Annotated in this window: 96 protein-coding genes and 2 tRNA genes (2 of these 98 only partly in view); 37 read left to right on the top strand and 61 right to left on the bottom strand. The window is 40.6% G+C overall.

Features of this window, described 5'->3' with window-relative positions; translation table 11 throughout:
* The 27 genes from ACK4HU_RS01535 to ACK4HU_RS01405 form a co-directional block, all read right to left on the bottom strand.
* Window positions 1-48, bottom strand: the 5' portion of a protein-coding gene (locus tag ACK4HU_RS01535) for a DUF3347 domain-containing protein (RefSeq protein WP_409803070.1). The gene continues 528 nt to the left of window position 1, outside the view; the window shows 48 of its 576 coding nt (coding positions 1-48); it begins with the start codon at window positions 46-48; its stop codon lies off the left edge, out of view.
* Between the two features lie 116 nt (window positions 49-164).
* The gene (locus ACK4HU_RS01530) at window positions 165-1,934 is read right to left on the bottom strand and encodes an efflux RND transporter periplasmic adaptor subunit (protein WP_409803069.1); all 1,770 of its coding nucleotides are present in this window, start codon (window positions 1,932-1,934) and stop codon (window positions 165-167) included.
* A gap of 11 nt (window positions 1,935-1,945) precedes the next feature.
* Window positions 1,946-3,661 (bottom strand): TolC family protein, encoded by a 1,716-nt coding sequence (locus tag ACK4HU_RS01525; protein ID WP_409803068.1) that lies wholly within the window; start codon window positions 3,659-3,661, stop codon window positions 1,946-1,948.
* A 4-nt stretch (window positions 3,662-3,665) separates the two neighbouring features.
* Window positions 3,666-7,496, bottom strand: coding sequence for an efflux RND transporter permease subunit (locus ACK4HU_RS01520; protein ID WP_409803067.1), 3,831 nt, complete (start codon window positions 7,494-7,496; stop codon window positions 3,666-3,668).
* 89 nt (window positions 7,497-7,585) lie between these two features.
* Window positions 7,586-7,999: an HYC_CC_PP family protein gene (locus ACK4HU_RS01515; RefSeq protein ID WP_409803066.1), complete on the bottom strand. Its 414-nt coding sequence runs from the start codon at window positions 7,997-7,999 to the stop codon at window positions 7,586-7,588.
* Window positions 8,000-8,108: 109 nt separating this feature from the next.
* The gene (locus tag ACK4HU_RS01510; protein WP_409803065.1) at window positions 8,109-8,318 is read right to left on the bottom strand and encodes a heavy-metal-associated domain-containing protein; all 210 of its coding nucleotides are present in this window, start codon (window positions 8,316-8,318) and stop codon (window positions 8,109-8,111) included.
* Between the two features lie 758 nt (window positions 8,319-9,076).
* Window positions 9,077-11,362 carry a heavy metal translocating P-type ATPase gene (locus ACK4HU_RS01505; RefSeq protein WP_409803064.1) on the bottom strand — a complete coding sequence of 762 codons (2,286 nt, stop codon included), beginning with the start codon at window positions 11,360-11,362 and terminating at the stop codon, window positions 9,077-9,079.
* A 106-nt stretch (window positions 11,363-11,468) separates the two neighbouring features.
* Complete coding sequence (locus tag ACK4HU_RS01500; protein ID WP_409803063.1) at window positions 11,469-12,029, bottom strand: helix-turn-helix domain-containing protein; 561 nt, start codon at window positions 12,027-12,029, stop codon at window positions 11,469-11,471.
* A gap of 299 nt (window positions 12,030-12,328) precedes the next feature.
* Window positions 12,329-12,823 carry a malonate transporter subunit MadL gene (locus tag ACK4HU_RS01495; protein ID WP_409803062.1) on the bottom strand — a complete coding sequence of 165 codons (495 nt, stop codon included), beginning with the start codon at window positions 12,821-12,823 and terminating at the stop codon, window positions 12,329-12,331.
* A 77-nt stretch (window positions 12,824-12,900) separates the two neighbouring features.
* Entirely contained in the window at window positions 12,901-14,382 is a 1,482-nt protein-coding gene (locus tag ACK4HU_RS01490) for an acyl-CoA synthetase (protein ID WP_409803061.1), read from the bottom strand.
* A gap of 262 nt (window positions 14,383-14,644) precedes the next feature.
* The gene (gene pgl / locus ACK4HU_RS01485) at window positions 14,645-15,337 is read right to left on the bottom strand and encodes a 6-phosphogluconolactonase (RefSeq protein ID WP_409803060.1); all 693 of its coding nucleotides are present in this window, start codon (window positions 15,335-15,337) and stop codon (window positions 14,645-14,647) included.
* Entirely contained in the window at window positions 15,338-16,720 is a 1,383-nt protein-coding gene (gene zwf / locus ACK4HU_RS01480) for a glucose-6-phosphate dehydrogenase (protein WP_409803059.1), read from the bottom strand.
* Window positions 16,721-16,818: 98 nt separating this feature from the next.
* On the bottom strand, window positions 16,819-17,478 hold the full coding sequence (locus ACK4HU_RS01475) for an ROK family protein (RefSeq protein WP_409803058.1): 660 nt from the start codon (window positions 17,476-17,478) through the stop codon (window positions 16,819-16,821).
* Window positions 17,479-17,934: 456 nt separating this feature from the next.
* The gene (locus tag ACK4HU_RS01470; protein WP_409803057.1) at window positions 17,935-18,552 is read right to left on the bottom strand and encodes an NADPH-dependent F420 reductase; all 618 of its coding nucleotides are present in this window, start codon (window positions 18,550-18,552) and stop codon (window positions 17,935-17,937) included.
* A gap of 300 nt (window positions 18,553-18,852) precedes the next feature.
* Complete coding sequence (gene pckA, locus ACK4HU_RS01465) at window positions 18,853-20,454, bottom strand: phosphoenolpyruvate carboxykinase (ATP) (protein ID WP_409803056.1); 1,602 nt, start codon at window positions 20,452-20,454, stop codon at window positions 18,853-18,855.
* A 508-nt stretch (window positions 20,455-20,962) separates the two neighbouring features.
* Window positions 20,963-21,127 (bottom strand): hypothetical protein, encoded by a 165-nt coding sequence (locus tag ACK4HU_RS01460; protein ID WP_409803055.1) that lies wholly within the window; start codon window positions 21,125-21,127, stop codon window positions 20,963-20,965.
* Window positions 21,128-21,139: 12 nt separating this feature from the next.
* Window positions 21,140-21,412 (bottom strand): type II toxin-antitoxin system RelE/ParE family toxin, encoded by a 273-nt coding sequence (locus tag ACK4HU_RS01455; protein WP_409803054.1) that lies wholly within the window; start codon window positions 21,410-21,412, stop codon window positions 21,140-21,142.
* Window positions 21,412-21,654 (bottom strand): type II toxin-antitoxin system ParD family antitoxin, encoded by a 243-nt coding sequence (locus tag ACK4HU_RS01450; RefSeq protein ID WP_409803053.1) that lies wholly within the window; start codon window positions 21,652-21,654, stop codon window positions 21,412-21,414. Before ACK4HU_RS01450 ends, ACK4HU_RS01455 begins: the two co-directional genes overlap by 1 nt.
* 278 nt (window positions 21,655-21,932) lie before the next feature.
* Complete coding sequence (gene brnA, locus ACK4HU_RS01445; protein ID WP_409803052.1) at window positions 21,933-22,172, bottom strand: type II toxin-antitoxin system BrnA family antitoxin; 240 nt, start codon at window positions 22,170-22,172, stop codon at window positions 21,933-21,935.
* A 117-nt stretch (window positions 22,173-22,289) separates the two neighbouring features.
* Window positions 22,290-23,672: a tRNA uridine-5-carboxymethylaminomethyl(34) synthesis GTPase MnmE gene (mnmE, locus tag ACK4HU_RS01440; RefSeq protein WP_409803051.1), complete on the bottom strand. Its 1,383-nt coding sequence runs from the start codon at window positions 23,670-23,672 to the stop codon at window positions 22,290-22,292.
* Window positions 23,669-24,124, bottom strand: a complete 456-nt coding sequence (locus tag ACK4HU_RS01435; protein WP_409803050.1) for a thioredoxin family protein — start codon at window positions 24,122-24,124, stop codon at window positions 23,669-23,671. The genes mnmE and ACK4HU_RS01435 overlap by 4 nt, the downstream gene beginning before the upstream one ends.
* 82 nt (window positions 24,125-24,206) lie before the next feature.
* Complete coding sequence (locus ACK4HU_RS01430; protein WP_409803049.1) at window positions 24,207-25,103, bottom strand: metal ABC transporter permease; 897 nt, start codon at window positions 25,101-25,103, stop codon at window positions 24,207-24,209.
* 99 nt (window positions 25,104-25,202) lie between these two features.
* Window positions 25,203-26,492, bottom strand: a complete 1,290-nt coding sequence (locus tag ACK4HU_RS01425; protein ID WP_409803048.1) for a metal ABC transporter permease — start codon at window positions 26,490-26,492, stop codon at window positions 25,203-25,205.
* 1 nt (window position 26,493) lies between these two features.
* Window positions 26,494-27,282 (bottom strand): metal ABC transporter ATP-binding protein, encoded by a 789-nt coding sequence (locus ACK4HU_RS01420; RefSeq protein WP_409803047.1) that lies wholly within the window; start codon window positions 27,280-27,282, stop codon window positions 26,494-26,496.
* Window positions 27,279-28,193 (bottom strand): metal ABC transporter solute-binding protein, Zn/Mn family, encoded by a 915-nt coding sequence (locus ACK4HU_RS01415; RefSeq protein WP_409803046.1) that lies wholly within the window; start codon window positions 28,191-28,193, stop codon window positions 27,279-27,281. The genes ACK4HU_RS01420 and ACK4HU_RS01415 overlap by 4 nt, the downstream gene beginning before the upstream one ends.
* A complete protein-coding gene (locus tag ACK4HU_RS01410; RefSeq protein WP_409803045.1) occupies window positions 28,190-28,852 on the bottom strand; it encodes a metal-dependent transcriptional regulator in 663 nt (220 codons plus the stop codon). The genes ACK4HU_RS01415 and ACK4HU_RS01410 overlap by 4 nt, the downstream gene beginning before the upstream one ends.
* 324 nt (window positions 28,853-29,176) lie before the next feature.
* On the bottom strand, window positions 29,177-30,304 hold the full coding sequence (locus ACK4HU_RS01405; RefSeq protein WP_409803044.1) for a glycosyltransferase: 1,128 nt from the start codon (window positions 30,302-30,304) through the stop codon (window positions 29,177-29,179).
* Between the two features lie 20 nt (window positions 30,305-30,324).
* On the opposite strand from ACK4HU_RS01405, the gene ACK4HU_RS01400 reads away from it, so the two are divergent.
* The gene (locus tag ACK4HU_RS01400) at window positions 30,325-31,140 is read left to right on the top strand and encodes a 2,3,4,5-tetrahydropyridine-2,6-dicarboxylate N-succinyltransferase (RefSeq protein WP_409803043.1); all 816 of its coding nucleotides are present in this window, start codon (window positions 30,325-30,327) and stop codon (window positions 31,138-31,140) included.
* A gap of 322 nt (window positions 31,141-31,462) precedes the next feature.
* Window positions 31,463-32,065, top strand: coding sequence for a tetratricopeptide repeat protein (locus ACK4HU_RS01395; RefSeq protein WP_409803042.1), 603 nt, complete (start codon window positions 31,463-31,465; stop codon window positions 32,063-32,065).
* Between the two features lie 169 nt (window positions 32,066-32,234).
* On the opposite strand, the gene ACK4HU_RS01390 is transcribed toward ACK4HU_RS01395, so the two are convergent.
* Window positions 32,235-32,951, bottom strand: a complete 717-nt coding sequence (locus ACK4HU_RS01390; RefSeq protein WP_409803041.1) for a molecular chaperone DnaJ — start codon at window positions 32,949-32,951, stop codon at window positions 32,235-32,237.
* A 209-nt stretch (window positions 32,952-33,160) separates the two neighbouring features.
* On the opposite strand from ACK4HU_RS01390, the gene ACK4HU_RS01385 reads away from it, so the two are divergent.
* The 6 genes from ACK4HU_RS01385 to ACK4HU_RS01360 all read left to right on the top strand — a co-directional run bounded on the left by ACK4HU_RS01385 (window position 33,161) and on the right by ACK4HU_RS01360 (window position 39,629).
* Window positions 33,161-33,568: a DUF4332 domain-containing protein gene (locus ACK4HU_RS01385; protein ID WP_409803040.1), complete on the top strand. Its 408-nt coding sequence runs from the start codon at window positions 33,161-33,163 to the stop codon at window positions 33,566-33,568.
* Between the two features lie 82 nt (window positions 33,569-33,650).
* Window positions 33,651-35,186, top strand: a complete 1,536-nt coding sequence (locus tag ACK4HU_RS01380) for a helicase HerA-like domain-containing protein (RefSeq protein ID WP_409803039.1) — start codon at window positions 33,651-33,653, stop codon at window positions 35,184-35,186.
* 34 nt (window positions 35,187-35,220) lie between these two features.
* Window positions 35,221-36,426 (top strand): NAD(P)/FAD-dependent oxidoreductase, encoded by a 1,206-nt coding sequence (locus ACK4HU_RS01375; RefSeq protein WP_409803038.1) that lies wholly within the window; start codon window positions 35,221-35,223, stop codon window positions 36,424-36,426.
* Window positions 36,427-36,430: 4 nt separating this feature from the next.
* Complete coding sequence (locus ACK4HU_RS01370; RefSeq protein WP_409803037.1) at window positions 36,431-36,778, top strand: hypothetical protein; 348 nt, start codon at window positions 36,431-36,433, stop codon at window positions 36,776-36,778.
* Window positions 36,779-36,914: 136 nt separating this feature from the next.
* A complete protein-coding gene (locus ACK4HU_RS01365) occupies window positions 36,915-37,877 on the top strand; it encodes a YheT family hydrolase (protein ID WP_409803036.1) in 963 nt (320 codons plus the stop codon).
* Window positions 37,878-38,111: 234 nt separating this feature from the next.
* On the top strand, window positions 38,112-39,629 hold the full coding sequence (locus tag ACK4HU_RS01360; protein ID WP_409803035.1) for an FMN-binding glutamate synthase family protein: 1,518 nt from the start codon (window positions 38,112-38,114) through the stop codon (window positions 39,627-39,629).
* Here the strand turns inward: ACK4HU_RS01360 and lhgO are convergent, their stop codons facing one another.
* Window positions 39,630-40,832, bottom strand: coding sequence for an L-2-hydroxyglutarate oxidase (gene lhgO / locus ACK4HU_RS01355; RefSeq protein ID WP_409803034.1), 1,203 nt, complete (start codon window positions 40,830-40,832; stop codon window positions 39,630-39,632).
* A gap of 338 nt (window positions 40,833-41,170) precedes the next feature.
* On the opposite strand from lhgO, the gene ACK4HU_RS01350 reads away from it, so the two are divergent.
* The 6 genes from ACK4HU_RS01350 (at window position 41,171) to rplT (ending at window position 46,625) form a co-directional block, all read left to right on the top strand.
* Window positions 41,171-41,734 (top strand): hypothetical protein, encoded by a 564-nt coding sequence (locus ACK4HU_RS01350; protein ID WP_409803033.1) that lies wholly within the window; start codon window positions 41,171-41,173, stop codon window positions 41,732-41,734.
* Window positions 41,735-41,881: 147 nt separating this feature from the next.
* Window positions 41,882-43,087, top strand: a complete 1,206-nt coding sequence (locus ACK4HU_RS01345) for a 6-bladed beta-propeller (RefSeq protein WP_409803032.1) — start codon at window positions 41,882-41,884, stop codon at window positions 43,085-43,087.
* Between the two features lie 281 nt (window positions 43,088-43,368).
* On the top strand, window positions 43,369-45,315 hold the full coding sequence (gene thrS, locus ACK4HU_RS01340) for a threonine--tRNA ligase (protein ID WP_409803031.1): 1,947 nt from the start codon (window positions 43,369-43,371) through the stop codon (window positions 45,313-45,315).
* A gap of 87 nt (window positions 45,316-45,402) precedes the next feature.
* Window positions 45,403-45,954, top strand: a complete 552-nt coding sequence (infC, locus tag ACK4HU_RS01335; RefSeq protein WP_409803030.1) for a translation initiation factor IF-3 — start codon at window positions 45,403-45,405, stop codon at window positions 45,952-45,954.
* Window positions 45,955-45,978: 24 nt separating this feature from the next.
* Window positions 45,979-46,173: a 50S ribosomal protein L35 gene (rpmI, locus tag ACK4HU_RS01330; RefSeq protein WP_409803029.1), complete on the top strand. Its 195-nt coding sequence runs from the start codon at window positions 45,979-45,981 to the stop codon at window positions 46,171-46,173.
* A gap of 107 nt (window positions 46,174-46,280) precedes the next feature.
* Window positions 46,281-46,625, top strand: a complete 345-nt coding sequence (rplT, locus tag ACK4HU_RS01325) for a 50S ribosomal protein L20 (RefSeq protein ID WP_409803028.1) — start codon at window positions 46,281-46,283, stop codon at window positions 46,623-46,625.
* A 52-nt stretch (window positions 46,626-46,677) separates the two neighbouring features.
* Here rplT and ACK4HU_RS01320 read toward each other — a convergent pair whose 3' ends face one another.
* Both ACK4HU_RS01320 and ACK4HU_RS01315 read right to left on the bottom strand, forming a co-directional pair.
* Window positions 46,678-48,006 (bottom strand): Nramp family divalent metal transporter, encoded by a 1,329-nt coding sequence (locus tag ACK4HU_RS01320; protein ID WP_409803027.1) that lies wholly within the window; start codon window positions 48,004-48,006, stop codon window positions 46,678-46,680.
* Between the two features lie 52 nt (window positions 48,007-48,058).
* Window positions 48,059-48,132 (bottom strand) — tRNA-Met (locus ACK4HU_RS01315).
* Between the two features lie 362 nt (window positions 48,133-48,494).
* Between ACK4HU_RS01315 and ACK4HU_RS01310 the strand changes: the two genes are divergently transcribed.
* The 8 genes from ACK4HU_RS01310 to bshB1 all read left to right on the top strand — a co-directional run bounded on the left by ACK4HU_RS01310 (window position 48,495) and on the right by bshB1 (window position 57,321).
* The gene (locus ACK4HU_RS01310; RefSeq protein WP_409803026.1) at window positions 48,495-48,890 is read left to right on the top strand and encodes an START-like domain-containing protein; all 396 of its coding nucleotides are present in this window, start codon (window positions 48,495-48,497) and stop codon (window positions 48,888-48,890) included.
* A gap of 73 nt (window positions 48,891-48,963) precedes the next feature.
* Entirely contained in the window at window positions 48,964-50,727 is a 1,764-nt protein-coding gene (locus tag ACK4HU_RS01305) for an LptF/LptG family permease (protein WP_409803025.1), read from the top strand.
* Between the two features lie 62 nt (window positions 50,728-50,789).
* Complete coding sequence (rpsO, locus tag ACK4HU_RS01300; RefSeq protein ID WP_409803024.1) at window positions 50,790-51,065, top strand: 30S ribosomal protein S15; 276 nt, start codon at window positions 50,790-50,792, stop codon at window positions 51,063-51,065.
* A gap of 99 nt (window positions 51,066-51,164) precedes the next feature.
* Complete coding sequence (gene pnp / locus ACK4HU_RS01295; RefSeq protein WP_409803023.1) at window positions 51,165-53,300, top strand: polyribonucleotide nucleotidyltransferase; 2,136 nt, start codon at window positions 51,165-51,167, stop codon at window positions 53,298-53,300.
* Between the two features lie 67 nt (window positions 53,301-53,367).
* Window positions 53,368-54,231, top strand: a complete 864-nt coding sequence (locus tag ACK4HU_RS01290; RefSeq protein WP_026951708.1) for an RNA polymerase sigma factor RpoD/SigA — start codon at window positions 53,368-53,370, stop codon at window positions 54,229-54,231.
* Between the two features lie 363 nt (window positions 54,232-54,594).
* A complete protein-coding gene (trxB, locus tag ACK4HU_RS01285; protein ID WP_409803022.1) occupies window positions 54,595-55,539 on the top strand; it encodes a thioredoxin-disulfide reductase in 945 nt (314 codons plus the stop codon).
* Between the two features lie 9 nt (window positions 55,540-55,548).
* The gene (locus tag ACK4HU_RS01280; protein WP_409803021.1) at window positions 55,549-56,589 is read left to right on the top strand and encodes a peptidoglycan DD-metalloendopeptidase family protein; all 1,041 of its coding nucleotides are present in this window, start codon (window positions 55,549-55,551) and stop codon (window positions 56,587-56,589) included.
* Window positions 56,590-56,601: 12 nt separating this feature from the next.
* A complete protein-coding gene (bshB1, locus tag ACK4HU_RS01275; protein ID WP_409803020.1) occupies window positions 56,602-57,321 on the top strand; it encodes a bacillithiol biosynthesis deacetylase BshB1 in 720 nt (239 codons plus the stop codon).
* Here the strand turns inward: bshB1 and pdxH are convergent, their stop codons facing one another.
* Window positions 57,322-57,957: a pyridoxamine 5'-phosphate oxidase gene (gene pdxH, locus ACK4HU_RS01270; protein ID WP_409803019.1), complete on the bottom strand. Its 636-nt coding sequence runs from the start codon at window positions 57,955-57,957 to the stop codon at window positions 57,322-57,324.
* 104 nt (window positions 57,958-58,061) lie between these two features.
* Here pdxH and ACK4HU_RS01265 point away from each other — a divergent pair, with 104 nt between their 5' ends.
* The 3 genes from ACK4HU_RS01265 to ACK4HU_RS01255 all read left to right on the top strand — a co-directional run bounded on the left by ACK4HU_RS01265 (window position 58,062) and on the right by ACK4HU_RS01255 (window position 61,159).
* On the top strand, window positions 58,062-58,631 hold the full coding sequence (locus ACK4HU_RS01265; RefSeq protein ID WP_409803018.1) for a YqgE/AlgH family protein: 570 nt from the start codon (window positions 58,062-58,064) through the stop codon (window positions 58,629-58,631).
* Window positions 58,632-58,679: 48 nt separating this feature from the next.
* A complete protein-coding gene (locus tag ACK4HU_RS01260; protein WP_409803017.1) occupies window positions 58,680-60,989 on the top strand; it encodes a DUF349 domain-containing protein in 2,310 nt (769 codons plus the stop codon).
* 97 nt (window positions 60,990-61,086) lie between these two features.
* Window positions 61,087-61,159, top strand: a tRNA-Thr gene (locus tag ACK4HU_RS01255).
* A gap of 480 nt (window positions 61,160-61,639) precedes the next feature.
* On the opposite strand, the gene ACK4HU_RS01250 is transcribed toward ACK4HU_RS01255, so the two are convergent.
* Complete coding sequence (locus ACK4HU_RS01250; protein ID WP_409803016.1) at window positions 61,640-62,083, bottom strand: hypothetical protein; 444 nt, start codon at window positions 62,081-62,083, stop codon at window positions 61,640-61,642.
* A gap of 350 nt (window positions 62,084-62,433) precedes the next feature.
* Here ACK4HU_RS01250 and ACK4HU_RS01245 point away from each other — a divergent pair, with 350 nt between their 5' ends.
* Window positions 62,434-62,811 carry a hypothetical protein gene (locus ACK4HU_RS01245; RefSeq protein WP_409803015.1) on the top strand — a complete coding sequence of 126 codons (378 nt, stop codon included), beginning with the start codon at window positions 62,434-62,436 and terminating at the stop codon, window positions 62,809-62,811.
* A gap of 487 nt (window positions 62,812-63,298) precedes the next feature.
* Here the strand turns inward: ACK4HU_RS01245 and ACK4HU_RS01240 are convergent, their stop codons facing one another.
* The 3 genes from ACK4HU_RS01240 to ACK4HU_RS01230 all read right to left on the bottom strand — a co-directional run bounded on the left by ACK4HU_RS01240 (window position 63,299) and on the right by ACK4HU_RS01230 (window position 68,871).
* The gene (locus ACK4HU_RS01240; protein WP_409803014.1) at window positions 63,299-64,417 is read right to left on the bottom strand and encodes a Gfo/Idh/MocA family protein; all 1,119 of its coding nucleotides are present in this window, start codon (window positions 64,415-64,417) and stop codon (window positions 63,299-63,301) included.
* A 183-nt stretch (window positions 64,418-64,600) separates the two neighbouring features.
* Window positions 64,601-65,461, bottom strand: coding sequence for a sugar phosphate isomerase/epimerase family protein (locus ACK4HU_RS01235; RefSeq protein WP_409803013.1), 861 nt, complete (start codon window positions 65,459-65,461; stop codon window positions 64,601-64,603).
* A gap of 2 nt (window positions 65,462-65,463) precedes the next feature.
* Window positions 65,464-68,871, bottom strand: coding sequence for a PVC-type heme-binding CxxCH protein (locus ACK4HU_RS01230; protein ID WP_409803012.1), 3,408 nt, complete (start codon window positions 68,869-68,871; stop codon window positions 65,464-65,466).
* Between the two features lie 239 nt (window positions 68,872-69,110).
* Here ACK4HU_RS01230 and ACK4HU_RS01225 point away from each other — a divergent pair, with 239 nt between their 5' ends.
* Window positions 69,111-69,980: an AraC family transcriptional regulator gene (locus tag ACK4HU_RS01225; protein WP_409803011.1), complete on the top strand. Its 870-nt coding sequence runs from the start codon at window positions 69,111-69,113 to the stop codon at window positions 69,978-69,980.
* A 175-nt stretch (window positions 69,981-70,155) separates the two neighbouring features.
* On the opposite strand, the gene ACK4HU_RS01220 is transcribed toward ACK4HU_RS01225, so the two are convergent.
* The 4 genes from ACK4HU_RS01220 to ACK4HU_RS01205 all read right to left on the bottom strand — a co-directional run bounded on the left by ACK4HU_RS01220 (window position 70,156) and on the right by ACK4HU_RS01205 (window position 75,325).
* A complete protein-coding gene (locus ACK4HU_RS01220; protein WP_409803010.1) occupies window positions 70,156-70,833 on the bottom strand; it encodes a LytR/AlgR family response regulator transcription factor in 678 nt (225 codons plus the stop codon).
* Window positions 70,834-70,836: 3 nt separating this feature from the next.
* Entirely contained in the window at window positions 70,837-71,979 is a 1,143-nt protein-coding gene (locus tag ACK4HU_RS01215) for a 6-bladed beta-propeller (protein WP_409803009.1), read from the bottom strand.
* Window positions 71,976-73,394, bottom strand: coding sequence for a sensor histidine kinase (locus ACK4HU_RS01210; RefSeq protein ID WP_409803008.1), 1,419 nt, complete (start codon window positions 73,392-73,394; stop codon window positions 71,976-71,978). Before ACK4HU_RS01210 ends, ACK4HU_RS01215 begins: the two co-directional genes overlap by 4 nt.
* Before the next feature lie 464 nt (window positions 73,395-73,858).
* A complete protein-coding gene (locus ACK4HU_RS01205) occupies window positions 73,859-75,325 on the bottom strand; it encodes an SLC13 family permease (protein ID WP_409803007.1) in 1,467 nt (488 codons plus the stop codon).
* Window positions 75,326-75,576: 251 nt separating this feature from the next.
* Between ACK4HU_RS01205 and mmuM the strand changes: the two genes are divergently transcribed.
* Window positions 75,577-76,485: a homocysteine S-methyltransferase gene (gene mmuM, locus ACK4HU_RS01200; protein WP_409803006.1), complete on the top strand. Its 909-nt coding sequence runs from the start codon at window positions 75,577-75,579 to the stop codon at window positions 76,483-76,485.
* Window positions 76,486-76,511: 26 nt separating this feature from the next.
* Here the strand turns inward: mmuM and ACK4HU_RS01195 are convergent, their stop codons facing one another.
* The 3 genes from ACK4HU_RS01195 to ACK4HU_RS01185 form a co-directional block, all read right to left on the bottom strand.
* On the bottom strand, window positions 76,512-77,378 hold the full coding sequence (locus ACK4HU_RS01195; RefSeq protein ID WP_409803005.1) for a TSUP family transporter: 867 nt from the start codon (window positions 77,376-77,378) through the stop codon (window positions 76,512-76,514).
* A 97-nt stretch (window positions 77,379-77,475) separates the two neighbouring features.
* On the bottom strand, window positions 77,476-79,110 hold the full coding sequence (locus ACK4HU_RS01190; protein WP_409803004.1) for a M1 family metallopeptidase: 1,635 nt from the start codon (window positions 79,108-79,110) through the stop codon (window positions 77,476-77,478).
* 17 nt (window positions 79,111-79,127) lie between these two features.
* On the bottom strand, window positions 79,128-80,579 hold the full coding sequence (locus tag ACK4HU_RS01185) for an aminopeptidase P N-terminal domain-containing protein (RefSeq protein WP_409803003.1): 1,452 nt from the start codon (window positions 80,577-80,579) through the stop codon (window positions 79,128-79,130).
* Window positions 80,580-80,724: 145 nt separating this feature from the next.
* Between ACK4HU_RS01185 and ACK4HU_RS01180 the strand changes: the two genes are divergently transcribed.
* Window positions 80,725-81,681 carry a M14 family metallopeptidase gene (locus ACK4HU_RS01180; RefSeq protein ID WP_409803002.1) on the top strand — a complete coding sequence of 319 codons (957 nt, stop codon included), beginning with the start codon at window positions 80,725-80,727 and terminating at the stop codon, window positions 81,679-81,681.
* Between the two features lie 69 nt (window positions 81,682-81,750).
* On the opposite strand, the gene ACK4HU_RS01175 is transcribed toward ACK4HU_RS01180, so the two are convergent.
* From ACK4HU_RS01175 to ACK4HU_RS01100, 16 genes are all read right to left on the bottom strand, one after another.
* Window positions 81,751-82,086, bottom strand: a complete 336-nt coding sequence (locus ACK4HU_RS01175) for a type II toxin-antitoxin system PemK/MazF family toxin (protein WP_409803001.1) — start codon at window positions 82,084-82,086, stop codon at window positions 81,751-81,753.
* Window positions 82,083-82,376 carry an AbrB/MazE/SpoVT family DNA-binding domain-containing protein gene (locus ACK4HU_RS01170; RefSeq protein WP_409803000.1) on the bottom strand — a complete coding sequence of 98 codons (294 nt, stop codon included), beginning with the start codon at window positions 82,374-82,376 and terminating at the stop codon, window positions 82,083-82,085. The genes ACK4HU_RS01175 and ACK4HU_RS01170 overlap by 4 nt, the downstream gene beginning before the upstream one ends.
* Window positions 82,377-82,571: 195 nt before the next feature.
* On the bottom strand, window positions 82,572-84,602 hold the full coding sequence (locus tag ACK4HU_RS01165) for a M13 family metallopeptidase (RefSeq protein WP_409802999.1): 2,031 nt from the start codon (window positions 84,600-84,602) through the stop codon (window positions 82,572-82,574).
* A 221-nt stretch (window positions 84,603-84,823) separates the two neighbouring features.
* Entirely contained in the window at window positions 84,824-86,467 is a 1,644-nt protein-coding gene (locus ACK4HU_RS01160; RefSeq protein WP_409802998.1) for a M1 family metallopeptidase, read from the bottom strand.
* A gap of 171 nt (window positions 86,468-86,638) precedes the next feature.
* Window positions 86,639-87,646: a Gfo/Idh/MocA family protein gene (locus ACK4HU_RS01155; protein WP_409802997.1), complete on the bottom strand. Its 1,008-nt coding sequence runs from the start codon at window positions 87,644-87,646 to the stop codon at window positions 86,639-86,641.
* A gap of 351 nt (window positions 87,647-87,997) precedes the next feature.
* Window positions 87,998-89,152, bottom strand: coding sequence for an acyltransferase family protein (locus ACK4HU_RS01150; RefSeq protein ID WP_409802996.1), 1,155 nt, complete (start codon window positions 89,150-89,152; stop codon window positions 87,998-88,000).
* Window positions 89,153-89,156: 4 nt separating this feature from the next.
* The gene (locus ACK4HU_RS01145; protein WP_409802995.1) at window positions 89,157-90,494 is read right to left on the bottom strand and encodes a Gfo/Idh/MocA family protein; all 1,338 of its coding nucleotides are present in this window, start codon (window positions 90,492-90,494) and stop codon (window positions 89,157-89,159) included.
* A gap of 12 nt (window positions 90,495-90,506) precedes the next feature.
* Entirely contained in the window at window positions 90,507-91,670 is a 1,164-nt protein-coding gene (locus tag ACK4HU_RS01140) for an N-acetylglucosamine-6-phosphate deacetylase (protein ID WP_409802994.1), read from the bottom strand.
* Window positions 91,655-92,980: a sugar MFS transporter gene (locus tag ACK4HU_RS01135; RefSeq protein ID WP_409802993.1), complete on the bottom strand. Its 1,326-nt coding sequence runs from the start codon at window positions 92,978-92,980 to the stop codon at window positions 91,655-91,657. The genes ACK4HU_RS01140 and ACK4HU_RS01135 overlap by 16 nt, the downstream gene beginning before the upstream one ends.
* 241 nt (window positions 92,981-93,221) lie before the next feature.
* Window positions 93,222-93,962: a glucosamine-6-phosphate deaminase gene (locus ACK4HU_RS01130; protein WP_409802992.1), complete on the bottom strand. Its 741-nt coding sequence runs from the start codon at window positions 93,960-93,962 to the stop codon at window positions 93,222-93,224.
* Between the two features lie 74 nt (window positions 93,963-94,036).
* The gene (locus ACK4HU_RS01125; protein WP_409802991.1) at window positions 94,037-97,267 is read right to left on the bottom strand and encodes a CHAT domain-containing protein; all 3,231 of its coding nucleotides are present in this window, start codon (window positions 97,265-97,267) and stop codon (window positions 94,037-94,039) included.
* Between the two features lie 19 nt (window positions 97,268-97,286).
* Window positions 97,287-98,027, bottom strand: a complete 741-nt coding sequence (locus ACK4HU_RS01120; protein WP_409802990.1) for a tetratricopeptide repeat protein — start codon at window positions 98,025-98,027, stop codon at window positions 97,287-97,289.
* Window positions 98,020-98,568 (bottom strand): RNA polymerase sigma factor, encoded by a 549-nt coding sequence (locus ACK4HU_RS01115; protein ID WP_409802989.1) that lies wholly within the window; start codon window positions 98,566-98,568, stop codon window positions 98,020-98,022. Before ACK4HU_RS01115 ends, ACK4HU_RS01120 begins: the two co-directional genes overlap by 8 nt.
* Window positions 98,569-98,663: 95 nt before the next feature.
* On the bottom strand, window positions 98,664-101,171 hold the full coding sequence (locus ACK4HU_RS01110) for a hypothetical protein (protein ID WP_409802988.1): 2,508 nt from the start codon (window positions 101,169-101,171) through the stop codon (window positions 98,664-98,666).
* Between the two features lie 151 nt (window positions 101,172-101,322).
* The gene (locus ACK4HU_RS01105; RefSeq protein WP_409802986.1) at window positions 101,323-101,796 is read right to left on the bottom strand and encodes a hypothetical protein; all 474 of its coding nucleotides are present in this window, start codon (window positions 101,794-101,796) and stop codon (window positions 101,323-101,325) included.
* A 104-nt stretch (window positions 101,797-101,900) separates the two neighbouring features.
* Window positions 101,901-105,329 (bottom strand): leucine-rich repeat protein, encoded by a 3,429-nt coding sequence (locus ACK4HU_RS01100; protein WP_409802984.1) that lies wholly within the window; start codon window positions 105,327-105,329, stop codon window positions 101,901-101,903.
* Between the two features lie 202 nt (window positions 105,330-105,531).
* Between ACK4HU_RS01100 and ACK4HU_RS01095 the strand changes: the two genes are divergently transcribed.
* From ACK4HU_RS01095 to ACK4HU_RS01075, 5 genes are all read left to right on the top strand, one after another.
* Entirely contained in the window at window positions 105,532-107,415 is a 1,884-nt protein-coding gene (locus ACK4HU_RS01095; protein ID WP_409802982.1) for an ATP-binding protein, read from the top strand.
* Window positions 107,416-107,453: 38 nt separating this feature from the next.
* Window positions 107,454-108,122 (top strand): response regulator, encoded by a 669-nt coding sequence (locus ACK4HU_RS01090; RefSeq protein ID WP_409802980.1) that lies wholly within the window; start codon window positions 107,454-107,456, stop codon window positions 108,120-108,122.
* 140 nt (window positions 108,123-108,262) lie between these two features.
* On the top strand, window positions 108,263-109,489 hold the full coding sequence (locus tag ACK4HU_RS01085) for a sterol desaturase family protein (protein ID WP_409802978.1): 1,227 nt from the start codon (window positions 108,263-108,265) through the stop codon (window positions 109,487-109,489).
* Window positions 109,490-109,504: 15 nt separating this feature from the next.
* Window positions 109,505-110,623: an XdhC family protein gene (locus ACK4HU_RS01080; RefSeq protein WP_409802977.1), complete on the top strand. Its 1,119-nt coding sequence runs from the start codon at window positions 109,505-109,507 to the stop codon at window positions 110,621-110,623.
* Window positions 110,620-111,249, top strand: a complete 630-nt coding sequence (locus tag ACK4HU_RS01075; RefSeq protein WP_409802975.1) for an NTP transferase domain-containing protein — start codon at window positions 110,620-110,622, stop codon at window positions 111,247-111,249. The genes ACK4HU_RS01080 and ACK4HU_RS01075 overlap by 4 nt, the downstream gene beginning before the upstream one ends.
* Window positions 111,250-111,276: 27 nt before the next feature.
* Here the strand turns inward: ACK4HU_RS01075 and ACK4HU_RS01070 are convergent, their stop codons facing one another.
* A complete protein-coding gene (locus ACK4HU_RS01070) occupies window positions 111,277-111,885 on the bottom strand; it encodes a Uma2 family endonuclease (protein WP_409802973.1) in 609 nt (202 codons plus the stop codon).
* Between the two features lie 48 nt (window positions 111,886-111,933).
* Complete coding sequence (locus ACK4HU_RS01065) at window positions 111,934-113,082, bottom strand: cysteine desulfurase family protein (RefSeq protein ID WP_409803198.1); 1,149 nt, start codon at window positions 113,080-113,082, stop codon at window positions 111,934-111,936.
* Between the two features lie 180 nt (window positions 113,083-113,262).
* Here ACK4HU_RS01065 and ACK4HU_RS01060 point away from each other — a divergent pair, with 180 nt between their 5' ends.
* From ACK4HU_RS01060 to ACK4HU_RS01050, 3 genes are all read left to right on the top strand, one after another.
* Window positions 113,263-113,610 (top strand): hypothetical protein, encoded by a 348-nt coding sequence (locus ACK4HU_RS01060; RefSeq protein WP_409802972.1) that lies wholly within the window; start codon window positions 113,263-113,265, stop codon window positions 113,608-113,610.
* 205 nt (window positions 113,611-113,815) lie between these two features.
* Window positions 113,816-115,027, top strand: a complete 1,212-nt coding sequence (locus tag ACK4HU_RS01055) for an ATP-binding protein (protein ID WP_409802971.1) — start codon at window positions 113,816-113,818, stop codon at window positions 115,025-115,027.
* A 292-nt stretch (window positions 115,028-115,319) separates the two neighbouring features.
* A protein-coding gene (locus tag ACK4HU_RS01050) for a glutamine--tRNA ligase/YqeY domain fusion protein (protein WP_409802969.1) crosses the window boundary here: on the top strand, window positions 115,320-115,343 show its 5' portion. The gene runs 2,004 nt beyond the window's last position; the window shows 24 of its 2,028 coding nt (coding positions 1-24); the start codon lies at window positions 115,320-115,322; its stop codon lies off the right edge, out of view.

Below are 115,343 nucleotides of genomic sequence, written 5' to 3'. Positions count from 1 at the left end.
GTTAAGGGAGAATGAAAGAATGGAGACGAATAATAGGGTACTTTTCATTTTTATGTAGATAAAGATTAAATTTTCATTTGATTAATGCTCTGAGTGAAAACACTCACAGGTACGTTAAAATGTAGACCTGCCAGGTTTTCAAAACTTGGCAGGTCTGAAATTGCTTAATGATTATGTCCTGTAGGAGCTGTGGAAGTAGAACTCCCTGAAAGATTCAACACGGGCTGACCTTTGAGGTAGGTTTGCTTGATTTCGCCACAAGTTAGCATAGAAGCACCGAAATATGGATTGCTGATGTCTTTTTGCTCACTCAACCAATACGCACCCTGATCTCCAAAGGCCATAGGGCAGTAGTCTTTATATACCACCTCCTTATTCAGTCCAAAGGTCTCAGCCATTTCCAAAATATGGAAAGAAAGCATTGAGAAATGTTTTCGAGCCTCTTCGATTTCTTTGGAAGTGAGAATTTTTGAATTGCTGTCTTTAATGCCTCGAAGCATTCCCATCCACAAATCGTGGGCCTGACCCTGAACCAAGCTCATATTTACTTTTTCTAAACTTTGATCGATTCCACTCAATGACTTTTGAGCTTCTGAAAGATTATCCTTTACCAAACCATTTTTTATTTCAAAATAGGCATTTGCTACCGCGGTAATTTGATTTCTGAATTCTTCTGAAACTTCCAATGATTTGGTCTCAGGTCGCTTCATCATGCTGTATTGACCGGAAAGCTGGGCAGCTGCATCAATGGCAAATACTCCATTGGTTACGATTTCCTCTCCGGCTTGCAGGCCTGATTCGATCAGGTAATTTTCACCCATTCGATTTCCCAATGTCACCTCTCGCATTTCGAAACCCGGGGTTTCAGAATTGGGTACTTTCACATAAACCACAGATCGCTTTCCGGACCAAAGCACTGCAGTACGAGGAACGGACACATCAGAAGAAGCATTTTTCGCAGCCGTTTTGATGCTTGCCGTGACAAACATTTCTGGTTTTAACTTATTTCCGGTATTGGTGATTTCCGCCCTTACTGATGCCGAACGTGTATTTGCATTGAGCATGGGGTCGATGAATGTGATTTTTGCCTTGAATGTCTCTGAAGAGTTTCCCGCAACAGTGAAGTTGATTTCATTGCCTTGAGAAAGAAATGGCAAATCCGACTCGTAAGCATCTAAAAGCACCCAAAGCTTATTCAAATTAATCACGGTAAAAAGCACCGAGCCGGTGTTCACATAATCTCCAATTGCGATGTTGCGTTGGGTAACCACACCGGATTGATCTGAAAGGATGTCAAATTGCTCACGAATACTTCCACTCTGCTCGATTTCTGAAATTTGACTATCGGTCAGTTTCCATAGTCTAAGCTTTTCTTTGGCCGCATTATACAACTGAGGGAAGGTCGCCTTACTTTTCACTGCTTCTAATAATTCACGCTGAGCGGTCATTAATTCGGGGGAATAGATTGTTGCCAATTTTTGACCTGCCCTGACCTGTTCACCTGTAAAAGTGACAAAGAGTTTTTCGATTCTTCCTGGAAATTTGGCGGTAACTGATGCATTTTCCCGCTCGTCTGCCTGGATTTTTCCTGTAAGAAATAATTCACCGGAGGGATCAACCCCATCAATTTTGGTGGTATGGACTTGTGCCATTGCAACAGCTTCGGGAGTCATTTCAAAGACCATGGGATTGGAATTTCCCGAAGTGGCCTGTGTAGCAGGAATCAAATCCATCCCACAAATCGGACAATCACCCGGTTCGCCCAACTTGATCTGAGGGTGCATGGAGCAAGTCCACAGGGTATTTGAGGAGGATTCAGATTCATCCGCGTGACCTTCGTAAGATGCAGAAGGTTTGATAATCCAACCAATCAGTCCTCCAATAAAGAGGGTGATAAGGATCAGTGTAAGTTTATTTTGAAATAGCTTGTTCATGTCTATTCACTTTAAAAGGTGAGGGAAGAAGAAACCAAAGCTTCCAATAGGGAAAGACTTTGGTGTAGTTGATTGAGTGCGTTTAGGCGCTTTAACTGGTATTCCAAGAGCTGTTGTTGCGCTTGAAGTACTTCTTCAAACGATGCATTGTTCGTTGAAAATGAAGTTTCCAAAAGCTGTATTTGTTGCTTCACCAATGTTACTTGTTGATCATACAGTCGGAGATTACGATCACTTTGTTCCCAATCACGAAATGCATTTGCCCAATCCATGGCGAGGAGATTTTCTGTTTTTTGCCGGTCATGTTGCGCGGATGCTTTCAGGTACTCGACTTCCTTGATTTTAGAATTGATTCGCTTACGATAAATGGGTAAGGAAACAGTGACCATTGGCATGACCATATTTTCACCGCCCATGAACATTCCGTTTTCGGGCCTTGGAGCGAAGGTCATATAATTGACACCTGCACCAAGCATGGGTTTGCCTTCGAGTCGCGCCATTTTTGCCTGTTGATCATATCCTGCCATTTCTGCATCATACATCGCCAGCATGGGGTTGTTTTGACGGATACTATCCAAAATTTCCAGCTTAGATACCGTTAATTCAGGTTTTTCAAGTTGAGAGGGCAGTTGTATTTCCGTGCGGATATCCCGATTGAGTAGCTGGTTAAATTTGATATGAAGTGGATCCAAATTTGCCTGAAGCTGCTCGATAGTGTTTTCCAATTCAATGATTTGCATTCGTATTTGAAGTACAGCACTCATTCCCGAGGGTGAATTTGCCATTGATGTAGGTTGCATCCCTGATGACATTGGGGATGGGCTTGTCATACTATTATCCCTTCCGCCCATAGTATTCATCCCCGAAGAACCCGCCGAACTTGAGGAAGCAGTGTTGGTTTGTGGCAAGGATTGGGATGGACTTGGGCTAGAACTTGAACTTCCAACTTGAAATCGTATCAAGGCCAAATCCTCGTATTTTTTGAAATACTCAAGATTTTGCCGAGAAATTTTAATCTCCTCCTGAAGTCGGATGAGCTCATACCAAGTGGATTTGACTTGGAAAAGCAGTTGGTTTTTTTCCTCAAGGAAAAGCTGATACTGTGCTTTTGCCATTTGATTGGCTTCTTCCTTCTGAGTTCCAATCATCCCAAACCAAGGAAACATTTGCATCAGCCGGAAGTCAGCTGTCTGAATTCCCATAAATCGCTTCATCGGTCTAGGGAAAACCCCAACTTGCAGCTCTGGGTCCGCTAAACTAGGTTGATTGACTCGTTCGGCAGCAGCTTGATAGCGTGCATAGGAAGCTTTCAAGCCGGGATTGTTTTCGGCGGCTTGAATGAGGTAGTCATCGAGGGATTGAGCTTGGATTGTAAGTGGTGATCCGTAAAGGGTAAGAAGTAAGAAGAAAGTCAGAAAGCTAAGGTAGAAAGTCTGAAAGTTTGTTTTCTTGGCCGAGGTTTGTGTCTCCACAAACCACCTCTTGAAAACAGTTAGTGTTGACACTAATTGTGGCAGAATCGATGAAATAATTTCCCGCCGATAGACGCAGAAAAAGTCGCAGACCAGACTGCCGTCAGGCAAGTTTTTCACAGATTTCTTCGCCGAGGTTTGTGTCTCCACAAACCTCTTTGAAGGCGCAGTTAGTGGAGACACTAACTGCGGCGAGAACGATACCACAAATCTGAAATCTGAAATCTGAAATCTGAAATCTTTTATATTTTCCATGACCTTATGCGTTTACTTCCTCGGTGAAGACCTCAGAATTGTTTTTCAATTTTCGCTCGGCCCACCAACAATACAGTGTAGGCACAATAAATACCGTGGTGACTTCCAGGATCATTCCACCTAAAGAAGGAATGGCCATGGGAATCATGATATCGGAACCTCTTCCCGTAGAGGTAAATATGGGTAACAAAGCCAAAAAGGTGGTTGCCGTGGTCATAATGCAAGGCAATACCCGTCGCTTACCGGCTTCTAGCACTGCTGCACGTACCTCTCGGACCGAACTCGGTTTGTTTTCTTTGAAGCTTTGATCCAAATAGGAAGCCACAACGACACCATCATCGGTAGCAATACCAAAGAGAGCGATAAATCCTACCCAAACGGCAACGCTTAGATTGTACACTTTCATTTGAAACAAATCCCGGAAGTTTGTGCCAAACAGGCTGAAATCCATAAACCAATTTTGTCCAAAAAACCAGATCATCAGGAATCCTCCTGAGAATGCCATTGCAATGCCGGTGAAGACGAACATGGTTGTTGAAACGGCCTTGAACTGGAAATAGAGGATGAGGAAAATCAATATCAAAGAGAGAGGAACAACGATGGCCAGACGATTCTCTGCACGGATTTGATTTTCGTAGGAACCTGAAAATTCGAATCGCACACCATTTGGCACCGTCAATTCACCAGAATCAATTTTCCCTTGTAAGTAATGTTTAGCATCCTCCACAACAGTGACTTCAGCGAATCCCGGCATTTTGTCCAGCAAGACAAAGCCCACTAAGAAGCTATTTTCCCCTCGAATCATTTCCGGTCCAGGCCTATAGTTGATTTTGGCTAATTGTCCCAAAGGAATATAATTCCCTACGGGTGTTGGGATTTGAAGATTTGCAATGGCATCCGGATCATCACGGTACTCACGTGCATAGCGAACACGAATCGGAAAGCGTTCCCGACCTTCTACAGTTGTGCTGAGTTGCATGCCACCGATCGCCGTCTCAATGAAATCCTGCACGTCCACCACATTCATCCCATAGCGGGAAATCTGATCACGATCAATTTCTAACTCCATATAGGGTTTGCCTACAATTCGGTCTGCAAACACAGCTTCTTTTTTGACAGAGGGAACCTCTTTCAGGTAGCCTTCAAGCTTTAATCCAAACTCCTCAATTAATTGCAGATCAGGACCATATACTTTGATACCCATAGGAGCCCGCATGCCTGTTTGAAGCATGACAAGTCGGGTTTCTATGGGCTGAAGTTTGGGTGAGGAGGTGACTCCTGGTAAGCTGATTACACTTATTATCTCATTCCAGATATCATCTGGATTACGGATATGAGATCTCCATTGGCGGAAATATTCCCCATCTTCGTCCTCAATAAGGTCACTGACTTTGATTTCGTTTGGAGTCATTTCGGTAGGATCGAAAAACGACCCTTCCTTCAATTCATATTTTCCTTTTTTGATTTTGAAGCGAAGTCGATTACCATTTATATCTGTGGCGTATTCGGTTTTGTAATTGATTGTGTTTTCAAACATGGAAATCGGAGCCGGATCAATTGCCGTTTCGGCACGACCAGCTTTTCCCACGACCATGTCCACTTCAGGAATGGCAGTCACCAGCATATCCAATTTTTGAAGCACCTCTTTGTTTTCCTGCATTCCCGAGTGAGGCATCGTGGTCGGCATGAGCAGAAAGGATCCTTCATTGAGCGAAGGCATAAATTCTTTGCCCAGTCCAGGAAATGTGTGAGTCATTCCAGACCATAGGCCAGTCGTGCGAATATTGACTCCCACAGCGTCAAAAGTTTTTGGAACAACCCCAAAAACTCGAGGGAAACCTAGCCAGATAGTAATTCCCAATAGAATAACGACTAAAGGAAACAGCATAAAGGTTCCTTTATTTGCCAAACACCAATTAAGAATGCCTGGATATATTCTGATAAATCCTGTAAATCCTCCCAAAACCAAGGCGAGGAGTATGGCGATGAAAATGAAGTTGGTCAAAGTACTGACGGTCACGCCCAATGGCATCCATTGCTGTGTGAGTAGCCAAGCGACAAATACCAAGGTGACTGCAATGACGAGTAGGTTTTTGTGTTTCTCTACCCGATCAGGGAAATGATTGGCCAAAGTATGAACCAAGCCGTAACTGAACAACAGCCAACCTGCCCATGACCAAAGGGTAAAAGCGACGATTGGACCGATAATCAACAGCCCATAATTCAAATACTGCCCAATTTTTCCTTTGGCACTTTTCATGCTGAAAACCCAATGGGAAAAAGCTGGCATAATCAGCAAAGTGAAAATGACTGCCGAAACAAGAGCAAAAGTTTTGGTGTATGCCAATGGCCCAAATAGCTTGCCTTCTGCAGCCTGAAGTGTGAAAACCGGTAAAAAGCTGATGATCGTGGTACTGACCGCAGTCAAAATCGCACCAGAAACTTCCGCAGAGGCCATGTAAACAGTTCTGAGTTTGGATTGGCCTTTAGGCGCCATTTCCAAATGACGCAGGACGTTTTCATTGAGAATAATTCCCAAATCCACCATCGTACCAATGGCAATCGCGATACCTGAAAGTGCTACGATATTGGCATCCACCCCAAAGTACTTCATGAAAATAAAGCACATCAACACGGACATCGGCAATAAAGCCGAAATCAGGAGGGATGCCCGTAAGTTGTACACCATCACAATGATGACTAGGATGGTGATCAAAATCTGAAGGCTGATGGCCTCATACAAGGTTCCCAAAGTCTCATAAATAAGGCCAGTCCGATCGTAAAAAGGAACCAAAGTGACTTTGGAAATGGTACCATCGGCAAGAGTTTTGGTGGGAAGACCCTGAGAAAGCTTTTCGATTTCTGCCTTTACGCCTTCGATGACTTTTAGCGGATTGTCGCCGTAGCGGGCGATGACAACTCCGCCAACAGCTTCAGCACCACTTTTGTCCAAGATACCGGACATGTTTCTGGGTTGAGGACCGATGTTCACTCGCGCGACGTCTTGGATTCGAATTGGGACGTTGTTGGTGACTTTGACTACTGCTTTGTCCAGGTCTGCCAATTCCTCCACATATCCCAAACCCCGAATAAAATAATCCACTCGATTTATTTCGATTGTGTTGGCAGACACGTCAAGGTTGGACTTTCGGACAGCTTCCATCACATCCATCAGTGTGACTCCATTTGCCTTAAGTGCAGCTGGATCGACATCGACTTGATATTCTTTGACATATCCACCAACGGAGGCTACTTCAGCGACTCCTTGTACGGCAGTGAGCGCATAGCGAACATAGTAATCTTGAATGGTACGTAGTTCGTGAAGATCCCAGCCTCCAGTGGGATTGCCTTGAGGGTCACGACCTTCGAGAGTGTACCAAAAGACTTGTCCCAAAGCAGTGGCATCCGGACCAAGTTTGGGCTGAACATTATCGGGTAAAAGACCTGAAGGGAGGGAATTGAGTTTTTCGAGAACTCTTGATCGACTCCAATAGAATTCGATGTCTTCATTAAAAATGATGTAAATGCTCGAAAACCCAAAGGCCGAACTGGAACGAACGCTTTTCACTCCTGGCAAACCTAAAAGTGAAGTGGTCAATGGATAGGTAATCTGGTCTTCCACATCCTGAGGAGAACGACCCATCCATTCGGTGAAGACGATTTGTTGGTTTTCACCAATGTCAGGTATGGCGTCAACTGGAACAGGATCTCTTGGGAGAAATCCTACATTCCAATTAAAGGGTGCAGTTACAATTCCCCAAGCTATAATCAGCAAGAGAAAAAGAACTGTAACCAGTTTATTTTCAAGGAAATATTTAACAATTCGATTAATCATGATTCCAGGATTTAAAACAGAGAATTGAACCTAATGCTATTCGGCAATGGGTATTACTGTAGGCAGGACATCTTGCCCAATCCTTGGAATTAAATTAAGAGGGATTCATACAGGATATGAAGTTCCTGTGTGGGAGGGGGGGAATTGTATTGAGGGAATTCTTGGGCCTTGTTTGAAAAAATATCTGCTCCAATGAAGAAAATATGGACTAGGGAAACAGCAAAGTTGATGTCGAGTTTGATATCGACTTTCTTCAACTGCACGTCATCATCTACCTGAAGTTGTTCGGTAATGTTTTTGCAGCAGGATTCAGGGTCATTTTGATTATCGCTTTCATTTTCACTGTGGTTCATCTGCATATTCATGCCGCAATCCAAGTGTTTTTGGCTAAATCCTATTTCTGACTTCATCTCATGGCCCATGCAAAAATGCGTCGTCTTCGCCATCCCAATGGTGGAGAAGAGTACGATAAGCGCTAGCGATATGGAAATCAGGGATTTCATTGAATCAAAAGTAGGGAATTATTTTGTTAAGACGATAGATTCAAGATTTTAGACATAAGACACTAAACCATATTGATCTAATGTCTTATGTCTTTTATCTAAAATCTTATCATTTCTCCTCCGCAATAAATCCGGCATTCAACACAGCCTTTTTAATAGCTTCAGGTTCTAGATTTTCTGTATTCACAGTAAGTGTGCGCTCAGGATCGTGAAGGTCAACGTTCCAGGATTCGATTTCGTTTTGCTCATTTAGCTTAGGAGTAACCTTAGCAAGGCAGTTGCTGCACTGGATGTTTGTTTTGAATTTTAGAGATTTCATTTTTTAGATATTAGATTTTAGATACAAGAAATTAGACACAAGATATTAGATACAAGAATCAAGACTTTTTTCGAGAATGACTTGAATTGGGTTTTCAGGATTGGTGTTCATTTTTGCCTCGTAAATCGTAATTCGTAAATCGTACTTTTTTTGAGACACAAGATATTAGATTCAAGAATCAAGACAGGCTGAAGCAACCTAAATTGAGTTTTTAGGATTGCAGTTCAATTATGGCTCGTAAATCGTAATTCGTAAATCGTAATTTTTTTAGATAGAAGAATCAGGACAGACTGATACAACTTAAATTGAGTTTTTAGGATTGCAGTTCAATTATGGCTCGTAAATCGTAATTCGTAAATCGTACTTTTTTTGAGACACAAGATATTAGATTCAAGAAGTTAGACGCAAGATGTTAGATACAAGGCTCAATACTGTTCGAGCCAACCCTAATTGGGTTTTTATGATTGAGGTTCATTATTGCCTCGTAAATCGTAATTCGTAAATCGTACTTTTTTATTAGACACAAGATATTAGATTCAAGAATCAAGACAGGCTGAAGCAACCTAAATTGAGTTTTTAGGATTGCAGTTCAATTATGGCTCGTAAATCGTAAATCGTACTTTTATGATACGCAAGCAGTTAGACGCAAGATGTTAGGTATAAAGGCTCAATACTGTTCGAGCCAACTTCAATTGAGTTTATTTGATTGAGGTTCATTTCTACCTCGTAAATCGTAATTCGTAAATCGTACATCATGTTTATAATGTTCGACTTTTTAATCTAAGGCTGTTCAGCACCACAGACACTGAACTGAATGCCATCGCTGCCCCCGCAATCATGGGATCAAGTAGGAATCCATTAATTGGATAGAGAATTCCTGCCGCAATGGGAATTCCGATCACATTATAGATAAAAGCCCAAAAGAGGTTTTGTTTAACACCATTGACAGTAAGATGTGAAAGTCGAAAAGCTTGGGGAATTTTATTCAGATCTGAGGTGATCAAGGTGATTTTGGCTACGTCCATAGCAATATCCGAACCATGGCCCATGGCAATGCTGACATCTGCTTGGGCTAAGGCTTCAGAATCATTAATTCCATCCCCAACCATTGCGACTATCTTACCTTTCTCCTGCAAGTTTTTAACAAATTGGGACTTGTCTGAGGGCATCACTTCTGCCCTGAAATCTTTGATTCCCACTTCAGCCGCTACCGCAGTTGCAGTTTGATGATTATCTCCAGTGAGCATGAATACCTGGATTCCGGATTGCAAAAGCTTTTCAATTGCTGATTTTGAACTCGGTTTAATCTGATCCTGAATACCTAGGATTGCCAAGGCAATTTTCTCATCTGCAAACCAAATCACGGTCTGTGCTTTTTCGCTCCAAGCTTTTGCCTCAGTTTCTAGATCAGTAGGAATTGCAATTCCATTTTCTTGGAGCAGCTTTTTGTTTCCGCCGAAATATATTTTCTCGTCCACTGTTCCTCTGACACCTCTGGCAGTAATACTTTCGAAATTGACCAGATCAACCGATTTCGTTTCTTTTTCCTTCAAATAATTTACCACTGCCTCGGCTAGTGGATGCTCGGATTTGCTTTCTAAGGCAAGTAGGATTTGTAAGTAGTGAGTAGTAAGCTGTAAGTCATAACTCTCATCACCACTCACTACTAACTCTTTACTACTTACAATCTGCCCATTCATCACTGCCCACTGAACACTGCTAACAGTCGGTTTTCCTTCAGTAATCGTCCCGGTTTTATCCAGGATGATGGCATTGACCTTATGTCCGAGTTCAAGACTTTCCGCATCGCGAATTAAAATCTGATTTTCAGCACCTTTGCCTACGCCTACCATGATGGCAGTAGGAGTTGCCAAACCCAAAGCGCAGGGACAAGCAATGACTAAAACTGATACAGAAGCTAAAAGCGCATGGGAAAAAGCATTTTCACCCCCTAAAACCATCCAAACTCCAAAGGTTAAGAAGGCTATCACAATTACAATAGGCACGAAAATTCCAGCTATTTTATCTACCAGTTTCTGCACCGGGGCTTTGCTGCCTTGAGCATCTTGGACGCGTTGGATGATTTGAGAAAGTAGGGTAGAGGCTCCCACTTTTTCAGCTACAATCTCCAAACTTCCTTTCTGATTGATTGTACCTGCAAAAACTTTGTCCTCTGTTGATTTCTCTACTGGCACAGGTTCTCCGCTGATCATACTTTCGTCGATGAAGCTATTTCCAGCTACCACAATTCCATCAACCGGGATTTTTTCACCTGGCTTAATAAGTATTCGATCTTTCAGTTGTACCTCCTCAATTTTTATTTCTTGAGTTTGTCCGTTCTGGATCCGAGTTAAAGTTTTGGGTTGGAGACCAATCAGCTTTTTAAGTGCAGTTCCTGTTTGGGATTTTGCCCGCTCTTCCAGCAGCTTTCCGAAGGAAATGAAAACGATAATAACCGTGGCAGCCTCAAAATAGACATGTGGGTGAATTCCTCTACTATGCCAAAATTCGGGAAATAGAGTATTGAAAGTGGAGAATAAAAAGGCAATTCCAGTACTTAAGGCCACAAGGGTATCCATATTTGCCTTGCGGTTTCTGGCTTGTTTCCAGGCATTGGTATAAAAATGTTGTCCAAAGTAAAATAGAACTGGAATGCTCAAGATCATGCTGATCCATCTACCCGGTTCCCAGTCCATGAAAAACATTCCGAGGACAAAGACAGGTGCAGTCAATAATGCTGCACCAATTGTCCTTTTCTTAATTTCCTTATAGTTTTTTTCCTGTTCATCCTTTACGGACTCACTAACCTCTTTTGTGCTTATAATCAATCCATAGCCAATTTCCTGCAGGGCAACATCAAGGGTTTCAGGGGAAGTTTGCTCATCAAATTCAATCTGAACAGTATTGGTTGCAAAATTTACAGCGGCAGAATGTACTCCTTCAGTATGCTGGAGGATAGTCTCAACGCTGGAGGCACAGGCAGCACAAGTCATTCCTGTGACAGGAAAAGTTCGCTTTTGAATAATAAGTTTGGAATCACTCATTTTGTATTGTCTTAATCAGACTTTACAAAGGTGAAGGTTTTCAAATCCCAAAGTTTTATAGGATTTTGTAAAAACCTAGTAAGATTTTGTAAAACAATTAATCCATTTAAATTTTATCCAAACTTTTCCGCATGCCAGCATAGTTTTTTTTAAATTCTGATGGAGTAAGCCCGGTTTCCTTTTTAAACTGAGAAGAAAGGTAAGCCACACTACTATAATTCATTTTAAAAGCTATTTCACTAAGGCTAAGCTGATCGTAGAAAAGTAATTCTTTTACCCGTTCGATTTTTTGTAGCGTAATGAATTTCTCAATCGTAACACCCTCGACTTGAGAAAAAAGTCTGCTTAAAGCTGTGTATTCATGGTTAAGCGATTCAGAAAGGAACGTTGAAAAATTTTCTCCTAAAGAATCATCGGTGTGATGAACTTGCTCAATTATCAGTGATTTAATTTGTGAAATAAGTGACGCATTCTTGGACTCCAAAAGTTCAAATCCTTTTAATTCTAAAGACTGAGAAAAATTTGTCTTCTGATCATGAGATAAGGGATATTCTAATTTTACTTTTCCAAGTTGGATAGACTCAAATGGAATTTTTAACGCATCAAGCGATTGTCTAACTGCCTCCACGCATCGTGGGCAAACCATATTCTTAATTAGGATTTCCATATTCAAAATTGGAAAAATAAGTGAAAATAATACAAAAGGGTTCCCCTTTAGTCCAAATAGCCACTTGATGGAAATAATACCTGAATGAAAAAAGAATGAAATTTTGTGATTGAATAACAGTAGTTTATACCTACCATAAGAAAATACTACTAAAAAATCGTATCAAAATGCTATTCTTACCGTAAAGAACAACAATCAAAAGGTTAAATCTCTTTTGATTGATTTTGGTTTAATGAAAAACAAAGAACCGGGTTACTGGCCCGGTTTTTTGTTTTTCGGGAAAACCAGTTCAGTCATTTTTAAATTGCCCAATCTAAAAGAAGATAAAAAATAGAAGGGCAAATCAAGCACCCCAACCCTGTATAAAAAGTAGCTGTAACCGCTCCATAGGGCACTAATTTAGGATCGGTGGCAGCCAAACCTGCTGCAACTCCACTGGAAGTCCCCATTATTCCTCCAAAGGCCATGGCCGCAGAAGGGTTGTTAAGACCGATTTTTGAGGCCAAAATTGGTGTAAAAATAGTGACTGCTATAGTCTTGACTACTCCTGTTCCGATGCTTAGGGCAATTACTTCTGAACTCGCGCCAAGAGCACCTCCGGTCACTGGACCCACGATATAGGTTAAAGCTCCGGCTCCGATGGTACATAGACTTATCGCATCACGATAACCCCACAACCAACCCATAGTCACTCCACCGACATTTGGATTGATTCCAAGCCATGTACCTAATAGTTCCCCTGTCCACATTCCAAGTATAAATGAGACGGATAGAAGAGCGAGGCATTTAATCATGATTGGAGTGGGTTCTGGCTTGAAATGCTTGGGTTCCTGGAAAGATTTGATTCAAAAGTTTTTTGCTTAATATTTGACTAGGTGAAGAGTTTTTTCAAGTCATTCTTTACCACTTTTCCCATTGCATTCCGAAGAAGCTCATTTAGAAAAAGGTATTTCCGTGGTGTTTTGTATGCAGGCATAAGTTCCCTTATCCAGGTATTCAGTTCTTTGAGATCCAGATTTTCTGATGAAATGATTGCCGCAGCGACTAATTCTCCCCATTCTTCATCCGGAAGGCCCACGACGCTACAGTCATTGATTTCAGGATGTTTTCTAAGCACCTCTTCGATTTCAAGAGCTGAGATTTTATATCCTCCTGACTTGATAATATCTACTGAATCCCTGCCCAGAATTTTGATATAGCTATTTTCCACCACCGCTATATCTCCAGACATAAACCAGCCGTCTGATGTAAATGCCTTGTGGGTTGCTTCCGTTTTTCCCCAATATTCTTTGAAAACAGAGGGTCCTTTTACCTGTATTTCCCCAGGTTCTCCTTCCTGCACTTCTTGCTGGTTTTCATCCACGATTCGAATTTGAACTCCGGGAAGGGGTTTTCCGATGTAGCCAGCTTTTCGCTCACCTTCATAAGGATTGCTTATTGCCATCCCGATTTCAGTCATGCCATATCGTTCCAATAAATAATGACTAGAAATCTGTTGCCATTTTTCCATCACTGAAACGGGAAGAGCTGCTGAGCCTGAGACCATCAGCCTGATCTTTTTTAAACAAGAAGAAATACTCAATTTCACTGATTCTGACTCGGATTCAAATTCCGAAATCAGCTTAAAATATATCGTGGGAACAGCCATGAAAACGTTCACCCTACCTTCAAGAAAAGTCTCAAAAACTCGCTTTGCATCAAATGGATGAATAAATTCGACAGTAGCTCCAGCCCAAAGCGCGCAAGACACAACATTGATGATTCCATGAACATGATGAAGCGGAAGAAGACAAAGTGTATAATCTTCTGACGTCCATTTCCAGGCATCAATCAGTGTACTTATTTGTGCATGGATATTTGCGTGAGTGGTCAAAACTCCCTTAGGTAAACTGGTAGTGCCTGATGTATATAAAATCATAGCACCTCTTTCCGAATCGATGGGAGGCAACTGGAATTTGGTGCTTTCAGGGATCCCTTGAGACAGCCTAATATATCGTATTCTAGAGGCCTCAGCATAAGGTCTCAAAAGTTCCTCATATTCCGGGCCGACCAGAATTATTTCTGCTCCGGTATCATCTATCACATATTGAAGAGAGGGAAGAGGATAGGTGATGCAGAGTGGAACCGCAATTCCTCCCGCCATCCAAATACCCCATTGAACCGTGACATAGTCTTTTCCAAGCGAAACCATAAAGGCAACTCGGGCTTCATTCAAATCCTCTTTTTCCCCAAGTAAATGAAAAGCAATTCTTTTGGCAGAATCAGTCAATACTCCATAAGAAAAAGAGCCAGATTGGTCTACAATTGCAATTTTTGAGGGAGTTTGGAGGGCTTGATAAAAAAGAGAGTCCATGGAAGGTGTAGATTTTATTGGGAATTTAACAAAGCTGCGGATTTATCTACTCTTCCCAATTCTGATTTTTTGGGCAACATTCAATTGGATTTTCTTCCCTAACACATAAAACAGATCAATGAAAAAATTCTCAAATGAATTTCAAAAAAAAAGAGGCTGGCTCAAAAATGGCTCCAGTGTCAGCCAGACCCTTCGACTACCTGCATACAGGACAGGCAGGCGCTCAATGTGACATTCGGTGCTTCTGAGACAACCTGCGTGATTAGTTAATTTTGACTGCTGCACTCTCCTCTGTGAGAACAATGGCATGATGCTGTTCTACTTTCCCCGCGGGGATTAAGGGATCCTTGTGAAGCAGACGGTCCAGCATTTCTGCTTTTTCAGCTCCGGTGATCACCCAAAGGATTTTCTCTGCTTGATTAATAAGCGGGTAGGTAAGCGTCATCCGATGACGTCCTTGGTATTCTATAGAAGTCACTGCGACACCCTGATCATCAATATTCAGAACTGAATCGTTTGGAATCAAAGAGGCGGTGTGTCCATCGGTACCAATTCCCAGGTGAACCAAATCCAGCTTGCCATTTTCAGTCATCCGTTTGATATGACTTGAATATTCCTCGCAGGCTTCATCCATGTCTTCTGCATTGACCCGCATGGGAAAAATATTCAGGCGGGTGACTAATTTACTTCCTTCTATCGCTTTGAAAAGTTGAGTTAAATTTCGGTCAGGATGAGCATCTGGAGCTATTCTTTCATCTACTTGAAAAAGAAAAACCTTTTCCCAAGGCAGGTCTTCATTGGACAATTTCTTAATCATTTCCCAAGGGGTGCGACCACCACTGATCGCCATTGTAAAAAATCCTTTCCTTGAAATACTTTCTCGAATCCTATCAGCGATGTATAAAGCAGCTTCTTTCGCTACTTCATTGGCAGATTGATATGTCCTGATTTCCATTTATTTAGTTTTATGAACGATCGGGTTGTTCCAGCCGCCAGAAGGTTGGACGTGTTGGTTTACATTTTCCGGACCCCAAGTACCAATTTCATATGGGTAAACCTTACGATCCAAAGCCAGGTAATCATCGACAATTTTCCAAGCCTCCTCCACATAGTCTTTTCTTGCAAAATGGGTAGGATCGCCAGCCATTGCATCTGTCAAAACCCGTTCGTAGGCTTCTTTTTCATTTGGAAATGGTGTCGGGTTACCTTGTATTTCAGAAAGAACAGAGGCCATGTCTTCGCCAGGTGCCATGATAAGCATGCCAAAAGCTACCGTTACGTCGGGACTGATTCTGAAACGAATATGGTTTGGCTGGTTAGCAATGGAAGAATACGCCGAAGGAAGGTGGCGAAACTTTACCATGATTTCCGTCGACGTTACAGGAAGATTTTTTCCTGCTCTGATATAGAGAGGAACTCCTTTCCATCTTGGAGAATCTATTTGGAGTTTCATTGCTGCAAAAGTTTCAGTTTTTGAATCGGCTTCAACAGCTTTTTCACCTAAATAACCCTCGTATTGCCCACAAATCACATCCGCAGCCTGAAGTGGTTTGATTGCCTTCAATACCTTTACTTTCTCATCACGAATGGACTCACTATCCAAACCTTTTGGCGGCTCCATGGTCAGGTTACAAAGCACTTGAAAAAGGTGATTTTGGATGACATCACGAACAGCACCAGTTACGTCATAGAATGCTCCACGTCCTTGAATACCAAAGTCTTCAGCCATAGTAATCTGAATACTTTCGATGTGTTTGTTATTCCAGACCGGCTCTAAAAGTGAATTAACAAACCGAAAAAAGACAATATTATTGACAGGACGCTTACCTAAATAGTGATCAATTCGGTAAATATCCCCTTCCTCGAATTTACCTAGAAGTATTTTATTCAATGCTTTGGCAGATTCCAGATCGCTTCCAAAAGGTTTTTCCACAATCACACGAGCACCTGAAGCACACCCGGACTGATCCAATTGGGCAATGATTTTCGGGAAAAGGGCAGGGGGAATAGCAAGGTAATGCGTCGGATGTTCAGCATTTCCCAAGGCCTCTCTAATCCTCGAAAAAGTCTCAGTTTCCGTATAATCCCCACCTACAAATGCGAGCAGACTACAAAACTTCCCATATGATTCTTCCTCAAACTGACCATGCTTTTGGATGCTTTCTTTGGCACGTGCTCTCAGCTTTTCGAGGTCGAAATCGCCCCGAGCCACACCGATAATTGGGCAATTCAGGTTTCCACGCTTAACCATCATATGGAGGGCGGGGAATATTTTTTTAAAAGCGAGATCTCCGGTGGCACCGTAAAAAACCAAGGCGTCCGATTTGACTTGACTCATGAAAGGAGAGGGGGTGTTTGTTTAAGTTTTGTATTAGGAAAAGCAATGAATTGAATGCAACAAGAAACTCTTCTTAGACTTTCTTGAACAGTCAATAATTAATACTTGTAGGATTTTTCCCAAAGACGAAATCCGCCGGTGAATGCATTTTTATTAGAACCTAAGCGGCAATTGGCAGGGATATCATCCAAAAGTTTGGAATTACCACCACCTAGCACAATCTGATCAGGTTGAAAGCAATGGTTAAAATGGGCGATTGTCTGCGCGACTAGTTCTTTCCACTTAGGCTTTCCATACTTTTTCATAGCAGCACTGCCGACATGGGTTTCAAAAGTTCCCAGTTTGAAAGGAAGATGCCCACCTTCAAGAGGTAAAATCAAGTCTTCAAAGACCATGGCAGTTCCCAATCCGGTACCAAATCCCATAAAAAGCAATTTGCCTCCTTCATAGCTTCCTAAGGCTTGCATCGCTGCATCATTGATTATTTTAACCGGACACCCAAATGCTTTTTCGAAATCGAAACCTTTCCAACCTGAACCCATATTCACCGGGTCGGCTATGATTTGTCCATTTTTTACAACACCGGGAAATCCTATAGATATAGCTTCATATTGCCAATCTTCGGCATTTTTTATTACTATAGGGACTAGCTGCTCTGGTTTAAAATCATCTCCTGAGGGGATTTTGATCCGCTCCGGCTGACCTGTTGCAAGAATTTTAATATTGGATCCACCAATGTCGATTACCAGTACTTTCATTTTTCAATAGATGTACAAGTCTTGAATTTCCAAAAAAGAACTAACAAGCTTGAGTTTAGAATTTGGAGTCCGGTCCAAAATTGGATTCCGGATATATCAGTTTCATATATACGACAATGAAACAGATATAAAGATAAACAAACCTTTTGCTTGAAAGGGGCCAATTTTTTAATGTTACTATTTTGACGAAGAACGGAGGATAAAATAAAGTTGATAGTAATGATTTGAAAATGAATTTTAAAACTATTAAAAGTGCTATGGCAGAATAAAGTATGGTTTTTTAATCATTTCCCGAAATCGAAATCCTTTTTTCTAAACGCAATTAATTTTGCGATTTGATTAAAATAAAAAAGCGATTTGGGGCAATTTCAAAAACATTCACTTTTTCTACCCAGAAGCAGAAAAGTGAGACCTTTCGATCTCACTTTTCCTAAAAGGGTGATACAAAAAATAAGTTTAAGCTGAAATTAATTTAAAGTGGTAGTTGGAATGTTCTTTTTTATTCCAGCTTATTTCTTTGCTGAGATGGTAAAAAGCCTCTAATAGGGGGGCATTATCCATTTTACCGGCATCGATTGCACGGAAGCCTATCAATTCAATGAGTCTTTTTACTCTGATTTTCTCTAGTTCACTATCTCCACAGAAATACGTCTCTTTGATTATTCCTAGAATGTCTGAATTAGGGTAATCAATTCCTAAATTATTAAAGGCCTTGAATATAAATGCTTTGGGAGCTGCTTGGACAATGTTTTCGGTGTTGCTATTAGCCAACATTTTATCATAATTAGCATTTGTGCAGTCTATAATAAATTTCCCCTCAACATCTACCGTTTTTAAAGCCTCTGAAATTTCCGGTAGGTATTGATTTTCGCAGCAGATGAGTATGATTTCTGATTGGATGATAGCAGAATCAAAAGGGCAAATTCTGTTATGAAGCCGATTTAGATTTTTCCAATCACTGGCTTCGGTATCAAAATCCGACCTAACGCCGAAGACCACCGAAAGACCTGCTTCGAGGTATTTTTTTCCTAATGTTTTGGCGAGCATGGTGCCGCCGAGAATTCCAAGTTTCATAAAATTCGACCTGTGTTAAAATCCGTGATCACAATTTTGATTTTTGGTATTTCAAATTTTCGATCTATAGATAATCCTATCGAAACGAAAATAACAATCGAAAATTAGATTAAAATATGATAATTCCAAAATTTTATTTTGAAATAATTATAAAAACAATATATTATTCATTTATTCGATTGTAAAAAACGAATTCAAGTATTTAAAATGAAATTCTAATAATTATATTTTTTCTTAAAGTCTGATTACGAGTGAATTCCGACGATCCAATTAACTTTTTTGGTCGGATTTTTCTATACCTCAGAGCTGTGGACCGGAACTTATAAGCTTTTCACCTTCTTCGTTGTTAGCATATTGTTCGAAATTCGAAATATACTTTGCAGCCAAGCTTTTTGCCTTCTTTTCCCATTCCTCCTGATTTTTATAAGTATTACGTGGATCCAAAATATTACTTACTCCAGTCAAGCTTGTTGGAATGGTGAGATTCAAGAAAGGAATGTGCTGGGTTTCGGCTTTGTCAATTTCACTGTTCAAAATATTGTCAATGATTGCCCGGGTGTCTTTCAACGAAATCCGCTTTCCAGTTCCATTCCAACCCGTATTCACCAAATAGGCTTTGGCATTATGCTCCTTCATTTTCCCAATAAGAGTTTTGGAATACATCGTCGGGTGAAGGGACAGAAAAGCCTCACCAAATGCCGGAGAGAAAGAAGGTTGAGGTTCTGTAATTCCCCGCTCGGTGCCTGCAAGTTTGGACGTATATCCGCAGAGGAAGTGGTATTGAGCCTGTTTTTCGTCGAGAATTGATACAGGTGGTAGGACCCCAAAGGCATCGGCAGAGAGGTAGATGATTTTTTGTGCATGACCTCCTTTTGATGGAAGGACAATTTTATTGATATGATAGATGGGGTAGGAGACTCGGGAGTTTTCTGTGATCGAGTGGTCGTGAAAATCCACCTCACCATATTCATTCACTACTACATTCTCAAGCAAGGCATTCCGTTGAATGGCACGGTAGATATCAGGTTCTTTATCTTCTGACAGGTCAATCACTTTAGCATAGCATCCCCCTTCAAAATTAAAAACCCCATGTTCGTCCCATCCATGCTCATCGTCTCCTATTAGATATCGCTTAGGATCAGCGGAAAGCGTGGTTTTTCCTGTTCCTGAAAGTCCAAAAAATAATGCTACGTCACCTGCTTCTCCCATGTTTGCAGAGCAATGCATGGAAGCAATGCCTTGCATGGGCAAGAAGTAGTTCATCATTGAAAACATGCCCTTTTTCATTTCTCCACCATACCAAGTACCTCCAATTATCTGAATTCGTTCTGTCAAATTGAAAACAACAAAGTTTTCTGAATTCAAGCCATGCGCTTTCCAATTGTCATTGGTGGTTTTGGAACCATTCATGACAATAAAATCAGGCTTTCCGAAATTATCCAGTTCGTAATGTGAGGGTCTAATGAACATATTTGTGACGAAATGTGCCTGCCAGGCCACTTCCATCACAAATCGTACCTTCAACCGCGTATCCGGATTAGTGCCGCAAAATGCATCGACGACAAATAGTTTTTTGGAAGAGGAAAGCTGTGCCAATACCAATTCTTTCAGATCATCATAAACTTCTTTCGTTGTGGGGACATTCACTTTGCCATCCCAGTGGATTGTATTTTTGGTGGTCTCATCCAAGACAATAAATCGGTCTTTTGGTGAGCGCCCTGTGAATTCACCTGTTTTTACAGCGACTGCCCCGAGCGAAGTGTTGGCACCTTTTTCGAAGCCTTTACACATAGAAGACATTTCGGCGCGATACAATTCTTCATAACTAGGATTGTATGACACTTCCTGATATCCTGTAATCCCCAACTCATGCAGTTCTTGAATGACTCTGATATTTTTCATTTATGAATAAATTTTGATTTCAATTATTGGCTTACCCAAATGTCATGAATTTTGGATTTTGGAAGCATGATTTTACTCATGTTTGTTTCTCGAAAAACTCATAGGTTTTTAGGAAAAAATTAGAGGATTTGAAATTGAAAAGGCTGATTCAGTGCTTTTTGCTTAATTACGAAGCTTTAAATCCGGCTACCCTTGCGTGATTATCTAGCAACTTGAACTCCTCCAAACTTGACATCAATTTGAGTCTGAACATCACTGTTATGATAAATTTTGATTTGGTTTTTCATTTTAAACTTCATCACTCCTGTTTCACCGATAAAAAAAATGAAAATAATTTTTGGTTGGATCAAGATTTGAACTTGTAGAAAGTGATATTCTGAAAAAAGAATTGAGACGAAAGCTAGGTTACTTCCCGACTCAGAAAGTGTAAGTAATTATTTCACAAATAGTTAACCCTTTTTCGGAACAACTACTTTACAAAAAATGCCTACTTCGGGATTTTGTAGGCTTATTTCAATTCTAAATTGATTTTTAGAAGTGTTGTTTTTACTTCATTTTCAGGAATAGAGAAGTGTATGTTTTCGTATGCGTTGATCAAATTAACCAAATGGTCAGCTTCTTTTCTTTCAGAACTTTCTGGAACTTCATCGAAATTTGGGGTTAACCTTTTCAAGGCAATAGATTTCTAAGGAAATCTCTGTTTTCCAATTATCCTGATGATTCTAACTTGATCTTCAATTGAAAAATAAATTGTGTGTGAGCTATGTACACAAAATCGATAGCCAGGTCTAATATCTGTAGCAGATGGATACATTTCAGGCCTTTCAGCAATTCTCTCAAAAGCATTTTCCAATGAAGAGAAGTACTTTTCTGCTTGCATTTCACCAAAATTTGCTAATCCATACAAATAAATATGGATTAGATCTTCTTCCGCTTCACGGGTGAGTGAAAAAGTCATTAGGCTTTTTGAGCGCGTCTTTTGGCTTCTTCCAGTATCTCAGCCATGGATTTGTGAGAAAGCCCGCTTTCCTCACCTTTAATCAGCTCATTTCTAAGCCAGATACGCTCTTCTTCCTGTTCTCGTTGATGCCGGATTAGATCATTTATCAATTCGCTTTTACTGGCATATTCATTTTCTTGAACCTTTTGTTTCATCCAGCGATCATTAGGTTCGTTTACTGTTATTGTTTGTCTGGCCATTTTAAAGTGTATTTATGGTGTAACAATACACCAAATGAATCTAATTTTCAAGGTTAAAGTTCCTCAACTGTGATTTTATATTCCTTGTCTACACGGACATCAGTAATGAAACTTGCTTGGAAAAAATCTGTCAACAAGATGCATTTTTTTTGACTAAAAGTGAAGTACTGCTTCAAGAGTTGTCAAAAGATCCAGTTAACCTTCATCTTTTGAGAAGTGCCTTATTCTATTTCAATATTTTGAAAAATATATAAATAATTCATTCTCCTTAATTAATATCAAACCGTCTTTTTGAGTTTATCAGAAATGAAAACTTTAATGACGCTTTGCCTTGTTATACCTAGATTTCTAGCAACTTTATCCAATTCCTGAACCATCCACCCTGGAAAGTCAACACTCACTCTTCTTGGCTTTTGGCCGGGTCTAGTACCATTTTCCAAATCAAGAAATTCATTGAGATTTTCATTTCCCTCAAATTTCTCATCAAATTCAGCTGCTGTAATAGATTTCTTTTTCATTTTCTCTGGATCTCCTTACCGAAATAATTCTTATCAAAGTAGCTAAAAGTTGTAAAAATGGCTTAATAATTATCCAAAAAATGTTTGGGCCAATAGCTGAGTTTTACCTTAATACCTTTACTTCCCGATACAAAACTTCGAAAAAATATTCGCCAACAAATCATCGGTCGTGACTTCGCCGGTAATCTCCCCAAGGTAATGTAAGGATCGACGGATGTCCATTGCCACAAAATCATTGGTCACTTCATTGTCCAATCCAGTAAGAATATCGAGCAGGGATTCTCTGGTTTTGGTCAAGGAATCGTAGTGCCTTACATTGGTCACAATGGTATTTCCAGTTCGAAATTTATCCATATTGACCAGCTCAAGAACTCGTGATTTAAGCGCTTCGAGGTTTTCTTTTTTGCCTGCGGAAATAAAAATAGTGTCTGGATGAATAGTCCTTAACTCATTGATAATATTTCCGTTAGCCTTGTCTGTCTTATTCGCCACTTTCAGGAAAGGGACACCCTGATTTTCGAGTTTGTTGATGTCTCGATTGATCTCGATCAGGTCCGTATCGCTTAAGTCAAAAAGATATAAAATCAGGGAAGCCGTCTTCATTTTCTCCTGAGTTCGACTAACTCCGATGGCCTCAATTACATCGGTAGTTTCTCTCAAACCCGCCGTATCGATAAAGCGAAAAATCACTCCACCGATGCTGATTTCATCTTCGATAAAGTCTCTCGTGGTTCCTGCGATTTCTGAGACGATGGCTTTTTCCTCATTAAGTAACGCATTGAGGAGCGTGGATTTTCCTGCATTGGGCTTGCCTGCGATGACCGTTGGAACTCCGTTTTTGATCACGTTACCAAGATCAAAACTCAGAATTAACTCCTCGACGATCCGGAGGATTTTTTCCACCAAAATCCGCAAGTCTGCCCGGCTTGCGAATTCCACATCTTCTTCTGTGAAGTCCAGTTCCAATTCGATCATCGAAGCAAAATGAATCAGCTGATTCCGCAACACCTGAATTTCTGAGCTAAAACCACCTCTCAGTTGGCTAAGCGCAGCTTGGTGACTCGTTTCCGAATCGGCATGGATAAGATCTGCTACAGCTTCGGCTTGGGCTAGATCAAATTGACCATGAAGAAAGGCGCGCTGTGTGAATTCTCCCTGTTTGGCAGGACGAATTCCCTTGCGGATAAAGAGTTTTATTACTTGATTGATGATATAGGAAGAACCGTGGGTGGAAATTTCCACCACATTTTCCTTTGTAAAGGATTTGGGAGCTATAAAAATGGAGACTAAAACTTCGTCTATAATTTTCTCACCATCCCGAATCGTCCCAAAATGGATGGTGTGTGAGGCTTGATTTTCAAGATTTTTACCAAAAAAGACTTCATTGGTGACTTTTATGGCGTCTTTTCCGGAGAGTCGGATTACTGCGATGGCGCCAACTCCCTGTGGAGTGGCAAGGGCGATAATGGTATCTTCTCGCTCGGCGAGGGAAAAACTCATGGCTTGGTTTTAAATGCTTTCTCGATTAATTCTGTCAATCCTGCTAAAAATGCATCCGGTTGTCTATACCCTGGAAGTTGGGCGATATTTTGAAGTTTGGGCTCTATGATCACAAAATTTGGGTAGGAGCGAACACGCATGGTTGCTGCCATTGTAGCTTCAGTGTATTCTTTTCCCATGAAATCGAATGTGCGCTTGGTATCTTCAGCATTCATTTTCACGGCATAAAAATTACTATTGATGTATGCAATTACTTTTGGATCGGTAAAAGTCTCTTTATCCATCTTCTTGCACCAGCCACACCAGTCGGTGTAAACATCCACCAACAGCATTTTTGGGCTTTGGGCATTTGCTGCAATGGCTTCCTCAAATTTCAGCCATTTGATCTGATCCTGAGCTTTCGTAGAAAAACTCAACAAGACACCGAAAATTAAAAGGACTATATATTTCATTGAATTTTTTAATTAATGGTCAAAGATGCAAATGTCTTGCATCTTTTGTCTTACATCTTACGTCTCATACAAATTTTCCCAATCAAACTCCAAACGGTTCTTTTACGGAAGAAGTTCCTCTAAACCAAAGTGGCTTTTTACTGTGAATCAATACACTAATTCCGAAGAATACTCCGGCGACTGTGACCATCATTCCTGCAATCGAACTGTCGATCCAGTAAGCAAGATAATATCCTAACACGGAAATTGAAATTCCCATGGCAGCGGTGAGCTTGAGAAGCGGCATCAGGCTTTTTGTCCAAAGGAAGGCAGTGGCAGGAGGGACTACAAGTAAAGCTACAACCAATATCGCGCCAACAGCCTCAAAGCTGCTGACCGTTGTATATGAAACAATACTCATCAAAGCCAGATTTACACCCTTAGCCGGAATTCCCATTACAGAGCTAAAGTTTTCATCGAAGCTCGTTAAGACCAACTCTTTAAATAACAAGTAGATAAATCCGCATACAAACAAGAAATTCAGACCAGCCAACCAAGTGATCCGAGGCCCGAGATTCAATCCGCTTTTGGTGATCCAACTGTCAATTGGTAAGTAGGCGATCTCTCCATAGAGGACACATTCTTGATCCAAGTCCACTTTGTATGCTAGGAGATTGATCAAGATGATGCCTATGGCAAATAGGAGAGTGAAGGTGATTCCAATTGAGGCATCAAGTTGCACACGGGCTTTTTTGCGCAGCCAATCAATCATCAGCGTGGCCAAAATCCCCAAAAGTCCTGCTCCTATAATTACTTCCAAACTTCTTTGGCTTCCGGAGACAAAATAGCCGATAACAATGCCTGGAAGGACGGCGTGGGAAATGGCATCGCCTGTCATGGACATTTTGCGAAGCATCATAAAGACACCCAAAAATCCACAGGATATCGCGATGAGCGCACCTGTGAAAATGATCAAAAAAGCGTTGCTATCGAAGGTCATGGTTTAGTAGCTGGTAGTAAGTATCTAGTTTCAAGATGTTGAGAAGACAGGTGTTCAGGAGCGAAAATAAACATTGGGACATTTGGGTTGGAAACTTGGTCAACGCTTATCAGGCCTTGGAATGGGTTCTCGATGAGGATCTAGGGCGGGGTAGTTGAGTCCTTTTTCGAGCAAAGCTTCCAACTCCGGAGTGATCAAATGTTCCAGTTCTTCAGCCGAATCGTGGACGTGGTCAGGGGCGATATTCATCGACTCATTAAGGTACAATTCCCAAAGTCTATGGAGACGAACTATACGCATCGCATCAGAAATTCCCTTTTCTGATAATCTTATAACCAATTGATTTTTAGTAATAAAACCATTACTTATTAAATGACTTATTGACTTTGTTGTTTCAGCTTTTTGATAGGGGTAGAGCTCATAGATTTCTTCTATAAGTAGCCCGGTTCTACCTTCTTCTTGAGCTTTGTAAAGAGCCTTCATCAGGTGATCTCGGTGTGTTTTTCGAAGGTATTTTTTCCTTGAAAAATGTCTGGAAATGATTCCTGTTTTCGGAGCAATCAAAAATGAAATCAAAGCAAAAAGCGAAAGGAAAACGACTACCCAAGGACCAGTCGGCATCTGAGGAAGAACGAATGAAACATAGGTTCCCATGATGCCGGACATTACTGAAAAAATGGCTGCAAGAATTAAAAGCGGATTTAATCGATCTGTCCAAAATCTCGCTGCTGCTCCGGGCGTGATTAAAAGCGCAGCCATCAACACCACACCGATTGCCTGAATTCCTATGACTACAGCCAAAATCATCAGCACATTAAAAAGAAAGGAGATGAACTTCATCGGAAAACCGATGGCTTTGCCATATTCAGGATCAAAAACCATCAATCGAAACTCCTTCAACATGAGCGTCAAAACCAAAATGATTGCAAGTGAAAGCCCACCATAAAGCATTAAATCAGATTCTGATATCCCTATGGCATTTCCGAAAATGAAGGAATTCAAACCGGCAATCTCAGGATTTCCACTTTTCTGAAGTGAGGTTAAAAGCACGATCCCGAAACCGAAAAAGACGGAAAGGATGGTAGCGATGATGGTGTCTTCGCTCAGCTTCGTGTTTCTTTTCAGCCACGAGCTCAAAAAAGTGGCTATCGCACCTGATAAGAAAGCTCCTGCAACGATATAAACAGGATTCTTTTCTCCTGCAACCATAAATCCCAAACAGATTCCAGGCAGCACCGCATGGGAAATCGCATCTCCGAGCAAGGCTTTTTTATCCAAAAAGGAGAAAGTTCCGACGTATGCCGACCCAATTCCTAAAAGTGTGATCCCTAACACAACCCACAGAATGGATGGATCTTGAAAAGTGAAGAAGTAAATGAAATCTTCCATGTCAACGCTTTAATGGGTTGAAATCTTTTTGGCGAATCATATCAGTGACTCGGGTGAGGAGATTGAGTTTACCTCCGTAGGTTTTGCGTAGCATTTCCTCATTCATTACGAGCTCTTTCGGACCGGAAGCTACAAGGTGTAGATTCAACATTATCAACCAGTCGAAAAATGCCATGGCAGAATGAATGTCGTGATGTACGACTATGACCGTTTTTCCTGCAGCAGTCATTTCTTGGAGTAATTGGAAAATAGCGGTCTCAGTGGACATATCCACACCTGCAAAGGGCTCATCCATCAAATATAAATCAGCTTCCTGAGCCAATGCTCTTGCAATAAAAACCCGCTGCTGCTGACCTCCTGAAAGCTCAGAAATCTGTCTACCAACAAATCCACTCATTCCCACCTGCTCGAGGCTCCTCATGGCCAATTCTTTTTGTTTTTTTCCTGGCCTTCGGAAAAGTCCAAGTTTCCCGTAAGTTCCCATCATCACAACATCCAGGACTGAAGCTGGAAAATTCCAATCGACCGATTCCCGTTGCGGGACATAGCTAATCCTCGCACGGACATCATTCAAGGGTTTGTAAAAAACCTTTACAAAGCCCGAAGTAGGTGTGATCAAACCCATGATTGCTTTGATCAAAGTTGATTTCCCTGCTCCATTTGGACCTAAAATTCCGACGAGTTTTCCACTCGGAAGGCTAAGGTCCACATTCCAAAGCACGGGATTTTGATCATAACTCACGGTGAGGTCATGAATTTCAAGAATAGGATTTTCGACCTGTGTGATCATAATAATAGGCTTTCGTAGATGATTTTTAGGTTGGTTTTAACCATGCCGATGTAAGTGCCAGCAGGTGTTCCGACTGCATCCAAGCTGTCGGTGTAAAGTGGTCCGGCGAGATTGACTTGATGATTGCGTTCAGCAGCTCCAGCCGCTACAGCTCGGATGGCTTTGGGAGAAATGGTCTGTTCTGCAAAAATTGCTTTCACCTTGTTTTCTTGGACGATGGTGATGAGTTCTGTTAAATCGCGAAGCCCGGGTTCGCTCAAAGTAGAAAGACCCTGAAGTGATTTGACTTCGAGTTGGTAGGCAATTCCGAAATACGCGAAGGCATCGTGGGCTGTTACCAGTACTTGCCCCGCTGTGCGAAGTTCATTGACCTTCGTTCGAACCTCGTCGTCGAGTTCTTTAAGTTGGGCGAGATAGGCTGTTGAATTTGATTCAAGGTTTGACTTCCATTCAGGTTTCCATTCAATCATTTCCTGAGATACATACGCCATCGCTTTTGACCAAAGTTTAACATCAAACCAAATGTGAGGATCTACGCTATGTGCTTCAGGTCCGGATCGAATGAGATCATCTTTTGGGAGACCTTGTGAGATGTCAATGAGTGTTTGACTGAGAGCTAACTTTTCAAAAATCTCGGTCATTTTGCCTTCCAGATATAATCCATGATAGACGACGAGATCAGCATTAGTCAAAAGATCCAAGTCCCGAACGGAGGCCTTATATAAGTGTGGGTCCACTCCGGCAGGCATCAGAGCAACGACATCCGCATTTTCTTGGACGATGTTTTTGATCCCATCTGCCAAAATACTGGTGGTGGCGACAATCAGTGGTTTGGTTCTAGTTTCCTTCGAATCGATCTTACAAGCGAACGAAACCAAAATCAATAAAAATGGAAGGAGATATCGGTTCATGATTGCAAAACCAAAATATTACAGGACACATCTTTCGACATGAAGAGTGTCTTTTTCTGATCAACCAAAATTTCCAGAGAACCGTCAAATTCTACTTTATCGAGGACTTTGATTCGGGCCCCGATATATGCACCAACTTTATCAAGGTAGCGTAGGAATGCAGCCGAACTGTCTTTCACTGCTACAATTTGACCGGTTTGGTCCACCTCCATTTCATTGAGTTGAACCCGTGGTCTAGCTCGTACATCTCCAAACTCATCCGGTATGGGATCACCGTGTGGATCAAACTTGGGGTAATTCAGATAGGAGTCTAGGCGCTGTATCAAAAGAGGGGAGTGGATGTGCTCCAATTGCTCTGCTACTTCATGCACTTCGTCCCAGGCAAAGTTCAATTTCTCCACCAAAAAAACTTCCCATAGGCGATGCTTTCGGATAGTCTGTAGGGCAAATCTTTTGCCTGATTCGGTGATCTGAAGACCGTAGTATTTCCGGTATTCTATAACCTCTTTTTCTCCTAGTTTCCGGAGCATATCACTCACCGAGGCAGCCTTGGTTTTCATCTCTGCTGCGATGTCATTGGTAGAGACACTTTTTTTTCCACCCTCTGATAGGTGGTAGATGGCTTTCAGGTAATTCTCTTCTGTACTGGTCAAATCCATGGTAATCCAATTTGAATAATGAGTCAAATATAAAAATTAATTTAGACTTAGCTAAATATAATTTTCATAGGAGCTAAATCAGGTGTTGATAACCTATTTTCAAATGTGTTTTGGGATTTAGGCTTGTCTAAATATTAGATTCGATGAAACGAATAAATATTGGAGAATATTGATTTACATTAGTTTATGGGCGGATTTATTGGGGATTTTCTGGAGCAGTCACAGGTTTTTCCCAGTTTCCGTTTCAAGAAAAGGAGTGTAAAAACAGAGGTTTGAGTGGAAAACTTTCCACACTTATCCACTTCAAGAAATGAAAATGGAGTTTTAAGAAAGTAAATCTTGGATAGCTTGCTGAAAGTGAGTCCTTTCAGTTTTCCATAGGATATTTTCAGAAGGTGCAGAAGTGAAAAAAGTATGCGCTAAAGCTGTTTCCAGTTGTTGAGTAGCCTTAGAAAGATTTAAGAAATCAATAGCGAATCCACCTCGGAAATCCGCCAGAAAACCTTCCCAAATAGGATTAGGACTGATCAAAACCGGGATCCCTAATGCCGCACATTCAAAAAGTTTGGTTGGCATTTTACCGCGAATGGCTTCATGATTTTGGTAAGGCAATAATGCAAAATCTGAGCTGCTGAATATCGTCATTAGCTTGTCATGGTCGACCGGGATTGGGCTTATTTGAAGGCTTAGATTTGGGGTTTCATTAGCAGCTTTTTCAAGCTTTTCATGGAAAGAAATCAGCGGACAATGACCTGCAATAATCAGCTCAGCTTTGGGGAAAGTCTTGACAATTTCACGAAACCATTCTACCACATCCCATGTCCCAAAGGCGGGAGTGATGGTCCCGGTAATACAGAATCGAATTGCACTTTTACTTTTTAGTTGAATGGGCTTTTGCTCCTTTAATTCACCTGCAAATTTATTCTCAAATATGAGATAGGGTTTCTTTTCAGGCATTTCATAAGCATAGCATTTCTCTGCGAAAAGAAATAAATCGATGCCGCTGACTGACTCTGCTTTTTGAATAAGATTGCCAGCTTTTTTGCTTTTCTTTTCTAAAAGATTTGGATTGAGGCCTAGGTTTAAAACATAGTTTTCCTGAACATCATATACTAGTTTATATTCTATGATAGGCTTTAGAAATGAGGCAATCGGAAGTAATTCATACGTACAACATATCAATAGCTTTGGTCTAACTTGAAGGAGCCGAAATAAAAATCTAAACTGAGCCATTACCCGATCCAAGCGAGAATCGAAATGACTCATAGAAGAAAAAAATCGAAATCCCGGAATGGAAATGGGCCTTTTTGGAGAAAAACCTATGATAAATAAGCTGTATGTATTTGTTTCGCCAAGCGAAAGAGCAAGCTTTCCAAAAGCTCGCACATCCATGATCGGCTTCAGGGTAGAAGCGATAATCACGGGAACCCTTTTGGTCTGAAACTGACTCATAAACGAAACTAAATAAAATAATGGAACTGAAGACTATCATTGAAGCAGCCTGGGACAACAGGGAATTATTAAAGGAAAAAGAAACAGAAATAGCAATAAAGACCATCATTGCAGATTTGGATGCCGGTAAACTACGAGTGGCTGAGCCCTTGGAAGACGGCAACTGGCAAGTGAATGATTGGGTGAAAAAAGCGGTAATCCTTTATTTCCCAATTCAAAAGATGCAAACCATTGAAGTTGGACCATTTGAATTCCATGATAAAATGGCCCTCAAAACCAATTATGCCAAGCAAGGTGTGCGTGTAGTTCCTCACGCTGTAGCTCGTTACGGGGCTTTTTTGGCGTCTGGAGTGGTGATGATGCCAAGTTATGTTAATATCGGAGCTTACGTGGACAGTGGCACGATGGTTGATACTTGGGCCACCGTTGGCTCTTGCGCTCAGATCGGCAAAAATGTTCATTTAAGTGGTGGAGTAGGTATTGGAGGAGTTTTGGAGCCTGTTCAGGCTGCTCCCGTAATTATTGAAGAAGGAGCATTCATTGGTTCGAGAGCCATCATTGTAGAAGGAGTAAGAATCGGCAAAGAAGCAGTAATCGGTGCAGGAGTAACCTTGACAGCCAGTTCAAAAATCATAGATGTCACAGGTTCGGAACCTGTAGAATATAAAGGTTATGTTCCTCCTCGCTCGGTTGTAATTCCAGGTTCTTTAGCCAAAAACTTCCCAGCTGGAACTTATCAAGTTCCATGCGCTCTTATCATAGGACAACGTAAAGCTTCTACCGATCTCAAAACCTCACTCAACGATGCGTTAAGAGAAAACAACGTAGCAGTTTAAATCGAAAAACATGAAATCAAGCATGACGCCTATGTCACACACTGGGATGATTATCCAACTTGCGAAGATTCCACCTGCCTTCCGGCAGGCAGGTGTGGCCTTTAAAAAACAAATTATAAACACATGAAATGCCCATGAGAAAAGGTTCTCACACAGGGGAATGATTATTTCGGGCATTCCATATGGCCTCTAAAAAACAATTATAATCATATGAAATCAAGCATGACCCAAAGCGACACACAGAGGGATGATTATAGACCATGCGAGATTCCACCTGCCTGCCGGCAGGCAGGTGTGGCCATAAAGAAAAAATTATAAACACATGAAATTATTCCAAAAAGCCCTAATCGTTACGCTATTGTCCAGTTCGATTTGGGCCTGTACTGAAACCAAAAAAGATCCTGCTGACACCTATTTTGAAAGAGGCAATTATGAGCTTGCAGCTCAGAAATACACAGAGAGTCTTAAGCTAAAGCCTACGGATGTTACTTTATTGTACAACCGTGGGAGAGCATTTCAGGAATTGGGAGAAATGAATAAGGCTAGAGTTGACTTTGAGTCAGCTTTAGCTTATGATCCAAACAACTTTCAGATTTTACTTAGTTTATCCGCCGTTCAGTTGGAAGAAAAAAACTTCGCCAGTGCCTTACTTTATGCAACCAAAGCTGAGGAGATTTCCGGTGCACCAGCTATGGCTTCTTTCTTGAAAGGAAGAGCTTTACATCAATTGGGATTACCCGAAGATGCACTTAAAGCCTATGGTGCTGCAATCCAAGTCGATAAAGATTTTGCTCAGGCTTATTATAACAGAGGGTTATTAAAAGTTGCATTGAATAGAAATAAGCAAGCTTGTGAAGATTTTAAACTTGCTTCTGTCCTCGAATATTCGGGGGCATCGGAAGCTTTCAATAAATATTGTAAGTAATATTGAGGCTGTTTAAAATAGGCTTATCGGTGTCAGCCTGACCCTTCGACTCCGCTCAGGGTGACAGGAGTCGAAGGCCATTTCCAGTAAATTAAGCTACATTTCGACTACCTGCCTACCGGACAGGCAGGCGATCAATGTGACAATCGAAACTTATGAGACAGTCTCTTTACTTTTTAGTCTCCGAGGAATGATCATGTTCCTTGTGATCGCAAATGGCATCGGATGCGATATGCCCGGAACCCATGCATGTTTTGCAATCACTAACTTCTCTACCTGAGCCTTCGCATTCAGGGCATGTCAAACGGCCTTTTCCGGAGCAGCGCTCACATTCAAAAAACTCCACAATATTAAAGACATTGACTTTTTTGATTAATCCTGAAGCTGCGCACCTACTACAGCCTACGATGCCTTTGGATTTGCAGTAATTACAGTCCTGCTCGATTTGCTTAGATCCATCACAGGTAAAGCATGAGGCAAATCGATATCCTCTTCTGTCACACAATTGGCAAGTTTGAATTTCTTCAATAGGTTTTTTCAGCTTTTCCTGAAGCTCTTTTGCTCCTTGGTAGTTCTCACCTTTGAATCCAGTCAATTCCAGATATTTATTCAGAAAATTGGAGCTGTTATCAAATTGACCTAATTGAAAAAGTGTCTCCGAAAAATAATAGGGCATTTCATCAGGAAGAGGTAAACCGGAGTCGATTAAATTCCTGAAAATTGAATTTGCGGTTTGATAATCTTTTCGTTCAAGAGCTGCCAAAGCACCTTTCATCCATCGGTCAGTTTGACCAAGATTTGGACCTGACTGAGCGAAAGATTCAAACGAAGGCAAGGCCAGTAGAATGAAAAGTATAAATCGAAAATATGAGATAGGAATGTTCAAGGTCTTGCTTGGGATAATTTAGACTAAGTAAATAACACTTTTTGTTAAGCCAAAGTTAAAATTTGTAAGCGGACTGTGAAGATTATTATTTTTCATTTTGTCCAAAGAAATTTTTTTTATTTTGGATATCGTAAAATAGATTAGCTTTCGATGCGAAGGTTAATTTTTATTGGTTAACAATTTTTCTCAAAAAATCAAAAACAAAAAAAATGGCAAAAACGATCACTATGATCGAAGGTATCGGTGAAGTTTTCAAGGGAAAACTCGCCGAAGCAGGAGTGACTTCAGTAGAGGGACTTCTGGAAAAGGGTGCATCAAAATCCGGTCGTAAAGCAATCGCAGAAGCGTCTGGAATTAATGAAGGTAAAATCTTGGATTGGGTCAATATGGCCGATTTGTTTAGAATTAATGGGGTCGCAAGCCAATTTGCAGAACTCCTGAAGGCAGCTGGAGTGGATACTGTAAAGGAACTGAGAACCAGAAATCCTGAAAATCTTCACGCTGCATTAGTTAAAACTCAAGACGAAAAAGGCTTGACTCGTGTCGTACCTCCTCTGTCCAAGGTCGAGGATTTTATCACACAGGCAAAAAGTCTTGACCCGGTTGTCACACATTGAAATTAAGGAAGGATTAATCATTAAAGAACCTTGAGGCAACTCAGGGTTTTTTTGTAGTTTGGAAGTCAAAACTTTTCCACCAATGAACAAAATAGACCAGTTTAAAACCATATTGACTGAAGGTCAGGCTTATAAAAAAGATTTCATAATTCTCGGTACAGGTATATTGGATGGTGAGGCAGTAACCAACTGCCATATCAAAATACCGCTGAAAACGATGAATCGACATGGGCTTATAGCTGGTGCAACAGGAACTGGAAAAACAAAAACGCTTCAGGTAATCGCAGAACAACTCTCGCTGAAAGGTATTCCTTCAGTTTTAATGGATCTTAAAGGTGATTTGTCAGGCCTTGCGATGCCAGGAGCATCTTCTGATTTTATTCTGAAAAGATCTGCTACCATCGGAGTGGATTATACTCCTCAAGGTCTTCCTGTGGAGCTGATGACTATTTCAAAAGAAAAAGGCGTTCGACTCAAAGCCACAGTATCTGAGTTTGGTCCGGTCTTGATTTCTCAAATTTTGGAAGTGAATGATACACAGCAAGGGGTAATCGCTCTAGTATTCCGATACTGTGATTTACATCATCTACCCTTGTTGGATTTAAAAGACTTCAAGCGCGTCCTTCAATTTGTTTCCAACGAAGGCAAAGAAGCTATTACCAAGGAATTTGGGCAGGTCTCTTCTGCTTCTGTCAATACCATCATGCGAAAAATCATCGAGCTGGAGCAGCAGGGAGCAGATCGGTTTTTTGGTGAGCGTTCGTTTGAGGTAGATGATTTTGTGAGGACAAAAGATGGAAAAGGAGTCATTTCGGTTATTCGATTGACAGATATCCAAAGCAGTCCCAAACTGTTTTCCACTTTTATGCTGAGTCTGCTTTCTGAAATCTACGAGACATTTCCCGAGCAGGGAGATTCGGATCAACCGAAACTCTGTCTCTTTATTGATGAAGCACATTTGGTGTTCTCTAGTGCTTCAAAAGATTTATTGAATAAAATTGAGACGATTATCAAATTGATAAGATCCAAAGGAGTGGGAGTCTTCTTCTGCACTCAAACTCCAACGGATGTACCTGACAGTGTTTTGGGCCAATTAGGGTTGAAGGTTCAGCATGCACTACGGGCTTTTACAGCCAAGGACAGGAGAGCAATCACTAAAACAGCGGAAAACTATCCTGATTCCCCTTTTTACAAGACTTCAGAAGTGTTGACCGCAATGGGGATTGGGGAGGCATTGATTACTGCCTTGAATGAAAAGGGTATCCCAACTCCATTAGCGCATACATTAGTAAGAGCTCCGATTAGCAGAATGGATATTTTGGATGATTCCGAAATCACCCAACTGGTATCCAAATCTCAGCTTGCTTCCAAATACAATCAGGAAATCGATCATGACAGCGCCTTTGAAATCCTCGAGCGGAAAATGGAGCAAGTGCAAAAGGAACAGGAAAAGGCCAAGCTGCCTGGACCTCCTCCAAGGACAGGGACGCGAACCAAACAAGATGAATCTTTTATAGGCGAATTAAGTAAAAACACCATGGTTCGTCAGATGGGAAGAACACTATTTCGAGAATTGGCAAGGGGTATTTTAGGCTCATTTACCAGTAAAAAGCGTTGAGTCTAAATCATTGTATTTTAACGAGATATTCAAATTGAAAATCGCTATAATAGGTGGGGGAGCGGCAGGTTTTTTTGCTGCTATACATGCCAGTGGGATAGGCAGAGAGGTGACGATTTTCGAAAAAAGTCCTAAGCTTCTTTCCAAAGTAAAAGTCTCCGGCGGCGGGAGATGTAATGTCACACATCGACCGATGGAGATATCCAAACTCGTGAAGAATTATCCTCGGGGCGAAAAATTCTTGAAGAAAGTCTTCCGACACTTTTCCATTCAGGATACCATTGAGTGGTTTGAATCACGTGGAGTTCCTTTGAAAGTTGAACAAGATGGTAGGATGTTTCCCACTACTGATTCTTCTCAGTCAATCATAGGTGTTTTGCTCGCTGAAGCCGAAAAGCACAAAATTAAAATTCTCATAGCCACGGGAATAAAGGAGTTAAACCCTACAAAATCAGGATATGAATTGATCACTGATAAGGGTGTTTTCAGAGCAGATGCGGTGGTAATAGCCTCCGGAGGCCATCCTAAATCTGAAAGCTATTATTTTCTTAACTCATTGAATCATAATATTAATAATCCCATACCCTCATTATTTACTTTCAACACTCCTGGAGAATCGATTCGCGAATTGATGGGTGTGGCTGTATCAGATGGCCTAGTCAAAATCGAAGGCACAAAACTCAATTACAGGGGGCCGGTTTTAATAACACATTGGGGTGTCAGTGGTCCCGCTGTCTTGAAATTATCCGCCTTTGGTGCCGAATGGTTGCATGAGCATCATTATCAAGCTCGGGCAATTATCAACTGGAATGGCAATTTCGGAGAGAATGAATACCTACAACAATTAATCAATTATCAAAAAAGCCATCCCAATCGAAAGGTTTATTCTCATGTACTTTTTGATACCCCTTCGAGACTTTGGGAACACTTTTGTGCTAAGTCAGAGATCGAATCAAATCAACTGTATGGAAATTTGCCAAAAAAACACCTAAACAGATTAGTGCAAAACCTTTTTTGCTATATTTTGGAAGTAAATGGAAAAACTACTTTTAAAGAAGAATTCGTCACAGCAGGTGGGATTTCTTTGGAGGAAATTAATCCAGATACAATGCAAAGCAATTATCACCCAAACCTATACTTTGCCGGGGAGGTTCTGAATATCGATGGAATTACAGGTGGCTTCAATTTTCAAGCCGCTTGGTCGACTGGATTTCTTGCAGGAAAGTCAATAAATTATTAAATCTATGAGTAGTTTCTACCCGGAATTGAATCTTAGAATTCTGGAAATGGCTGAAGGCGACGAAGAGTTTAGAATTGAACTCACCTCGGCGATATACAATGGATTAGTTGAACTTCAATCCAAATATTCTGAGGGTATAGAAGAAAAGGACGAGATTAAAATTCAACAGATTCGTCATAAAATTAAGCCTACACTTTCGATGTTTGAATTTGAAGATTTGACGGAATGTCTCACTGAGGGAAAATCGATTCTGGAATCTGAGGGTTTTGGAAATGCCGCCAAGGCTCATTTTCAAGTATTTTCTCAAAAAGTTGAAATCGCAATTGCTGAAGTAAATAGGCTTTTAAACTAAAAAAGGAGCGTGCACATGCAGCTCCAATTCTTATAATTAAACCCTATGATGAACTTTACATTCCAAAAGTAAAGTTTGCAATCTAAAATTTGATTACCCCAAAATGAACTTCAGGTGAAGTTTACAGATTGAATTAATGCCTATAATTCCAAGTACATATCGAAATCCTCCCAGGCATTTATTTAATGGTCATTTAGAGACGATCGTTCCTAGTTTGCTAAGAAAGGTTCATGGGGTTCTCTATCAGCGAGAGAAAATTGAAACTCCTGATGGAGATTTTTTGAATTTGGATTGGTCAAAAGCTGGAAGTAAAAAGCTGCTGATAGTTTCACACGGACTTGAAGGTGATTCAAGACGGCATTATGCGATGGGCCTAGTCAAACTTTTCGATCAAAATGAAGTAGATGTAGTTGTCTGGAACAACCGAACCTGCGGGGGAGAAATTAATCTGAAGCCAATACTTTATCATCATGGTGCGAGTTATGACCTAAACACGGTGATCGAACACATTATTTCATCAAAACAGTATGATGAGATCTTCCTTGCCGGAATAAGTATGGGTGGTGCACAGACCCTAAAGTATCTAGGGGAAAAAGGAAGTGATCTTCCCGAAGAAATCAAAAAAGCAGCTGTGTATTCAACGCCCTGCAATCTTCCATCGAGTGCAGCAACTTTAAAATTGAAAAGAAATCTTTTTTACAAGAATCGTTTTTTGGGGAAACTGAAGAAAAAATTGGAAGCCAAAGCCCTTCAGTTTCCTGATTTGATTGATTTAAATTTGCTCGGAAGGGTGAATGATTTTGATGTCTTCGATACCCATTTTACAGCCAAATTGCACGGCTTCAAGGATGCAAAAGACTTTTACCAATCCGTAAGTGCGGATAATTGGATGCATCAAATTGCAATCCCGACTTTGATAATCAATGCCTTGAATGATCCTTTGATTGGACAGGAATCCTACCCAGTGAAACTTGCTGAATCCAAGTCAGAAATTATTTTGGAAATGCCCACTAGAGGAGGACACACTGGATTTAGTATTGTTGGACAAGAATTCACGTGGGCGGAATATCGATTTTTGACTATGTTTTTGGCTAAATAGAATATTTTTAAGCTGTATTTGCGCTTCTTTGTCAGTGGATTAAAATGAAAAATGTAAATAGGCTTAAAGTCTAATTTGTCCTTACCATCCTTCTTTATTAAGTGTCTATTCAAGCGATAGGCATAAAGCCAAAGTCAATTGCCACTAGTCTTCCGACCCGAAAAATGGAAAAATCCACCCATCTTTTGAAAATCGGATATTAAAAATATTTGAATATCAACAACTTATAAAGTCATGAGAAAGCTATTTTACTATTCAGTAATTCTATTGTTTGCACTTACATTATTTTTTATGTGGTTTTATGAGTTTAGAGTATTCAGTATTGGAAATTTTGTATTGCTGACTTTGGGATTTTTGACTGCTTTGGGAATTTATGATTCCTTCCAAACCAAGCATGCGATCTTGAGGAATTTCCCTGTTGTCGGACATTTTAGGTACATATTGGAATCCTTTACCTCAGAAATCCAGCAATACTTTATTGAATCCAATACTGATGGCAGACCTTTCAATAGAAATCTTAGATCATTGGTCTATCGAAGAGCAAAAGGTTTAAATGACACGCTTCCTTTTGGTACTCAAAAGGACATCAATGACGAACATTACATCGCACTAAGACATTCGATATATGCCAAAGGGCCTGTATCTGACGATATCCGGGTAACAATAGGCGGTCCGACTTGCCTTCAGCCTTACTCTGCTTCCATTTTTAATATCTCAGCCATGAGCTTTGGAAGTTTGAGTTCGAGTGCAGTTTCTGCATTGAATCAAGGGGCCAAAAAAGGAAACTTCTTTCATAACACTGGCGAAGGAGGGATTTCATCCTATCACCTGGAAGGGGGTGATTTATGTTGGCAGATTGGTACGGGTTATTTTGGTTGCAGAGCCGATAATGGCTCGTTCGATCCAGATAAGTTCAGAGAAAAAGCAGCACTTCCTTCCGTGAAAATGATTGAAATAAAACTTTCTCAGGGAGCAAAACCAGGACATGGGGGAGTGCTTCCAGGAATCAAGAATACGCCTGAAATAGCAGAAATAAGAGGTTTGATGCCAGGAACTACAGTTCTCTCTCCTCCAGCACACAAGACATTTTCAAATCCCGAAGGATTGATCAAATTTGTCGCACAACTTAAAGAGCTTTCGGGAGGTAAACCCGTCGGATTTAAACTTTGCATCGGAAGAACTGAAGAGTTTATCGAAATATGCCAAGCGATGGTCAGCCTGAATAACTGCCCTGACTTCATCACAATCGACGGCGCTGAGGGAGGAACAGGGGCCGCACCACTTGAGTTTTCAGACAGTGTTGGTTTACCGCTCGAACCGGCATTAATTTTCGTCCGCGTTACCTTGGATCGATTCAAACTGCGGGATAAAATCAAAATAATCGCTTCTGGTAAGGCCCTCAGCGCTTTTTCGATTGTAAAATTTATAGCCCTTGGTGCAGATATCTGTAATTCTGCCCGAGGATTTATGTTTAGTTTGGGCTGTATCCAAGCACTAAAATGTAATACAAATCAATGTCCAACCGGTGTGGCGACTCAAAATCCGGCACTTGTAAGGGGGCTGGTTGTAACGGAAAAATCAGAGCGAGTCAATAATTTTCATAAGCATACGGTACACGCTGTCAAAGAATTGGTAGGGGCGAGCGGACATACTCACACATCAGAATTGACTATCCATGACTTAGTCAGAGGAGATGAAATGGTAGCCATGGCCAATAAATACTTTCCTGATTCGGTTCTTAACCACATATAATTAAGAAAAACGTTTCAAGGCCATCTCAGCAACAGTGCCTCCGATCGAAAGCGAACTTGTCGCAGCTGGAGATGGGGCGTTTAGAACATTGATGGCGTATTCAGATTCTCTGATGGCAAAATCATCCAACAAGCCTCCGGTTCGATCACAAGCTTGTGCCCTAACTCCTGCGCCACCTTCTATTAAGTCAGATTCCTGGATCTCCGGAATTAGTTCCTGTAGCGCTTTGGTAAAGGCTGACCTGGAAAAGGAGCGGTAAATCTCACCGAAACCAGTTTTCCAGTATTTTGCTGCTACTTTTTGGAATCCTGGCCAAGCCAATGTTTCAGCGAATTCTCCGAAGTTGATTTGGCTCTTTTTATAGCCCTCTCTTTTGAATGCCAAAACAGCATTTGGTCCAGCTTCTACGCCTCCTTTCATCATTCGGGTGAAATGAACGCCAAGAAAAGGGAAATTAGGATCCGGCACAGGATAAATTAAGTTCTTTACCAAGTATTCCTTTTCTTTTTTGAGCTTAAAATATTCTCCTCGGAACGGAATGATTTTGATATCATCAAATGCCGAATCATTCATCTGTGCGACCTTGTCCGAGTAAAGTCCCGCACAGTTGATTACCAGCTTGGCTTCAAAGGTTTTATGTGAGGTTTCGATGTAATTGATTCCATCCTTATGATTAATATTCAATACTTTATGATTCAGAAAAATTTCTCCACCTTTCTGAATTATTTTTCTACCATAGGCTAAAGCCACTTGAAAATAGTCCACTATTCCAGTCTGAGGAACATGTATCGCCGCCACCCCGGCGCAATGAGGCTCGTATTCTTTAAGTTCTTCCAAAGAAATATAACGTGTACCTTCCAACCCATTTTGAAGTCCGCGTTCCCAAAGGGTTTTTAGGAGAGGCTTTTGTTCCTCTTTGGTTGCTACAACCACTTTTCCGGTTATCTCAAAGGGGATTTTTTCAGCTTCGCAAAACTTGATAAGCTCATGATATCCATTGATACAATTAGTGGCTTTTAAAGACCCTGGTTTATAGTAAAGTCCTGAGTGAATCACACCGGAGTTATTTCCTGTCTGATGTTTTGCCAGCTGATCCTCTTTTTCTAAAATGGCAATTTTGAGATCAGGCCGGGCTTTTTGAATTTTCATACCTGTGGCCAATCCAACGATTCCACCACCAACAATCACTACATCGTAAATCATTATTTCACTTATTTGGCTTCAAATATACAGGTCGAAAAGTGAATCATCGAGAATTTATTTGGCATGATAAATCCAAACCTAAAAAACAGCTAGGCTGTTTACTTAAAAAAGTTTGGATTGAATAAAACTTGAGACAGATATATAATTTTTCAAGAAAACGCCTTCAATGATTCGATATTTTCTTTTTCAGGTTTCTTACTACTAAATATTTGTGTGTAAAAAAAAAACTTTAATTTATTGGAAAATTAACTTTTATAAAGGATTCGCTGACTTAGGATGTACTTTAGATTGTCAATTCTTTAGGGTCAAAGAAGCCAGTTTTACTAAGCCATTTTGCCATGAACTTCTCTTCCAAATCAGTGCCCATCGGATTTTTTCTGGTTTTCCTGACACTATTTCAATCCACTTTTGCTCAAACCGAATCCGAAACCTTCACAGCAAAAAATGCGGTTTACCTTGAAGTAGGAGGGAGTTCTGGAAGATACGCGATAAACTATAGCAAGATTTTTCATCAAAAAGGGAAACTAAAACTAAATGCCAGTGCAGGTTTTTCTATGTGGCGTAATAAATCAAATGATTTCAAGACCATTTGGCTTCCCGTTGTTCCATTAGAAGTCTCTGCCCTATATGGCAAGTCAAAGCACCATCTGGAAATGGGCTTTGGATTTATTTCACTCTTAGATAGAACTTTAGATTTTGATTCAGAATCATTAGAATTAGAAGATAAAGTGGTCTTTAATGCTGCTATTCCTTTAAGAATTGGTTACAGATACCAAAAACCTGAAGGTGGATTCTTTTTTAGAGTTGGCTATACTCCATTTATTAATTTTCCGGAAAGAGAAGGGAAAAGCTGGCACTTCTTTCCTTATTGGGCAGGAATAAGTTTTGGAAAGAGTTTTTAAGTAGTAGAAAAGGCTTTTTGAGATAACAGGAAATGATATCAATAATTTTTTAACTTCTTGGATGATCCCAGGTCAAAACCATTTCATGTGAAATTGAATGCACAGTTTATTCTTTAGTTTATTCAATCTTTTCCTTATTTTGTGAGGATGAAGAAATCAAGTTTACTTTTAGTTTTTCTCCTATTCACATTCCTTTTTTCTTGTTCAAATTCGATTCAAGCGCCAGAGGGATTGGAAATAGTTAAAATCGATCTTTCCGAAGCTAGAGAGGGGAAATTATCAGAATTCTTTGAACCAGAAATCGAATACATATGGCTCAAGGATGACTCTGAAGACGCTCAGTTAAGTGGGGGATTGCAAAAAATATTTTTTCATGAAGGCAAAATATTTGCCATTGATATCAATCACTGCCAATGTGTAAAATTTTTTGACATAACAGGAAAATACTTCGCCGAAATCAACAGTTATGGAGAAGCGCCCGGTCAATATTCAGAGTTTAATGATGTGACTATTGTCGGAGAAGAGGTCCTGTTACTGGGAGTATATCCTCCGAAATTGATGTGGTTTAGTCTTGACGGGGAATTTCTCAGGGAAGAGAAATTAACTAAGCCAATTGATTCTGGAGTATATGTAAAAGAAAACGACCGTTTTTACTTCTTTCACGATACCAGAGATTCAGGAGATCATTTTGTATTGAGTGTTAGTAGACCTTTTCAGGACACCATGAAATCCTTGCCTTTCAGTAAAGACCGATATTATGGAAACTTCTCTTCGATAAAATTATTCCAGAAATCCAAAGAGTCAATTTATTTCGGGATGTCTTTTAATGATACAATTTACCAGTTAGATAAAGGGCTTTTAAATCCAAAACTAGTTTTTGACTATGGTGAGTATGGGCAAAGCATTGAAGAACTAAGAAAGAATGGGGAAAATCTGAATCCATTGGAAGAGCTTAACTTTTTTGTCAAAAAATCAAAATTGAGCTTTGTTCCCAATCAAAGGTTTATAACCGAATCGCAGTTTTATTCAGGCTTTAGGTACCAGGGTGAACCCTTCAATGTGTTTTTCGACAGAGAAAAACAAATAACCCGGGTACTCAAGGGTAGAATTTCGGATGACCTTGACGATGGATATAATCCTAATGGAATATTGTACCAGTTTGACCAATTGAAAGTGGGAAATCAAGTTCCGGGCAAAGATCTCTATGAAATTCTGGAAAAAAAGAAACAAGAGCTAGGGCATGAGGGCTTTAAGGAGTATACGATGGCAAAGAGTCGGAACTTCGCAGGTACAGCATTTGAAGCTAAGGACTCTGAAAACCCCGTCTTAATTATTTACACCGTAAAGAAATAGAAGAACATTTCAAGATTCCCTTTGCCTAAATTTTTCCTTTGCAGGATGGTTATGCATATTTGTGGCACAAACCCGAAATATGCATTAGTAATTCTATTGCGGGATTTACTTGTTTCAAAATCAGTCACTGCGTTGCTGTTTTCGACTTCACCATAGCGGTGCTATGCCTCAGTCTCCAAACAACCTGATTTTTTTTGCAATTAAACCCCTCATAACGAACCCTAATGCATAATCCGGGTTAAACGCTTTGCCTGTTTGTATGGGCAGAAAAACTAAGATACATGTCACAACAAATTAAAATTACCCTTCCGGATGGCTCTGTGAAGGAGTATGAAAAAGGAACAACCGGGCTACAGATTGCTGCAAGTATCAGCGAGGGTTTAGCACGAAATGTTCTCGCAGCCAAAGTCAATGGCCAAGTTTGGGATGCTACTCGAGCAATCCAGGAAGACGCTAGCCTCCAATTGCTTACTTGGAATGACGGAGAAGGTAAAAACACCTTTTGGCATTCCTCGGCCCACTTGATGGCAGAAGCTTTGGAAGCGCTCTATCCGGGCATAAAGTTCGGCATTGGCCCTCCAATCGAAACGGGTTTCTATTACGATGTGGACTTCGGCGATCACAAATTGGAAGGGGAGGAGCTTGAGAAAATCGAGCAGAAAATGATCGAACTCTCAAGAGAAAAAAGCGATTTCATTCGAAAAGAAGTAGGAAAAGCAGAGGCAATCGCATTTTTCAAAGAGAAAGGTGATGAGTATAAACTTGATCTTTTGGAAGGTTTGGAAGATGGTTCCATCACTTTCTATGAGCAAGGAAACTTCACTGATCTTTGCCGTGGCCCACATATTCCTAATACCGGATTTATCAAAGCTGTCAAGCTGACCAATATTGCCGGAGCGTATTGGAGAGGGGATGAGAAGCGAAAAATGTTGACTCGTATATATGGAGTCACTTTCCCTAAAGCCAAAGAACTTCAGGAATACTTGACTTTACTTGAAGAAGCAAAAAAACGAGATCACCGAAAGATCGGTCGTGAGTTGGAGCTTTTCACTTTCTCAGAAAAAGTAGGAATGGGTCTGCCGCTGTGGCTTCCAAAAGGAACACTTTTACGTGAGCGACTGATTAGCTTCATGAAAAAAGCACAGGATAAGTCAGGCTATCAACAGGTGACTACTCCTCACATTGGAAGTAAGGCTTTGTACGAGACTTCTGGTCACTATGAAAAATACGGGAAGGATTCTTTTCAGCCGATCACTACACCGCATGAAGGTGAGACTTTCTTGCTGAAGCCGATGAACTGCCCTCACCACTGTGAGATTTACAAGCATAAGCCACGATCTTACAAGGATTTGCCGATTCGCTATGCTGAGTTTGGTACCGTTTACCGCTACGAGCAGAGCGGGGAATTGCACGGATTGACCCGAGTTCGAGGTTTTACTCAGGATGATGCGCATATTTTCTGTCGTCCGGATCAGGTAAAAGAGGAGTTTATCAAAGTGATTGATCTGGTGCTGTATGTGTTTAAAGCTTTGGGCTTTGAAGATTACACAGCACAGATTTCACTGAGAGATCCCGAGAAAAAGGAAAAATATATCGGTACGGATGAGGCTTGGGAAAAGGCTGAATCAGCAATTATTGAAGCTTCTGCTGAAAAAGGACTAGAAACGGTAACTGAACTTGGCGAGGCAGCTTTTTACGGGCCTAAGTTGGATTTCATGGTAAAGGATGCCTTAGGTAGAAAGTGGCAACTTGGAACCATCCAAGTGGATTACCAATTACCTGATCGATTCCAATTGGAGTATATCGGTTCGGATAATCAAAAGCACAGACCGGTGATGATTCACAGAGCGCCTTTTGGTTCTTTGGAAAGATTCGTTGCCGTGCTAATTGAGCATTGTGCAGGTGATTTTCCGCTATGGTTATCTCCTGAGCAGATCAATATTTTACCTATTTCAGAAAAATATATTGCATACGCCGAGGAACTCAAAAGTATCTTGGACGATGCTGATATTGCGGGAAGCATTGACAACCGTGATGAAAAGATCGGTCGAAAGATTCGCGATTCAGAAGTGAAAAAAGTGCCTTTCATGCTGATAGTAGGGGAAAAGGAACAAGAAGAAGGTAAAGTTTCTGTCCGAAAACACGGTCAGGGGGACTTGGGCAGCTTTACACCGGCCGAGTTTATAACTTATTTTCAGAAGATTATTTCAGAATCATTGAGTAAGTAGTAATTAGCTAATATTTTATTCTGCTTTTTAGAATTAGAAATAATTCCGATATTTGCAGTCAATTTCAATAAAAACAATAGAAAACACTTGAGAGAAAGACAACCACCTAGAGGTCGACAAGAAGAACCATATAAGGTAAATCAAAAAATCAGAGCTCGCGAAGTAAGAGTAGTAGGAGATTTCGTCGAAGGAGGGAACGAAGTATTGCTTCTAGAAAAGGCAATTAAACTGGCTCAGGACAATGAGCTGGATCTGGTTGAAATTTCACCGACTACCAATCCACCTGTTTGTAAGATTTTGGACTATGCCAAATTCAAATACGAGCAGAAGAAAAAGCAGAAGGAAATCAAGGCCAATGCGGCTAAAGTTGTTTTGAAAGAAATCCGTTTCGGACCTAATACCGATGACCACGATTACAATTTCAAATTGAAGCATGCGATCAGCTTTCTAAAAGAAGGTGCTAAAATTAAGGCTTACGTACATTTCGTTGGTAGATCTATTGTATTCAAGGAAAGGGGAGAGATGCTCTTGTTGAAATTTGCTCAGGCTCTTCAGGATTATGGAGTGGTAGAACAGATGCCGAAATTGGAAGGAAAGCGAATGAACATATTCGTGGCTCCAAAACCCGGAAAAAAATAATTTCAACCAATTAAATACAGCAAAATGCCAAAAGTAAAAACCAAATCCAGTGCAAAAAAACGGTTTGCCCTAACGGGAACCGGTAAAATCAAAAGGAAACACGCCTTTAAAAGCCACATCCTGACAAAAAAATCTACGAAGCGTAAGCGTAACCTGACCAAAACCGGTTTGGTACATGTAGCCGATGAAGGTAGAGTGAGAGATATGTTGAAGATCTGATCTTCCTCAAAACCTCTTTTAAAATTAAGGTTCATTAATTCACCAGATGCTCTGGTAAAAAAGATCTCGAGTAAATCGGGGCACCAAGCGTCAAAAATCAAAAAACTATGCCTAGATCAGTAAACGCTGTAGCGTCAAGAGCAAGAAGAAAAAAAATACTTAAAGCCACTAGAGGTTACTTCGGAAGAGGTAAAAATGTGTGGACAGTAGCAAAAAACAAGTACGAGAAAGGTCTTCAGTACGCATACAGAGACCGTAAAGCTAAGAAAAGAGAATTTCGTGGCTTATGGATTCAACGTATCAACGCCGGTGCAAGAATGCACGGTGTTTCCTATTCTCAATTGATGGGTTTGCTAAAGAAAGCAGAAATCGAACTTAATCGTAAGGTTTTGGCTGACTTGGCAATGAATCACCCAGAGGCATTCAAAGCTGTAGTTGAAAGAGTAAAATAAGGTCGGCACACCTTATTTTACGGAAGCCTTCCTTCGGGAAGGCTTTTTTGTTTTAGAAAAGTTTGAAAATCCCGTAGCCAGAGACCAACAGAATAGATATTACACTCAGCCAAAAAATAATCTCAGACCACCAGCCTGAGACTAACTGCAATTTTCGATTTTTTGCTCTGAATTTGATCCCTGCAAATACCACCACAAGCAAAAGTACAGAACCAACAACGCCTCCGGACAGGATCATAAAACCCGGTAATTGCACAAAAAGAAAAGTCAGGATCCAAATTAAAGGAAGTACCCAAGCCAGGATTTTAACCCATTTTTCTCGACCTGTTCTATCATTAGAGGTTATCCATTCTAATTGGGAAAAGATATCAGGGAAAAGCCGTGACCAATATGCAAGTGTGGCAAAAACACTGGAATAAAGTGCGAAAAATGCTCCGATCAGGTAGCCATATCTAGCACCTGAACCGAGCGATTCAGTATAAATAGCCGCCAATGAATTGATCAGATCCATGCCATCCGGTAATGAATTCTCACCATATAGTATTGCGGCACCAAGCAAGTAAAAGGCAGCAGTTACCAAAGTGTAGATGACCATGGCCAAGAAGGCATCCATGTACATGATTTTGATCCAACCCTGAGCGCGCTTTTTCCAGGCCTCTGATCCGTCATTGGGCCCTGTAAAGGTGGCGTACCCCTTTTCCTGACACCAATAAGTATAGGCAATGATTTCATCGCTGGCAACTCCAGTAATACCAAATGCTCCGATAGCTACAAAAAGGACTTCTTGAGGAAGATCAAAGGTTAGACCTGAGAGGACATCAGCAGCAGTAAACGCAAATGGGGTAAAGAAAAGACCGATAAGGGAGGCAATAGTAAAAAGTGTAAACCCGAAAACCATCAGCATCGAAGTCTTTTCAATTATATGATAGTAATTTTTGAAAATTAAGAGCCCTAGGCTAAATCCCAATAAAACAATCCAAACAACCATTGAAACCTGAGGAATAATCAAGTTTAAAACTATTGCAGCACCACCAAGCATACCTCCGAGTTGAAGGATCTTGAATAATGTCAGGACAAAAGTGGACCAGACCGCCCAGTTACTTTTCTTTATTCCTAACCCTGACAAATCCCCGAACTCTTGCATCAAGGGTTTTCCCGATACAATGGCATTTTTTCCAAATTCGAGTTGGACGGAAACTTTGATCAGGCAGCTGACAAGGATAACCCAAAATGTGATAAATCCTCCTTTAGCGCCTAAGATAGTGGTAGCGATTAATTCACCTGAACCCACGATAGAAGCTGAAAGAATGAATCCTGGACCTAAAAAGCCAAGTTTTTCAAAAAAAGAATCAGGTGGATTTTGGGTTTGTTTGAAGCTCACCTTTGAAATATAACCAAAAATGAAAAAAGGCTTCCATTTCTGAAAGCCTTTGTAGCGAGAGGGAGATTTGAACTCCCGACCTCAGGGTTATGAATCCTGCGCTCTAACCAACTGAGCTACCTCGCCAAATATTACTATAAACCAACATATCAAATTAATCAGGAGATTTGAATTCCCGTCCGCCGCGGCGGATATGAATCCTGCGCTCTAACCAACTGAGCTACCTCGCCAAATATGAATCCTGCTCCCGATAGCCATCGGGATACCTCGCCAAATATTCTTAATAAAATTTGTTCGGATGTGGATTTCTAAAATTAATGGTTATATTAAACCACCGTCAAATTTTAGAAAACAAGGCTATTTCCGTGTGAAATAAGCCATTTATAGCCCTTCTCAAAAGGGAATGCAAATATGAGGTCTTGTACTCTGAAATGCAAGTTCAGTTCTGAGAAATTGTGTGAATAAGTCACCTGAAAAAAAAATAGATCATGGTCAAAAATAAGTTTGTAGCTGATTATCAAATAAATGCTTCTAAGAAAATTGTTTTTCAATATTTGAGTACAGCGAGTGGATTAGCTGAGTGGTTTGCAGATGATGTGCGAATCGATGAAGACAGAAATTACATCTTCAACTTCGATAATGAAGATCACCATGCAAAATTGACCTCTTTGAGAACAAATCTTCATGTGAAGTTCGATTTTTTTGATCCCAAAATTCCAAATGAAACAGATCATTCCTTCATTGAATTCAAGCTGGAAGAAAATGAATTGACTCAATCGCTTTTCCTAAAAGTCATTGATTACTCAAATGAATATGAAGAAGATGAGCTAGATGCTATTTGGGATGGGTTGATTTCGAGGTTAAAGGAAATTATTGGGGGATAAATCCCATTCAATTCCCCAACTTTGAACTTCGGAAGAAAATTATCGTTTTCTTTGCCGGTGGTAGTAATTACGGATGAAAAAACTCGATAAGCTTATTCTAGGTTCTTTTCTGGGACCATTCCTGCTCACTTTTCTTGTCGTTGACTTTATATTGCTTATTGTCAATATGCTCAAATATTTCGATGAGATTTTTGGCAAAGGTTTGGGATTTTTTATTTATGCCGAACTGATCGGGTATTTCGTGATCAGTATTTCTCCAATGGCTCTGCCACTTGCCGTTTTGCTTTCCAGCCTAATGACATTTGGTAACTTGGGCGAACATTTTGAATTAACGGCCATTAAAAGCAGCGGGATTTCTTTAATTCGTGCAATGAGGCCAATCGGGATTTTTGCCGTGTTCCTGACGATTGGCGCCTACCTTTCGAATAACTATTTGGTACCAAAAGTTAACCTGAAAACCTTCAGTTTACTCTATGATATCCGAATGAAATCACCGGCATTGGATATCAAAGAAGGTGTTTTCTATGCAGGAATTCCTGGGTACAGTATAAAAGTCAATGAAAAGCGTGACGATGTCCGGCTAAAAGATATCATCATCTACAACCATGCTGATCAGCAAGGTAATCTGAATGTGACCTTGGCGGACTCAGGAAGGATGGAAACCTTCTTTAGTGATAGTTATCTCAAATTGACCTTGTACAATGGAATAAATTATAAGGAGGATCGTCCAACTCGGGGTATTTCAGAGCCTCCCGTGGAGTTTTCAAGAACCAAATTTGATGAAAACGTTATCGTGTTTGATTTAGATGCATTTCAGCTTAGCCGTACTCCAGAAGATCAATGGTCGACAAATCGTGCTATTAAAAACATTGCGCAAATACAGGTAGGGCTAGATTCTATTTATTCTTTGGTCAATGATCTAAAATTTCAGAATTATCAAACTGCAGAAAGTATCTATCCATTTTTTACCAAAAACAGAAAACTACCTCCTCCGGATGATATTAAAAACCGGAAGCAAAAAGATGACGAGGAAAGGAGGGTACGAATTGAACGAGAACGAAGAGAGAGAGACTCAATTGAAAATAGTAAATCTAACACAGATACTTTGCCTTTTAAGAATGTTGACTCACTTCAAAGCCGGGAATTGAAAGTCAATGTTGCTTCTAATCCAGAAAACCCACGTTTGGATTCTATTTTCAAACGAAAAATATACCGGAATTCAACAAGGATAGATTCGGTCACTCCATCCTCAAATATCATTACATCTGTAGATACTTCAGGACTTGAGGTGAAGAAAAAAGTTATACGTACAGAATCACTTACAGCCCAAGAAATGGAGTTAATTGATTCAATCATGTTCAAGCGGGGCTATATTTCCAATGCTTTAACAATGGCTTTGAACAATTCAAGAAATTTGAAAAACACGTTTAATGTCAAAATGGCCCAAATAGATAATCACGAACGAGAATTCAGAAGATATGAAATTGCCTGGTATCAAAAATACACCCAAGCTTTAGCCTGTTTTGTCATGTTTTTGATCGGCGCGCCTTTAGGTTCAATTATAAAAAAAGGAGGCCTTGGAATGCCCGTATTGATTTCCATCATCTTCTTTATCATGTTTTATATGTTAACCATAACAGGTGAAAAATGGGCAAAAGAAGGAGTGACGAGTTCGTTTTTCGGTACTATTTTCTCCAATTTATGTCTTATACCCTTTGGATTATTCTTTTTGAGGCAGGCAAGAAAAGACGCGAGACTATTTGAAGGTGATTTTTATGTAGGTATTTGGAAAAAAGTTACCTCATTTTTGCCTAAATCCTCAGTAAAGTCCGATTGAACTTTTACTTTTTGAAATAATAACCTTACTTTTGTGACTGTTTTAAATTAATTTAGCTAAACATGTATTTAACATCAGAGAAAAAACAAGAGTTGTTTCAAAATCATGGACGGTTAAAATCTGCTACTGACACAGGATCTCCTGAATCACAGATTGCCCTCTTCACACACAGAATCCAACATTTGACTACTCACTTAAAGTCAAACAAAAAGGATCACTCTACCAGACTAGGTTTGTTGAAGTTGGTAGGTAAGCGTAGAAGCTTACTAGATTACCTCCATAAGAAAGAAATCGAGCGCTACAGAGCAATCATTGCTGAGCTCGGAATCAGAAAATAATCAATTAGTAAGGTTTTCTTAATTGAGAACCTTACTTTTTTCTTTTTAAGCTAGATGAATAAATTTTTCAAACCGAAGAAATCAAATAAATAACCATTTATGTTACCAAATTTAATTACAAAGACCATTCACTTACAGGATGGCAGAGAAATCACAATCGAGACGGGTGCACTTGCAAAACAAGCAGACGGTGCAGTAGTTGTGCGGATGGGAAATGCCATGATTTTGGCTACAGTAGTTTCTAAGAAGGAGGCAGGAGAGAATGTTGACTTTTTGCCGATGTCAGTTGATTACCAAGAAAAATTTGCCGCTTCCGGCAAAATTCCAGGCGGATTCTTGAAAAGAGAAGGAAGACTTTCTGACTATGAAATCCTTATAAGCCGCATGGTTGATCGCGCAATTCGTCCAATTTTTCCGGATGATTACCATGCCGACACAAATGTAGCCATCACTTTAATGTCGGCGGATGATAACGTTCTTCCTGACTGTCTTACTGGATTGGCAGCTTCTGCAGCTTTGGCGGTTTCCGATATTCCATTTAATGGCCCAATTTCGGAAGTAAGAGTAGCAAAAGTAGACGGGGTACTTGTTATAAACCCATCTCCATCTCAATTGGTAAAATCCACTTTGGAATTTATTGTGGCTGGATCTATTGACTATATTTTGATGGTAGAAGGGGAAGCCAATGAAATCTCTGAAGATGAGATGGTTGAAGCCCTTCAATTTGCGCACGAAGAAATAAAAAGACATTGTGCTGTTCAACTAGAACTTACCAAAGCTGTAGGCAAAGAAGTGAAACGTGTTTACAATCACGAAAAATCTGATCCTGCACTTTTTGACAAAATGAAAGCGGAGCTATACGGAAAGCTTTTCGAGTCAGTTTCCTTACAAAATGCGAATAAATCAATAAGAACAGATCTGATTAAGCAAATTAAAGATGAGTTTGTCGCTAGTTTGGGTGAGGATCATGGATTTGAAAAAAGCCTGATCGGACCATACTTCCATAAAATTCACAAGGAGGCTGCTCGTAATCTTACGCTTGAGACCAAGAAAAGATTGGATGGAAGAGATTTGAATGAGATCAGACCAATCTGGTCTGTAGTTGATTATTTACCTTCGGCTCATGGTTCAGCGATTTTCACAAGAGGAGAGACTCAGTCCATTACTACTTGTACACTCGGTACCAAAATGGACGAGCAAATGGTAGACGGAGCTATGATTTCTGGTTATAACAAATTCTATTTGCATTATAATTTCCCTGGCTTTTCTACAGGAGAGGTAAAAATCAACAGAGGACCAGGAAGACGTGAAGTAGGTCATGGTAATCTTGCCATGAGAGCTTTGAAAAAAGTGCTTCCTGCAGATAACGAAAATCCGTACACGATCAGAATCGTATCGGATATTTTGGAATCCAACGGTTCATCATCGATGGCAACTGTATGTGCTGGTTCTTTGGCACTAATGGATGCTGGTATTCCAATTAAAGCACCTGTTACGGGAATTGCAATGGGTATGATTTCCGATCCAAAAACTGGAAAATATGCTATTCTTTCTGATATCCTTGGAGATGAAGATCATTTAGGAGACATGGATTTCAAAGTTACAGGTACTGCTAAAGGAATCACTGCTTGTCAGATGGACCTTAAAGTAGAAGGTCTCGATTATTCAGTATTGAAAGAGGCTTTGTATCAGGCGAAAGAAGGTCGTTTACATATTCTGGATGAAATCACCAAGACATTGGCTGCTCCAAAAGCTGATCTTAAGCCGCATACTCCACGCTCATTTATGATGTGGATTCCTAAGGAATTAATTGGCGCAGTTATTGGGCCTGGTGGAAAAGTAATTCAGGAGATCCAGAAAGATACTGGAGCTACAATCATAATTGAAGAGGTTGAAAATCAGGGTAAAATCAATATTTTCTCCGCAAATCAATCAAATATGGATGCAGCAATCAGAAGGATCAAAGCAATTGTGGCTCAGCCTGAAATTGGAGAAACTTATACTGGTAAGGTGAAAAACATTCAACCGTTTGGAGCATTTGTGGAATTTATGCCAGGTAAAGATGGTTTACTCCATATCTCTGAGGTGAAGTGGGAGCGTTTGGAAAGTATGGATGGTGTCCTTGAACCAGGTGAAGAAATCATGGTCAAATTGATCGATGTGGATAAAAAGACAGGAAAATTCAAGCTTTCTAGAAAAGTTCTCTTGCCAAAGCCTGAAAAACCTGTTGCTTGATCTAAGCTTGATCAAACAATTGACTATCTTAAAATATTAAAAATTTATTTCTCAAATTCTATTCTGAATGAGGCAGCTAAAAATTAGCAAACAGATTACCAACAGAGAATCCCAGTCCCTGGATAAATACTTGCAGGAGATTGGTAAAGTCGACCTGTTGACAGCAGATGAAGAGGTGGTTTTGGCAAAAAGAATTCGTGAAGGCGATCAACTTGCCCTCGAAAAACTGACCAAAGCAAACTTAAGATTTGTAGTGTCTGTGGCCAAGCAATACCAAAACCAAGGTCTTTCCTTGGGTGATCTGATCAATGAAGGAAACCTTGGCTTGATCAAAGCTGCTCAGCGTTTTGATGAGACGCGAGGTTTTAAATTCATTTCATACGCAGTGTGGTGGATTAGACAGTCTATTTTGCAAGCACTAGCTGAGCAATCTAGAATCGTTCGTCTTCCATTAAACCGGGTGGGTTCATTGAATAAGATCTCCAAGACTTTCAGTGAATTGGAGCAGAAGTTTGAGCGTGAACCTTCTCCTGAAGAATTAGCTGAAGTGCTTGAAGTTACTGCTTCTGAGGTAGTTGACACCATGAAGATATCGGGACGTCACGTGTCTATGGATGCGCCGTTTGTACAAGGGGAAGAAAATAGTCTTCTCGACGTTCTTGAAAATGATGGTGACGAAAAGCCGGATGACGGATTGATGACTGATTCACTTCGAAAAGAAGTACAGCGGGCGCTTTCTACCTTAACTCAACGAGAGGCTGATGTTATTACCCTTTACTTTGGATTAAATGGAGAACACGCCATGACTCTGGAGGAAATCGGTGAGAAGTTTAATTTAACCCGAGAGCGAGTACGACAAATTAAAGAAAAAGCAATCCGAAGGTTGCGTCATACTTCAAGAAGTAAGACCCTTAAACCTTACCTAGGATAAATTTCAAAAGGGGCTTAGGCCCCTTTTTTATTATATGCTTTTCCGAAAATTATATCTCTGAGAATAAGTGACAATACTCACCTTTGGGAATTTTAACTTCTTGTAATTTTGTTTCATGTGTTTATAATTTGATTTTTATAGGCCACATGGAATCTTAGCATGGATTATAAACATCCCTCTGTGTGTCGCTTTGGGTCATGCTCGATTTCATATGATTATAATTTGATTTTTATAGGCCATATAGAATCTCGCTTGGATTAAATTCTTCTGTGTGAAACCCTAGGGTCATTCCTGTCTGCTTCAGGTAGGCTCGATCTCATATTCAGAAATGATAAAATTTAAAAGATTTAACACATTCGATTAATGAATCAAGAAATAGAACGGGTCAAAGTATTGATCATAGGATCAGGCCCTGCAGGTTATACTGCCGCGATTTATGCAGCTAGAGCAGGAATGACTCCGGTATTGTATACAGGAGCTCAACCAGGAGGTCAACTCACAATTACCACAGATGTAGAAAACTACCCAGGATATCCTGATGGTGTAATGGGCCCAGAAATGATGGAAGATTTCAGGAAGCAAGCTGAAAGATTTGGAACCTCTGTTCGTTATGGAATGGTGACCAAAGTTGACTTTAATGTTCGTCCTCATAAAATAATTGTAGATGATCAGATTACAATCCTTGCTGATAGTGTAATTATTTCTACCGGAGCATCTGCAAAATGGCTTGGAATAGAAAGCGAATCCAGATTGAATGGCAGAGGAGTATCTGCCTGTGCGGTCTGTGATGGGTTTTTCTTCAAAGGTCAAGTGGTAGCAATTGTCGGGGCAGGGGATACTGCTTGCGAAGAAGCTTCCTATTTGGCAAACATTTGCTCTAAAGTTTATATGATCGTGAGGAGGGAAGAGATGCGAGCTTCCCAAATCATGCAAAATCGTGTGATTAATAATCCAAAGATTGAAATTCTTTGGAATACGGAGACAGAAGAGATTTTAGGTAAAGAGGATGTGACTGGTGTTAGGGTGGTTAACAATAAATCAGACGAAAAGCGCGAAATAGCAATTTCTGGCTTCTTTGTTGCTATTGGACATCAACCAAACACCGAAATCTTCAAAGATTTCATCCAAATGGATTCTTCTGGGTATATCAAGACTATTCCAGGAAGCACCAAAACCAACGTGGAAGGTGTTTTTGCATGCGGTGATGCACAGGATCACGTTTACAGACAGGCAGTTACTGCAGCCGGAACTGGTTGCATGGCTGCTCTGGATGCGGAGCGTTTCCTTGCTTCACAAGAGAATCATTAAAATCAATTGATGAGTAAGTTTAATCTGAAAGTAATTTTGGTAATGCTGTTGAGCATTGGTTTCCTAGAGGCCAATGCTCAAGTTTTTCCTAAGATTATTAAGAGAAATAATACAACTAATCCGGCGAATGCTCAAGAACGAAAAAATATCGAGCTTAGGCAATTTGATCAGGATTCCTATCTGAGAACACTTTCCTCTCAGACAGATTCGATGATTTTTCAATATGATGTAAACCTTGCTAGAATTCGATCCATTATTAGTGAAGACCGAAATGTGATGTCTTGGGCGCCCACAAATCAGCTGATACGTGTATCGGAGCAAATTCAGATCGACAGTATTTGGGTTACGGCCTTCGAATATTTTTCCAATTGGGACAGTCAAAAAGTTGATATCTATAATTTCGACATTAGGAATTTTACTGATAGTCTAAACTTGAGGCTCTATGACCCTCGGTACGGACTCGATTGGAAAATGCCAGTTGAAAGTCCAATTGTAAATTCCAAATATGGTTATCGTTGGAAAAGAATGCATTACGGAACCGACTTGGATTTAAATACCGGAGATCCGGTATATTCAGGATTCGATGGTATTGTGCGGGTCAAATCCTACGATCGGTATGGATATGGGTATTTCTATGTCGTAAGGCACAAAAATGGTTTGGAGACAGTCTATGGACACTTGTCCAAACATGTCGCTGAGGTTGGAGATGAAGTGAAAGCAGGAGATTTGCTTGGTAGAGGTGGTTCAACAGGAAGAAGTACTGGTCCCCATTTGCATTATGAATTAAGATATAAAGGCATTCCTTTTGATCCGGAGCGTGTTTATGATTTTGAAACAAAGGCGATTTCAGTTCAAGATCTATTAGTTTCCAAAGAACTATTTGGTCAAACGATTCAAGCCAGGACCGCAGCGTATCACAAAGTGAAACGAGGCGACACCCTTGGATCAATCAGTAGAAAATATGGCGTCACAGTGGCTTCATTGACTCGCTTAAATGGCATAAATTCCAGAACTGTCTTGAGGGTTGGTCAAAATTTAAGAGTGAAATAATACCAGGAACTAATGACAAAGCTCGACATATTAGTCATTGCAGCACATCCAGATGATGCCGAACTGGGTTGCTCAGGCACTATAGCTGCGCACGTTGCCAAAGGCTACAAGGTAGGAATCGTCGATCTTACCAAGGGTGAAATGGGAACTAGAGGAACACCCGAAACCCGAATTCAAGAAGCTGAAGAAGCTGCGAAAATCCTAGGACTTTCTGCTCGCGAAAATTTAGGTTTTGACGATGTTTTTTTCAAGGATGATAAAGATCATCAGTATGAATTGATCAGAATCATCCGTAAATATCAACCCGAAATTGTTTTGGCAAATGCGATCTCAGATCGACATCCAGATCATGGAAAGGGTGCAAGTTTGGCTACTCATGCTTGTTTTATGAGCGGCTTGAGAAAAATTGAAACCAGCTTTGAGGGAATTACCCAAGAGCCTTGGAGACCCAACTTTGTTTACCATTACATTCAGAATAATTACATCAAGCCGGACTTCATTTTTGACATCTCTGAATATTGGGACACCAAAGTAGCCAGTATCATGGCTTTCAAGTCACAGTTTTACGATCCTTCCAACCAAGAACCTGCTAGCTTTATTTCTTCTCCAGAGTTTTTGCCTTTTATTGAATCCAGAGCAAGAGAGTTTGGTCATCGGATTTTATCCAAATACGGAGAAGGATTTACAGTAGAGCGATTAATAGGAGTCGAGGACTTATTCGATCTCAAATAATTAAGGAGCGAGTCTGGAAATTTCCCATTTCCCACCTTCTTGTTTTTCATAGCAGATCCTGTCGTGGAGTCTGCTTGGTCGTCCTTGCCAAAATTCAATTTTAAACGGAAGAAGGCGAAAACCTCCCCAATGTGGCGGCCGGGTTATAGGTTCAATAGAAAATCGCTCTTCCATCTTTTCCATCCTGAGATTTAGTTCTGAACGATCTGCAATGACTTTGCTTTGAGGGGAAGTCCAGGCTCCGATTTGTGAATTTTTAGGTCTTGAATGGAAATAAATATCGGATTCCTGTTCACTTACTTTTTCGATTTGCCCCATTACTCTTACCTGTCTCTCTAACTCAGGCCAGAAAAAAGTTAACGAAGCTTTAGGATTGGCTTCAATTTCCTGTCCTTTTTCACTTTCATAATTTGTAAAAAAAACGAACCCGTGGTCCATTTCCTTTAGAAGGACGATTCGGCCATTCGGAAATCCATTTAAACCAAGGGTCGAAAGACACATTGCATTGACCTCTGGCACTTCAGAATCAATAGCCTCGTCCAGCCAAACTTTGAATTGATGAAAAGGGTCGAAGCTTACATCATTGAAATCCAAGGATTTGATCGTGTATTCTTTGCGTATATCTGAAAGCTTCATGATGTTAGAATAAATGGATTAATTTTTCCTTGTTAAAAGTACCACTGCCATTGGTTTTTTAAAATTTAAGCCTATATTTTTCTCCGAAAAGGAAAGACAAGCATATGAACAACGATCCTTCTAGAATTCCTCAGGCAGGGAACTTACTTATCTCAGAACCATTTTTGCAGGATGAAAACTTCGTGCGTTCAGTGGTATTGCTTTGCGAGCATAATTCAGAGGGAAGTTTTGGATTGGTTCTCAATAAACCTTCAATTCTGAATTTAAGTGAATTAGTAGAGGAACTTTCATTTTTGAACAATGAAATTTTTGTGGGTGGCCCTGTGGAACAAAATACGCTTCACTTCATCTATTTCGGAGACAAGAAAATAGAAGGAAGTATCTCCGTTGGTGATAATTTATGGTGGGGAGGCCAATTTGATTCCTTAGTTGAAAATTTAAAGACAGGGGCGATAGATTCGGATTCCGTCCGGTTTTTTATTGGTTACAGCGGTTGGGCTGCGGGTCAACTTTCAGATGAAATTGGTGAAAACACATGGATAATTTCGGACCATAATCTGGACGTGGAAATTCTTCAAAATACACCGGATGAACTCTGGCGGTCGGTCCTAAAAAACATGGGAGGGGAGTTTAAGGTAATGGCAAATTATCCCCTGGACCCAAGATTAAATTAGGCAAAATCCCTACTTTTGCCCATATTGCCGCCTAATAGTAGAGTTTTTATGACTGAGAAAAGTAACGAATTGTCTGACAAAGACAAGGTGACCCAAGCTTCTGTGAATGAAGGGGAAGGTATCAAAAAAGTAGATCAAGCTGAGCAAACAGATGGAGAAGCAACAGCAGAAGATGAGGAATCCGAATCAGTAGAGGCTGTCAGTGCAGATTCTGAGTCGAGCATCACCGAAGCACCTGTTGAAGAAGCACTTATTTCTGAAGTAGCCTCTGTATCCGAAGAAGTTGAATCCGATTCAGATCAAGCTAAAAAAGAAGAAATTACGGAAAGTGAGGTTTCCGAGCAAATTTCTGAAGAAGTAGGGGTAGAAGAAGAAGCTGTCGAGGCTGAAAAAGAAGGGGTCGAAGCAGCAGCTGAAGAAGAAGAAACTGAAGAAGCTGCAATTGAATTAGAAGTAAGCCCAGAAATAGCTTCTGAAGAAAAAGATGAAACCCCAGTACTTGCTGCGGAAGTTACTGAAGTAACCGAATCTGCCGTTGAAACTGCCGAAAAAGGTACTCAAGAGCTCCAATCCGTCGCAGAAACTGCTGCAAAAGATTCCCTAGAGACCGAATCAGAAGAATCCGATCAGGAGGAAGACCATTCCGATGAACCTGTCGAACTTTCAGGTTTGACATCCATCCAACTTTTAAAATTACTCAAAGATAAAATTCAGAATACTCCAATTCTTAAGTTGGACAAGATTGCCCACGAGATCAAGTCTGCCTTTGACGAATTGATTTCCAAGGAAAAAGAAGAGGCATTCACTAAATTCAAAGCTGAAGGTGGGGCAGAGGATGAATTCGAATATCGTCAGCACGAAGAAGAACGTGAATTTTTAAAAGTCTTCAATGACTTTAGATATCAGCTTAACTCAGTCAGAAAAGAAGCTGAAAGACAAAAAGAGAAAAACCTTGCAACAAAGACTGAATTATTAAACAAACTTCGGGACTTGGTAGATGGAGAGGAAACCACGCTGAGCATGGCTACGATCAAATCCATTCAGGATGAGTGGAAGTCTATTGGTCCGGTTCCGACTTCTCAAAACAGAAACCTGTGGGCAAGTTTCAATGCCCTGATGGATAGATTCTATGATAATCGTAGTATCTATTTTGAGCTGAAAGAGCTCGATCGAAAAAAGAATCTGGAAAGCAAATCGGAACTCTGCGAAAAAGCTGAAGCTCTAAAAAATGCGCCTGATCTTAAAGAAGCAATTCGACAGTTGAATGAGCTTCACGAGGAATTCAAGCATATCGGGCCTGTGCCTAGAGAAGAGCAAGAAGCCCTTTGGCAACGATTCAAAGCTGCTTCGGATGCCGTCTATGACCGCAGAAAAGACTTCTATGAAGGCCAAAAGGAGGTCTTCAAGCAAAATCAAACCGAGAAGGAAGCACTGATCGCTCAATTAGTCACGTTCGCAGACTATAAGGCTGATCGTATAAAAGATTGGAATATCAAAACCAAAGAGATCCTCGAGATTCAAAAAACTTGGGAAAAAATTGGCCCGGTAACAAAAGAAGCCGGTAAGGAAATTAACAAGGCTTTTTGGGCCGCTTTTAAGCATTTCTTCCACAATAAAAACATGTTCTTCAAGGAACTGGATGAAATCCGTGCAACCAACCAAAAGAAAGCGGAAGAGCTCATTTCTCAAGCAGAAGCCTTGATGGATAATAAGGATTGGCAATCCACCGCCAACCAACTGGTCCAACTACAGCAAGAATGGAAAAAATTGGGTCCAACACCTGAGAAAAACCGAGATAGTCTCTACAAAAAGTTTAAAGCAGCTTGTGATACTTTCTTTGAAAATAGAAGAAATTCCAACAAGCAGTCCAACAATGAGTTCGATGAAAATCTGAAGAAAAAGCAGGATATCATCAAGCAAATCCAGGAAGAAGCCAAAGGCACGGAACTTAGTGAAGATACCTTGACCACACTTGTTTCGGAATTCAATGAAATCGGATTTGTTCCTAGAAAGAACATCAAAGAAATTCAAGCTCAATTCAAGGAGGCTGTGGACGCCTATCTGGAAAAGCTCGGCGGAAGTGGATCGGGAAGAGAAGACTTCTTGTTTAGGTTAAACCTGAACCGAATTCAAACTGACCCCAATTCGGCAAAAACACTCAATAGAAAAGAGCATGGAATCCGAAAGCAGATCACTGATCTTGAAAATAGCATCACGCTTTGGAGAAACAACCTCGAGTTCTTTGCAGCTTCCAAAACTGCCGACAAACTCAAGGATCAATTCGATATCAAGATAAAAAAGGCCGAAGAGGAGATTGACAAATTGAAGAGCAAACTTTCAATTCTGAAGGAATTCTAAATTTTTCCTGCTCAAAACCTGAGAGATAGAAAAAACTTAGGAGATGAGTTTGGAGTAAATGTAGTCAAGGCCTATATTTGCACCACCATAAAGGAAAGCCTCTTTAGCTCAGCTGGTAGAGCAACTGACTTGTAATCAGTAGGTCGCTGGTTCGATCCCGGCAAGGGGCTCAAAAACCACTCAGAAATGAGTGGTTTTTGTATTTACAGCCGATCTGTCTTAGATCATGTCAGGAATTATTTTTTTTTAATAATCAAAAATAGTTCAACACCCTTCGGGGTTGTTTGCCTCGTTCACATGTTCTTTCCCTAGGTTTCACCTAGGGCTATTCAGAAGTTCGATCCTTTCAGGATCGTTAGTTCTTCACCAATCTTTTCTGATTCCAATTTCCAAGAACTTCTGAATGGCCAAACTTCCGACCCCTGATAAGGGGTCAAACTTTTCAATAGCCGCGGGTGCAACCCGTGGATAAGAAGATAACGACATGATCCCCAAGACCCCGAAGGGCGTCGAACCTTTTTTCAATTCTGTTTTATCTTACTTCAACAGGGATTTTCAGTTCCGAACTGAACTTTTTCATCTTTGAGCTAAAGTATTTCAGTTCGGAACCGACATGGATCATCTTTTAGCTTAAGTGTCGGGGATGGTTTTTACCTTTTTACAAAAATCAAGTAGTCATCCGAGACGGAGTCGATTTTTCTAAGCGTAATGCGATTTGAAATAACAGAAAATTGATACCAGTTTGCATTAAGATTTTCAAATTTGGGATTTGAAGAAAACGCAGTTTGAACTTCGATTCTTCCAGAATCAACTCTTGTGCTCCATAATCCCTGAGCTAAAAGTTGGGTTCCACGGTAGGCTTCCACTTGTCCATTTGATAAAAATGAAAAAATAACCCCTTCAAAATCCTTTACTCTGTCTATACCACCAAGGACAAAAAAACTAATTTCCCACGGTCCGGATGTTAGGTTTTGGACTAGGTTATTTTCCGTCCGATTTTGGTCTTCTTCTTTTTCACAAGCACTCATTATAATAGCGAACCAAAAAAGTATTAGAATTCTTTGCATATGATTATAATTTGGTTTTATAGCCACACCTGCCTGCCTGCCGGCAGAATCTTTGCATGACTAAATTAATTCTATCAGTTTGAGTGCTGGCCCCATACTCAATTCTTTAGGTCTTAATGTTGGTTAACGGAAGTTGCTTATTTTGGGTTGGAGTATATAAACATAGAAATTTAAACCCATGGTTATTTTTGAACTCGATGCTAAGCAAGATCTGAAGACTTTTACAGAAATTAAGAAAATCTTAAATTAACTATGGAAATGCCTTACCATTTTTACTGTTGTTACCAAAGTAACTTTTTAGTTAATTTTTGCTTTCGAGCGGTTTAACCCTCAACATTTTTCCGTACTTTTTGTCCATTATTTAACCAAATACTAACATGAAAAAATTAAGTATTAATTTCTTTGGCCTACTGATCGCACTATCGGCCACATTTGCCCTGTCCAGCTTTACTACTGTGACCCCTGAATATTATGAGGGAAAATGGGAAGTAACTGTTTTTGACACTCCTCAAGGCACTGCTACGATTCCTATGCGTTTCGAAACCAAGGATGGCAAAACTACAGGTTATTTTATTGCAGATCCATCCGGCGCTGAGACGCAAATGACTTCTGTTTCCATTACAGGGGATAATTTGGTAGCATACTTCAACATCACCGGCTACGATGTATATCTAAGTCTGGTGAAAAAAGATGACGATGTTTCTAAAGGATCTTTGATGGATATGTTTACAGCTGAAGCCAAGAGAGCGAAGTAATCAGAGTATCAAGTAGCTAGATTTTAGTATCAAGACCTTTGAGGTTTACAAGAACCTCGAAGGTCTTTTTGTTTATAAGCCAATAGCAATTTTTTTTTTCACTGATTTTCGCAGAAAAAGTAGCGGATCTTCGCTGATTTACACCATTTAGCACCATTTAGCGCAAGTCTTCAGACCTGCCTTGCCGTCAGGCAGGCTTGTCCTTACCTGAATGCAGTCTTCAGACTGCCACTTGAATTTGAAAGTGAAGCAGTCTGAAGACTGCAGCATAGAAAGTCCAAGACTGAAGTCTTGAACCAAATTCGTCCAAAGTACCTCCCATGAAAAGCTTTAGCTTTTCTTCTTTGTGCCCTTGAATAAGGACAGAAAATTCCTGAAAGCTTTTAGGTTCCGACAAAGACCAAATCCTTACCAACCTTTCCTTAGAGAGCTTTGCGGTTAAAAAATATTGAATGAAAAAAGGCAGCCTCCCAGCTGCCTTCTCTATTCACTTTTTGTTAATCGTGAATTCCGGGAGGTATTTGATTTTTCCGCCTTCCATTGCAGATTCATGCGCCAAAATCCCCACACAGGTGATATTGGCAGACTCTCGTGCATCCGGATAAGGAGCGCGTCCTTCGGTCAAGGCATTCAGAAACTCATTGACCAAGTGTGGATGCGAACCTCCATGTCCGGAACCCTGAATGAAGGACAAATGCTGATTGTCATCCCCATCATACACGCCCTGTGTGGTGAATGAAGCGATCTCATCCGGTAGCAAATGGGCATAATCCGGGATTTTGACTTTCTCAGGAACTTCTCCTGTATGGATCACCGAGTCCTCATGCTCGATCAAGGTCCATTCAAAGGACTTTTTGGAACCATACACATCGAAACTCTCCCGATACTGCCTTGCCGTGTTGAAAAGTGACCGAGTAACCTCAGCCGCTAAATCAGAGTCTTTGAGTTTGATATGACAAGTCTCAATGGCAAAAGGAGAACCATACTTGGGAATCAGATTTTCATCAATTCTACCTGAACCCAGACAAGAGACATATTCTGCCTGTCCTTTTGGCAAGGCCAAAACAGGACCGACGCAGTGCGTCGCATAGTGCATAGGAGGGAGGCCTTCCCAATATCCCGGCCATCCGGCCATTTCCTGCTGATGTGAAGCCCGGAGGAATTGGATTTTGCCTAGTTCGCCCTTCTCATACATTTCCTTAACGAATAGAAATTCCCGACTGTATATCACCGTTTCCATCATCATGTAAGTCAAGCCCGTTCGCTCGGTTTCCTCTACAATGGCTCTGCATTCCTCAACTGTGGTCGCCATGGGAACTGTACAAGCAACATGCTTTCCTGCACGAAGGGCTTTCAGGGATTGCTCGGCGTGATTTTGAATTGGAGTATTGATATGAACTGCGTCAACGTTGGGATCTTTCAGCAATTCATCATAGTCGGTGTAGACTTTTTCAATTCCAAAAGCTTTACCGATCTCATCAGCCTTTTCTTTATTTCGCTGACAAATTGCATACATGTTTGCCAAGGGATGCTTTTGGTAAATCGGAATAAACTCCGCTCCAAATCTCAGTCCGATGATGGCGATGTTGATTTGTTTTTGACTCATGAGTAGATAGTGTTTTGGGTTTTAAAGATGTTGGGAAGTATGGAAGTTTGGAGGTAAGGAAGTTGGGAATACCGATCTCGGATGTCAGATGACCGATGTAATCGTGACTGATGCGATGATCTCGTAATTCGTATTTCGTCAATTGTACTTTGATTTCATAATTCATACTTCATCTTTCATACTTTAATCTGCTGCCCATTTCCGCAAGAACTCCAGGCCATCTTTGGCGAAGCCATCCTGAGAAGGAACCAAAGGTTTCCAGATGCAAACGGCACCAGCTAACTCTTTTACATCCGGGGTAAAGCTTTCGATAGAAATCAAACCTTGATAATTGATCGCTTCCAATCCCCGCTTCCAAGCCGCCCAATTGGTTTGACCCGTTCCGGGAGTGCCCCGATAGTTTTCGGAAACTTGGACATGAATAAGTTTATCTCCGACTGTTTTGATTGCATGTTCGATATTCGGTTCCTCGATATTTAGGTGAAATCCATCGAGAAGTGCCTTTGCCTGCGGTTCGTTGATGTCTGTGATCAATTGCATTAATTCTTCAGCAGTATTGATTAGATCAGTTTCAAATCGATTAAGAGTTTCTAATGCGATTTCCAAACCGAATTCTCCGGCACGATTGCAGACTTTCCGAAGGTTAGTCACAGCCCGATTCCATTCGATTTTCTTTTGTTCTGGAGAAACCAAACGTGCTTTTCCTACGGCTGAATACATCGGACCTGCTACGAAGCCCGCACCAAGTTCCGATGCAATTTCAAAGCAGGAATCCAGATAGTCAAAGCAAGTTTGATGAAATGCCGGATCATCATGGGTAAGATCTCGACTCGTACCGAAAGCGCCACAGATCACGGGACTCAGCTCATTATCCGCAAGTGCATCCTTTACAAAGTTTATATCGATCAATGCCGGATCTTCGACAGGAATCTCCACCGCATCGTAGCCATAACTTTTGATTTTAGGGAAAAGCTTGACAGTTTCTTTATTGAAAGGGGAGGTCCATAGCCAGGTACTGACTGCAAATGTTACATTCAATGCCATGACTACTCAACTTTCATGATACCATTCATGATTCTCCAGTGACCCGGTACTGTACACACAAATGGATAGTCTCCCGGTTCGGTTGGGGCTGTGAAAACGATTGATTCCCGTCCTTCAGGATCAACCAATAGAGTAGCAGCGATCACTTGAGGAATTTTCGGAACGTAGTTTTGTTCAGCACCTTTTGGATCTCGTGCCAAGGCATCGGCAGCTTCACCGACAGTTTCCATGGAGCCTTTTTGTCCAATCACCAAGTTGTGCTGCATGAAATCAGGATTTTCGAAATCGATCGTAACCTGAGAACCAGCCTTTACAGTGAATGTGGCCAAAGTGAATTTCATTTCATGTGGAATTACACCCAGCTTAATCAAAGTTGTACCATTTGCGGAGGCGGTAGTACCAGCGGCTTCAGCCATCATTTGAATATTAGATCCGGGCTTCTTCAGGGCTAAAGTGGATTTGTTGCTTATTCTACCTGAGAACATCCAACCTCCTTCATATTTTCCAACTTGATTTCTTGAGTCATTTTGACCGACTCGCACTCGTTTAGGAGTAAGTTCTGCGGCGAAAAGTCCCTTGGTCTTAGCCTTTCCGATTTCTTCTCCATTGATCATCAAACTCATGCGGCCGTCTTCAACAAGAGTAGCATCAATTATGAACTGCTCTTCGGGTAGGTCCTTTTTAGAACTGATGATCGTAAGTTTTTCGTCCTGAGCTACCGCAAAATGAAGTTTGTCTTCATAGATATACAAGCTGTAGCCATTCGTGCCATTTCCATGTGCTACCAATATTCCATCAAGCGGATTATTTCCTTTGGAAGCAATCATCCGAATTGCAATTTCCTTTCCAGCCACTTCAGGTGGAAAAAGAATAGAGTTTCGGGAATCCAATGGATATTGCTCTGCGACTAAGCTTCTGCTGATTCGATCCGCCAGAGACAATTCAGTATTGTCGCCGGACTGTAATGCTGTTTTGTTATCTCGCTTTGCAAATTCAGTCGGATGAGCCAAAACCGCTGCAAAAATAGCCTGTGGCAAATATGCATCTGTTCCATTATCAGCCACATCAGCTGCTTTGATCAATTCTTTTGCTGCAACTTCGTTGAACGGCATCTCGGAAAGGGTGAGGAAAGCATATTTTCTGGCATGTAAATCAGGATCGTTTAGAAGGTTTGACACCATGATTGCTTTCATAGATCCATCTGTACGAGGAATTACTCTCAAAGCATTTTTTCTTACTGCTCCTGAAGGATGGCTTAGTGCTTTTTCTACCACTTGCTCAGCTTCTCTGTTGGCTCCGTTCAATTCGCCCAAACCATGCAGAGTCCATAGTGCATTAATGGCCGGTCCGTTTAGACCCACTTCATCTACTTTCTGATCTCCTATAATTGCATACAAGTCCTTGAGGACATCTTTGTTTTTGGTTTCTACGATCAATCGCTGCGCAGTCAATCTCCAGAACATATTTTCACTTTTTAAAGCAGAAATCAACTTTTTAGAGCTGGCATCTTTCAGGTCAAAAGTCTCTGAATCTTTTCCACCTTTGTACACCATTCTATAGATACGACCATGCTGACTATCCCGCATTGGGTTGATGTATGCGTTACCTTCACCGTTTTCGAAACCTCGTGGAGTCGGATTGTGCTGAATGATGAAGTTGTACCAATCAGCTACCCAAAGTGCTCCATCCGGTCCGACTTCTGCATGAACAGGGGAGAACCATTCGTCAGAACTCGCCAAGATGTTAAATCCGTTCTTCTCCTTATATCCAGATCCCTCCGGATTAATGATCGCATTGTGAAGTACTCGGCCTGTTGGCTCGGCTACGAAAGCGATTTTGTTCCAATAGTTTTTAGGAAAGCTTCTGGCAGTGTAGAAATTATGTCCTGCAGCAGCAGTATAGCTTCCATGCCAATCCACCTGTCTCAAGAAAGGAGTGAGGTGAGGCATATCATAGTGTGAATCAATGCCATGAACGGTATTAGCAGATCCTTGGAAAACAGGTCGCTTCAAATAGTTATTTGCCATAGCAAAATACACACTGTGCTGACCGTTTGCAGTAGATATGAATGTTTCAAAATCTTCAGTGAATCCCAGTCCCCAAGTATTGTTTGAGGTATTTCCCAAGTATTCAAGATTATCGCCACTCGGATCAAATCGATAGACACCTTGTCCAAATTGATGTCTAACACCACTTACTTCGCCATTGAAGCCGGAATAACCCAAGACACCCCAAATCTTATTGTCAAATCCATATTTCAAATTGGAAGGTCCGGCGTGTGTATCGCTTTTGCCCCAACCGGTCATGACCACTTCCCTGACATCGGCTACGTTGTCACCATTGGTGTCCTTTAAGAATACAAAGTCAGGAGCCATGGAAATCAAAATACCACCATTTACTGCCATGATGGATGTGGGTATATTTAAGTTGTCTGCAAAAACAGTCACTTTATCCGCTTTGCCATCACCGTTTGTGTCTTCGAGAATTTTGATTTTATCACTTCCGCCTTCTTTCCGAACTTCGTTAGGGTAGTCAATGGTCTCAATGACATAAAGTCTCCCACGCTCATCCCAAGCCATTGCCATAGGATTAATGATCATCGGTTCGGAAGCGAAAAGCTGCAATTCAAACCCTACCGGAACCTGAATTAATTTCATACTTTGCTCAGGAGTAAGCGGAAGCTGATAGCGGGGTGCAGGATCACGCTTTTCGTAGTTGGGAATTACTGCATCCTGAAATTCCGGACTTGGGATTTCATATTTGGTTAAAAGCTCGCTGACTTTATCACCAACAGCCCAAAGGATACCATTTGCTACTAAGTTTTGAAAGTCTTTTTTCTCCCAAGTTTTTTCATTGTGACCGTAGGCTGTGTAAAATACTCGGCCTTTGCCTTCATTTCTTACCCATGTATAAGGTTCGCGTTTGTCACCTTCTACACGCTCCATGAGAACGTGCATGTCCGGGTTGACCTTGGAGTGGACGTACGTTTCATCCCAAGTCTCAAATTCCGTTATTCCAGCCATGGTAGGATGTTCACTATCAATTATTTTTGCAGTAAAGTCTCCCGTGCCATGGGTACTGAATTGACCTCCTACAGCACCAACAAACCAATCTGAATTTCTAAAACAGAAAGAAGCTGAGTGGATCGGGATCAATGCTTTCCCATTTTGGACATAATCCTTGAGGGCTTTTTCTTGGGCTGTTCCAATATCATCGTGGTTTGCATAGATCATCAAACCATCATAATTGTTGAGCGTCACTTCATTCAGATCGTTGACATCAATAGTATAAGTGAGATTGATACCTTTCTGGAAAAGGGGAGTTTCCAGATACATCATCAGCTTTTCTGAGTTGTGATGTTCACTTTCATGTCCTAAAACGAGGATTTCTACCCGTCTTGGATCTGTCATTGAAAGAAAGTTGTCTTTTTTACTGCAGGAAATAAATAGGGTGAATGCAGTGAAGAGAAGAAGGGAATTCGTTCTCTGGTTTTTTAAATTAGTCATGCTTTGGGCTTACAAATTTTACAATCATAATATTCCCAAATTAGTCTTAGAATTTCTTACTGTTTTACCTTGAATTATGACTGTTTTTTATCATTTTGGAATTATATTCTGAATAAAAAGAGCAGAAATCAGTGAAAACACCCTTGAAAAAATCACGAATACCAGAAGGTAAGTCCTTTGTAATCAAGGAGTTGATTGCACCATTTTTTGATGTTAACTGGCATTTTCACTCTGAATATCAATTATTCATTGTATTAAAAGGAACAGGCACCCGTTTTATCGGAGATCATATGCAAAGTTTCAAGGAAGGCGATATGGTATTGACTGGACCGGACCTCCCACATCTTTGGAAAAATGATAAAGTCTACCAAAATCCTGAAAACAAACTGGGAGTTCATGGAATTGTGATCTACTTTCCAGACAACTTTTTGAATAATTCGGTTTTTCAATTGGTGGAGTTTGAGTCGATAGCAAAAATGCTCAAAAAATCAATTAGAGGAATCGAAATCATGGGTAGGACAAACCTTCAAGTCAAAGAAATGATGGTTGATCTTTTGAAATTAAAAGGAGGTGTAAGTCTTATTCATTTGCTCAAAATCCTTCAAACAATTGCGGATTCTACCGATTGTAAGTTGATTGCCGATGCTACCTATATCAATACCAATAAGGAGTCGGAAAAAGATCGGATGGGACATGTCTATGAATATGTGATGCAGAATTTTCAAGGGAAAGTGAGTTTGGAAGAAGCTGCCCAAATTTCAAACCTCTCTGTTTCTGCATTTAGCCGGTTTTTCAAATCGCGGGTGAATAAGTCATTTTCTGACTTTTTAACTGAGGTTCGGATCTCTCATGCATGTAAGTTGCTGCATGAAACCGATTTAAATATCAGTGAGATATCTTATGATTGCGGGTTTTTCACTTTGTCCAACTTCAACAAACTCTTCAAAGAGCGAGTAAAATTGACCCCCGTTCAATATCGGAAAGAGTTTCTCTTAACTTTTGGAGCCAACTAAGTTACTTTCAAAAACTTGAATATAAGCTAATCTGTCAGTAGGCGAATTTCCCAAAGGTTTTGGGCTGGAAGACCGAAGTCCGAAGTGAGCCGAATACTTAGATTTTTGAGCCTTTTTCCAATATTCTTTTTTATCCACAGGCTAAAAAGCAAATAATCATTTTCCAACAAGCCTATTAGGCTTTCAGTTTTTCCATTACATGGTCCAAGTAGGATGAACTTATTGGAACAGGAAATCCTCTGATGTGAAGTTGATGTTTTTCGACTTTGTTTACATGGTTCTTATTCGCCAGAAAAGATCGATGCGTACGAATAAAAAAGGAGGGGAGAAGCTTCTCAATTTCTGATAGTGTTATTCGGCTCATGACTTTTTGATCAGCAAGTTGAAATGTAACATAGTTTCCTTGCGCTTCGCAAAAGAGCAAATCACTGAAGTCGACGCGAAGCTGACCTTCGCTGGTTTTGACAAAAAGGAAAGCAGGTTCATTTTTGGGTTGTAGGTCAATCCATTCCTGAGCTTTTTGGCAGGCTTTGAGAAAGCGACTCAGATTAAATGGCTTGAGCAAATAATCCATTGCATCGAGTTCAAATCCCTTGACCGCATATTCCGAGTAAGCAGTAGTAAAGATGACGACTGTATCCTTTGGAAGTAAAGCCGCCAAATCTATTCCCGAGATATCGGGCATGTTAATATCCAAGAAAACAAGTTGGATTGACTCATTTTTCAAATATTCCAGTCCTTGGATTGGATTGGTGAATGTTTCCCTAAGTTCCAAAAAAGGCACTTTTGAAGCGTGGGATTTGATCACTTCCAAAGCGTAGGATTCATCGTCGATGGCGATTGCACTAATCATTTCTCAGGGCTTTAAATAATGGAGTAATAATACATACCCTTCATTTTCTAGATGATTCCGCACTTCTTGAGGATAAGATTCTGGTTTCGCATCCATCCCAAAGCTGAAAGGATCAATAAGAGAGATTACTACATTATCGTTTCTGAAAGCTGAAGGGATGATTATATCTTTGAAATGTAGCTGGCTCAAATTGATTTTATCAGCGTACAATTCTTCAGAATCTAAGCTGTACATATAAGTCCAGATTTCATTTTTTGTACTACTTATTAGCCCAAATAGCCTATTTCCTGCTTTTAAGGTGGGAGTTTGTAAATACTGAAATGAAGCCCCTTGTGTTTTATATTGCTCAATAGCCTGAAAATCTTGGACAACTTCTCTTGGCAATTGTTTATCACCAAAATCAATGACAAGGCGATTTTTAAGCTCACCCAATTTTGAGAAAATACTGATGGTATCATTGGGTGGACGGTGATAAATCAAAGATTCTTCATCTGTGCTAAACACCCCTGCGTGGTAATAAACATTTGAATTCGAAGCCCCTTTCGCATAGCGAAAAAATAAACTATCCAAATCCATATTGCTTTCAAATACACCCAGCACATGATTTTGGACCAAGCTTTCATTTTGATTATCAAAGTTGATAGCCAAAAACCATTTTTCACCAAATTGAGCAAAGCCTCCTGAATTTATTGGAATAGCTATTTTCTCTTTCCAAAGTCCTTCCGCTGAGTAAATGACGATAGATTTACCGATTTTATCCAAAATTTGAATTTCACCTTTTTCAGTGATTTGAAAATCTGATATTCCTTTAATTTGTTGTGGGCCTTCACCAACTTCCCCAACTTTGCGGATGAATTTCCCATCCTGATCAAAAATTAAAACACCAGATTCCGACAAATGATCGAAAAGGTAAAATCGGTCATTTTTGGCGATCAGTTTGTCTACTCTTTTAAACATTGCATCTTCTTGTGTACTCAGAAGAACATATTTCTGTTCTGATACTAAATCCGAAATGTTTAAAGGTTTGGCTTCAGCAAAAGAAGTTAGAGTGATAATTGAATCTTCTTTAATTACCTCATCCGAATCACAAGCGATAAAAACATAGCTGAAAAATGATAGTAAAGAAAGGATATATAATTTTCTCATAATTGGATAGAAAGATGGACAAAGAAATCGGTGTCGTTCGGAATTATATTTAAGTTATGCCGATCTGGATAGACCAGTTGCAAGCGGTTTTTTACATTTTCCAAACCGATTCCGGATTCCTCTCGGGATTGTTCCGAAGCGGGTTTATCGGGATGGACACTGTTTACCAGATCCAAATGAACCGAACCTGAAATGCATCTCAAATTAAGTCGGATCCAGGATTTCTCCTTGGAAGAGATGCCGTGTTTGAATGCATTTTCCACAAATGGAATCAGCAGCATTGGAGCGATTTCTCCAGCACATTGGTTTTCATTGATTTGAAAATCAGTCTCCAAATTTGCCTGAGCACCAAATCGAAGCATCTGCAGATCTAGGTAATTCCGAAGGTAATTTATCTCGCGTGAAAGCGGTATTCTTGGAAGCTGATTTTCATGCAGCATGAAACGCATCATATCACCGAGTTTCTGAATGCCGTCGGATGTTTTCTCCGCATTTTCCATCAGAGAGCTCGCGTAAAGGGTATTGAGCGCATTGAAAAGAAAGTGGGGATTGATCTGTGATCGGAGAAAATCCATGCTTGCATTGCCTTGATTTACCTGTGTGGAAAGGGAATAAATCTGACCAATGTATGAATCGTATTTTTTAAAGATCAATGATGTTAAAGGAAAAAAGATCAGCTGGATAAAAGCAATAGTGCCAAGCCCACCTACAAAAAAGAATTCCTCCTGATTTGCCTCAATGGAGATTATTAAAAAAATAATTAAAATCACTGCCATCAAACCCCAATTATACCATCTGGATTGCTTAATTAATCCAACTTTCCGTTTTCCGTAAACCAGATAGAAATTATAGAGACTGGCAATAAAAATAACTGGAAGGAAAATACCGAAGATTATTGATGGACCATTGTTCGCTATTGGATCAAGTTGAATAAGACAGAGAAAGGTGAAAATATATCCAAGAATCAGCCTTATGATGTTATAAAGCTGGAAATCCCGGACTTTTGGAGGAGTTAAGGCTTGACTCAAAACATGAGCAGCAAGCAAATAACAGACATAAAGTACCACAATCCCAAGAAGAAATGCCGGAAATGGGGCTTTAATTAATTGGGCAGTATAACCAAAAAGCGCTGCAACTCCGAAGGAAACCATTCCTGTCAAAACTATCCAAATTATGGAGGGCCACTTGTTGGATTCCTTTTGAAACATGGGAATCAATACCATATGAATCAGGTGGAAAGCACCATACAAGATTGCCAAAATCAATAATCTGCTTGAAAATCTGAAAATTGCTTGTCCGGAATCATTATAAAATTGGGGGCGGTAAACGAATAGGATAAATAGAAAGGCTGTCAAAATCGCAGTGGTGACGATCCACCATTCGATTTGTCGAAAATCTAGACTTTTGGATTGCATAGGAGTAAAGTAAGGACTATTTAATATTGGGAGAGAGTGAAATTTCTTTGTTGCTTGGCTTTCCTTTTTCTGTGGCTTCCTTATTAGAAAAGCATAAGAATAGATTGTAGAAAATCCCCGCAGCAATAAGTAGATAGAAGACTTTTTTACGTTCCACTTTTAGCTTTGGGGTTTTCAATAGTTGGTTTAGTTTTTCAGGTTTTCTAAAACTTGAACCAAGATTAGCACAGCTCTCAAAGCTTATCAAAAAAATGTGACGAAATAGGCAGTTTGAGGGGTGGAAAGGAAAGGGAATTTGAAATTTGAGATTTGAAATTTTGGGTACCGGGAATCTTCGATCAAACTGGCAGGTGGTTGTGTCAGACTGAGCGGAGTCGAAGTCCGGTTTCGACTCCGCTCAACCTGACACAGCATAGTGCTCAACCTAACAGAACATTTCAGCTTTCAACCTTCAGCTTTCTGAATTAAAAAGGATACTTCTCCAACTCAATTCCCCAAAACAGCGGAAGTAAGAAATACACCATTAATGTGATCAAGATAATGGAAACAAGGTTTAACAGAAAACCAGCTTTGACCATATCACGCATTTGGAGGTAACCCGAACCGAAAACTACCGCATTGGGCGGAGTGGCCACCGGAAGCATAAAAGCACAACTTGCCGCCAAAGCTGCTCCAATCATCAATCCAAAAGGATGCAAGTCGAGCTTGATCGCTACTGAAGCCAAAATCGGCAGCAGCATCGAAGCCGTCGCCACATTGGAAGTGACTTCGGTAAGGAAGTTGACTGAAGCAACGATAATCAAAAGCAACACGATAAAACCAATCCCGTCAATCGAGGTAAAACCTCCTCCAATCCACTCTGCAAGACCGGTTTCTTTGAAGCCTTCGGCCAAAGCCAAACCGCCTCCAAATAGAATTAATACGCCCCAAGGGATTCTTTCGGCTGTTTTCCAGTCCAAAATGCGTTCGTTTTTGTGAGAGGAGGGGAGGATAAAAAGCAATACTACACCGATGAGAACAATGATGGTATCATCAATTTGAGGGAAGATTTTTGCTAGAAGAAAGCTTCGGGTGATCCAGGCAAAACAAACCATTCCAAACACAGTCAGCACCACTTTTTCCTCAAAGCCCATTCTTCCGAGAGACTTTAGTTGATAAGCAATGACCGATTTGATATTGTCCAGATTAAGCCTTTGAGGCAATGGATTAGCTGATTTTATCAAAAAATACCAGCAAATGAACAGGAGAACAACCGCAAACGGGAAACCAAAAAGCATCCATTCATTAAAACCAATGGAATAGTTATAGAGTTCTTTGATTACTGCAGCCAAAATCGCATTGGTGGGAGTACCGATCAAAGTGGCCATTCCGCCAATAGATGCTGAATAGGCGATTCCGAGCATGATGTTTTTTCCCAAGTTGGAGGCGATACCATCATTCTCGGGGCCAAGTTGGGTTTTGAACTGATTCACAACAGCCAAACCAATCGGAAGCATCATCAGGGCAGTGGCGGAATTTGAAATCCACATGGAAAGAAATCCAGTGGCTAAAACAAAACCCAAGACAATCCGGCGAAGATCTGTTCCCATCAGATTGATAATACTCAAGGCAATCCTTCGATGAAGATTCCATTTCTCAATTCCTGTAGCCAATAGAAATCCTCCCATATAAAGAAGGACTGTAGGATGCATGTAATTATCAGAGACAGATTCGATTTTCAAAATTCCCAATAGCGGCATTAGGATCAGCGGTAAAATCGCAGTAGCTGCAATGGGTATCGCTTCAGTGATCCACCAGATCGCCATCCAACAAGCCAAACCCAGCATGGCTTGAGACGCTGGATTTAATCCAGCAGACTCTACAAAAAAATAAATCAACAGAAATGAAATCGGACCGAAGAATAAACCAAGTCGGGGAAGCCAATTTGACATTTAGGAAAGGATGAAGGTTTGGTGGATGAAATAGGAAGGAAAGATAAAAAAGAATCCCGAAAGGGAATCGAGATTTTCTATTTAACATAATATAAATTATATAACAATTGAAACATTTGCTGTTTACAGCCTGTACACATCCATTGACCTGATTCCACTAAATTTGAATTTTATATGCCCGGTTCCTTTTCTGGAAACAAAAAAGTAAATGCTACTTTTGTTCAACATTATTTTCTTGATTCCTTTCATCAATGGCCTTAACCTATCCACTCCTTTTAGATGGCGGTCTTTCCAATGAATTGGAAAGACAAGGTTGTGATCTTAATCAAGAATTATGGAGTGCGAAACTGCTGGAATCAAATCCTGAAGCAATCATTTTTGCACATCTCAGCTATCTTGAATCTGGTGCGCAATGCATTATAACATCCAGCTACCAGGCTACCCTTCCTGGGTTTATGGCGATTGGTTATGACAAGTCCTCAGCCAGTAGTTTAATCCTTAAATCAGTTAAACTGGCAGAAGAAGCGAGAAATCGTTTTCTTTCAGTAAACAAACCTGTATCAAAACCTTTGATTGCTGCCAGTATTGGTCCTTATGGAGCCTACTTGGCGGATGGCTCTGAATATCGTGGGGATTACATGATCACTGATCAGGAGTTAAGAGACTTCCATGAGCCACGGATCACTTTACTTGATAATTCTGCAGCAGATATTTTGGCCTGTGAAACAATTCCAAATTTTCGGGAAGCAAAGGTGCTTTCAGAATTATTAGAAAATGCAAAAAAACCAGCTTGGGTATCTTTTTCCTGTAAAGATGGCAAGCATATCAGTGATGGAACACCTATTGAAGAATGTGCCTCCTTTTTTGCGCACCACTCTACTGTGTTCGCTATTGGTGTTAACTGTACCTCTCCGGAGTTTATTTCAGAATTAATTCGATCCATCAAAACTAAATCAGGAAGTAAAAAGATAGTTGTATATCCTAATTCAGGAGCCACCTACCATGCCGAAAGCAAAACATGGACTAACCTCACGAATCTGTCTTCCTGTGAAATGATGGTTAAAGAATGGATGGATTTGGGAGCTGATCTTATTGGAGGTTGTTGCGGGATAGGCCCATTACAAATCAAAGCTATGAGTAAAGTCATCTCCGATTGCTGACATCCGCATTCATTTAGCTTATTAACCTATTTATTGTTGGTATTGAGATAAGCAGCACGTAACATTACTGTGGAAGTGTAAAGAATAACGACTATTACTACCCACCTGAGTATATCTAAGGGTAAAGATTTAACTATAAAAGCCGCTATCAATACAGCCACTACGCCAGGGATTGCCATTGCAACTGCCGCTTTTCTATTGTAAGCACCTTCACGGATGAAACGAATGGATGCCGGTGGCATCAAAAAAGCGCAGGAACCCATCATAATCGGAAAAGCAACTTGTGGTGACATCCCCAATGTAAAAACTAAGGCCATACAAGGAGCATATAAACCAATACCCGCAGTCATCAATGCCCCTAGGAAAAAATTACCTACTATGGCTATGATAAGTTTACCACCCTGAAGGCCAATGGCATCTCCCCCACCTTGAATCCATTCCAAATTTCGGGCAAACATAAATCCTGCAGTGACCAATAAAGCAAACCCCATTGTTAACCTGATCTTTTGCTCTGAAAGTTTTGACACAACTCCTGCGCCAATAATAGCACCAAGCATAGCAGAAAGCAGCATCGTAATTAGGGTTAATGGATCTACTTCAATGATGGTGATAAAAATCAATCCCTGTAATAATACAGGTAGCGTATTGGCCACATTCATAGTTCCAGGTATGACTTTATCCTCTGTTTGCTTAGTGAATTTTAACAAGGCTGTCTGAGGCGCAAATGCCCCGATACCCAGAACATCAAAAAAGTTGACAGCAAACCCGATAGCAGAAGTTTTTATCCAGCTACTGTTTTCTAGGGTATTTTTATGGTTCAGGTAATCTTTCGTCAAAACAACTCCAAACCATAAGGTTAGAAGAGCCAGTGAAATCCAAATAAATCCAATCATTTAGAATAGCGCGTTATTCAAAGGGTGTGTTCTGATAGTTTCTTTAATGGTTTCAAAGTTTGATGAAGAATTAGCTATTCCCCTCCATAGATTCAATCTATTTTTTCTCCCAGCTACCATCCATCAAAACCCAGTTTTCTGGATCTAGGATGATGGAAACCGGTGCTGAGTCCATGGGAAAAGAAAACTCTTGGTGTTTTTGATTAAGCTGGAAAGTTTTGATCTCTGATTTTCCTGTAGAAGAGTAAATACCGACCTGAACAGGCATTTTAAACAAACTTCCATCGGTCTGAATTTGGTCAAATTTGATGTTTACTTCCTTTGTTTTTTGATTGTATTGCCAAGAACCACTGTATTGTAATGCACCAGGTTTATATAGCCACTGCTCAAAGAATTCCTTCAAGTCCATTCCTGATGCCTCTTCCATTTCTCTTCTGAAGTCGTCCGTAGTAGCTGTGCTATTCATATACTTGTGGTAGTAGGATCGGATACCTTTCCAGAAATTTTCATTGCCCACTACTCCACGCAGCATGTGAAGAATCCAACTCCCCTTTTGATACGTTTGTGAAGTAGTCACTTGATTCATGTCTTGAAGGTTATCGTGAACTATTCGATAGTCTGGATTTTTGGCGTGAAAAGCATTGACCCGCTGCTTGCTATCAGCAAGTCCCGCCTGAAATGCATCTTTTCCGTAGGCATGCTCAATAAATAAAAGCGTAAAATAAGTGGCAAATCCTTCACTCAGCCAGACATCATCCCAGTCATACTCGGTGACTGCATTTCCAAACCATTGATGGGCGATTTCATGAATCACTACATTTCTCCATCGTTCGTTTCGGTCGCCTACCACTGAATTTTCACTATATAAAATCGCCGAAGCAGCTTCCATCCCACCACTTACACTGTTGGACTGAATGTTGGCTAGTTTTTCATAAGCAAACGGTCCTACATAATTGCTGTAAAACTCCAGAGCCTGTTTAGTTGGTTCTGCGAAATCATAAAAACCGGCATCTCGATCCTGATGATACACCCAAGTTTCAATGGATTTGTTATCAAATTTGTCCACGTATTGAACCGCAAAACGAGCAACACCGAGAACATAAAGCCAGGAGGAAATAGGAACAGATTGCTTCCAGTGGGTTAGTCTCAGTCCCTCTGGTAGATCTGTCTCTTCAACTTTCAGTCCGTTGGAAACCACTTGATAATGTGCAGGAGCAGTAATAATAAATTCGCTGGTAGCCTTTTCATAAGGATGATCTACCATAGCAAGCCAGTTCCTGCCTAGATTGGGCCAGTTATCGCTGAAGAAGGTACGTTCCCCGTATTTGTTATTGGCAATTTTGAGTCCGGTGGCGGGAATTCCGGAATAAGTAATCGTGTAAGTGCTGCGTTGTTGGGCTGTTGAAGGTTCTGGCAAGTAGATCAGCAAGGAGTCTTTTTCATGAGTAAATGACAATGTTTTGCCATTTGAAATTACTTGACTTACGGTCATGCCCTTATTTCCTAACTCTTGACTGGCTTTTACCAGATCAAGTCGTAAAACTTGAACCCCCTCTCCCACATAGCGAACGTCGATGTTGGCTTCACATTTGATCTCATCGCTTTGATCTGAAAGCTCTATTCGAAATACATAGTTAAGTACATCGATCTTCGGATTTTTGGGGTAATTGTCTGCGAAAGAAAGTATTGTACTAAACGAAAGTATACAACTCAGTAGGAAGCTTTTCATCATGATTTTATTAATGGGTCCTATTTTTTAAGCGGTAATTCGGCAGCTGGTCTAAATTCAATTATGCCTTTTTCTTTGATTGTGGCTTCCACGTCTTCGAGACGGGAGGGTACAAAGCCACTAAGATTTTCAACTCCATCTGCAGTTACCAGAGCCATATCTTCAATTCTGATGTAAAGACGTTCTTCGGGAATCCAGATCATGGGATCAATAGTGAATACCATTCCAGCCTTTAATGGAATGCCATGTACTCGGCCTACATCATGTACGGCCATTCCAACCGGATGCTGAAAATGCCCTCGGAATTTTATTCCTTCTTCCACCGCTTTCAAATGAGCTGGCTTCACAAACTTTTTCCCAACCAGGTATTGCTTCATTTCAATAGCCGCTTGGTCGATTACCTCATTGGAGGTTACACCCGGTCTGATGTATCTGAAAAGTGCATCTCGATAAGCAACTATGAAATTATAGAGCTCCTTCTGCTCGGGAGAAAAGGTGCCATTTACAGGCCAGATTCTGGTAACATCACTGGTGTAATAGTGATAATCAGGAGCATAATCCATCAGGACAAGATCACCGTCTTTCAGGACATCGGTTTTGTGAAAATAGTGGCCCATGTAGGCATTGGTGCCACCACCAATAATCGAAGCATACCCATCACCACGGGCGCCGTGCAGGTGAAAGATGTATTTAGCTGCTGCATCTAGCTGATATTCATACACTCCGGGTTGTGTTGATCGCATGGCTTCTATGATACCGAGACCGGCAATCTGTGTGGCTTTTCGGATCAGTTCTATTTCCTTTGGGCTTTTTATGACTCGCATACTATCCAGAACAGGTGACAAATCACGGATCTCAAATTGTGGAAAACGCTCTCTCAATTTTTGGATAAACAATGCTTCTCGAGCAGGCTGTCCATCCCAAGGATCAGCTGCTGATCTAGCTTGGGCATAGAGAAGTTCATCACGGCTGTCATTTCCATTTTCGGCTGGACTGAATTCGATAAAAAGAACCGGAGCAGGTGGGCGAATCAGACCGGTTCCCACTAAATCGGCTGACAAAAATTCAATTCCTTTTACATGGTCTACTCCCACTAGTTGTTTTACCAATTCATTGTCTTCTACAGATAGCACTTTGCCCTGACTGCTCTCTGTACCTGCATCTCTATGAGGAAGATAAATGGTGGCCTGCCTATTTTTTCCGTTGAGGAGTAAGTAGGCATGAGGCGATTCAAGCCCTGTCAGGTAGTAATAGGTATTATTCTGTCTGAAAATACTAAATCCCGGCAGGCCGCTAGCTCCCTGAATTAAAGCCATTCCATTATTGCCAATGGCTGTGAAAATTTTTGATCTGCGTTCGGCAAATTCTTCCTTGGTAAAATCGGTTTGGTAGTGGTGATTATCCTGAGCGGTAACAGAGGTTAAAAAAATTGAAAACAAGATCATAATCAGAGGAATGACTTTTCTATTCATTAGCTTTTTTTTGTCAGTGATAGATTTAAAGATAATCTTTTCCTATGATTACAATTAATTTTCATCGGCATATCGCTTGGTTATAATCATCTCAGGATGTGTCACTAGCGCCATGCATTATTGCCATCTATAGAATTATCATAAAATGATCGATTTAATTCAGAGCCACTTTCCAACCGGCACAGTAGCATCTCCCACCTCAAAGACAAGGGGATTTATTTCGGTACCTGGCACATCCGTAGAAATGCCATTTACTTTTATTTATGGAGCATTGCCTGGAAAATCCATTTTGTTAACTGCAGGTGTCCACGGCGGGGAATATCCATGTATTGAAACTGCAATTCAATTGGCAAATGAAATTAATCCAGCGGAAATCCAGGGGACGATTTTGATCATTCATCCGGTAAATCCTGCCGCTTTTTTAGCCCGAATGCAATATTATGGGCCATTTGATGGTAAAAATCTTAATCGGGTTTTTCCAGGAAAAGCTACCGGTACGGTAAGCGAACGGATCGCATATCAAGTCCATCAGTTTCAGCAAGCTGCTGATTTCTACCTTGATCTCCACGGGGGTGATATTCACGAGGGATTGGTTCCTTTTGTGATTTATTCGACTTTGGGAGGTCCCGAACTTTCGGAGCAATCGCGCATTGCTTCTGCCCTACTTGGTTTTCCATATGTGGTGGGTTCGGTCTCTGATAATAGTTCAATCGGAGCTGCCGCCAAGGTTGGTATTCCTGGTTTTTTGGCTGAATTGGGACAATGTGGACGTTGGAATCAAGACGAAGTCAATCAATACAAAACTGCTGTTGTAAACGTGCTTCGCTCTTTTTCCGTGCTTCAAGGGGAGGTCAAGCAGCATGAAGTTGAGTTTTTGAAGAAAATGCTCGTGAGCACAGCCACGGTGGAAGGCTGTTGGTATCCGGATGTGAAGCTCGAAGATTTGGTAAAACAAGGCCAAAAACTGGGTGAAATCCGCGATTATTTCGGAGTAGTCAAAGCCGAGTACTTCGCTGATTCAGATGGCATTATCTTGTATTTAGTTACTTCACTGGCGATTATGATAAATGATCCACTCTGTGCTATTGGAGTCACGGCGTAAATCAATCATTTCTCACAGACCGCTACTTGATCACTTTTATCAGAATAACAAGTGTCTTTTTCCCAAGAATTAAAACAAATCCAAAACCTTCATCAGACCAAGCTTCACTAGATCAAGCTCATTTTGAGAAAGAACGCCAAGTCGTCTTTCAAATCGTTCTTTTGAAATTGATTTTACCTGAAAACAATCTGCTGAACTTTCTTTCCTTAATCCATTATTGGAATTGGGTGAAAGCTTGATATGCCAATCTTTGATTGATTGACCAACATCGGTTATCGGAACAACTACTTTTAACTGAAGCACTCCCATGCTATCGTGATTTACAATAATCGCAGGTCTCTTTTTGTCAATTTCCTGTCCGATTTTAGGCGCAAAATCCACCAGCCAAATTTCGCCCTGTTTCATTCTTCAATAATATCTAAATCAAGATCAGAAAGATCGTTTTCAGGTTTCTTGTAATATTCAATCGTCTCAGGCTCATTTGCCTGAAGCTCCATTCGATTGTAAATTTCAGTTTTGTATTGACGTAATTCATCCACCGACTTTTGAAAACTAGTCAGTTCATTGGCCGACCTGATTAAGATTCCTTCTGGCTTTTCCTCCAAAATAACTTCATCCAAACCGTATTTTTTGATCAATTCTGCCGGAATAATCAATGCTTTACTATTTCCGAGTTTGGTCAGCGTCTTTACCATAGCTAAATATAATGTACTAACATTGTTATAACTACTTTTTAGCAAAAAGATTCACTCTCAACAACTTCCGCTATTCGACATTTGCAATGTCGAATTACCTATCCAAGGATTTTGAATCCGATTCACTAGCCAACACGACAACTATAACCCTATCCTACTTCCCTACCTCCATTCTTCCCAACTTCCCAATTTCTCCTACCAAATCCTAATCCTCTCCTCTTCTGCCTTGTAATTCTTATCTCCAGGCTGCACATTGAAGGCGGTGTAAAATGGATCAAAGTTCATCAGAGGGCCGTTGACACGCCACATTGCTGGGGAATGGGAATTGGTATTCACATAGTTGCGCATAAACTCATCCCGAGTTTTGACTCTCCAGATTCTGGCTATCGATAAACAAAAGCGTTGGTCCGGCGTGTAACCGTCGATTTTGGTGGTATCCTGTCCTTGTTCGGTGAGTTTAAAGGCTTCGTAAGCAATGTAGAGCGCTCCATTGTCAGCGGTATTTTCTCCAATCGTCATCGCCCCTTTTACAGGTACGCTGTCCAACACGGTGAATGAATCGTATCGCTCGGTGAGTTGCTGAGTCTTCGCTTTGAATTTGGCGAAATCAGCATCCGTCCACCAGTTTTTGACATTTCCATCTTTGTCATATTGCGCTCCCTGATCATCAAAAGCGTGTGTCAGCTCATGACCGATGACCATGCCGATACCTCCGTAATTGATCGCATCATCCGCATAGAGATCGAAATACGGAAATTGCAATATTCCCGCAGGAAAGACGATTTCATTCAGAGAGGGATTGTAATATGCGGTAACCGTCGAAGGCGTGGTCCCCCACTCGTCCTTGTTTGGTGCTTTATTGAGTTTGGCAGCTTGGTACTGATAGTCGTTTTCCATCAATGCCACCACATTTTCAAAGTACTTCTCCCGGTCGATGGTCACTGCGTCATAAGTTCTCCAGACATCAGGATATCCAACTTTTTTAGTGATGGCGTAGAGCTTCTCAATCGCTTTCGTTTTGGTGCTGTCACCCATCCAATCCAGCTGCTTGATGCGGGTTTCGAAGGCTATCTGCAAGTTGTCAACCAAGTCAGAAATACGTTTTTTAGCATCTTCATTGAAATACCGCTTCACATACAATTGCCCCAAAGCAAACCCCAACTGACGATCTACTTTGTTGACCATTTGCTGAGCTCGAGTCAGTTGTTTGGATTGGCCAAGGAGCACTTTTTCATATTCAAAGTTGGCCGCTTCAAACGGCTCGCTTAAAACGCTCGAATAAGTCACTAAAGAGTTGGCCTTCAGGTATGTTTTCCAATCGGAAAGGCTAACAGAATTCAGCAAACCATTGAGTTTGATGTAGTATGCAGGCTGACGAACATCCACAGAATCGGCCTTCAGTTTGAGTTGATTCAGTATTTTGCTCCAACCAATTCTCGACATTTTTGAATCCAGTTCAGAAACAGCCATTTTGTTGTAATTCTCCTTAACTACTCGGCGTTCGATTCTGGTTTTATGGGATTCAGCCAGTGATTTTTCAATCGCATATACAGCATTGGCACTTTTTTGGGCATCGGCTTGACTTGATCCAGTCAGTTCAAAAAGTGTTGAGATATAGACTTTATATGCATTTTGAATTCCAATGGTGGCGGAGTCGGTTTTGAAATAATAATCCCGATCCGGCAAACCCAATCCGGCTTGACTGAAATGCAAAATATTGATGCTGCTATTTTCCTGATCCGGAGAGACATTCATTCCAATGATGGAATTGTTCCCGCGGCTGATCTGCGTCGTGACAAAAGCCATTAAACTAGGTATATCCTGAATTCCATCGATTTCCTTTAGAATTGGCCGAACAGGTTCGAAACCACGTGCATTGATCACTTCGGTAGCCATTCCGGAGGCGTAGAAGTCTCCTACTTTTTGGTCATTGGTTCCTTTTGGATGGGTTTCGGCGGAAACTTCCTCCAGGATATTTTCCAAAAGCTGCCGCTGCGGGATATTCAAAAATGAATAGGACCCCACCCCTACTTGATCGTCAGCAATTTTGGCCGTGTCGTACCATCTGCCATTCACATGCATGAAAAAGTTGTCGCCAGGTTTGATGTCGGGATCAATTCCAGACACGTCAACAAATTGACGATTGGATTGGTCTTCTGTAGTTTCAGATTTACTGCAAGACGATAAAGCACAAATTAGAAGAGTGAAAAAGAAGAAATTTCTCATAAGGATGATATGGTTTGACTGAAGTTGAATAAAAATAGTCAGTCTGCAAGCCTTGTTTATATGATATTTTGAACCAGCCTTTTAGGTGGGGAAATGCAGGTGTAAAAGGTAGAGATAGAATCGAATCTCATACATATGGCAATTCACTCAAAATATTAATTTAATTTCAAGGACGGTTGAATTTTGCTTCAGTCTTCTGTCTACGGTCTTCCAACTCCCTCTTATCTAACCCTCAAGCTCCCCACATAATAATCGAGGTCCACTGTCACATCAGTTTTCTGATTTACCGCCAACTTTTTCCACTGTGTCGTTGGATTGATGCGCATTTTCTTTTCACCTAATTCCATATCCACAGGCATATCAAAAGAAGCGATGCAATTTGCCCAGCGGAAATTCAGTGTCTGATCGTCTGAGAAATAATATTCCAATATAGGCACTGCACTGTTTCTGAGGTATTGATCAAAGAATGGGGAAAGATCAATTCCGGCTTTTTGCGAAATGTAATTCTCAATCTGCTGCGTAGTGACCGTTTGATGGTAAAATTCCTGATTCAGGCCCCGGAGGATCATTCTCCACTTTTCATCATCATTAATGATTTCGCGTAGCGTATTGAGAATATTTCCTCCTTTATAATACATATCTCCCGAACCCCGCTGATTTACTCCGTAGATCCCAATGATGGGACGATCGTTGTTGATGTTGATTCGAGTACCTCTGACGTATTCTTGTCCGGCTTCTTTTCCATAATAATAATCCAAAAAGAGGCTTTCTGAATAGTTAGTAAAGCTTTCATGAATCCACATGTCTGCCACGTCCTTGTAGGTGATATTATTGGCAAACCACTCGTGACCTGACTCGTGGATGATGATAAAGTCAAACTTCATTCCCCAGCCAGTGCCGCTGAGATCTCTGCCAAAATAGCCATTTTGATAGCCATTGCCATAAGTCACAGAACTCTGATGTTCCATACCCAAGTAAGGAGCTTCGACCAATTTGAATCCGTCTTCATAGAATGGATACGGCCCAAACCAATGTTCAAAAGCTTCCATCATCCGTCTTGCGTCCTGAAAGTGAACTTTGGCTTTCTCGAGATTATCTCTTAGGACAAAATAATCCATGTCGAGCTCACCTTTTTCCCCTTGGTATTTTTCTCCAAAATGGACGTAATCACCAATATTGATATTTACTCCATAGTCATTAATGGGATTGATAACCGACCAATGAAAAGTATCGGTGGAAGTGCCCATATCGATTCCGACTAACTGGCCATTGGAAACATCCATGAGACCTTTAGGAACTGTCACACTGATTAGCACACTGTCCACTTCGTCAGCCGGATGATCCTTAGTCGGCCACCAGACGCTTGATCCTATTCCTTGGTTCGATGAAGCGATAAAATGCTTTCCATTCGCATCCTTTTGCCAAGTGATCCCTCCATCCCAAGGTGGCCGAATCGCTTCTTTAGGTTGACCTTCATAACTGATGATGACCTCTTCGAAATTGCCAGGCAGCTGCTTTTTCACCAAAGAAATGAAATGGGCAGCTCCCTCCTTTCGCATTTCAAGTGATTGGCCATCCTGTGTTGCGGATGTGATTTTCAAAGGTTCCTGTAGATCAATCTGTAAAACCTGAGCTTCATTTACTACTTGATACCGAACAGTATTTGAACCTTTTATGGATTTTGTTTCAGGATAAATTTCAACCTGCAAATGATAGTAATTCAGATCCCACCAAGCGCGTTCGGGTGTGATGCTACCCCGGAGGGTATCGGCGCGGGTGAAGGTTTGCTGGGCAATTCCAGCTAGATGAGTTGACAAAAAAAGGAGGCTGAAACCAAACAGTATTTTAGCTTTCAGTTTTGACATATTGATTTGTACACAAATCATAAAATTAATGAAATGATTTGGATCCAAATCATTTTTGTCTTTTTCTCTCCTAGTTTCCCATAAATCCGTACTTGGCTTTCAGGATTCCAATAAATTTATTGGAGTGTATGAAATTCATTATAACTACTAATGAGGACGGATTAAACAAACTCAACCTACCAATATCGAATCCAATCTTACCTTTGCCCCTCCCCGTCTCTTACTTTCATCCGCTGCTTCCATAAAAGCATAGATTTCAAGCGTCTCTTGAGGATCGATTGGTGATTTTTTTGTCCGAAAAAAGTCTGCGATCTGCACAACCAAAGGTTCATACCCTTCAAATTGACCAAAAAACAGGTTTCCTTCAGTGCCAAATGCAGTTCCCCCATAGTCATGTTTTCCACTTCGCATTCCCCGGAAAGTTCCGATTCGACCGTCTTTCCAAGTTCCCACGACTACTTCCGCATCTGGAGTTGAAAATCGAGTGACCGATTCGCAGCCCGAACCCATGGCAGTAAAAAGAATTTCTACTCCATGAATTCCATACCAGAATAAGTCAGGATGGCTGGGCTCCAGTGTAGCGGGACTAAACGCATCACAAGCCAATACTTTTCCGATTTTGTTTTCGTGGCGGACAGCATGCACGTTTTTTTGATATCTAAGCGACGAACAAGAAAACATGGGAACTCCAGCAGCCTCTGCTTCCTCATAGATTTTCATTGCATCTGCTAAAGATCCCGCAACAGGCTTGTCAATAAATACAGGCTTTTTGGCTTTAAACACCGCTCTGGCTTGCTTCAGGTGAGGTTTGCCATCATTAGTTTCCAACAGCACCACATCAACTTTCTCAAGCAAAGCCTCAATTGAATCCACAATTTCGACTCCCAATTCCTTGACCTGATCGATGTATCCAGGGATTCGATCCATGCTGGATTTGATGTCTCGACTGCCATAAGGATAAGCCGCCACTACTCGAAAACCAGCCAGTTCAGGTTTCGGATTTTCAGCGTTAAAAAGCTTCGCAAAAGCAGGTGAGTGAGAGGTGTCAAGTCCTATTATTCCGATTTTGGTGGGATGGTCTTTGGCATTTGCCAGCAGAGAAAAAGGCAGTGAACTTAAACTAGCTACTGTTCCAATAGCGGTAGTTTTCTTTATAAATGATCGACGGGATGATTTCATAGATAATTGAAAATTAAGTATTTAATTAAGTTCATTTAATGTCATAATTTTTATTAAAGGTATCTTTTATACCTAACGTTTTTCCCCAGAGTTACATTCTGGCCTGTCTGCAGGGCTTTTACAGAACATGCTTAGCACTGGGTCTAAACATCTATCCAATTGCTCTGAAGGAGCAACGTGTAAAAGCCCCAAATGCAATTTGGGGTTACTTAATCTGATTCCATTTTGAGCACTGAAGGCGCGAACTGTATAAATTCAAACACTGATCGTGCCTTCAGCACTCTGGAAAACTATTCGTCTTTTAATCCCAGAAATGCATTCTGGGCTTTTACAGGACGTGCTTTCAGCACTCTAAACCTTAAAGAAAATCTTCTTCCTATATAGGAAATACAAGAACAGCCAAACCAACAACAAAGCCCCCAAACTTTCCATCACAGGAAACCAATTTTCTCCCAACGGCTTATAAAGTCCCTCAAACAAAAGTCTGGATGTATGTCTGAAATTGACAAATCGATAGACCATGTATATCGTCAAACTGTTCATTCCGATAACCACAAAGAAGAAGGCCCACTTTTGAAACTTGAAAATGTCAATGATCAAGTAAAACAAACCCATGGACAGGAATGCCATTCCAGCGGTAAGCATAATGAATGAACTCGTCCACATCCGCTTGAAAATTGGGAAATGAATGTTCCAAACCAACGCAATGCCAATGCAAATCATCCCGGTCAGCACCAATTCCTTTAGTTTGTTGTTTTCGGAAACATTGGCTTTCCTCAAAATCTCTCCTGCATGAGCTCCTAAAATGGTCAAGCAAATCGCCGGAAACGTTGTCAAAATTCCCAGTTCATCAAATTGGCCTTGAAGTAACCTTCCCGGCAGAAAAGTCCGATCAAACCAGCCAATCAAATTTCCCTCAAAACTTAAATCACCTGCACCAAAACCTGGAACTGGAATCAGAAACACAGCCGCATAATAGAGAAGTAAGATCCCTCCTACTATGAATAAACGTTTGGCTGTATTGAAATTCATAAATAGCACCACAGTCACAAAACCCGCAATTCCGATTCGCCCAAGCACGCTTCCAAGTCGGATTTGCTCCCAGTCAAAAAATGGAAAAGGAGCATTCTTATCCAAAATCCCCAACCCGATTAGGATCATCATTCTCCAAAAGGCCTTTCGGTATATCTGAGCTTTTGGAGCGTTAGCTTCTCTTAATTTTCCAAGGGAAAACGGAATAGAAATTCCCGCAACAAACAGGAAAAGAGGGAAAATGAAATCATAAAAGGTAAACCCAATCCATTCAGGATGCTCGAATTGCAGCGCAACTCCATCCAACCAAGCCCAAGAAGTCTTCCCTTCAAAACTTCTGAAAAAAGCATCCGCACCACAAATCATCAACATATCGAATCCACGAAGTGCATCAATACTGACCAATCGATGGGTTTTTAACCCTCCAAGGGTTTTGGAACCCTTGGAGGGTTGGTTAATGAACTCCCTTTCCATTTGATTAGAGTTTTGGTTCCCAACCTTTTGCGTAATCTCTACCCCAAAGCTTCCTCGCTTTTTTGTCACCGATTATTCTTCCTGAATTTGGATTTATAGCCAAAGCTCGACCTGTTCGATAAGAAATATTGCCCAAATGGCACAGCAGGACGCTTTTTTGAATTTCTGGATAAGGAGAAATCTGACTTTCTCCTTTGTCGATCGCATTGATGAAATTGGTGAAGTGTGCAATGTCCATGTCAAACCCAGCTCCTCGCTGATCCACTACTGTATTAGTGGTGGGTTCCACGGATTTGACCAATTTATTGGCATTGTCGAAGATTTTATAGGAGTTGTTGAGGAGTTCGAGGGTACCATTTTCTCCATGAAAAGAAACACCTGAGCCCATGGAATTGATGTCGCGGGCATTGCAGCTTCTACCTTCCCACAGAATTGATTTGCCTCCGGCAAAGTCATAGCTCGCAATTTGAGTATCAGGGGACTCCCAATCGTCCTGGAAATGATAACGTCCACCACTGGAATAGCATTTTTCAGGATAATCCACTTGCAAACCCCATCTAGCTAAATCTAAAAAGTGAACGCCATTATTGACGATTTCTCCTGTGCCCCAGTGCCAGAACCAATGCCAATTGTAATGGATCAGGTTGTTTTTGAATTCAGAGCGAGGCGCCGGGCCTTGCCAAAGTTCGTAATCCAGCCAGTCTGGAACAGCAGCAGGTTTTCCATACCCGATTGATTTTCTCGTATTCGTGTACCAAGCACGCGCATAATAGGCCCTTCCAATCGCTCCGGAATGGAGTTCCTTCATAGCTTCCTGCACTCGTGGCCAAGATCGGCGTTGATTGCCCATTTGGACGATTTTGCCATATTTCTTGGTCGCTTCAACCAAGAGTTCGGACTCAGCGGGATTGTGCGAACCCGGCTTTTCGAGATAGACGTGTTTTCCGGCCTGCAAAGCCATCAAAGCTGCCGGAGTATGCCAGTGATCCGGCATAGCGATAGATACAGCATCGAGTGTTTGGTCCTCCAGTGCTTTTCGAAAATCAACCAAGCCAATTGGGGCGATTTTCACTCCTTCTTTTAATGCCAAAGCAATTCCATTTTCCCGAGCTCGGGAATCCACATCACAGATGTAAGCAATCTCCACATTTGGGATTTTGGCGAAAGCCTGAATATGCTGCGAACCACGACTGTTGACTCCAATCACAGCCACGCGATATTTGTCTTTGAGTGGATATTCGGATAGGATATTGAAGGAAAAAGCCGAACTCATCGCACTCAATCCGAGTGTCCCTGTGGCGGCGGTTTTGATGAAATGGCGACGATTGGGCTTATTGTTCATAATGCTGAGGTTTTATTTTTTGGGTTTACGAAGTGAAAATTCTACTCCGTTTTTGATAATTTTTAGAATTTCTAACGATCGATCTGCTTGTTGTACAACTTGAATTAAGTCTGCTGGGGCTCCGATTTCGAGAGGATTGTAAGTTGGGAAAAACAGGCGATTAGGACGAACAGAAGCCATTTCCCAAGCTTCAGACAGCGTAGCTATGTTATTTTTCAAGAGAAAATTGACACCCTGAAGGATATTCATCGCCGAACCTGCAAGTGTGTTCAGATTGCCATGGAGATGAAGTTTTCCATCAGCAGTTAAGGTAACCTTTCCTCCAACTGAAGCATCATAATCTCCAGAAGGCAACCCTGCCATAGCCACAGAATCACTTACTAGCATCAAGTTTTTTCCTTTGACCTTTTTGAAAACCTGAATCACTTCGGCTGGTAAATGAAAACCATCTGCGATGATCGTTGCGGATAAGTTTTCCTCCGAAAGTTGGGACCAGAGGTAATTGGGATGCCTTGCAATTGTTCCATGCATCCCGTTTCCCAAATGAGTGGAAAGCCTCGCTCCCGCTTTGACTGCATCGATTATCTGGGAATGACTAGCATTGGTGTGACCAATGGAAACCAGAATGCCAGCATCCCTGCATTTCTCAATAAATGAAATACTTCCCTCCCATTCCGGAGAAAGTGTAATAATCCGGATCAATCCTTCACTTTCATCCATCCATTTTTGGAATAAATTCCAATCAGGCGCTTGAACAAATTCTCGGAAATGTGCTCCTCTTGGTCCATCTTCAGGGGAAATAAATGGCCCTTCGATATGAATTCCCGGGATGCAGGATTTTACTAAGGGATCTGCTTTGCGAAGCTGAACGATTTGCTTGATCAGCCCTGAGATCTTATCTGGTGAATTGGTGATAATCGTGGGAAAATGGCTTATCACACCATATTGAAGTAATTTCCTTGAAATTTGACCCAAAGTCAAAAAATCAGTTTGGAGTTCGTTGTAGTCAAATCCCCCATAGCCATTGACCTGAATATCTGTGAATCCGGGTCCAATCCAAAAGTCGTTTTCCAGGTCAGTTTCCAGAGTTGAGATTGAGCTTATCTTCCCCTCAGAAATCCCAATTTCCAGCGGTTTTCCATCCAAATAGGACTTTCCGATCAGGCGATTTTCCATGTTCTGATTTTATGACCATGAATTGCATAAAAAACCAAATAGAGGTAACAAGGAAATAGCACCCAATAGGCCAATCGCACATCATACACATCTGCCAAATACCCATAAATCAATGGCATGATAGCGTTGCCGCAAAGTCCCATGATCATGATCGATGCTCCTAGTTTGGTGAATCGGCCCAAATCATCCAAAGCCAAAGGCCAAATACCTGCCCAAACCAAGGAATTGGCCAAGCCAAGCAACACCACAAACCAAATGGACACATCCGTGGTGATTCCCAAAAGTGTCACTTGACCCGAGGCGAAAATGATTAATAGGGTGAAAACTGTCCCCAGCAAAGTGCAAATTCTAAGAATATTGACTTGAGATATTACTCTGGGAATCAGAGAAATTCCGATTATATAACCCAAAATAGTAAAGGCAAGCGTGTAAGATGGAAAGACTTTCGCCTCCATCAAGCCGATCCCGAAGGAATTTGCATAAGCGATAACCGTATCGATTGCAATGACTTGAGTACCCACGTGAAGGAAAATCCCTACAGCTCCCAAAATCAAGTGCGGAAACTGGAAGATTGAGGTTTTGCCTGAATTAGCGACGGCAACTTCTGCTGTCTCATGCTCAGTATCTATTTCTGGAAGTGGTGAAAACCGTACAAAAATTCCCAAAGCGAATAACACTATTCCAACCACGGTATAAGGCCAAATTACTCTTCGAATAAGTTCATCCAAGGCAGCCTCTTTATCCGCAGGTGCCATTGTTTCCAATTGTTGAAACATTTCATTATCCCCTACTCTCAGGATCACTGCTGCAAAAAGAATCGGCGCCAAAATACCCGCTCCTTTGTTGAAAATGCCCATGACGCTGATTCGTTGCGCTGCCCGCTCTTTAGGACCTAAAATAGTCACATAAGGATTGGCGGCAGTCTGAAGCACAGCCAAGCCCGTTCCCAAAGTGAATAAACCCAAAAGAAAAATCTCGTACGTGCGGCTCATTGCGGCTGGCACAAAAATGAAGGCTCCCACTGCCATTGCAAAAAATCCGATCATCATTCCTTTCTTGAATCCCACTGCTTTGAGCAGGTAAGAAGAAGGAACGGACATGACCAGGTAGGAAATGTAAAATGCAAATGCGACCAGATACGAGTCAAAATTACTAAGGGTGAAGGCGATTTTGAAATAGGGAATTAGGATAGCATTGACCCATGAGACAAAGCCAAAAATGAAAAAGAGCATCCCGATGATTACGATCGAGATCCAAGTATCTCGTTGACTAAGGGATTCAACTTTTACCGCAGTGGTAGATTTTGACATAGGCTGGTTTTGGGTTTAAGCTTAAGAAAAATGGTAATTTATTGGGAGCTGTGAGTGAAGACTTGCCTGCGGCAGGCAGGCACTCACAGCGGCGGTCTTGATGCCTCCGTGAGTGTCTCACGGATATTTCGCCAATTTCTACGCCGGAAGTTGTTCTTACTCGCAGAAAATCCGATTCAATTATATTTTTCCATACTCCTTAAATACCAAATTTTATGTCAAGCTTCCAAAGATTTTCAGATCAATGGTTGGAAAGTAGTGATGAAGCAGAGTTATCCAGAAAAATCTGACAATTCGGATGACTTTGAAGAATGGAAGCGGGATGAAGATTGGTGATTTCACCTTCGAGACAATCTTTTACCGCTTGGGCTTTTCGCAAATCAGGAACCGAACAAATAATGGCTTTTGACTTCATGATTTGTTGAATTGACATGCTGATGGCTTGTGTCGGCACGACATCCAAACTTGGAAACCACCCCTCTCCAAACTGCTGCATTCGACAAGCGTGGTCCAAATCCACCACGAGGTAAGGTTTCAGGGTGTCGAAATCAGCCGGAGGATCATTGAAGGCCAAGTGACCATTTTCCCCAATTCCTACAAAAGCCACATCGATTGGATGATTTTGAATTAGAGTCGAAAGTCGCATACATTCTTTCTCTGGATCATTTTCCCCATCGATCATATGGTAGGCTTTCAATTGAGGAACCTGATTAAAAAACCGCTCCAACAAATACTTCCTAAAACTAGCTGGATGTGTGATGGGAATTCCGATGTATTCATCCAGGTGAAAAACCGTCACTTTGCTCCAATCGATGTCTTTTTCAGTCAATAGCTGCTTCAAAGTTTCAAATTGACTGGTTCCTGTAGCTAAAATAATGTTAGCAAAACCCTGATTTTGAATTGCTTTCCGAATCAGGTCAGCACCGATTTTACCTGCTCTTTGACCTAGTTCGGTAGGGTCTTGAGAAATTGAAATGTTCATATAATGAGACTTACGTTGGGTTAAAGTACCTTTTCTATTCAGTTTTGGCAACCTGTTAAAAGTAAAAAAGAGGACTAGGCTTTTTTGAAAAAGCGAAAACCCAGAAAAATCAGAATTCCTAAACCAGCCAATCCTAATCCCCAAAGAAGAAAATTTTTAAAATTGCGCTGTCCGGAAATCGGGGCTGAATCTCCGATCAAACCAAGCCCAGCCCAATAATAAGGATGCGCCAATTCATCCGGTACTTCACCTAAGAATTGAAGTTTGGCTTCCCTGAGCGCTGTATTTTTAGCCATTCCCTTGGACAAATTGCTATAAAACGAAGTCAAAATTTCCGCGCTTGCTTTCTCATCGATTGCCCACATGCTCATGACCACCGATGCCGAACCGGCATACAGAAAACTGTGAGCCAGTGAAATTATTCCTTCTCCTTCCTGAAATTTGCCTGTACCTGTATTACAGGCTGACAGTACAGCCAATTCTGCTTGAAGCTGCATACTATAGATTTCAAAAGCATGAAGGATCCCATCATCCAGAACAGAATCCTGAAGTGATGGTTTGGCTAAAAATAGCCTCGATTGTAGCGGTGATAAATTATTGACCTCGCCATGTGTGCCCAAATGCAAAACTTGATATGCTCCTGCCTCTTGAGTAAACCGAGACTCTTGCGCCTCCTCCTCGAGAAACAACTCTCCTTTCAGCATCGAAACGGCCTTTTTTGCTGCCAGTAAGGAGAAAGGCTGTCTTATCAGTTGTGCATGTATTGGGTCCTCATAAGGCTTGGCCAAAAGTCGAGCTTGATAGCTTTCTTTCATTATTGGAGTGAAGCCTGGAGCAAAAAATATCCCCCTTTTTTTCGAATACTCTTTTGTTCTTCGTTGTTGAATTGCACTCGAAGCAGATAGCAAATAGGTGATCTCATATTTTCTGATCAAATAATTGAGATTAGAAAATCCATTTATCTGATTATCTGTAGTTAATATTTCAAAGTTTATCCCAAAAAGTTCTCCGTCGGGTATGATAATTAACTGCTTTCCTTTGATGAATGGAGTCAGAGGTTCTATGAGTTTTTGGTATAAAGGATAGGATGCTGAAAGAAATTTTGAAACGTCAAGTTTACTTAGGTCTTGCAAAACTGAAACTTGACTACTTATCGTTTTTCGAGGTTGCCTGAATACTTTGAATTCCGAAGAACTAATCAAAAAGGTATATAGATAGTCTTCTGTAATGGCATATTCAATCAAGGTTTCGTAATTGCCAAGAAGTCGATTTCTGATATCTGATATGGAAAAAGGTTGGAGATTAAATCGCTCCTTCCACCGGGGATCATCCAATTGAAGGAGGCTATCCTGAAATTCCCGATACGTTTCAATGGCCTGTGTCAACTCATTCAGAAGCGTATCATTCGTTCCTCCGGTGTTCAGGTATTGCGTATTCAGTGCACTGATTTTTCCTCGCCATTTCCGATCTTTTGAATAGAGATCACTTTCATCCACCGCATATTCATCCACTACGAGATTGTTGGATGCAAGTCGAAGGAGCAATCCTTTTCCCCGTTCTGCAAACTCAAAAGCTATTTCGAGATACTCTTTTTCGTCATAGTGTTCGGCCAATAACCACGCAGAATTCATTCCAGCCTGATAGAGTTTCTTTTGCTTCTTTGCCAGTTCTACTATCGAATTTTGGCTTCTCAAAGCAGGAATACTACGTTCTAGATAGCCTCCGTAGTTTTTGACTAATTTGACAATTGATACCAATACCTCCTTTTGTGGGATAGGATTGAAATTGTGCTCTAGAATCGCAATCCGGTTGCTTAAAAACTCTGCAATACTTGTGGAAAGTGGTAGGTCATCAATCCAATTTGAATTGGGAAACTTTGCCAATCCCAAAAGCTCCAAAAACGTGCTGTCTGAGTATAAAAGTGCTTTTTCCCACTCCCCTGCTGAACGATAAGTTTCACTGATACGATTCCATTTGGCAGCGATATACAAGCTTCCCTTTTGATACTTTTTGTGATAAGAATCCAAAACCTCTTCATGTAGAATTAAGGCTTCCTTAGTCCTACCCTGCTTGGCAAGAGTTTTTCCCAAAGATGTTTTTGTTTCATCGACCATGGTAGTCCCTGTAACTCCCGCCCTTCTATATCGCTCCAATGATTGGCTATACCATTTTTCTGCTTGCGCAAAATTTGAACGGTCTTCATTCAATTCTCCGATTTGGCTTTCCAGATCGGCAAGTCCTTTGATATTTTCATTGTCAAACATGGATTGAAGTCTGTAAGCCTTGGAAAAAAGTGAATCAGCTTCCTCGTATTTTTCAAGACTTCGTTTGGCTTCCGCCAAATGAGCAAGCGGCTGAACGATACCCAATTCCTGATCTCCATAATTGACCTGATGAAGCCTGAGTGCTTTTTCGAAGTAAGCTTCCGCAAGGGAATTTTCTCCAAGTGAGTGATAGAGAAATCCGGTATTGTTATAAGCTATTGCCAAAAAATGGGGATTTCCGCTATCTGCATAAGCTTTTTGAGTCACTTCGACCATGGCTTTCAGATGAAAAAGAGCCTCAGTAAATCGGCTCATCGATTCATAAATAACAACGAGCTGATTATGCACCAAACCCATGTTCGGGTGACCCGATGGAAGATGTTTGGTGGCAATTTCATAAAGCTTCAAACTGTATTTCTCAGCTTCTTCAAACCTACCTGCCCCATTTGCGATTAGCCCAAGGGACTGGTAAACTCCCATCAATTGCTTGGCATCCGGCCCATAAAGTTCCAGTTGAATAGCCAAGGAGCGCTCAGCATACCGAAGGGCATCCTCATAAAGATTGAGATTGAGGTACATCCAAGAAATATTGTTGTAAAGCGTAGCAACTGTTCCGTTAATGGAGTCATTTGTCGGAACTCGAAATTCTGCTTCTTGAAAGCTCAATTTTGCTTCTTCAGTTCGAGCCATGTGCACCAAGAGTTGACCTTTTTTGTTGTTGGCAGCGACCCGAGCTAGATGCTTTTCCGGAAGTTTTTGGGATTCAGCTATGGCTGTATTTGCAATTATAATGGCCTGCTGATCTCCTTTGGTATCCCAAACGATATCTGCTTGATGCACATATGCCAACACCAGACTATCTTGTTGTTTGGTTTTTTGAAAATCCTCAATAGCGAGCAAGCAATAATATGTCGCACTGTCAAATTGCTGACTTCTAAAAGCTTTAATCGATTGGGACAACTTGGAATCCTGCGCACACAACATCCTTATTTGCAAAAAGCAAAGAAAAAATCCCAAGAAAAAATAGCTTCGCACAGACATAGCTTAGGCTTGTTTCACCCTAGGGAGATTTTTTCAATTTCTTTAACAATTCTTCCGCACGAGTTTCGGGTAAAAGCACTTCAAGTAACTCAATCGCCTGATTGATCTCATTTTGGCGAATATTAATCAAAGCTCGGTACCATATCGCTTTGGTTTGAAATTCAGACTGAGGATCGGAAGTGACCCAACCTAAATAGTCAGCAGCTTCTTCGAATTGATTCAAATTCATATGAGCGACTCCTAGGTAGTATCGTAGTGTATCAGAATTTAATTTTAAATCTGGAAGTAGGGACCAAATAGCGATTGCTTCTTCATAATTCCCTTCCTTGTAGCTGACCATGCCATCGTAGAATTCATAATTTTCTGAACTGCTCATTACCACAGGAAGACCGGGGTCTGCATAGAAATATGCCGAATACAAATCAAGTTCTGTAGAATTAGTTTCCCGCAGAAATAGATAACCAAGGAAACTAAAAAGGACCACACCAACGAATACAGCAGCAACAACCCAGACCTTGTTATTATAAATTTTTCTGATTTTTGCTTCTGATGGTTTTACATCTTTGACACCTTTGGCAAATGAACCTAATTCTACAGCGGTCAGAAGTTTTTGCTGGAGAATGACTTCTTCCCTCAAAACTGAATCAGATTCCATCCGCTTTTCGAAATCCTCCTGCTGTGCTAATGAGAGATTTTTGAGCAGATAGTTTTCTATTTCTTCAAACTCTTCCTGACTTATTTCGGGTCTATAGTTATTCATTTCCTTTTGATAGTTCGAGATATGCTTTTCTCAGCCGCACCATACAGCGGTATTTAATTGTTTTCACGCTTGCCTCGGTGGCATTGTGTTGCTGGGCTATAGTTGCCAGAGATTCTCTTTTGAAATAAAACTTATCCAGTAAATCCCGGCACTTTTCTCCAATTGAAGAAAAAGAGGCATGAAGCAGGTCTATTTGACTTGAATCTTGCTCCACTGAATCCAAGTCAGTTTTTCCTTCGAAGTCCGAAAGGTCTTCTTTGAGAATAATTTTATTATTGGAGATTGAACGCAGTTGATTGATCCATTTGAATTTACAGACCTGCCTGATGTAAGCATTGAAGTTTTCAGAATCTCCCTGAAATTTTCCTTCTTTTAAATTGATCCATGCTATGCTGATACTCTCCTGGAATATGTCCGCTGCATTGTCGGCTGTTCCACTGTTTTTACGGACGTAGCTAACGCACCATTCAAAGTTATCTTCGTAAGCTTTTGAGAGCAGAATTTCTGGATTTTCTTTCCAAATATCTTTTGGTACTTTCAATATTAGGGTAGTTTTTAGTCTTCCTAAGATAAGTGCCAGCGATATAAATCCCGTATTTTCTGCAAAAACTTTAGATTAATTTCAGTTTAAATTTCTTATGGCTTTTTCACCTTAATGATGACTCGTGCAGTACCTTTTCTTGCTTTAGCATATTCTAGAAATTTACCACAACCATCAGTTCCCAACCAAGTTGGACCGCTACCTGCTCCTGCCGATATGTGTGCGAATATATATTTTCCATTTTCACCGGGTTCAGCAGTCGCTAGCCACGTTCGGGTAGTTCCTGTTACTCTTGGGATTAACTCAGGGCTAAACTCGATAACTGTTGCGGTATAACTTATAGCATTAGGCACTGGATCAATATAGAACATTGTTCCCGCTCCACAGTTGGTATAATTACCTGATACAGTTGGCCCCCATGCTTCTGCTGTGATATTGACGTATTGAATAATCACATCATCCTCATTATTAATATTGACTGTAGCTTCAAGTTCTTCATAAAGGAAATAATCTCCACCGACTGATGATTTAGCGTAAATTCGGGCAAGAACTTTTTCAGTAGCCTTTTGAGTATTCTTATCAGTACATTCGTAATTAATGCTATTGGAACCGAATGTGGTAATTGTGGTAGAGAATCCTCCATTTCCTTTTAATTTCCCGTATTTTCCATCCGTAGTCCAAATCACTTTTTTATCAGCAAAATCAGGCGCCGATCCATCTGCTCGCTCGATGTGTAGGGTGGCGGAATTGGCATTGCCTTGTTTACCTGAAAGAGTAATCCCGTTTGGCTTGATTTCATAGACACTTTTTCTCAGATTTAATTTCACCGTGTCTTTTCCGATGGATTGTGAGCCTAAAAATGCTTCCACATAGACATATTCCCAGTTGTTTTCTTCAGGAAGCTGTGCTGCCGAGGTTGTTGAATAGTAGGTTATTTTGGCATCAGAACTTTCGAATGAAGCTCCTTTATTCCCTTTTGTATCTTGGATATAGCCATATTTACCACTCGACTTCCAGACAAAAAACGGGTGAGTATCTCCACCAGTTTGGAGATTTTTTATTTTTGCTTCGATTGCCTTACTTCCACGGCTTCTGATGATAGCATCTTTTGGCGAAAGAGAAACTTTGGCAGATCGAGCCCTTATGGTCCAATTCTCCATATGGCGAGAAGCTTGAATATTTTCAGAAATCGCAATAAAATCTCCTGCCAAAAGTGCAGTATTTACAACTTGAAGTATTGACCCAGCTCTTTTTATCGCTTTTTGGGCTGTTGCAGCTGCTTTACCTGGAATTTTTGCACCACTGGTGGTGGCAGCTGCAACCATTACATCAAAAGCAAATTCGGAAAGTTCTTTGAACGTTGCATCTATTGCGCCGGAATACAAAAGCTCGAGCGACTTTATTGCTGCGCCTTTGAAATCTCCTTCTTTTACAATTTCATACACTTCGGGAGTTGCTTTCAAAAAAACTTCGGTAGCTCCGATAAATCGTTCAATTGGGCCCTCTCCTATATTGATTTTTTGGTCAAGTAAATCATCCTTGTATCCATAAATCTCCATGATGAGGGGAAAGAAATAATCGATCACGTAGGTTTCAACTATCAACCTATTCAATTTGGAAATTTCGGCGGAAGTAACTGGTACAGGAAGTGGTCTACCCGGCCCGACAATATGGATCTTATAAGTGGCTTCGCTTTCGACATCCAATAAATCTAACTTGATCGGGCCTGATTTCACTTCTGCAAAATCTCCTTGTTTCCCTTCAATTGCAGTACCCAATACTCCGATAAATGAAGTCGCCGCAGCTCTTGGAGAGATCGCAAAATCTTTGTCTGCTTTGACTGTTGGTCCGATTGCAGCAAGAATCTGATGGGACTTATCCCGCATGTCTTTGTAGGACATTTTATAAAGAAATGCATGTGCTCTACGGCGGTAATGATTATTAACCGAAAACTGACCTAATCCATCTTCAAAAATCTGAAGTCCACTTTTGAAGTCTCCTTCATCTACTGAAATATTAGATACTTTGGCTCTGATGTCAATAACGTTAGGCTTAGGCACCAGTTTTTCCATTACTGCTCGAAGTTGTGTAGTGTAATTGCCTTTATTCAAAACCTGAGGATCACTTTTCCACAATTCAGTAAACTGCTCCTGCCATGCCTTAGCTTCAGGCAATGCATCTACCTGATCCAAAAAAAGCTTTAGAAATCCCGGTTCTCTCAAATTTAGTCCCACAGTATAGGCCAACAGTACATTCGCTGTTGATTTTGGAGAAATTGTACTGGATTGATCAGTGACAAATCCCGCAAGGATTGGCTTCCCCGCTTGATCAAAAAGATAAGAAATACTTGTTACGCCTGATATTGCCACGGTTTTCGTTTTGCCATCCGCACCGACAGGGAATGACTCCCCAAGAGAATACAATTCACTTCCTGTGAAGTTAAAAGACGATCCTTGAGGCAAGTTGATTTGCAGATCTTTGACTTCAAAATTTCCCACTGGAATAGGCGGATTTGTAGGATCTGAGGGTTCTGGATCTTCTTGGCAGGAAACCATAAGCATCAAAGCCAGAAATGTGATGAAAAATTGTGATTTACGGTTCATTTTGAAGTCTTTAATGGTGTTAGAGGATATTTCTATATACCTATCACCATGACCCATTAAAGGTGAACACCTTCAGAAAAATATTTAATTAAGAATTTATGTCAAGCTCCTCTTATCTCAGATCACCTCTACTCATTAAAAAAATTGATTTTTAGATTAATTCCTCAATCCTGTAACTGAAATCACTTTGCAAATCCTCGTGAAGGCTTGAGATCAGTTTTTGGGCTTTCCCAATTTGGACTCGAAAAAGATTATCTATCACCGGATGGTGATGTCTTTCATAGTCGTATTTCTTCATTTGCTCGCAGAAATAAAGAATTAGCTCCGCTTGATCGGCTTTGTTTTTACTCAGTTTCAGGGATTTGTTCAACTTCCTGCGTATTCCTTGAGCAGCTTTTTTTGCGACATGATAATGCCGTGTATTTGCTACCTGAAATGCTTCGTCCAGTTCTTCCTTGACTGCATCGACGAATAAATTGGGCTGATCACGCTCGTTAAGTTTAAAGTAAAGAAAGGCCTTATTATCTCTACTGAATTTTGCCAAATCAGTGATCAGATCAATCAGTTCCTTTTCGGAAAGGTAACTAAGGTCTTTTTTTAGTTGGGCTAGACTGGGGATATCCATTTGGTGTGACTTAGAATTTCAAAGATATTAGATCAAGTCCATATCGACCAAAAAAAGAAAAACCGTCTCGATTGAGGCGGTTTTTACTTCAAACCCAAAGCCTATTATTTTTTACAATTTCCATCTTTTAGCTGCGCAAGAGTTGGATTGTAAGAATTGGAATTCACATTATAATTAGAGACGGTTCCATTTTTTGCAATTTTGGTCACACCACATAAGTCAGCGAGTTTTTCATTACTCGTTATGATGAGATTGATTGTAGCACCAGCCCAATTAGCAAGACCATCCAAGTTCATGAGTGATTTGTTGGAAGAAATACTTACTCCTAAGGCAATTTTTTCAAGTCCGGCAAGTCCATTAATCTGGGTGAGCTTAGGATTGGTGTTAAAGGAAAGTTGACTACAGGTTTTCAAAGCTTCCAGTCCATCCAAATTTGTCAATTCATTGTTTTGGATAAGTGAGAACATTCCTGAGGATCCATTTCCTATTCGATTGAGCTTTTTGAACGCATGCAGATTGGTTAGACCTGTATAATTGACATGGAAATCCTGTCCGACTGTGGTAAGATTTCCTAATCCGCTTATTTCTTTGAGCTTTGGTAAACCCGAAAGCGAGAATACAGTTTGAACATCAGTCAGTGAGGTTAAGCCTTTGATTTCTTCAAGTTTCGAGGTATTTAGATCAATCGAAATAGTCACAGCTCCAGCTGTCTTTAGACTTTTCAATCCATTAATTGAAGTTAGCGACGATGCCGGTGTTGCAGCTAGACTAACTGAAAATAGTTGGTTCAATTTTTCCAACTTATTGAACCCATTTATATCCTTCAAAGCACTGGTATTGTAAAACTCCAAGGTGAAAGCTTCAATTAGTTCGGGAAGGTCTAGACTCTCCAAAGACGTCAGCGTACCGAAATAGGCTCGTTGAGCGATTTTGCCTAAAACCGGAGCTTTGACAGTGGTCAGGGTTTTTAAATTTTCAAAAAATAATACACCCTCTATTTCATTTAATTTTGAGAACTCAATCGACTTCAAACCATCGGAATTGGCAATTCTGATTCCCGAAAAACCTATGACTTTCTCCAAATTGTTGAATACTACCGTCTCAAGTTTAGGGTTTCTCTCAATTACAATTTGAAAGCCAGTTTTGATTTTGGAGGTTAAGGCAGAAATGTCATTTAGCTCCGGATTATTTTGGATGTTGGTGAACTCCAAGGCTTGAACATCCAAGATAAGTCCGTTGAGAGATTGAAGTTTTTTATTCCCTCTGACAAAGACCCCTCGCACAGGAATTATTTTTTGAATCCCGTTCAGATTTTCCAGTTCGTTATTTTCATCGATAGTCAAATTGCCGGAAGGAGCTCCAGTTACGTTAGTCAGAAAATTTAAATTTTTCAATAAGGTATTGGATATAGTCACTTGAGAAGAATTACCTAGCGACTTAAATTTTGGGATGGAGATGGATGAAAGGGAAATATTTTGATAGATGCTTAATTCCTGACCATCAGTACAAATTTCTTCCAGATTTGGGAAAGTGATGGACTGCAAACTTGGATTTGAATGGATATATAAGCCGCCTTGCATTGATTTGGTTTTTAATTTTGGGAAAGCGATGTTTAGCAGGCTTCCATTCAGTTGAATTCGCATGGATCCGGTAATTTCTTCGACTTCTGCTAATCCACCAAGGTTCTCAATATTGGTTTTATCGATAACCAACCCCCCTATTTTTTTAAGTGATATAATACCTCCCAGGTCATTAATAGCTGCTGTGCCAATGGTCAAACCTCCCACTTCTGTGTATGCTGAATCAATGAATGCCTTAAGCTGTTGCGGGGTATTGATAACATAATTACCTGAAAAAACTTTTGTAGGCACTTGATTTACGGGATCATTGGGTTCGTTGCAGACAGAGATGTTTTCCTGAAATCGATATGCCAAAGAAGGATTTACATTGACAGTGATGTCTTTACTTTTCTTACCGGATTGGACATCATAAATGGTTAAAACCACATTATTGACCAAATCTGAACCTGATTGCTTCATGAGATAATTGATTGTAAACAAACCATCATTAAAGATTGGGGCATAGGCAGAAGCCAAAACCTTATTCCCATTTCGTAGGCTTGCATAGGCATAACCTTGTCTGACAGCAGTCTTGTCACAATTAACTGATTTACCATTAACATTAATGATATAGGCTCCTTTGCCATCAATTGGAGTTACCGGAGGAATGACTACCTCAATTTTGGATGTTGGAGATTTGGTGAAGTCGGCATTATATTTTTTTGTAACCTTCTGAGAGTCGTCTGTTTGTACGAATTCAGGCATAGGAACGGGAGTTTCACCCGGCACAGGGCTGTAGCGTTCATTGACCGGATATTCTGGTCCACCCGGTTGGAGGGGATAGATTTTCACTACCAATTCTTCTTGTCCCTCCAAACCATCAGGGAGGCGAAGATCTTCATTATAATCTGCGGTGTAAGGATTCTTTGACGTTGAATTTGGATAGGTCAAATTTCTATGATAAACGGTGGACCCGCTACTTTGCCTAGTCACGTGGACTGACATGCCTCTTTTTCCTCCCTCCATATCTTTCAAAAGATCTTCCAACAAATCAGGGTCTTCAACTGGACTGATCGTGCCGCGCAAATAATCAAAGAGCCATTTAATAGAAATTGGGATAAACCGAAATGGATTCCACTTGTCAAAGTTCCAAACCGAAAAATGACTGACCTCGCCCACGTAAACACTTCCTTGCTTGGTGCCAATTCCCTCCTCTTTCCAGATTCCTTTGGCTTCATCAAAAGACCACATTTTCATTGTAGCAGGTGCGATACCGACCATGGACGGTGGGATCGGTAGGGTAATTTTTGCCGTTGTACCGGCTTTCAATTTCAGCTCTTTCCCTGTGTTGTCCAGCAGTTCGATATGTGCCATACCGAAGGATTCCAACATACCGATTTTCCCATCTGAATTTTCCGCAAAAAGATCACCGGGTACCCGTGCTATAAAATCGTGAGAAGTTGGATTAATATAGGAAGCAACCACATTAATGGCTCCTGTGTAATTCTCAACGGCATTTGCAGGCAGTTCGATTTGGATCCCTCCGGCAATACCAACTTTACCTCCGGTGGAAGCGGTAATGGTGCCAATGGAGCTTTTTTCAATCAATTTCAAAGTGGGAACTTGAGTGAGTTTGTCCTTGTATGGTTCCACGATCCGCTGACCATCAAAAAAACCTCCCTTGCTCACTTCGATATACCCCCGATCTCCATCAATGGAAACATCGGTAAAGTTGTAAATCCCATTTACATCAGTAATGGTCTGCTTGCCTCCGGACTTTACAACAACTCCAACAAGCGGATTATTTTGCTCGTCAAGTACACGGCCGATAAGATTGGTCCGAACCATTCCTTTCATAGGGCGAATGGGATTTTCTATAATTGGCACTATGGGGTCGGTATCCTCAGATTCTTTGCAGGAAAAAAGGAGAAGAAACACTCCTATGAGCAATAAAATGGATTGTAGATTTTTCATGGCTAAGTAGTTTGAATTTTGGAAATGCTCCTGGTTATAAAGCATTCAAAATTGTAGCTCTGAAAACCCGAAAAAAATACTCAATTTGGAGTAGAGGTTTCGAAATTGCTATTTTTAAAATATGGGTAAACAATTGATATACTGTCTGTTTTTCTCCTTAATCAACTTTTTGGCTTCAGGTCAATCAGTGGAAATAAATTCTTTGCGCAGCAAAATATACCAAGCTAAAAATCCTCAAGAGCGTCTGAATGCAATCCTTGCCCTCTGTGATGTCCATTATAATATTCCCCGGGATACCTTGGACAAATATGCCTATGAAGCATACAGTCTAGCGCTCCAAACTGGAAACGATTCCCTAATTGCATTGGGTGCATTGTCCAAAGCTCAGGACTATTATCGTTGGGGTTGGTTGGATAGTGCCACAGTTTTGATTGAAGAAATCGTGCCGAGACTTTCATTTCAAGATCCTTCTACTAGTTCTGTTTACTTTAAATTGATGCGTCTGAAGGCGATTTCCAAAGGTGGACGGATGGACTATCCCGGAGCTTTGGATATCCTATACCGATTAGTAAATGAAGCCGAAAAAATTGGCGATAAACTTAATCTGGCAATCAATCAAAACTCAATTGCCTCGATAGCTTTAGCAAGAGATCAAGCAGATGAAGCGCTTATTTGGATCAGAAAAGCAGAAGTATTATTAGGCGAAAGTAATGAATTTCAGACGGTTAAAGCTTCAATTTTTGTCAATAAATCAAATGCATTTCTGCGCTTGGCACAGGAAGATTCTGCGCTCTTTTACATCAATCAGGGAGTAGAATTGAGCAAACAAATCAACAATCTTCCCATTTATTCCATGGCTTTGCAGCGAAAGTCTGAATTGGCTTTGAAAAAGGGAAATTTGATCGAAGCTGAAAATTCCCTGATCGAATTGCTGGAAGCCCGCAAACTGACCGGGGACCAAAATCTATATACAGATGACAAGGAGGCTTTGCTCAATTTTTATCTGAAATCAGGTCAATATCAAAAAGTAATTGATTTAGCCAATACTATACTCCAAGGCACCTTAACTGATCCAAATACTTTGGATTCGAAGACATTGACCAACTCGATAAATTTGCGATTAATCTATTTTGAAGCTCTAGGCAAAGCTTACAAAGCTTCCGGAGATTCGGAAAAGTATCAGGAAACCTTGGAAGAAATAATCCAAGCAAAAGATGTCTTTTACACTCAAAACTCTGAACGTGCGCTAGCAGAACTTCAAACCCAATATGAAGTTCAACAGAAGGAAAATACCATCATTCAGCAGCAATTGGACCTGATCAGAAGGCAGCGGGTGGCTTATGGAACCTTTGCCGCATTAGCCATAGTCATTCTTTTGGCGACACTTTTAATGGTATTTTCCAGAAGAAAAGAAAAAATTGAACGAGTAAAATTCCAGGAGGCGGAAAAATTCAAAGCACAAAAATCTATTCTTGAAGCCAAAGAACAGGAACGAAAGCGGATATCCTCCGATTTGCATGACAATCTAGGTGCTTTTGCAGCTTCTATCACCTCAAATCTGGAATACATCAAAGATGAACGATTGGATGATTTGGGCAAAAGGGCTCTAAGGGAACTTCAAATCAATTCGAGATCCATGATCAGCGAATTGAATGACACTATCTGGGCTTTGAAAAATGATTCCTTAAGTCTTACAGCACTAAGTGATCGTTTGAAATTATACCTCCAACGGCTGAATTCTTCTTATCCTGAAATCCAAATTAACTTTATAGAAGAAATCATGGAGGACAGAATTCTTCCCGCTGCTGAGGCTTTTAACTTATTTCGAATCCTTCAAGAAGCGATAAATAATGCGCTAAGGCACAGTGATTGCCGACAGCTGAGGATACAGTTGAAAAGTAATGACTCTTGGTCCATTGAAGTGGCTGACAATGGAAAAGGATTGAACCAAGAATTGTCAACTAGTGCCGGAAATGGGCTGGAAAACATGAAAAAACGAGCCAGAAATTCTGGCTGGAAAATTTCTTGGCAAGGAATCATTGGTGCTTCGGGTACTTCAGTCCGCATTGAGCCTACTACAAATTGATTATGTCGTCTTTATTTTTTTTCACTGAAATTTGAAAAATGGAGCAGTATCGAATCGCTTTGGTAGAAGATAATCCCGTCAACGTGAGAAGTTTTCGGATGAAAACCGATGGAATCAATTTATTGAAAATGAGCTTTCTGGCCGAAAATGGCAAATTGGCACTTGCAGAGCTTGAAAGATTGCAACATGGATTTTTGCCTCATGTTGTGTTTATGGATATTGAAATGCCAATTATGAATGGAATAGAAGCGATCAGGATCGGAAAAGCCCTCTATCCACATATTCATTTTTTGGTCCTTACTGTATTTGATGATGAAGAAAACATCTTTGAGGCCATTCAAGCCGGTGCTTCAGGTTACTTGCTCAAGCATGAGTCTTCCGACAAAATTTTACAAGCAGTACAAAATGTGTTGGAATTCGGAGGAGCACCAATGAGCCCCGGTATTGCTCGAAAAACACTTCAACTTCTAGGCAGAAGGGAATCTGTAGCCAAAACCTCCAAATCAGAAATGCCAGAATTACTTACTGACCGAGAAAAAGAAGTCCTTGGTCACCTGATTAATGGCTGGGATGCCAAACGGATCTCTGTGGAATTGAATATTTCCTCACTTACTATTCGGAAACACATCGCCAATATCTACCAAAAGCTACATGTGAACTCTCAGGCCCAAGTCATTAATCTGGCGCACAAAAACCACTGGCTTTGATCAAAGTAAAAATCTCCCTTTTAACTAGCTGATTTTTTAAGTTTTGAAATATCTTTTTGATTAGGATCGGGTTAATTTTTAAGTTTAGACCAAAAACGATAAACCCGATGGAAGCTTACGGTCAAATATTATTAATAGCCATGCCAGCATTTTTCTTGCTGGTACTATTCGAAAAGTTTTGGGGAATATGGAAAGGAAACGACACCGTTCCGTTGAATGACATGATTTCCAGCCTGAGTTCAGGCATTACCAACGTAACAAAAGACGTTTTAGGATTAAGCATTGCTATCATTTCCTATGAATGGCTGGTCACCAAGTTTGGACTTGTCCAGATTGAAGCAACTTGGATGACTTATGTCATTGCATTCATTGCACTTGATTTTGCTGGCTATTGGACTCATCGAATTGCGCATACATACAATTTCTTTTGGAATAATCACATCATTCATCACAGTAGTGAAGAATTCAATTTGGCTTGTGCATTACGGCAAAGCATTTCTTCCATCGTTCGTATTTTTGGGATTTTCCTTATTCCTGCGGCAATTTTGGGAGTTCCCCCTCAAGTCATTGCGATCGTTGCTCCCTTGCATCTTTTCGCTCAGTTTTGGTACCACACCAGACATATTGGGAAGATGGGTTTCTTGGAGAAAATCATCGTAACCCCATCCACTCATCGAGTTCATCACGCGATCAATCCTCAGTATTTGGACAAAAACTACGGGCAGATTTTCATCATTTGGGATAAACTGTTTAAGACCTACCAAGATGAATTGGATGATGTCCCAGCCGTTTATGGAGTAACTCGACCGGTACAAACTTGGAATCCTGTCAAAATCAATTTTATGCACCTGTGGCTACTGATCAAAGATGCCTGGAGAGCTGAAAAATGGGCAGATAAGCTTAAAATCTGGTTTATGCCACTGGGTTGGAGACCGGAGGATGTCGCCAATAAATACCCTGTCCACAAAATTGAGAATGTCTATCAATTTGAGAAATATAACCCGCAGCTAACAAAAGGAATGTTGGTTTGGAGTTTTGGACAATTAATTGCCTTGCTATTGCTCCTAAGTTATTTATTCGGCAACATTTCGACTATTGGTGCTCCGGGTATTTTCTATTATGGGGGATTTGTGTTTTTGACCGTTTACGCTTACACAGAATTGATGGACCGCAATCCCAATGCATGGGCTTGGGAACTTCTCAAAGTTGCTTACGCTATTTTTTTTGTGGTTAATTCTGGTGATTGGTTTGGCATGAACAATATGCTGCCAAGCGCTACTTACCTATTTATTACCTACCTCTTGGTATCGCTTTTCTTTTCAGTTTGGTTTTCAGTTAGAAAAGAGAAGTTTCAATTAGCCAATTGATTTCCAATTAATTAAATGAAAGAGCTTCAGCAGATAATTCAAGCATATGAGGTCTGCAAATTGGAAAATCAACAAGTTGCTTTAGCTACTGTAGTGAAGGTAGATGGCTCAGCTTACCGCCGACCCGGTGCACGAATGTTGGTCACCCAGGAAGGAAATCTGACAGGTGCGATCAGCGGTGGGTGCTTGGAAGGTGATGCGCTGCGTAAAGCTCAAGCAGTTATTTTTCAGCAAAAATCCATGCTGGTAACCTACGATACCACAGATGAGGATGATCAAAAATTCGGAGTGGGTTTGGGTTGCAATGGAATTATTCATGTACTGATCGAACCGATTGATTTTACAAATTCAGAGAATCCAATTGAATTGATTAAAACTGGATTTTCCGATCGGCAAACTTCGCTTTTTTTGACGCTTTTCTCAGTAAAACATTCGAAATCAGAACAGATCGGAACCATTTACCTTCAAAAAGGAGAATCTAAATCGGGTTCATTAGCAAAGGTTCCAAAAGAGTTTTTGTCAAAACTTGAGCAAGAAATTCAAGATTTTGAAGGCCCCCAAAATCAAATACAGACATATGATGAGTTTGACGAGCTTTCAGTTTTCTTCGAAGTGCTCAAGCCCGCAACTCGAATTCTACTTTTCGGAGCTGGAAATGATACGATTCCATTAGCCAAAATGGCCGAAATTCTGGGTTTTGAGCTAATTCTGATCGATGGAAGGAAAAATTTGGCGACTACAGCACGATTTCCTTCAGCCAAGGAAATTATTGTCTCTCCTGCCGATGAACTTGAAAGTAAAATCGATTGTGATTTGAATACGGTAGCTTTGTTGATGACTCATAATTTTGAATATGAAGTCATTGTATTGGAGAAATTGCTGACTTGCATGATTCCTTATATCGGAATTTTGGGACCAAAGCGAAAGACTGAGAAACTGATCGAAAGACTGAAATCAAAGGGAATTGAAGTTCATTCTGATAATTTTTATTCGCCTGTTGGAATTGAGATTGGGGCTGAGACTTCGGAAGAAATTGCGCTTTCGATAGTAGCAGAGATAAAAGCAGTATTAAACAAAAAACAACCTATTTTTCTCCGAGAAAAAATGGGACCTATACACGAAAAAATTAAATGAAGACTGGAATTATCATATTGGCAGCCGGAGAATCAACCCGACTTGGCTACCCAAAGCAAATCGCTAAATACAAGGATAAAACCTTGCTTCAGCTGGCAATAGATGCTGCAAATGGATGTGAAGCACATAAACGTGTCTTGGTCCTCGGTGCAAATCGAGATGAAATCAAGAAAACTTTCCCTGGATCCAGCATTCCAAATATTCCCAATCCAAACTATGAAAATGGAATGTCTTCCAGCCTCAAAATTGGGTTGGAATATATGCTCAAATTTGATCCCCCGGATCAAGTCATTATCATGCTTTGTGATCAGCCTTTTGTGGATGCCAAGATTTTGAACAAATTAATTTCAACTCAAGCGAAAGAAGGAAAAGGAATTGTGGCCTGTTCTTATTCCAAGACGATTGGAGTGCCGATTCTTTTTTGCAACCCCTATTTCAAGGAATTAATGGATCTCAAAGGTGACGAAGGCGCAAAGAAAATCGCCCTAGCTCATGAGGAAGATTTGGTGACAATTTCATTCCCCAAGGGCAAGATAGATATAGATACAGAGGAAGATTTGTTAAGATTGAATTCAGAATTTGGCTCACAGATTTCAGAGTTGAGCACTGATGATGAGGATCTGTGAAAATCTGAGTTATCTGTGAGGAAAATATTACTCTATATCTCTAAAAAAGTCTTCCAAATCCAGCTTAAAACCTTCTACAGCAACTGATTCTACAATGTCACCTGAAGTCAATAGTGGTGATGGTACATATTTTCGGTCTGTAAGTGTATAAATGAGAAGATTCTGATTTTCAGGATGAATCACCCAATATTCCTTCACTCCATTGGACTCGTAGAGCTCAAATTTGTGCTTCAGTTCAGTTTTGCTATTTCCTGGAGAAAGGATTTCCACAATTAAATCCGGTGCTCCGATACATCCTCGATCATCCAGCTTTACCGGATCGCATATTACACAAATGTCCGGCTGAACGACATCGTTAATTTTACAATCTTCCTTCGATCCCTTTGTGAATCGAACATCAAAGGGCGCATCATAAACTTGACAGGTTTTTCCTTCTAAGTAAGTAAAAAGCCTTGTTAGAAGTTTTGCTGACACCCGCTGATGAATTCGCTTTGGCGCAGCAGCGGCCTTTTTAAATATTTTTCCTTTAATCAGTTCAGCCACTTCATCAAATTGCCAAGTCAAATAATCAGCATAGGAATAGACCCCGTATTCGATGTCGGGTTCGTTTACTATGTGTGGCTTTTCAGTTTCCATAATTGAATATACTAAATGAACTAGGATAGGTTGATTGATATTAAATACTTATGAGTTTTTTCTCAATTCACCCATCTTCTTTTTCACCCATTCCAAAGTGAATTCTATATCAGCTTCACTTGTATTTCTACCTAAACTAAAGCGAATCGAAGCTCTTCCTAAATCGGAATTTAAACCCATCGCCTGAAGCACATGACTGGGTTTCGGTGAAATGGAAGTACAAGCCGAACCTGAACTGACTGCTATTTTTTGGTTGACCTTTTTGAGCAAATCCTCTCCTTCTACTCCACCAAAAGCGATATTGGTTACATGGGAAAGGCGATTTTCCTGACTACCATTAATAAACGTATCTGAGATTTCTAACAACCCTTTTTCAAGTTGATTTCTTAGGATTTCCAATCGCTTTCCTTCAGCTTTCATTTCAGTAAGTCGAAGTTCCGCAGCTTTCCCAAAACCCACTATTCCGGGAACATTCAGCGTTCCTGATCGCATGCCTTTCTCATGTCCTCCTCCGTGGATTTGTGCCAATGGCTTGGGCAATTCATGATTGTGACGCACATAAAGCGCCCCAACACCTTTTGGACCGTAAAGCTTATGCGCTGAAATCGCCATCAGGTGAATTCTTTGTGTCGAAACAGAGATCTTCCCCGCCGCTTGCACCGCATCTATGAAAAAGATAATGTTTCTCGATTCAGCTAATTCAGCGATTTTTTGAACAGGGTGAATATAGCCAGTCTCATTATTTGCCCACATGAGGCAGATCATTTTGGTATGGGGAAGTATGGTATTTTCAAGTTTTTCCAAGTTTATTTCGCCAATTAAATTCACAGGTAAATAGGTGACCTCGGCTCCTCTTTTCTCAATTTCGGCGAAAGTATCTAACACCGCTTTGTGTTCTGTTTGGCAGGTGATGTAATGCTGCTTTTCTCCCAGATAAGCCTCAAAAGTTCCCTTTATTCCAAGATTGATGGATTCCGTAGCTCCAGATGTAAAAATGATTTCCTTTGATTTTGCACCAATTAATTGCGCTACTTTCTCTCGAGCCTCATCCACTGCATTTTCCGCAACCCAGCCGTAAGGATGATTTTTGCTCGCCGCATTTCCGAAATTGGCTCCGAAAAAAGGGAGCATTGCATCAATGACTTCGGGTGCACAGGGAGTAGTTGAGTTGTAGTCGAGGTAAGTCGGGTAGTTCATGTGTTTATAATTTTTCTTTAATGCCACACCTGCCTGCCAGCAGGCAGGTGGAATCTTCGCATGGCAGATAATCATACCTGTGTTTGATTGGATCATGCTTGATTTCAATGGACTAAAATAATGCATTCAGTCACGCCATACTCAAAGGATTGAAGTAACTTGTGTTTACAATTTAACATTATGCAAGAAACATGGTCTTTTGATTTTCCTACATCCAAGACTCCAAAAGAGGATTTGGAATCACTTTTAAAAGAAAAGGAAAAAGACTTGGGTATTTTTCTGTCCTACTATTATAAAAAAGAGGGAGCAGTTGCAGAGAAAGTTAAACTCAAACCGGATTTGAATTTTGAATCAGAAACTACTGGTTCATTTACACTTGAATTTGATTTGGTACACTTTAATGCCTGCTTGGCTATTCATGACCAAGCCAAAGAAGAGATGAAAATGACCTTTGAAATTGATCCTGAATCCGAAAAGATAAAGTTGATCGGTGCTTATTGGCCGAGTCGGGAGATGGATGAGATTTAGATCTCAAATGCATGATCCTAGTTATTCGGTCACTCAAAAACAACATCGCAAAACAAACATCAATAGCATTGAATCAACCGATTTTTGATGGGAAGGCCCTAGACATTTGAAATACGATAACCCAAATTTGAACAAAATCAAATTTTAAAATTCCTAAAAGTTTGTATTTTTTAATAGTTTTAGGAATTTCAATTATCTTTAACCTATGCAAACTTTAACACGCAATCGGTACTTGGATATTCTTAGTGTTCTTAAAGACAAGAATTTAATAAAGGTGGCCACAGGCGTTAGGCGCTGTGGAAAATCAACTTTAATGACACAATTTCAAGACTTTTTGCGTAGAGAAAATGGCAAAATTTCCATTGTGGCAATAAATATGGATATGCCTGAATTTCGATTTTTAGCAGAAAAGAGTTGGAAGGAGATTTACGATTATATTATTAAACACCTTAAAAAAAATGTAATCAATTATGTATTTATAGACGAAGTCCAAAACGTTTCCGAGTTTGAAAAACTGTTGGAAGGCTTGTATGTTCATCCAAACATTGATTTGTATGTTACAGGTTCAAACGCATTTTTATTATCAAGCGAATTGGCAACTTTGCTCACGGGTAGAGCTTATGAAATAAATGTATTGCCTTTTTCTTTTGCTGAATATTTAGAGTTCACAGGCAAAACTACAAACCCTGACCGTGCTTTTGCCGGATATGTGCGTACAGGTGGTTTTCCCGAAGCTGTAAGACTTTCAGCAGACGGAAATCATTTTGCGAATGAATATTTGCAAATGGTTTTCAAAAACATTTACGACAACGATATTTCTAAACGCTATACTATTTATGCCGAAGAATCATATCAGGAAGTTGTAAACTTCTTACTAGATTCAGTTGGTTCAAGCGTTTCTGCAGGAAACATTGCCAAAGTTTTAACGTCAAACAAAAAGAAAATAGACAACAAAACGGTATCAAAATACATTGATACTTTGGTTGAAGCCTATTTGTTTTACAAAGTAAATCGTTATGACATCAAAGGCAAACAACATTTGGCAACGCAAGAAAAATACTATTTGGTGGATTTAGGTTTTCGAAACGCATTACTTGGAAAAGAATTGTCAAGCGATGCAGGACATTTACTTGAAAATATAATTTATCTTGAGTTAAAACGCAGAAATAACCAAATATGGATAGGGAAAACCAACAATTTAGAAATTGATTTTGTTGTTCGTAACAACAAAGGTTTTACACAATACATACAAGTTTCGCAAACAATACATAACGCAACGACTTTAGAACGTGAGTTAGCGCCATTAGAAAGTATTGCAGACCATCACGAAAAACTTTTAATTACAATGGACTACGACACAGGTACATATAACGGAATAAAAAAAATAAACGCATTAGATTGGCTTACAAAGACCTAAAAATAAGGGTGAGCCGATAATTGTCATTTTGCCTAACATTCGGGTAATTGACCATTAGTCCCTTTATCAATTTTTTAGCAGGATTTTTTCCTCATCAGCAGGATTCACAAATCTGCTTCTTCTATGAGCGATAAAACATTTTTTGATACAAAACTCAAGTGGCTAGAGAAAATATTCAATGGATATAATCCTAAATTCAATCTTTTTGAAATCGCTGAAAAGACCGGATAGAATCTTGCTTTTGGTTGCAATTCCTAGCATTTGAAGTAATTTTGGCCTTGAATTTTAGGCTATGACAGAATCACTGAATTTTATA

Source organism: Algoriphagus sp. (genome assembly GCF_046296635.1).
Lineage (GTDB): Bacteria > Bacteroidota > Bacteroidia > Cytophagales > Cyclobacteriaceae > Algoriphagus.
The sequence above is the reverse complement of the archived record's forward strand: the minus strand, read 5'-3'. Positions and strand labels throughout refer to the sequence as shown.

Excerpts from the sequence above, each read along its gene's own strand:
- mnmE (WP_409803051.1), bottom strand. The coding sequence starts at position 23,672 with ATGAGTTTTTCCCTCGCCGAGCGAGAAGATACCATTATCGCCCTTGCC.
- rpmI (WP_409803029.1), top strand. The coding sequence starts at position 45,979 with ATGCCAAAAGTAAAAACCAAATCCAGTGCAAAAAAACGGTTTGCCCTA.
- ACK4HU_RS01190 (WP_409803004.1), bottom strand. The coding sequence starts at position 79,110 with ATGATGAAAAGCTTCCTACTGAGTTGTATACTTTCGTTTAGTACAATA.
- ACK4HU_RS01145 (WP_409802995.1), bottom strand. The coding sequence starts at position 90,494 with ATGAACAATAAGCCCAATCGTCGCCATTTCATCAAAACCGCCGCCACA.
- thrS (WP_409803031.1), top strand. The coding sequence starts at position 43,369 with ATGTCACAACAAATTAAAATTACCCTTCCGGATGGCTCTGTGAAGGAG.
- ACK4HU_RS01420 (WP_409803047.1), bottom strand. The coding sequence starts at position 27,282 with ATGATCACACAGGTCGAAAATCCTATTCTTGAAATTCATGACCTCACC.
- ACK4HU_RS01060 (WP_409802972.1), top strand. The coding sequence starts at position 113,263 with ATGCAAGAAACATGGTCTTTTGATTTTCCTACATCCAAGACTCCAAAA.
- ACK4HU_RS01345 (WP_409803032.1), top strand. The coding sequence starts at position 41,882 with ATGAAGAAATCAAGTTTACTTTTAGTTTTTCTCCTATTCACATTCCTT.
- ACK4HU_RS01415 (WP_409803046.1), bottom strand. The coding sequence starts at position 28,193 with ATGAACCGATATCTCCTTCCATTTTTATTGATTTTGGTTTCGTTCGCT.
- ACK4HU_RS01310 (WP_409803026.1), top strand. The coding sequence starts at position 48,495 with ATGGTCAAAAATAAGTTTGTAGCTGATTATCAAATAAATGCTTCTAAG.
- ACK4HU_RS01400 (WP_409803043.1), top strand. The coding sequence starts at position 30,325 with ATGGAACTGAAGACTATCATTGAAGCAGCCTGGGACAACAGGGAATTA.
- ACK4HU_RS01245 (WP_409803015.1), top strand. The coding sequence starts at position 62,434 with ATGAAAAAATTAAGTATTAATTTCTTTGGCCTACTGATCGCACTATCG.
- ACK4HU_RS01490 (WP_409803061.1), bottom strand. The coding sequence starts at position 14,382 with ATGGACTCTCTTTTTTATCAAGCCCTCCAAACTCCCTCAAAAATTGCA.
- ACK4HU_RS01215 (WP_409803009.1), bottom strand. The coding sequence starts at position 71,979 with ATGAGAAAATTATATATCCTTTCTTTACTATCATTTTTCAGCTATGTT.
- bshB1 (WP_409803020.1), top strand. The coding sequence starts at position 56,602 with ATGACAAAGCTCGACATATTAGTCATTGCAGCACATCCAGATGATGCC.
- ACK4HU_RS01070 (WP_409802973.1), bottom strand. The coding sequence starts at position 111,885 with ATGGAAACTGAAAAGCCACACATAGTAAACGAACCCGACATCGAATAC.
- ACK4HU_RS01105 (WP_409802986.1), bottom strand. The coding sequence starts at position 101,796 with ATGGATATCCCCAGTCTAGCCCAACTAAAAAAAGACCTTAGTTACCTT.
- ACK4HU_RS01170 (WP_409803000.1), bottom strand. The coding sequence starts at position 82,376 with ATGGTAAAGACGCTGACCAAACTCGGAAATAGTAAAGCATTGATTATT.
- ACK4HU_RS01090 (WP_409802980.1), top strand. The coding sequence starts at position 107,454 with ATGGAGCAGTATCGAATCGCTTTGGTAGAAGATAATCCCGTCAACGTG.
- ACK4HU_RS01530 (WP_409803069.1), bottom strand. The coding sequence starts at position 1,934 with ATGAACAAGCTATTTCAAAATAAACTTACACTGATCCTTATCACCCTC.
- ACK4HU_RS01240 (WP_409803014.1), bottom strand. The coding sequence starts at position 64,417 with ATGAGTCAAAAACAAATCAACATCGCCATCATCGGACTGAGATTTGGA.
- ACK4HU_RS01515 (WP_409803066.1), bottom strand. The coding sequence starts at position 7,999 with ATGAAATCCCTGATTTCCATATCGCTAGCGCTTATCGTACTCTTCTCC.
- ACK4HU_RS01175 (WP_409803001.1), bottom strand. The coding sequence starts at position 82,086 with ATGAAACAGGGCGAAATTTGGCTGGTGGATTTTGCGCCTAAAATCGGA.
- rplT (WP_409803028.1), top strand. The coding sequence starts at position 46,281 with ATGCCTAGATCAGTAAACGCTGTAGCGTCAAGAGCAAGAAGAAAAAAA.
- ACK4HU_RS01430 (WP_409803049.1), bottom strand. The coding sequence starts at position 25,103 with ATGACCTTCGATAGCAACGCTTTTTTGATCATTTTCACAGGTGCGCTC.
- ACK4HU_RS01180 (WP_409803002.1), top strand. The coding sequence starts at position 80,725 with ATGATCGATTTAATTCAGAGCCACTTTCCAACCGGCACAGTAGCATCT.
- ACK4HU_RS01425 (WP_409803048.1), bottom strand. The coding sequence starts at position 26,492 with ATGGAAGATTTCATTTACTTCTTCACTTTTCAAGATCCATCCATTCTG.
- ACK4HU_RS01065 (WP_409803198.1), bottom strand. The coding sequence starts at position 113,082 with ATGAACTACCCGACTTACCTCGACTACAACTCAACTACTCCCTGTGCA.
- ACK4HU_RS01155 (WP_409802997.1), bottom strand. The coding sequence starts at position 87,646 with ATGAAATCATCCCGTCGATCATTTATAAAGAAAACTACCGCTATTGGA.
- ACK4HU_RS01205 (WP_409803007.1), bottom strand. The coding sequence starts at position 75,325 with ATGTCAAATTGGCTTCCCCGACTTGGTTTATTCTTCGGTCCGATTTCA.
- ACK4HU_RS01435 (WP_409803050.1), bottom strand. The coding sequence starts at position 24,124 with ATGAAATATATAGTCCTTTTAATTTTCGGTGTCTTGTTGAGTTTTTCT.
- ACK4HU_RS01135 (WP_409802993.1), bottom strand. The coding sequence starts at position 92,980 with ATGTCAAAATCTACCACTGCGGTAAAAGTTGAATCCCTTAGTCAACGA.
- ACK4HU_RS01380 (WP_409803039.1), top strand. The coding sequence starts at position 33,651 with ATGAACAAAATAGACCAGTTTAAAACCATATTGACTGAAGGTCAGGCT.
- ACK4HU_RS01495 (WP_409803062.1), bottom strand. The coding sequence starts at position 12,823 with ATGATTAAATGCCTCGCTCTTCTATCCGTCTCATTTATACTTGGAATG.
- pckA (WP_409803056.1), bottom strand. The coding sequence starts at position 20,454 with ATGAAAAATATCAGAGTCATTCAAGAACTGCATGAGTTGGGGATTACA.
- ACK4HU_RS01210 (WP_409803008.1), bottom strand. The coding sequence starts at position 73,394 with ATGCAATCCAAAAGTCTAGATTTTCGACAAATCGAATGGTGGATCGTC.
- mmuM (WP_409803006.1), top strand. The coding sequence starts at position 75,577 with ATGGCCTTAACCTATCCACTCCTTTTAGATGGCGGTCTTTCCAATGAA.
- brnA (WP_409803052.1), bottom strand. The coding sequence starts at position 22,172 with ATGAAAAAGAAATCTATTACAGCAGCTGAATTTGATGAGAAATTTGAG.
- ACK4HU_RS01305 (WP_409803025.1), top strand. The coding sequence starts at position 48,964 with ATGAAAAAACTCGATAAGCTTATTCTAGGTTCTTTTCTGGGACCATTC.
- ACK4HU_RS01140 (WP_409802994.1), bottom strand. The coding sequence starts at position 91,670 with ATGGAAAATCGCCTGATCGGAAAGTCCTATTTGGATGGAAAACCGCTG.
- ACK4HU_RS01365 (WP_409803036.1), top strand. The coding sequence starts at position 36,915 with ATGCCTATAATTCCAAGTACATATCGAAATCCTCCCAGGCATTTATTT.
- ACK4HU_RS01120 (WP_409802990.1), bottom strand. The coding sequence starts at position 98,027 with ATGAATAACTATAGACCCGAAATAAGTCAGGAAGAGTTTGAAGAAATA.
- ACK4HU_RS01290 (WP_026951708.1), top strand. The coding sequence starts at position 53,368 with ATGAGGCAGCTAAAAATTAGCAAACAGATTACCAACAGAGAATCCCAG.
- ACK4HU_RS01505 (WP_409803064.1), bottom strand. The coding sequence starts at position 11,362 with ATGAGTGATTCCAAACTTATTATTCAAAAGCGAACTTTTCCTGTCACA.
- ACK4HU_RS01520 (WP_409803067.1), bottom strand. The coding sequence starts at position 7,496 with ATGATTAATCGAATTGTTAAATATTTCCTTGAAAATAAACTGGTTACA.
- ACK4HU_RS01075 (WP_409802975.1), top strand. The coding sequence starts at position 110,620 with ATGAAGACTGGAATTATCATATTGGCAGCCGGAGAATCAACCCGACTT.
- zwf (WP_409803059.1), bottom strand. The coding sequence starts at position 16,720 with ATGAGTCAAGTCAAATCGGACGCCTTGGTTTTTTACGGTGCCACCGGA.
- ACK4HU_RS01385 (WP_409803040.1), top strand. The coding sequence starts at position 33,161 with ATGGCAAAAACGATCACTATGATCGAAGGTATCGGTGAAGTTTTCAAG.
- ACK4HU_RS01450 (WP_409803053.1), bottom strand. The coding sequence starts at position 21,654 with ATGGCCAGACAAACAATAACAGTAAACGAACCTAATGATCGCTGGATG.
- ACK4HU_RS01510 (WP_409803065.1), bottom strand. The coding sequence starts at position 8,318 with ATGAAATCTCTAAAATTCAAAACAAACATCCAGTGCAGCAACTGCCTT.
- ACK4HU_RS01100 (WP_409802984.1), bottom strand. The coding sequence starts at position 105,329 with ATGAAAAATCTACAATCCATTTTATTGCTCATAGGAGTGTTTCTTCTC.
- ACK4HU_RS01185 (WP_409803003.1), bottom strand. The coding sequence starts at position 80,579 with ATGAATAGAAAAGTCATTCCTCTGATTATGATCTTGTTTTCAATTTTT.
- trxB (WP_409803022.1), top strand. The coding sequence starts at position 54,595 with ATGAATCAAGAAATAGAACGGGTCAAAGTATTGATCATAGGATCAGGC.
- ACK4HU_RS01470 (WP_409803057.1), bottom strand. The coding sequence starts at position 18,552 with ATGAAACTTGGAATTCTCGGCGGCACCATGCTCGCCAAAACATTAGGA.
- ACK4HU_RS01150 (WP_409802996.1), bottom strand. The coding sequence starts at position 89,152 with ATGGAAAGGGAGTTCATTAACCAACCCTCCAAGGGTTCCAAAACCCTT.
- ACK4HU_RS01265 (WP_409803018.1), top strand. The coding sequence starts at position 58,062 with ATGAACAACGATCCTTCTAGAATTCCTCAGGCAGGGAACTTACTTATC.
- ACK4HU_RS01395 (WP_409803042.1), top strand. The coding sequence starts at position 31,463 with ATGAAATTATTCCAAAAAGCCCTAATCGTTACGCTATTGTCCAGTTCG.
- ACK4HU_RS01280 (WP_409803021.1), top strand. The coding sequence starts at position 55,549 with ATGAGTAAGTTTAATCTGAAAGTAATTTTGGTAATGCTGTTGAGCATT.
- ACK4HU_RS01195 (WP_409803005.1), bottom strand. The coding sequence starts at position 77,378 with ATGATTGGATTTATTTGGATTTCACTGGCTCTTCTAACCTTATGGTTT.
- ACK4HU_RS01410 (WP_409803045.1), bottom strand. The coding sequence starts at position 28,852 with ATGGATTTGACCAGTACAGAAGAGAATTACCTGAAAGCCATCTACCAC.
- ACK4HU_RS01110 (WP_409802988.1), bottom strand. The coding sequence starts at position 101,171 with ATGAACCGTAAATCACAATTTTTCATCACATTTCTGGCTTTGATGCTT.
- ACK4HU_RS01125 (WP_409802991.1), bottom strand. The coding sequence starts at position 97,267 with ATGTCTGTGCGAAGCTATTTTTTCTTGGGATTTTTTCTTTGCTTTTTG.
- ACK4HU_RS01455 (WP_409803054.1), bottom strand. The coding sequence starts at position 21,412 with ATGACTTTTTCACTCACCCGTGAAGCGGAAGAAGATCTAATCCATATT.
- ACK4HU_RS01350 (WP_409803033.1), top strand. The coding sequence starts at position 41,171 with ATGAACTTCTCTTCCAAATCAGTGCCCATCGGATTTTTTCTGGTTTTC.
- ACK4HU_RS01500 (WP_409803063.1), bottom strand. The coding sequence starts at position 12,029 with ATGGAAATCCTAATTAAGAATATGGTTTGCCCACGATGCGTGGAGGCA.
- ACK4HU_RS01080 (WP_409802977.1), top strand. The coding sequence starts at position 109,505 with ATGAAAGAGCTTCAGCAGATAATTCAAGCATATGAGGTCTGCAAATTG.
- ACK4HU_RS01370 (WP_409803037.1), top strand. The coding sequence starts at position 36,431 with ATGAGTAGTTTCTACCCGGAATTGAATCTTAGAATTCTGGAAATGGCT.
- pdxH (WP_409803019.1), bottom strand. The coding sequence starts at position 57,957 with ATGAAGCTTTCAGATATACGCAAAGAATACACGATCAAATCCTTGGAT.
- ACK4HU_RS01130 (WP_409802992.1), bottom strand. The coding sequence starts at position 93,962 with ATGAACATTTCAATTTCTCAAGACCCTACCGAACTAGGTCAAAGAGCA.
- ACK4HU_RS01260 (WP_409803017.1), top strand. The coding sequence starts at position 58,680 with ATGACTGAGAAAAGTAACGAATTGTCTGACAAAGACAAGGTGACCCAA.
- ACK4HU_RS01230 (WP_409803012.1), bottom strand. The coding sequence starts at position 68,871 with ATGACAGATCCAAGACGGGTAGAAATCCTCGTTTTAGGACATGAAAGT.
- ACK4HU_RS01360 (WP_409803035.1), top strand. The coding sequence starts at position 38,112 with ATGAGAAAGCTATTTTACTATTCAGTAATTCTATTGTTTGCACTTACA.
- ACK4HU_RS01235 (WP_409803013.1), bottom strand. The coding sequence starts at position 65,461 with ATGGCATTGAATGTAACATTTGCAGTCAGTACCTGGCTATGGACCTCC.
- ACK4HU_RS01220 (WP_409803010.1), bottom strand. The coding sequence starts at position 70,833 with ATGATTAGTGCAATCGCCATCGACGATGAATCCTACGCTTTGGAAGTG.
- ACK4HU_RS01160 (WP_409802998.1), bottom strand. The coding sequence starts at position 86,467 with ATGTCAAAACTGAAAGCTAAAATACTGTTTGGTTTCAGCCTCCTTTTT.
- ACK4HU_RS01475 (WP_409803058.1), bottom strand. The coding sequence starts at position 17,478 with ATGAAAGTACTGGTAATCGACATTGGTGGATCCAATATTAAAATTCTT.
- ACK4HU_RS01055 (WP_409802971.1), top strand. The coding sequence starts at position 113,816 with ATGCAAACTTTAACACGCAATCGGTACTTGGATATTCTTAGTGTTCTT.
- ACK4HU_RS01165 (WP_409802999.1), bottom strand. The coding sequence starts at position 84,602 with ATGAGAAATTTCTTCTTTTTCACTCTTCTAATTTGTGCTTTATCGTCT.
- ACK4HU_RS01405 (WP_409803044.1), bottom strand. The coding sequence starts at position 30,304 with ATGAGTCAGTTTCAGACCAAAAGGGTTCCCGTGATTATCGCTTCTACC.
- ACK4HU_RS01085 (WP_409802978.1), top strand. The coding sequence starts at position 108,263 with ATGCCAGCATTTTTCTTGCTGGTACTATTCGAAAAGTTTTGGGGAATA.
- rpsO (WP_409803024.1), top strand. The coding sequence starts at position 50,790 with ATGTATTTAACATCAGAGAAAAAACAAGAGTTGTTTCAAAATCATGGA.
- pnp (WP_409803023.1), top strand. The coding sequence starts at position 51,165 with ATGTTACCAAATTTAATTACAAAGACCATTCACTTACAGGATGGCAGA.
- ACK4HU_RS01525 (WP_409803068.1), bottom strand. The coding sequence starts at position 3,661 with ATGGAAAATATAAAAGATTTCAGATTTCAGATTTCAGATTTCAGATTT.
- lhgO (WP_409803034.1), bottom strand. The coding sequence starts at position 40,832 with ATGATTTACGATGTAGTGATTGTTGGTGGTGGAATCGTTGGATTGGCC.
- pgl (WP_409803060.1), bottom strand. The coding sequence starts at position 15,337 with ATGGAAATCAGGACATATCAATCTGCCAATGAAGTAGCGAAAGAAGCT.